The organism is Psychrobacter sp. P11F6, assembly GCF_001435295.1.
Classification (GTDB): Bacteria; Pseudomonadota; Gammaproteobacteria; order Pseudomonadales; family Moraxellaceae; genus Psychrobacter.
The window spans coordinates 1,787,817-1,903,159 of the sequence record NZ_CM003594.1 but is presented as its reverse complement, the minus strand read 5'-3'; the positions used below and the strand labels follow the sequence as shown (position 1 = coordinate 1,903,159).

98 protein-coding genes, 1 tRNA gene and 3 pseudogenes (2 of these 102 cut by a window edge) are annotated in these 115,343 nt (G+C 42.5%); 54 read left to right on the top strand and 48 right to left on the bottom strand.

Features of this window, described 5'->3' with window-relative positions; genetic code table 11:
* The 3 genes from lpxB to AK822_RS07790 all read left to right on the top strand — a co-directional run.
* On the top strand, positions 1-463 hold the 3' end of the coding sequence (lpxB, locus tag AK822_RS07800) for a lipid-A-disaccharide synthase (RefSeq protein ID WP_060491197.1). 845 nt of this gene lie to the left of the window's left edge; 463 of the gene's 1,308 nt are visible here — the last part of the coding sequence; its start codon lies beyond the left edge, outside the window; its stop codon occupies positions 461-463.
* A 57-nt stretch (positions 464-520) separates the two neighbouring features.
* Complete coding sequence (locus tag AK822_RS07795; RefSeq protein ID WP_060491196.1) at positions 521-1,375, top strand: ribonuclease HII; 855 nt, start codon at positions 521-523, stop codon at positions 1,373-1,375.
* Positions 1,376-1,954: 579 nt separating this feature from the next.
* On the top strand, positions 1,955-3,184 hold the full coding sequence (locus AK822_RS07790; RefSeq protein WP_060491195.1) for a CAP domain-containing protein: 1,230 nt from the start codon (positions 1,955-1,957) through the stop codon (positions 3,182-3,184).
* A gap of 287 nt (positions 3,185-3,471) precedes the next feature.
* Here AK822_RS07790 and AK822_RS07785 read toward each other — a convergent pair whose 3' ends face one another.
* A complete protein-coding gene (locus tag AK822_RS07785; protein WP_087945597.1) occupies positions 3,472-4,137 on the bottom strand; it encodes a DUF924 family protein in 666 nt (221 codons plus the stop codon).
* A 90-nt stretch (positions 4,138-4,227) separates the two neighbouring features.
* Here AK822_RS07785 and AK822_RS07780 point away from each other — a divergent pair, with 90 nt between their 5' ends.
* From AK822_RS07780 to AK822_RS07770, 3 genes are all read left to right on the top strand, one after another.
* Positions 4,228-5,466, top strand: coding sequence for a carboxynorspermidine decarboxylase (locus AK822_RS07780; protein WP_060491194.1), 1,239 nt, complete (start codon positions 4,228-4,230; stop codon positions 5,464-5,466).
* A gap of 285 nt (positions 5,467-5,751) precedes the next feature.
* On the top strand, positions 5,752-7,026 hold the full coding sequence (locus AK822_RS07775; protein WP_055124939.1) for a saccharopine dehydrogenase family protein: 1,275 nt from the start codon (positions 5,752-5,754) through the stop codon (positions 7,024-7,026).
* Positions 7,027-7,366: 340 nt separating this feature from the next.
* Positions 7,367-7,915, top strand: a complete 549-nt coding sequence (locus AK822_RS07770) for a hypothetical protein (RefSeq protein WP_060491193.1) — start codon at positions 7,367-7,369, stop codon at positions 7,913-7,915.
* 198 nt (positions 7,916-8,113) lie between these two features.
* Here AK822_RS07770 and htpX read toward each other — a convergent pair whose 3' ends face one another.
* Positions 8,114-9,028: a protease HtpX gene (gene htpX, locus AK822_RS07765; protein WP_060491192.1), complete on the bottom strand. Its 915-nt coding sequence runs from the start codon at positions 9,026-9,028 to the stop codon at positions 8,114-8,116.
* Between the two features lie 326 nt (positions 9,029-9,354).
* Between htpX and AK822_RS07760 the strand changes: the two genes are divergently transcribed.
* The 4 genes from AK822_RS07760 (at position 9,355) to AK822_RS15050 (ending at position 11,432) form a co-directional block, all read left to right on the top strand.
* Entirely contained in the window at positions 9,355-9,816 is a 462-nt protein-coding gene (locus AK822_RS07760; protein ID WP_060491191.1) for a methyltransferase family protein, read from the top strand.
* A 61-nt stretch (positions 9,817-9,877) separates the two neighbouring features.
* Complete coding sequence (locus tag AK822_RS07755; RefSeq protein WP_060491190.1) at positions 9,878-10,207, top strand: DHCW motif cupin fold protein; 330 nt, start codon at positions 9,878-9,880, stop codon at positions 10,205-10,207.
* A 73-nt stretch (positions 10,208-10,280) separates the two neighbouring features.
* Positions 10,281-11,087, top strand: coding sequence for a PhzF family phenazine biosynthesis protein (locus AK822_RS07750; RefSeq protein WP_060491189.1), 807 nt, complete (start codon positions 10,281-10,283; stop codon positions 11,085-11,087).
* Positions 11,088-11,099: 12 nt separating this feature from the next.
* Positions 11,100-11,432, top strand: coding sequence for a YnfA family protein (locus AK822_RS15050; protein WP_055125033.1), 333 nt, complete (start codon positions 11,100-11,102; stop codon positions 11,430-11,432).
* Positions 11,433-11,521: 89 nt separating this feature from the next.
* Here AK822_RS15050 and AK822_RS15180 read toward each other — a convergent pair whose 3' ends face one another.
* Positions 11,522-11,644, bottom strand: a complete 123-nt coding sequence (locus AK822_RS15180; RefSeq protein WP_020443648.1) for a hypothetical protein — start codon at positions 11,642-11,644, stop codon at positions 11,522-11,524.
* A gap of 396 nt (positions 11,645-12,040) precedes the next feature.
* On the opposite strand from AK822_RS15180, the gene AK822_RS07740 reads away from it, so the two are divergent.
* From AK822_RS07740 to radA, 11 genes are all read left to right on the top strand, one after another.
* The gene (locus AK822_RS07740; RefSeq protein WP_060491188.1) at positions 12,041-12,664 is read left to right on the top strand and encodes a 6-pyruvoyl trahydropterin synthase family protein; all 624 of its coding nucleotides are present in this window, start codon (positions 12,041-12,043) and stop codon (positions 12,662-12,664) included.
* Positions 12,657-13,181 carry a tRNA (adenosine(37)-N6)-threonylcarbamoyltransferase complex ATPase subunit type 1 TsaE gene (gene tsaE / locus AK822_RS07735; RefSeq protein WP_060491187.1) on the top strand — a complete coding sequence of 175 codons (525 nt, stop codon included), beginning with the start codon at positions 12,657-12,659 and terminating at the stop codon, positions 13,179-13,181. The genes AK822_RS07740 and tsaE overlap by 8 nt, the downstream gene beginning before the upstream one ends.
* A 99-nt stretch (positions 13,182-13,280) precedes the next feature.
* Positions 13,281-15,113, top strand: a complete 1,833-nt coding sequence (gene mutL / locus AK822_RS07730; RefSeq protein WP_060492224.1) for a DNA mismatch repair endonuclease MutL — start codon at positions 13,281-13,283, stop codon at positions 15,111-15,113.
* Positions 15,114-15,205: 92 nt separating this feature from the next.
* Complete coding sequence (gene miaA / locus AK822_RS07725) at positions 15,206-16,354, top strand: tRNA (adenosine(37)-N6)-dimethylallyltransferase MiaA (protein ID WP_060491186.1); 1,149 nt, start codon at positions 15,206-15,208, stop codon at positions 16,352-16,354.
* Positions 16,355-16,913: 559 nt separating this feature from the next.
* Complete coding sequence (hfq, locus tag AK822_RS07720; protein ID WP_060491185.1) at positions 16,914-17,441, top strand: RNA chaperone Hfq; 528 nt, start codon at positions 16,914-16,916, stop codon at positions 17,439-17,441.
* A 229-nt stretch (positions 17,442-17,670) separates the two neighbouring features.
* Positions 17,671-18,663 (top strand): KpsF/GutQ family sugar-phosphate isomerase, encoded by a 993-nt coding sequence (locus tag AK822_RS07715; RefSeq protein ID WP_055124929.1) that lies wholly within the window; start codon positions 17,671-17,673, stop codon positions 18,661-18,663.
* Between the two features lie 99 nt (positions 18,664-18,762).
* On the top strand, positions 18,763-19,329 hold the full coding sequence (locus AK822_RS07710) for a KdsC family phosphatase (RefSeq protein ID WP_060491184.1): 567 nt from the start codon (positions 18,763-18,765) through the stop codon (positions 19,327-19,329).
* Positions 19,326-19,910 (top strand): LPS export ABC transporter periplasmic protein LptC, encoded by a 585-nt coding sequence (lptC, locus tag AK822_RS07705; RefSeq protein WP_045446404.1) that lies wholly within the window; start codon positions 19,326-19,328, stop codon positions 19,908-19,910. The genes AK822_RS07710 and lptC overlap by 4 nt, the downstream gene beginning before the upstream one ends.
* Positions 19,911-20,000: 90 nt before the next feature.
* The gene (lptA, locus tag AK822_RS07700; RefSeq protein ID WP_045452840.1) at positions 20,001-20,579 is read left to right on the top strand and encodes a lipopolysaccharide transport periplasmic protein LptA; all 579 of its coding nucleotides are present in this window, start codon (positions 20,001-20,003) and stop codon (positions 20,577-20,579) included.
* Positions 20,580-20,658: 79 nt separating this feature from the next.
* The gene (gene lptB / locus AK822_RS07695) at positions 20,659-21,438 is read left to right on the top strand and encodes an LPS export ABC transporter ATP-binding protein (protein WP_045452843.1); all 780 of its coding nucleotides are present in this window, start codon (positions 20,659-20,661) and stop codon (positions 21,436-21,438) included.
* 356 nt (positions 21,439-21,794) lie between these two features.
* Entirely contained in the window at positions 21,795-23,234 is a 1,440-nt protein-coding gene (radA, locus tag AK822_RS07690; protein WP_060491183.1) for a DNA repair protein RadA, read from the top strand.
* Between the two features lie 170 nt (positions 23,235-23,404).
* Here the strand turns inward: radA and AK822_RS15275 are convergent.
* The 3 genes and pseudogenes from AK822_RS15275 to rodA form a co-directional block, all read right to left on the bottom strand.
* Positions 23,405-23,746: pseudogene (locus AK822_RS15275) on the bottom strand (septal ring lytic transglycosylase RlpA family protein); the annotation flags it as partial.
* A 288-nt stretch (positions 23,747-24,034) separates the two neighbouring features.
* Positions 24,035-24,199: a hypothetical protein gene (locus AK822_RS14870; protein WP_157292382.1), complete on the bottom strand. Its 165-nt coding sequence runs from the start codon at positions 24,197-24,199 to the stop codon at positions 24,035-24,037.
* 741 nt (positions 24,200-24,940) lie between these two features.
* Positions 24,941-26,083: a rod shape-determining protein RodA gene (gene rodA / locus AK822_RS07680; RefSeq protein WP_060491182.1), complete on the bottom strand. Its 1,143-nt coding sequence runs from the start codon at positions 26,081-26,083 to the stop codon at positions 24,941-24,943.
* Positions 26,084-26,346: 263 nt separating this feature from the next.
* Between rodA and AK822_RS07675 the strand changes: the two genes are divergently transcribed.
* Entirely contained in the window at positions 26,347-27,291 is a 945-nt protein-coding gene (locus AK822_RS07675; RefSeq protein ID WP_060491181.1) for a D-Ala-D-Ala carboxypeptidase family metallohydrolase, read from the top strand.
* Positions 27,292-27,474: 183 nt separating this feature from the next.
* Entirely contained in the window at positions 27,475-28,050 is a 576-nt protein-coding gene (locus AK822_RS07670) for a hypothetical protein (RefSeq protein WP_167541671.1), read from the top strand.
* A 156-nt stretch (positions 28,051-28,206) separates the two neighbouring features.
* Here the strand turns inward: AK822_RS07670 and AK822_RS07665 are convergent, their stop codons facing one another.
* The 3 genes from AK822_RS07665 to AK822_RS14865 all read right to left on the bottom strand — a co-directional run bounded on the left by AK822_RS07665 (position 28,207) and on the right by AK822_RS14865 (position 31,584).
* A complete protein-coding gene (locus tag AK822_RS07665; RefSeq protein WP_060491179.1) occupies positions 28,207-29,754 on the bottom strand; it encodes a M16 family metallopeptidase in 1,548 nt (515 codons plus the stop codon).
* Positions 29,755-29,823: 69 nt separating this feature from the next.
* The gene (locus AK822_RS07660; RefSeq protein WP_060491178.1) at positions 29,824-31,335 is read right to left on the bottom strand and encodes a M16 family metallopeptidase; all 1,512 of its coding nucleotides are present in this window, start codon (positions 31,333-31,335) and stop codon (positions 29,824-29,826) included.
* 84 nt (positions 31,336-31,419) lie between these two features.
* Positions 31,420-31,584, bottom strand: coding sequence for a hypothetical protein (locus tag AK822_RS14865; protein ID WP_157292380.1), 165 nt, complete (start codon positions 31,582-31,584; stop codon positions 31,420-31,422).
* 866 nt (positions 31,585-32,450) lie between these two features.
* Between AK822_RS14865 and ftsY the strand changes: the two genes are divergently transcribed.
* The 3 genes from ftsY (at position 32,451) to bilR (ending at position 36,053) form a co-directional block, all read left to right on the top strand.
* Positions 32,451-33,362, top strand: a complete 912-nt coding sequence (ftsY, locus tag AK822_RS07655; RefSeq protein ID WP_226914676.1) for a signal recognition particle-docking protein FtsY — start codon at positions 32,451-32,453, stop codon at positions 33,360-33,362.
* Between the two features lie 65 nt (positions 33,363-33,427).
* Positions 33,428-34,000, top strand: coding sequence for a methylated-DNA--[protein]-cysteine S-methyltransferase (locus AK822_RS07650; RefSeq protein ID WP_060491176.1), 573 nt, complete (start codon positions 33,428-33,430; stop codon positions 33,998-34,000).
* A 103-nt stretch (positions 34,001-34,103) separates the two neighbouring features.
* Positions 34,104-36,053: a bilirubin reductase, long form gene (gene bilR, locus AK822_RS07645; RefSeq protein ID WP_228138983.1), complete on the top strand. Its 1,950-nt coding sequence runs from the start codon at positions 34,104-34,106 to the stop codon at positions 36,051-36,053.
* A gap of 133 nt (positions 36,054-36,186) precedes the next feature.
* Here bilR and AK822_RS07640 read toward each other — a convergent pair whose 3' ends face one another.
* Positions 36,187-36,936, bottom strand: coding sequence for a YebC/PmpR family DNA-binding transcriptional regulator (locus tag AK822_RS07640; protein WP_060491175.1), 750 nt, complete (start codon positions 36,934-36,936; stop codon positions 36,187-36,189).
* Positions 36,937-37,336: 400 nt separating this feature from the next.
* On the opposite strand from AK822_RS07640, the gene AK822_RS07635 reads away from it, so the two are divergent.
* Entirely contained in the window at positions 37,337-38,167 is an 831-nt protein-coding gene (locus AK822_RS07635; RefSeq protein WP_045446426.1) for an ion transporter, read from the top strand.
* 48 nt (positions 38,168-38,215) lie between these two features.
* Here AK822_RS07635 and AK822_RS07630 read toward each other — a convergent pair whose 3' ends face one another.
* Together AK822_RS07630 and aroQ are read right to left on the bottom strand one after the other, a co-directional pair.
* The gene (locus AK822_RS07630) at positions 38,216-39,517 is read right to left on the bottom strand and encodes an ABC1 kinase family protein (protein WP_060491174.1); all 1,302 of its coding nucleotides are present in this window, start codon (positions 39,515-39,517) and stop codon (positions 38,216-38,218) included.
* Positions 39,518-39,651: 134 nt separating this feature from the next.
* Complete coding sequence (gene aroQ / locus AK822_RS07625) at positions 39,652-40,188, bottom strand: type II 3-dehydroquinate dehydratase (protein ID WP_055124917.1); 537 nt, start codon at positions 40,186-40,188, stop codon at positions 39,652-39,654.
* A gap of 477 nt (positions 40,189-40,665) precedes the next feature.
* On the opposite strand from aroQ, the gene AK822_RS07620 reads away from it, so the two are divergent.
* Entirely contained in the window at positions 40,666-40,881 is a 216-nt protein-coding gene (locus AK822_RS07620; RefSeq protein WP_011513806.1) for a cold-shock protein, read from the top strand.
* Positions 40,882-41,169: 288 nt separating this feature from the next.
* Positions 41,170-42,324 carry a DEAD/DEAH box helicase gene (locus AK822_RS07615; RefSeq protein WP_045446437.1) on the top strand — a complete coding sequence of 385 codons (1,155 nt, stop codon included), beginning with the start codon at positions 41,170-41,172 and terminating at the stop codon, positions 42,322-42,324.
* A 149-nt stretch (positions 42,325-42,473) separates the two neighbouring features.
* Here AK822_RS07615 and AK822_RS07610 read toward each other — a convergent pair whose 3' ends face one another.
* The 10 genes and pseudogenes from AK822_RS07610 to ilvA all read right to left on the bottom strand — a co-directional run bounded on the left by AK822_RS07610 (position 42,474) and on the right by ilvA (position 50,047).
* Positions 42,474-43,376, bottom strand: coding sequence for a sulfite exporter TauE/SafE family protein (locus tag AK822_RS07610; RefSeq protein WP_060491173.1), 903 nt, complete (start codon positions 43,374-43,376; stop codon positions 42,474-42,476).
* A gap of 208 nt (positions 43,377-43,584) precedes the next feature.
* Positions 43,585-43,881 carry a cbb3-type cytochrome oxidase assembly protein CcoS gene (gene ccoS / locus AK822_RS07605; protein ID WP_060491172.1) on the bottom strand — a complete coding sequence of 99 codons (297 nt, stop codon included), beginning with the start codon at positions 43,879-43,881 and terminating at the stop codon, positions 43,585-43,587.
* Between the two features lie 125 nt (positions 43,882-44,006).
* Complete coding sequence (locus AK822_RS07600; protein WP_060491171.1) at positions 44,007-44,780, bottom strand: YdcF family protein; 774 nt, start codon at positions 44,778-44,780, stop codon at positions 44,007-44,009.
* Entirely contained in the window at positions 44,770-45,876 is a 1,107-nt protein-coding gene (gene murB, locus AK822_RS07595; protein ID WP_060492222.1) for a UDP-N-acetylmuramate dehydrogenase, read from the bottom strand. Before murB ends, AK822_RS07600 begins: the two co-directional genes overlap by 11 nt.
* A 134-nt stretch (positions 45,877-46,010) precedes the next feature.
* Complete coding sequence (locus tag AK822_RS07590) at positions 46,011-46,508, bottom strand: low molecular weight protein-tyrosine-phosphatase (RefSeq protein ID WP_060491170.1); 498 nt, start codon at positions 46,506-46,508, stop codon at positions 46,011-46,013.
* Between the two features lie 206 nt (positions 46,509-46,714).
* Positions 46,715-47,155 (bottom strand): RNA-binding S4 domain-containing protein, encoded by a 441-nt coding sequence (locus tag AK822_RS07585; protein ID WP_060491169.1) that lies wholly within the window; start codon positions 47,153-47,155, stop codon positions 46,715-46,717.
* A 125-nt stretch (positions 47,156-47,280) separates the two neighbouring features.
* Positions 47,281-47,955: an FMN-binding negative transcriptional regulator gene (locus tag AK822_RS07580; RefSeq protein ID WP_060491168.1), complete on the bottom strand. Its 675-nt coding sequence runs from the start codon at positions 47,953-47,955 to the stop codon at positions 47,281-47,283.
* A 29-nt stretch (positions 47,956-47,984) separates the two neighbouring features.
* Positions 47,985-48,146, bottom strand: a pseudogene (locus AK822_RS15095) (excalibur calcium-binding domain-containing protein); the annotation flags it as partial.
* A 51-nt stretch (positions 48,147-48,197) separates the two neighbouring features.
* Complete coding sequence (locus tag AK822_RS14855) at positions 48,198-48,368, bottom strand: hypothetical protein (protein ID WP_157292379.1); 171 nt, start codon at positions 48,366-48,368, stop codon at positions 48,198-48,200.
* Positions 48,369-48,493: 125 nt separating this feature from the next.
* Entirely contained in the window at positions 48,494-50,047 is a 1,554-nt protein-coding gene (gene ilvA, locus AK822_RS07575) for a threonine ammonia-lyase, biosynthetic (RefSeq protein ID WP_060491167.1), read from the bottom strand.
* A 193-nt stretch (positions 50,048-50,240) separates the two neighbouring features.
* Between ilvA and AK822_RS07570 the strand changes: the two genes are divergently transcribed.
* The 5 genes from AK822_RS07570 (at position 50,241) to rpiA (ending at position 54,072) form a co-directional block, all read left to right on the top strand.
* Complete coding sequence (locus AK822_RS07570) at positions 50,241-50,612, top strand: ArsR/SmtB family transcription factor (RefSeq protein ID WP_060491166.1); 372 nt, start codon at positions 50,241-50,243, stop codon at positions 50,610-50,612.
* Positions 50,613-50,740: 128 nt separating this feature from the next.
* Complete coding sequence (gene arsC / locus AK822_RS07565; RefSeq protein ID WP_060491165.1) at positions 50,741-51,145, top strand: arsenate reductase (glutaredoxin); 405 nt, start codon at positions 50,741-50,743, stop codon at positions 51,143-51,145.
* Positions 51,135-51,881 (top strand): arsenical resistance protein ArsH, encoded by a 747-nt coding sequence (gene arsH, locus AK822_RS07560; RefSeq protein ID WP_060491164.1) that lies wholly within the window; start codon positions 51,135-51,137, stop codon positions 51,879-51,881. Before arsC ends, arsH begins: the two co-directional genes overlap by 11 nt.
* A gap of 81 nt (positions 51,882-51,962) precedes the next feature.
* Complete coding sequence (locus AK822_RS07555) at positions 51,963-53,273, top strand: arsenic transporter (RefSeq protein WP_060491163.1); 1,311 nt, start codon at positions 51,963-51,965, stop codon at positions 53,271-53,273.
* A 139-nt stretch (positions 53,274-53,412) separates the two neighbouring features.
* Positions 53,413-54,072 (top strand): ribose-5-phosphate isomerase RpiA, encoded by a 660-nt coding sequence (gene rpiA / locus AK822_RS07550; RefSeq protein WP_060491162.1) that lies wholly within the window; start codon positions 53,413-53,415, stop codon positions 54,070-54,072.
* 132 nt (positions 54,073-54,204) lie between these two features.
* Here rpiA and argF read toward each other — a convergent pair whose 3' ends face one another.
* From argF to dnaB, 3 genes are all read right to left on the bottom strand, one after another.
* Entirely contained in the window at positions 54,205-55,122 is a 918-nt protein-coding gene (gene argF, locus AK822_RS07545) for an ornithine carbamoyltransferase (protein ID WP_055124903.1), read from the bottom strand.
* Between the two features lie 189 nt (positions 55,123-55,311).
* A complete protein-coding gene (gene alr, locus AK822_RS07540; protein ID WP_060491161.1) occupies positions 55,312-56,418 on the bottom strand; it encodes an alanine racemase in 1,107 nt (368 codons plus the stop codon).
* Positions 56,419-56,582: 164 nt separating this feature from the next.
* On the bottom strand, positions 56,583-57,986 hold the full coding sequence (gene dnaB, locus AK822_RS07535; RefSeq protein ID WP_055124901.1) for a replicative DNA helicase: 1,404 nt from the start codon (positions 57,984-57,986) through the stop codon (positions 56,583-56,585).
* 347 nt (positions 57,987-58,333) lie between these two features.
* Here dnaB and pdxA point away from each other — a divergent pair, with 347 nt between their 5' ends.
* Positions 58,334-59,425 carry a 4-hydroxythreonine-4-phosphate dehydrogenase PdxA gene (pdxA, locus tag AK822_RS07530; RefSeq protein ID WP_087945702.1) on the top strand — a complete coding sequence of 364 codons (1,092 nt, stop codon included), beginning with the start codon at positions 58,334-58,336 and terminating at the stop codon, positions 59,423-59,425.
* A 476-nt stretch (positions 59,426-59,901) separates the two neighbouring features.
* Here the strand turns inward: pdxA and AK822_RS07525 are convergent, their stop codons facing one another.
* A complete protein-coding gene (locus tag AK822_RS07525) occupies positions 59,902-60,204 on the bottom strand; it encodes a hypothetical protein (protein WP_087945595.1) in 303 nt (100 codons plus the stop codon).
* Positions 60,205-61,187: 983 nt separating this feature from the next.
* On the opposite strand from AK822_RS07525, the gene AK822_RS07515 reads away from it, so the two are divergent.
* Together AK822_RS07515 and AK822_RS15270 are read left to right on the top strand one after the other, a co-directional pair.
* Positions 61,188-61,538: an IS630 transposase-related protein gene (locus AK822_RS07515; protein WP_060491158.1), complete on the top strand. Its 351-nt coding sequence runs from the start codon at positions 61,188-61,190 to the stop codon at positions 61,536-61,538.
* Positions 61,539-61,582: 44 nt separating this feature from the next.
* Positions 61,583-61,951 (top strand): transposase, encoded by a 369-nt coding sequence (locus tag AK822_RS15270; RefSeq protein WP_416202325.1) that lies wholly within the window; start codon positions 61,583-61,585, stop codon positions 61,949-61,951.
* 593 nt (positions 61,952-62,544) lie between these two features.
* On the opposite strand, the gene AK822_RS07500 is transcribed toward AK822_RS15270, so the two are convergent.
* The 3 genes from AK822_RS07500 to AK822_RS07490 form a co-directional block, all read right to left on the bottom strand.
* Positions 62,545-62,859, bottom strand: a complete 315-nt coding sequence (locus AK822_RS07500; protein WP_060491156.1) for a hypothetical protein — start codon at positions 62,857-62,859, stop codon at positions 62,545-62,547.
* Positions 62,860-62,984: 125 nt separating this feature from the next.
* Positions 62,985-63,488 (bottom strand): GNAT family N-acetyltransferase, encoded by a 504-nt coding sequence (locus AK822_RS07495; protein ID WP_205628040.1) that lies wholly within the window; start codon positions 63,486-63,488, stop codon positions 62,985-62,987.
* A 58-nt stretch (positions 63,489-63,546) separates the two neighbouring features.
* Positions 63,547-64,131 (bottom strand): O-methyltransferase, encoded by a 585-nt coding sequence (locus AK822_RS07490; protein WP_060491154.1) that lies wholly within the window; start codon positions 64,129-64,131, stop codon positions 63,547-63,549.
* Positions 64,132-64,236: 105 nt separating this feature from the next.
* Here AK822_RS07490 and AK822_RS15265 point away from each other — a divergent pair.
* Positions 64,237-64,512: pseudogene (locus tag AK822_RS15265) on the top strand (hypothetical protein); the annotation flags it as partial.
* An 868-nt stretch (positions 64,513-65,380) separates the two neighbouring features.
* On the opposite strand, the gene AK822_RS07485 reads toward AK822_RS15265, so the two are convergent.
* The 4 genes from AK822_RS07485 to AK822_RS07470 all read right to left on the bottom strand — a co-directional run bounded on the left by AK822_RS07485 (position 65,381) and on the right by AK822_RS07470 (position 68,706).
* Entirely contained in the window at positions 65,381-67,066 is a 1,686-nt protein-coding gene (locus AK822_RS07485; protein WP_228138982.1) for an integrase arm-type DNA-binding domain-containing protein, read from the bottom strand.
* A gap of 108 nt (positions 67,067-67,174) precedes the next feature.
* Positions 67,175-67,250, bottom strand: a tRNA-Arg gene (locus AK822_RS07480).
* A gap of 67 nt (positions 67,251-67,317) precedes the next feature.
* Positions 67,318-68,115: a hypothetical protein gene (locus AK822_RS07475; RefSeq protein WP_060491153.1), complete on the bottom strand. Its 798-nt coding sequence runs from the start codon at positions 68,113-68,115 to the stop codon at positions 67,318-67,320.
* 69 nt (positions 68,116-68,184) lie between these two features.
* A complete protein-coding gene (locus AK822_RS07470) occupies positions 68,185-68,706 on the bottom strand; it encodes a hypothetical protein (protein ID WP_060491152.1) in 522 nt (173 codons plus the stop codon).
* 457 nt (positions 68,707-69,163) lie between these two features.
* Between AK822_RS07470 and AK822_RS07465 the strand changes: the two genes are divergently transcribed.
* From AK822_RS07465 to AK822_RS07450, 4 genes are all read left to right on the top strand, one after another.
* Positions 69,164-73,657: an exodeoxyribonuclease V subunit gamma gene (locus AK822_RS07465; protein ID WP_060491151.1), complete on the top strand. Its 4,494-nt coding sequence runs from the start codon at positions 69,164-69,166 to the stop codon at positions 73,655-73,657.
* 241 nt (positions 73,658-73,898) lie between these two features.
* Positions 73,899-78,452 (top strand): UvrD-helicase domain-containing protein, encoded by a 4,554-nt coding sequence (locus AK822_RS07460; protein ID WP_060491150.1) that lies wholly within the window; start codon positions 73,899-73,901, stop codon positions 78,450-78,452.
* A 74-nt stretch (positions 78,453-78,526) separates the two neighbouring features.
* A complete protein-coding gene (gene recD / locus AK822_RS07455; protein WP_060491149.1) occupies positions 78,527-80,740 on the top strand; it encodes an exodeoxyribonuclease V subunit alpha in 2,214 nt (737 codons plus the stop codon).
* A gap of 37 nt (positions 80,741-80,777) precedes the next feature.
* Positions 80,778-81,296, top strand: a complete 519-nt coding sequence (locus AK822_RS07450; RefSeq protein WP_087945700.1) for a MepB family protein — start codon at positions 80,778-80,780, stop codon at positions 81,294-81,296.
* An 80-nt stretch (positions 81,297-81,376) separates the two neighbouring features.
* On the opposite strand, the gene AK822_RS07445 is transcribed toward AK822_RS07450, so the two are convergent.
* Positions 81,377-81,940: a hypoxanthine-guanine phosphoribosyltransferase gene (locus tag AK822_RS07445; protein ID WP_045447249.1), complete on the bottom strand. Its 564-nt coding sequence runs from the start codon at positions 81,938-81,940 to the stop codon at positions 81,377-81,379.
* Positions 81,941-82,042: 102 nt separating this feature from the next.
* Positions 82,043-82,711 (bottom strand): hypothetical protein, encoded by a 669-nt coding sequence (locus tag AK822_RS07440; RefSeq protein ID WP_060491147.1) that lies wholly within the window; start codon positions 82,709-82,711, stop codon positions 82,043-82,045.
* Between the two features lie 296 nt (positions 82,712-83,007).
* Between AK822_RS07440 and AK822_RS07435 the strand changes: the two genes are divergently transcribed.
* The 3 genes from AK822_RS07435 (at position 83,008) to AK822_RS07425 (ending at position 86,163) form a co-directional block, all read left to right on the top strand.
* Positions 83,008-84,687 (top strand): carbon starvation CstA family protein, encoded by a 1,680-nt coding sequence (locus AK822_RS07435; protein WP_055125815.1) that lies wholly within the window; start codon positions 83,008-83,010, stop codon positions 84,685-84,687.
* Between the two features lie 138 nt (positions 84,688-84,825).
* Complete coding sequence (locus AK822_RS07430; protein ID WP_372886017.1) at positions 84,826-85,104, top strand: cory-CC-star protein; 279 nt, start codon at positions 84,826-84,828, stop codon at positions 85,102-85,104.
* A gap of 33 nt (positions 85,105-85,137) precedes the next feature.
* Positions 85,138-86,163 carry an ArsA family ATPase gene (locus tag AK822_RS07425; protein ID WP_060491145.1) on the top strand — a complete coding sequence of 342 codons (1,026 nt, stop codon included), beginning with the start codon at positions 85,138-85,140 and terminating at the stop codon, positions 86,161-86,163.
* Between the two features lie 41 nt (positions 86,164-86,204).
* On the opposite strand, the gene AK822_RS07420 is transcribed toward AK822_RS07425, so the two are convergent.
* Both AK822_RS07420 and AK822_RS07415 read right to left on the bottom strand, forming a co-directional pair.
* Positions 86,205-87,842, bottom strand: coding sequence for a DUF3482 domain-containing protein (locus AK822_RS07420; protein WP_060491144.1), 1,638 nt, complete (start codon positions 87,840-87,842; stop codon positions 86,205-86,207).
* 130 nt (positions 87,843-87,972) lie between these two features.
* Positions 87,973-89,337, bottom strand: coding sequence for a DUF2868 domain-containing protein (locus AK822_RS07415; RefSeq protein ID WP_060491143.1), 1,365 nt, complete (start codon positions 89,335-89,337; stop codon positions 87,973-87,975).
* A 239-nt stretch (positions 89,338-89,576) separates the two neighbouring features.
* On the opposite strand from AK822_RS07415, the gene AK822_RS07410 reads away from it, so the two are divergent.
* Positions 89,577-90,386 (top strand): SDR family oxidoreductase, encoded by an 810-nt coding sequence (locus tag AK822_RS07410; protein WP_060491142.1) that lies wholly within the window; start codon positions 89,577-89,579, stop codon positions 90,384-90,386.
* Positions 90,387-90,519: 133 nt separating this feature from the next.
* Here AK822_RS07410 and AK822_RS07405 read toward each other — a convergent pair whose 3' ends face one another.
* The 10 genes from AK822_RS07405 to AK822_RS07360 all read right to left on the bottom strand — a co-directional run bounded on the left by AK822_RS07405 (position 90,520) and on the right by AK822_RS07360 (position 104,926).
* The gene (locus tag AK822_RS07405; RefSeq protein ID WP_060491141.1) at positions 90,520-92,064 is read right to left on the bottom strand and encodes a bifunctional 2-methylcitrate dehydratase/aconitate hydratase; all 1,545 of its coding nucleotides are present in this window, start codon (positions 92,062-92,064) and stop codon (positions 90,520-90,522) included.
* A 144-nt stretch (positions 92,065-92,208) separates the two neighbouring features.
* Entirely contained in the window at positions 92,209-92,835 is a 627-nt protein-coding gene (locus tag AK822_RS07400) for a GNAT family N-acetyltransferase (protein ID WP_060491140.1), read from the bottom strand.
* Positions 92,836-92,906: 71 nt separating this feature from the next.
* Complete coding sequence (locus AK822_RS07395; protein ID WP_060491139.1) at positions 92,907-94,760, bottom strand: ABC transporter ATP-binding protein; 1,854 nt, start codon at positions 94,758-94,760, stop codon at positions 92,907-92,909.
* Positions 94,761-94,838: 78 nt separating this feature from the next.
* Entirely contained in the window at positions 94,839-96,092 is a 1,254-nt protein-coding gene (prpF, locus tag AK822_RS07390; protein WP_060491138.1) for a 2-methylaconitate cis-trans isomerase PrpF, read from the bottom strand.
* Positions 96,093-96,217: 125 nt separating this feature from the next.
* Positions 96,218-98,851 (bottom strand): Fe/S-dependent 2-methylisocitrate dehydratase AcnD, encoded by a 2,634-nt coding sequence (gene acnD, locus AK822_RS07385; RefSeq protein WP_060492220.1) that lies wholly within the window; start codon positions 98,849-98,851, stop codon positions 96,218-96,220.
* Positions 98,852-99,099: 248 nt separating this feature from the next.
* Positions 99,100-100,239 (bottom strand): bifunctional 2-methylcitrate synthase/citrate synthase, encoded by a 1,140-nt coding sequence (gene prpC / locus AK822_RS07380; RefSeq protein WP_060491137.1) that lies wholly within the window; start codon positions 100,237-100,239, stop codon positions 99,100-99,102.
* 96 nt (positions 100,240-100,335) lie between these two features.
* Positions 100,336-100,989, bottom strand: coding sequence for a DUF2059 domain-containing protein (locus AK822_RS07375; protein WP_060491136.1), 654 nt, complete (start codon positions 100,987-100,989; stop codon positions 100,336-100,338).
* A 93-nt stretch (positions 100,990-101,082) separates the two neighbouring features.
* Positions 101,083-101,973 carry a methylisocitrate lyase gene (gene prpB / locus AK822_RS07370; RefSeq protein WP_060491135.1) on the bottom strand — a complete coding sequence of 297 codons (891 nt, stop codon included), beginning with the start codon at positions 101,971-101,973 and terminating at the stop codon, positions 101,083-101,085.
* A gap of 354 nt (positions 101,974-102,327) precedes the next feature.
* Positions 102,328-103,626 carry an NRAMP family divalent metal transporter gene (locus tag AK822_RS07365; RefSeq protein ID WP_060491134.1) on the bottom strand — a complete coding sequence of 433 codons (1,299 nt, stop codon included), beginning with the start codon at positions 103,624-103,626 and terminating at the stop codon, positions 102,328-102,330.
* Between the two features lie 286 nt (positions 103,627-103,912).
* Positions 103,913-104,926 (bottom strand): LysR family transcriptional regulator, encoded by a 1,014-nt coding sequence (locus AK822_RS07360; RefSeq protein ID WP_060491133.1) that lies wholly within the window; start codon positions 104,924-104,926, stop codon positions 103,913-103,915.
* A 239-nt stretch (positions 104,927-105,165) separates the two neighbouring features.
* On the opposite strand from AK822_RS07360, the gene AK822_RS07355 reads away from it, so the two are divergent.
* Together AK822_RS07355 and AK822_RS07350 are read left to right on the top strand one after the other, a co-directional pair.
* On the top strand, positions 105,166-106,122 hold the full coding sequence (locus tag AK822_RS07355) for a hypothetical protein (protein ID WP_060491132.1): 957 nt from the start codon (positions 105,166-105,168) through the stop codon (positions 106,120-106,122).
* A gap of 340 nt (positions 106,123-106,462) precedes the next feature.
* A complete protein-coding gene (locus AK822_RS07350) occupies positions 106,463-106,978 on the top strand; it encodes a hypothetical protein (protein ID WP_060491131.1) in 516 nt (171 codons plus the stop codon).
* A gap of 542 nt (positions 106,979-107,520) precedes the next feature.
* Here the strand turns inward: AK822_RS07350 and AK822_RS07345 are convergent.
* A complete protein-coding gene (locus AK822_RS07345) occupies positions 107,521-107,826 on the bottom strand; it encodes a cupin domain-containing protein (protein WP_060491130.1) in 306 nt (101 codons plus the stop codon).
* 193 nt (positions 107,827-108,019) lie between these two features.
* Here AK822_RS07345 and AK822_RS07340 point away from each other — a divergent pair, with 193 nt between their 5' ends.
* The 6 genes from AK822_RS07340 to AK822_RS07315 all read left to right on the top strand — a co-directional run.
* On the top strand, positions 108,020-108,976 hold the full coding sequence (locus tag AK822_RS07340; protein ID WP_060491129.1) for a helix-turn-helix domain-containing protein: 957 nt from the start codon (positions 108,020-108,022) through the stop codon (positions 108,974-108,976).
* 337 nt (positions 108,977-109,313) lie between these two features.
* A complete protein-coding gene (locus AK822_RS07335; RefSeq protein WP_060491128.1) occupies positions 109,314-110,252 on the top strand; it encodes an ABC transporter permease in 939 nt (312 codons plus the stop codon).
* On the top strand, positions 110,249-111,199 hold the full coding sequence (locus AK822_RS07330; protein ID WP_060491127.1) for an iron chelate uptake ABC transporter family permease subunit: 951 nt from the start codon (positions 110,249-110,251) through the stop codon (positions 111,197-111,199). The genes AK822_RS07335 and AK822_RS07330 overlap by 4 nt, the downstream gene beginning before the upstream one ends.
* Positions 111,196-111,972 carry an iron ABC transporter ATP-binding protein gene (locus tag AK822_RS07325; RefSeq protein ID WP_060491126.1) on the top strand — a complete coding sequence of 259 codons (777 nt, stop codon included), beginning with the start codon at positions 111,196-111,198 and terminating at the stop codon, positions 111,970-111,972. Before AK822_RS07330 ends, AK822_RS07325 begins: the two co-directional genes overlap by 4 nt.
* Positions 111,969-112,955 carry a siderophore ABC transporter substrate-binding protein gene (locus tag AK822_RS07320; RefSeq protein ID WP_060491125.1) on the top strand — a complete coding sequence of 329 codons (987 nt, stop codon included), beginning with the start codon at positions 111,969-111,971 and terminating at the stop codon, positions 112,953-112,955. The genes AK822_RS07325 and AK822_RS07320 overlap by 4 nt, the downstream gene beginning before the upstream one ends.
* A 174-nt stretch (positions 112,956-113,129) precedes the next feature.
* Positions 113,130-115,343 carry the 5' portion of a TonB-dependent receptor gene (locus AK822_RS07315; RefSeq protein ID WP_060491124.1) on the top strand. Its footprint extends 84 nt past the window's final position, so the window shows 2,214 of its 2,298 coding nt (coding positions 1-2,214); its start codon is at positions 113,130-113,132; its stop codon lies off the right edge, out of view.

Sequence of the window (115,343 nt, the reverse complement as noted above, 5' to 3'; positions counted from 1 at the left end):
AGATGTTATTGACCAGCGCTCAGAGCAACTACGTGCTGCCATCGTGGTGGTCTATGATGATAGCCAGCCAGCCTTTAGTCAACAAGCGATGGCAGCCTCAGATATTGTGATGCTGGCATCTGGCACTGCAACGCTAGAGGCGATGCTGTTAGAGCGACCGATGGTGGTGGTTTATCAATTAAATAAACTCACCTATCAGATTGCCAAACGCTTGGTCAAAGTGCCTTATGTGGCGCTGCCCAATATTTTGGCTGATACTGCAATCGTTCCTGAGTTGATTCAAGAGCAGGCGAGTGGTGACAATATCTGTCGTACGGTCATGCGGCTACTGCAACCGCGTGCCTACGCTGAGCAATTAAAAGACCTCATCGCCACCAAGCACTTATTACAACAGCAGAGTAATCATGATCCTGCTAATAGTGTGATTGAGCAATGGTTTATCCAAGCGAAACATCGGATTTAAGCCATTATTGATTGCGATCATTCCTTCTTCTATTAATTACAAAGATACCGCGCCCCTATGAGTAACCAGTACCAAACCCACAACTCTGTCACCCCGATCGAAGTAAGTATTGAGCAAATTGATATCAAAGGTCAATATCTACAGCTGGTTGAGCCTATTCGTTTATCGGGTGAGGTAGATATTGGTGAGCTACTTGCTCAGTATCCGATCAAGGTGGAGCAAGGCTTACAGCAGTCAATATTACAGATGGGCGTTGATGAGGCAGGACGTGGGCCGTTGCTCGGTAGCGTCAATGTGGCTGCTACGATATTGCCTAAAACTTGGTCAGGATTGATTGAGATGCAGCCATTAAAGGACACGCCATTATCTATCTTGACCGACTCCAAGCAGCTGAGTGAAAAGAAGCGTGACCGACTTTATCCATTGGTTCAGCAGCATGCTATTGGTTATGTTGTCGCCGAGATCCCAGCAGCGGTCATCGATCAAGTCAATATCTTGCAAGCGACGATGCTCGGTATGCGCTTATGTACCGAAGTGTTGTTAAAAGCCATTGCTCATCATCTTGTTAACTCTATGAGGCAGGTCGAAGTTTTGTTCGATGGTAATCGCTGCCCTGAATTAAATGAGGCAATGCTCGCTGAACTGGGTATAGAAAAATCGACTATCGCTTGCCAAGCATGGGTAAAGGGCGATGCGCGTCATACCAGCATTGCTGCCGCCAGTATATTGGCTAAAGTCAGCCGTGACAAAGCCATGTATGCGCTTGATGCCGAGCATCCAGAATATGGTATCGCCAAACATAAAGGCTATCCAACACGCGCGCACATGGAGGCAATCGAAAAATACGGCGTATTACCTGTGCATAGACGTAGTTTTGCACCAGTCAGAAAGTCATTAGAGAAAGCCACTTAAGAACAAATCACTTAAGAAAAAAGCACTTAAAAATAAACGTTAAGCTGAGCGTGCTTCTTTAAAATAGCCTAAGCAAAAATAGTCATGACTAAAAATAAGACAGTCTATAATGAACGTATCAGTCTTCAAGAAACACCAAGTAAAAATTTATGGACTGTATTACAATGCAATTACAAATAAATTCAATACTGTGATATTAGGGCGTGTTGAACATTCGACCATGGCACTGACAGGGGCTATTTTGCAGGCGATTCGACGTTAAAAATAGTAAGTTTAGTCATTCTAAGCGTATATTTTTAACAATGAAGCGGCAAAAAAGAGTTCTGTCCCCTTCTGTTAATATTGGAGCTGATACTAAAATTGCCCCCAGCTATTTACAAGCAGGGCGTTGCAATTCTAGCTAAGGTATTAACATTATCGTCGACTTGCGCCTTGTCTGGAACAATTTTAGCTATCAGCAGTGCCCATTTGTGAATGTTCAACACGCCCTAGCAGCTTAAGTCTACTTAGTTTATGTCCACATACTTAACGCTGGCATTTATTGACTTATATACGCGCTACTATTCTATAGGATAAAAAATGACATTCAGTACGCTATTAATCAGTACGCCACAAAAAAATCTTGCTGCAGTGCTTTTTTTGACAGTATTTATAACGGCTTGTGGTGGGGGCGGTGGTGGCTCTGATAGCAGCTCTAATACCAATGCGCCAAGCCCGAACCCACCTGCTATCGAGCCAAACGATCAGCCCAATGGTAATACAAGTGACAATTCAAGCGATAATGTTGGCGACCAACTTGATAGCACTACTGCTACTAATGAGGTAAAGGCTGCATTAATTGCCAACAATAATTTCAGTTTAGCACGTACCAGCTGTGGTCTGAGCGGCTTATCTGTTGATACCGCGCTTGATGATGTTGCCATTAAACATGCAAATTATATTAAATATGTCTTTGCCAATAGCTCACCGACCGCATTCAGTGCGCATTACGAAAATAAGATTGCAGATATTTCGGGCGTTACCAGTAGCAATAATCCATTTTTTGGTGGGTTAAGTTTTACCGATCGTTTATCAAACGCAGACTATCCAAATGTACGATATGGTGTGACTGAGAATATCGCCCAATCTAGCTACTATAGTTCAGCAGGCAATCTTATTCGCTCAGATGTTGTGGCAGGCTCGATGGCAAAGTCCTTGCTGGCAGCACCTTACCATTTGCGTTCATTAATGATGCCTAGTGCAAGCGTGACGGGTACTGGCGTGGTTATCTATAAGCCATACAATAAAGAGGCGGCGAATAACCAAGGTTATGTCTTGGTCAACCATGCAGCAGCGACCCAAGCGACTAAAGATAATACGGTTAAAGGCGTATTTACTTATCCATGTGAAGGCGTGACGGATACAGTAACCGCGCTATATAATGAGACGCCAGATCCTGTCAAGCATACAGGGCGTGACTTGCGAGTGGATCCTATCGGGCAACCCATTTATATCAATATGCCATCCGCTCAAACGATTGATATCAGCAATGTAACATTCCATGATATCCAGCGAAATATCAATGTACCGATTGAGCTGCTAGACTATCGCCAAGATCCCTATAAAAATACGGCAAATGCACTACCAGCAAACGAAGCTTTTATATTACCAATCACTGATAATTTAAAAAGCTGCCAGATTGCTAGTAAAAAAGGCAAAAACTGTGGTTTACATGGCAACAGTGACTACCGTGTCAGCTTTGATATTTTAGTGGATCATAAAACTATCGAGCGTGAGAGCTTTACCTTTACGACAGGGATAGTGAACTAATAATTAGGTGAACTAAGACGTGTTCTTAATCTGAATAAAAGCACCAATCTGAACGGAAGTACCTAAAGAGTAAGTAGAGTAAAGCAAGGGCTGAATCAGTTATCTGATTCAGCCCTTGCTTGATTATGATAGTCAAGCCATTGCACTATAAAGAAGTTCGGCGTTCACCTCGCTTGAAATAGTGTATATGCCTATACTTGGTTGCCTTGTACTTCACACTTCTTTTGAGTCAAAGTAACTATATTGGAATAAATCATATTGCAATCAATTATATAGATATATAAGTGCTAAAACGACGAGTTCGGTTGTTGCAAGAAGGCTTCTTCTTCATCCGTTGACTCGCGATCTAAAATGTCATTGCGATGCGGATAGCGACCGAATTGCTCAATGATATCTTTATGACGATTTTCGAAATCCAGCGTATTGTCATCATGTAATTTTTCAAACAATGGTAAGTAGCGCTTATGGATCACCAATGACTCTGAATGCATAAATGGCATGATGATAAACTTGCGCCATTCAGTCGGTAATGTATCAAAGTGTGGTTGTCCAATAGCCTCTTGTGCCAATGCGATAGCCATACTATCTTGTGCAAAAGCGTCTGCTTGCCCGCGACATAAATTACGCGAAAACTGATCTAAGACAATAATTTCTGCTAGTCTGCCTGCCAACGCCGTGATTGAGCTATTGCTATCCGTCGGTGCTTCTGCGATACGCCACGTCACGCATTCACCTTGCTTGGCAGCTTGCCAGATGCCACCGAATTTATCCTTTATCTGCGTATCAAAGTCATCATTTTGCGCAAACCAATATTGCTCATTGTCTTTGTCGAACCAAAACTCCAGTACTGCACGCGCATTAGCATCAAGATGTTCTAAATGAATGTTTTTTGGGTCGAGCTGCGATGAATAAGCTTGGCTAGTAGCAGTGGAATAATCGGTTGATAGTGACATAAGATATTCTAATTATGATGAATTTAGTCTACTATAGCGCAAATATTTATGTCTGTCATGATGCCAACAGCAGCTATTAGGTAACCTCTTATGAATGCAAAAACTTCGCTAAACACTATCCAATCATCTCTACCGCCCACGCCTTATTATTTGCTCGATGAAGCGGCAATCGTTGCCAATATGCAGATTATCTCGCGGCTGTGCGAGCTATCAGGCGCTAAAGCATTATTGGCACTCAAATGCTTTGCCACTTGGGGCGTGTTTGATGTGATGCAGCCTTATTTGCACGGCACAACGTCATCGTCACTTAATGAAGTTAGACTTGGCTACGAGACTTTTGGTAAAGGTAAAGACAGTGATAATAAAAAAGAAACTCATGCTTACAGCGTCGCCTATAGCGCTGATGAGATCGATGAAGTATTGAGCTATGCCGATAAGATTATCTTCAACTCAATCTCGCAACTCAATGCATTTAAAGACCAAGCTGCGGCAAAAAATATACCAGTGGGACTGCGCTTAAACCCAAAGACCAGTAATTCATCGTTTATCATCGCTGATCCTGCGCGTCCTTTTAGCCGTTTGGGCGAACATGATAAAAACAAGATTGCAGCGGTACTTGATGACATTACTGGGGTAATGATTCATAACAACTGCGAAAATGACAGCTTTGAAGCCTTTAGTGCCAGCTTGGCAGATATCGAAGACAGATTTGGTGATGTTTTAGCGCAGCTTGAGTGGGTGAGTTTGGGCGGTGGTATTCATTTTATCGCGCCTGATTATCCACTAGAAAAACTGGCAGACAGGTTAAAAGGCTTTAGTGAAAAATATGGGGTGCAAGTTTATCTTGAACCGGGTGAGGCAAGTATCCATGGTGCTGGGTCATTGGTCACGACCGTCTTAGATACTATGCACAATGAAAAAAATCTAGCTGTAGTAGATTCATCCATTGAAGCGCACATGCTTGATTTGTTAATTTACCGTGAGTCAGCGCCGATAGCGGCTGTGAATAGTGATTTAATGAATATTGCCTCTCTTGATATCGACCCTACCAATATTGCACCCATAAGCGAAAATACTGAATCAGCTGATAATACCATTATTTATGGTCGTTCTTGTTTGGCGGGCGATATCTTTGGTGAGTATGCCTTGCCAAATAACCTAAAAATAGGTGATACCGTAACCTTTGGTAATGCCGCAGGTTATACCATGGTGAAAAAGAACTGGTTCAATGGTGTTAATATGCCGGCGATTGTGATTCGTCGTCTAGATGGCAGTATAGATGTGCAGCGCGAATTTGATTATCAAGATTATAAAGCCAGCTTATCTTAATTTAGTTGTGTCGATAAATTGATTTAAATTTTATAAATCAAAGGCTTGAGTCTGTTTTTAGATGACTTTAACTCGTCTGTTTTTTATACATTATTTTTACCGATGTCTTCATAAAAATTGTTATAATCGCCACGGGCAAAAGCCAACAATCAAATGGTGCTTTGCCCGACGGGTGCGTGGGTTTTCCTCGGTCTTCCTTTTTAATTCACGCATATCATTCACTCGTTTCTGTTTTGACTCGCCACTATCGATGGTATCGACAGAGACACAAAGGAGGATTGTTCATTGAACACAAACCAACAAGCCAAATCTAGCAAAAAAGACGTACTCATCATCGGAGCCGGCGGTGTCGCTCAAGTGGTCGCGCATAAATGTGCGATGCATAACGATATCCTTGGCGAGATTCATATTGCCTCGCGCACGCAAGATAAATGTGATGCCATCGCCCAAAGCGTGAAAGATAAGAATAGCTTCAAGCAGCCTGCCGTATTGCATACGCACCAAGTGGATGCTATGGATACTCAAGCGCTGATACAGTTGATTCAAGAGTCGGGTATCCAAATCGTCATCAATGTCGGTTCGGCATTTATCAATATGACGGTATTGGAAGCTTGTATCGAGACAGGTGTTGCTTATATCGATACTGCCATTCACGAAGATCCACGCAAGATTTGCGAGACGCCGCCATGGTATGACAATTACGAATGGCAGCGCAAACAGCGCTGTGCGGACAATAATGTCACGGCGATTTTAGGGGCTGGATTTGACCCCGGTATGGTCAACGCCTATGCGCGTCTTGGCTATGACATGATGGATGCAGGTTCGGTGACGGATATCGATATCATTGATATCAATGCTGGCAGCCACGGTAAATACTTCGCTACTAACTTCGATCCTGAGATTAACTTCCGTGAATTTACCGGTACGGTCTACTCTTGGCAGGACAGCAAGTGGCAGTCTAATAAAATGTTCGAAGTGAAGCGTACTGACGATTTACCAGTGGTTGGCGTGCAAAACAGTTATTTAAGTGGTCATGATGAAGTGCATTCGTTATCCGCCAATTTAGACGTACCAAATATCCGTTTTTGGATGGGCTTTGGTGAGCATTATATTAATGTATTCACTGTGCTACAAAGTTTGGGTCTACTCTCTGAGCAGCCAGTGATGACTGCTGAAGGGCAAGAAGTAATTCCGTTAAAAGTGGTCAAAGCGGTACTGCCAGACCCAAGCTCTCTTGCACCGAACTATACGGGCAAGACCTGCATCGGTGACAAAGTCAAAGGCAAAATCAACGGCGTCGATAGCGAGGTATTTATTTACAATATCTCAGATCATAAAGACGCTTATAACGAAGTTGGTAGCCAAGGTATCTCTTATACCGCAGGCGTACCACCCGTCGCTGCTGCGATTCTGGTCGCAACTGGTGAGTGGGATGCTGGCAAGATGGTCAACGTCGAAGAGCTGGATGCCAAGCCATTTATCAATCTGCTAAATAAGATTGGTTTGCCAACGCGTATCAAAGATAGCGAAGGCGACAGAGCGTTAGCGTTTGATATTTAAATAACGAGTTTGATTTAGAAAAGCCTATCTTTTATAGATAGGCTTTTTTTATGTCTGAGTTTTTACGTTAAATTTACGAGTAGGTAGGGGAGCCAATCCTGCCATCCGCTATTATCTGCCATTTCTGCTAAGGCAGCGGCTATTGGCAGGACAGGTTGCTGCTATCGCGACACCCTGACCCGCCAAGCCTTTTCAACCTAGCAGTTATGGCAGGATAGCCGCTACAGTCAGGGCTAGCGGTGACATTGCGTTCTTGCTACTATCTATCGTGGTTTGAGCAAGTTTTATCGGTGCGCTGGGCGCATCCTACGTCGCTAAGTTTGATAAGGAAAAAAATAGGATGGATATGGATGGGATTATGGATCAGATTCTTGCCGATAACTCAGGCGAAACTTTAGAAAGCTATCGTGCCAATAAAATACTACGTTTAAAATTATCAAGTCAGGCAAATCAGTATATCGATACAGATTCTTCACTTTGGCCGCCCATTACATTTAACTGGGATATATCAAAAGAGGGTCAGCGCTTTTCTTTAGATGGTGAAAATGAATTAAGTTTTAGAACTCATTATCCAAAAGGTTTTATATTAGGGAAAGTTAAGTTAGATGCCCTTGATAAAAAACTATGTCATTTTAGCCGTAGGGATGAAGGTGAGCTTTGGAAGGTAGGGTGTAAAAGTAGCTTGGCATATTTAATTGTCTATTTATCTGAACAAAGACCTATATCTCCACCTATATTAAAGCCTCATATTGAAAATGGAATCATATTACAAGGTGGACATCATAGATATGCTATCGCTAAAGAGATAGGAGAAGAGTATTTACCTATCTACATTGAGCCAAAATATAAAAATAAGATAGACAGTACAATTAGAGTTGATTGGAGTTAGCATGTATAATAAAGATTAGTTAGAACTAATTTAAGTATCTAAGAAATTGAATTCTACGCATTACTTAATTTTCTCAGCTAAATAATATCTATATTTTCTAAACGGTAATTTTTATTGTGTTGACCGATACTAAGGCATAATCCATAGACGGTCAATTCAATCTACAAATTATGCCCTTAGCATTTCCAGAGTTTTCTATCACCCCTCACTAGGGTTATAATTTCTCAAAGCCGCAATACGGTCATCAAGCGTCGGATGTGAGCGAAAGAGGTTCGCGATACTAAAGCCTGTAGATTGTCCTGATGAAATAGCAAACGCTTTCATGCTCTCAGGCATGTGATCTGGACGCTGCTCAGAAGGACGTAAAGCATCAAGCGCACTAATCATTTTTTCGCGGCTGGCGAGCTTTGCACCCATCTGATCCGCACGGAATTCGCGTAGACGCGAGAACCACATTACGATGGCAGACGCCAAAAATCCAAGTAAAATATCCATCACAATACTCGTGATAAAGTAACCAATACCTGGGCTATCACTGGTGTTTTTAAACACCGTCCGATCGACGAAGCTACCAATAATACGAGCAAAGAACATCACAAAGGCGTTTACCACCCCTTGGATGAGCGCCAGCGTGACCATATCACCGTTTGCCACGTGACCAATTTCATGCGCCAATACCGCTTCTACTTCATCGGGTGTCATGCTTTGCAGTAAGCCAGATGAAACAGCGACTAACGCTTTGTTTTTATTCCAGCCTGTGGCAAACGCGTTTGGCTGAGAATTATTAAAAATTCCTACTTCTGGCATGCCAATATTTACCGCTCGCGCTTGTCTAGCCACCGTATCTACCAGCCATTTTTCAGTGGCATTGCTTGGCGTTTCAATAACCACCGTCCCCGTTGATCTTTTGGCCATCCATTTCGAGATAAATAGTGATACCATCGAACCAACCATGCCGTATACGCCGCACATAATGGCAAGGCTAGTGTAATTTAGCCCGCCTGCACCATGTACGCCACCAATTCCAAAAAATCTGGATAAAATACCAAACACGATGCTAAATACCACAATCACCGCTAAGTTGGTTAATAAGAACAATCCGATACGCATCATGATGCCAGTTTCCTCATTTAAATTTAAATACAACTTTAAGACATAATACTATATGAGGTATTATATTTTTATATATGTTTTTACTTTACATAAATGGCGTTATTTTGATAAATAACAATCCCAGTTAACCGTATAAATACAGTGATATGGTTAGCGAGCAAAGAATAAAAATAAAGGATAGCGACATCTAAAAGGTGAAAACAATTGTTTTTTTTACGGTTTAAATAGTAAAGAGCCAAAAGTAAAAATTAAAACGAAAATAGTGAGCAGGTATAATGAGCACTCACTGTTGAGGTTTTTCATTTAACGCTCTATGAGGTCTAATCATGAACGCTCTAGCACTTAAAGTCCCTCCAGTCGCCCAAGTGATTGTTACCGCCGCTGCTATGTATGGTGTCTCTAAAATGGTTCCTGCTTTGACGTTCTCACTCAACGGCTCAACTGCACTGGCAGTGGGTTTGGGTGTGATGGGTCTGAGCTTAGGTATCATGGGTGTGACTCAATTTAGAATCGCTCAGACCACGCCCAATCCGCAAGCGTTAGAGCAGGTCTCTAGTTTAGTGACCAGTGGTATATATCAGTATAGCCGCAATCCGATGTATGTGGGTTTGGTGCTTATATTATTAGGCTGGGCGTTCTATCTTTCTCACTTTCTGGCGTTTGTACTATTGCCCATTTTTATACTTTATATAACGCGCTTTCAAATCCAGCCAGAAGAGCGGATGATGGCACAGAAATTTGGCAAAACTTATCAGGATTATCTAAATAAAGTGCGGCGCTGGATTTGAGGTATAGTAAGTAAAGATTTTATGATAGATGAATGAACAATAAAATCAGGGAGATGACGTTATGGAAATGAAAAATATACCTTTTGCTATTACCGATTGGACGACAGTGGAAGCGGTAGAAAACAAAGGTGAAACGGGCACGGGGTATTGGAAGACTTGCGAATTCAACAATATCAATGTACATATGGTTGAGTACTCCGCAGGCTACCTTGCCGATCACTGGTGCGATAAAGGACATATTTTATTCTGTGTTGAGGGCGAGCTGAACACCGAACTAAAAGATGGTCGTAATTTTACCTTAACAGCGGGTATGACTTATCAAGTGGCGGACAATACGATTGCACATCGTTCGTCAACGAAGATAGGCGCTAAGCTATTTATTGTTGATTGATATTGCCAGTAACACCATAAAATTCATAAAGCTATAAAACCATAGATCTATAAAAATAAAGCGAGAACATAAAATGCAACTAGAAATAAATGTCGTTGATGCTTTTACGGATACCGTTTTTAAAGGCAATTCAGCGGCAGTCGTTATCACTGATAACTGGCTCACTGATGATTTGATGCAGTCTATTGCTTTTGAAAACAACTTATCCGAGACAGCTTTTATGGTTCTTGATGATAAAGGCATTTATCATATCCGCTGGTTTTCTCCCTTTACTGAGATTGCATTTTGCGGACATGCAACGCTAGCGTCAGCCTTTGTGTTATTTAACAAAAACCCTCATTTAGACTGTATTAAATTTTCAGCCAAAGCGGTTGGTATATTGACCATTGTGCAAACAGACGATGGCAAGATACAAATGGATTTTCCTAATACTAAGCCTGAGAAAGTTGACAATATCCCTGATAGCTTGCTTGCAGGACTATCTATTGCACCCGTTGCAGTCTATAAAAATACTCAAGCCTATTTTGTGATTTGTAATGCTGAGTCCGAAGTATTAACAGTAGCGCGTGATAACGAGCAGCTAAAACAGCTTGCGCCTTTAGATGTGGTGGTGACTTGTCAGGCTATGTCTGCTGACTACAAAAACTATGATTTTATTTCACGTTATTTTTGGCCAGCCAATGGTGGCGATGAAGACCCAGTGACGGGTTCAGCTCATACAGGGCTTGCACCATTATGGGCTGAGTGTTTGGGTAAAAATCACTTGGTCGCTTATCAAGCATCACGTCGCGGCGGGGTTCTAGACTGTGTGGTCGCAGGTGACAGAGTAATGATTTCTGGTAATGCCGTACAGTATATGACAGGATTTATCACCGTTTAGGAGTAGATGGTTTTGACTGAATTAAAAACCGTTGGACTGTTTGCGCTGACCGCATTAGCAGAGATTGCGGGCTGCTATTTGCCTTATCTATGGTTGCGAGAAGGTAAGTCTATTTGGCTGCTTGTCCCTGGCGTACTAAGTTTGGTCGCTTTCGTTTGGCTGTTGTCTTTACATCCTGCCGCAGCTGGTAGAGTCTACGCGGCTTATGGCGGCGTGTATATTTCGATGGCTATTTTATGGTTGTGGACGGTGAATGGTATCAGGCCGACCACGTGGGATATAGTAGGTTCTGCGGTTGCGTTATTAGGCATGGCAATTATTATGTTTGCGCCGCGCGGTGCTTAGCATAAAGACCGCACCTAGCATAAAAAATGCCAATCAAACCGTGAGGTTCGATTGGCATAGATTTAAGTGACACAATGATGCACTAAATATTAATGTTTACCTAAGATACTGCCGTTGTCGTCTTTCTTAGATTGTTTGGCAGCTTTTTTCTCTTTTGCCGTTAATAGCGGTTTCTTTTTTACGTTCTTTTTACTGTCTTGACCTTTACTCATGGTTTTTTCCTCTTGAGATAAGCCGTAATACCTTTTAAGCCGGTGTAAATAGCTGAAAGGTTAGATTAATGCTGATGACGCAAATAGTGCGTACTGCAATGAGTATATGCTTAAGGTCTCGGAATAGATAGCGCTAGCACAATTCACCTACGATTTGAGTCAATCCTGTATCCATCCCTTGTATGATGCTCCTTCTAAAAATTTGTTTGATAAATGAATTTTATAAGTAGATTTTCGATGCCATGAATTTATTTAGTCAATACTGCTATTAATAAGTGCTTACTTACGGAGTCATCACGATTTGCTATAATAAGCCACAAGCCGATAAGTCGTAGCGGCAAACTTTTATAATATTCATATTTAGCATAAAAATGCTTACTGTTTTGGTTGATTGTTATGCGTATCCGTAAACTTTTTAAATTTGAAAATGCACATATTGTGCGTAATTGTAGCTCTGAGCGCTGCAAACACTCTATCCATGGTCATAGTTATCAGATTGAACTGATTCTTGAGGCTAAGCGCTTGGATCACGGACAAATGGTCTATGATTTTGGCTTATTAAAATCGTCTATCAAGGACATTATCGATAGCTTTGATCATGCGATTTGTTTTTGGAATAAAGACGACCCTGAGTATGTCGCTGCCTGTAAAAAATTCAGTGCGCGCTGGATAAGCTTGCCAGTATCGCCATCGGCAGAGCAGTTTTCACGCGTGATATTCTTTTGGGCGCAAGAAATTTTAAAACAAACCCAAATGCAAAACGGTGAATCTGATGTCAGCGTTTACTCGGTGATTGCACACGAAACCGCTACCGGTTACGCGCAGTGCTTTGCTGATGATGTGGCGAATGAGCAAATGGGTAAGCTTCATCTAGAAGCGTTTGAGTTTAGCGATCAAGTCAGTGCCGAGTGGCACGACCCTGAGCTATATGCCAAATTGATCCGCGCTGAAAGCTTTATCAACCCAACGGTGACGATGCAGGTACAGACGCAAGTGCAGGCAGGTAAGCCCGATGCCTAATAGTACAACAGAGGACAAAAACACTAAGACGCTGACACTGTATACAGAAGCTGATACTCAACGTTTGGCTGCGCAATTGGCAGCTTTACCCTTGACAGGTAGTGTCTGGTTGGCAGGTGATTTAGGGGCAGGTAAAACGACTCTGACTCGCTATTGGTTGCAGGCGCTCGGGCATGCAGGTGCCGTCAAAAGCCCGACTTATACCTTGGTTGAGCCTTATAGCATCGAGCAAAAAGATGGCTCAATCAAGCCAGTTTACCACGCGGATTTGTATCGTCTGCAAGACCCAGAAGAGCTGTCTTTTATCGGTTTTGATGAGTATTTGGATGAGCCAAATGCGTTGGTTGTCATCGAATGGGCAAGCCGTGCGGACAGCTATTTACCGCCGCCCACCTTGTTTATTGATATGACGCAAGCTACTAGCACTGATAAGGATAATGAGTCTCGTCAAGTTGAGCTGCGGCTATCGAAGGCTGGGCAAGCGCAAGGCTTGGATTTATCCTCTATTAAGATTTAATTATACATTTGAATATTTAACAGACCTTAATATAAGTCATCAATATCTAGCAGTACTACTTATCATCACGTAAAACAACGATACCTCTTAATGCCGCAAATGCCAGACAATCATTCTTATACTCGCATCAAAAAACTATCGCCGCTGCTCATCAATCAATTGGCAGCGGGTGAGGTAGTGACACGCCCAGCAGCTGTAGTAAAAGAGCTGCTAGAAAACGCCATTGATGCTGGTGCGACCAATATTGAGATACATATTACTCAAGGCGGCATGGGTATGATTGAAGTGGTCGACAATGGCGTGGGTATTCATCCCGATGATATGGTCATGGCAATTACCCGTCATGCGACTAGCAAAGTCGCGGATGTCGCTAACTTACACGGTATTACGACGTTGGGTTTTCGCGGGGAGGCGTTGGCGGCGACGGCGGCAGTATCTCGGCTGACTTTAACCAGTAGCTATGATGACAGTGGCATCGGTCGCCAGTTGCAAGTCGCGGGTGTGTTAGATGATGCGCCAAAGCTCATGCCAGTTGTGCATCATCGTGGTACCACCATTACGGTTAAAGATTTATATTTTAACGTACCAGCACGCCGTGGCAATTTGAAATCTATTGCGACGGAGTTCGGTCATACCGAAACGATTGTGCGCGAAGTGGCTTTGGCGCGAGCAGATGTGGCACTGACGCTCTTTCATGATAATAAAAAACGCTTGTCACTTTCTTCAAGTGTGATGTCTTTAAGTACAATGTCTTCAACTACAAGGCTTTCAAATTCAAAGTCTTTAAGTGCTGTTTCTACAAATGCTAATGGCAATAATAATGTCAATCCTTTGCCATTGGCACGTCTTGAGCAAGCGACTGGGTTGTCGTTAACCAAAAAGGCGTTAGAAATAGCGATAGACCTCACCAGTTTAATGCAACCATCCAGAGAATATGTTAATAATGGCTTTAGCGATCAAGCAAGCGTTAATGGTTGGTTATGGCCTATCACTGATTCGCAGGATACCTTACCAAAGTTAATCTATGTGAATGGCAGACTGGTAAAAGAAGCATTGATAAGCAATCAGCTACGCCAACTTGCCCAAACTGCTCAGTTGGTGGGTATTGGCTATGCGCTTTATTTTGACTTGCCCACTCAGTGGCTCAATATCAATGTGCATCCATCTAAACAGCGTATTAAAATAAGTCCGCTTAATAATATTATGGCGCATGTAAGCCATGCGATTCGGGCAAAACTTAAGACGGTAGTGACTTCAGAGACGATCAGTTCTGCTAATACTAATGCTATTCAAATACTAGGTAATAGTCAGATAGTAGATAGCAATCTGTCTATCGATAATGCATTCGCTACTGTAATGCCAAACACATCAACGACTATTCATTCAAGCAAAAGCCATCAGGTAAAAGCGCCCAAACAACCCTATCAGCTGTCAGAAAATAGGTATTCGCCTCAAACCTTAAACATACCAAGTATTTCTGAGAAAATAAGTCAAAACACCACAGATATCGCTAACGATGTCGCAACACATTCGACATCTTTGCCTTATTGCCTAGATGTTGTTACTCATTTAAATGAGGCATTAACCGAATCTGTTGGCACGACATATATTGAGAATAAAGCACTGCCTTGGTTATTGTTTTATCATCAAAGCCAATGTGTATTGATCGGTGCAGAGAATTGGCAATCAAAGATGTGCTCGTTATTTGAGTCAAGTTTACTTAGCAATAGGGCAGGTAAAAAAGATCAATGGTTGCACAGTGCAAATGACATTAATCAGCAACTTGCCGCCGTGAGTATGCAAATGTCAAAGCAAGACTTGATGGTGTTCTTGGCGGATATCGACGCGTTACTGACTCAGCATGCGATTAAAGCGATAGATGGTAATCAATTAGCAAGATTGATGCTATTATCTGCGCCTGAGTCAAGATAGCTATAACGATAAAAAATATAATAAGCAAATTTTAGCAATGACATCGATCAAAGTTATTTATTGCTACTAATATCATTAATAAAGGCAAGCCTATGCAACTTTCATCTGACAGCTCATCTTATCGCCTAAACGCCAATTTAGCAGATAATAGCGTGGTGTGTTTGATGGCGCCGACAGCAAGTGGCAAGACTGCACTGGCTTATGAGTTATATGATACAGGGCGTTATGAGCTAATTTCAGTAGATTCAGCGCTGATTTATCGTGATATGAATATCGGTACGGCAAAACCAACCGCTATTGAGTTGGCGCGTTATCCACATCATTTGGTTGATATTATCGATCCTATGCAGAGCTATAGCGTCGCCGAATTTGTGAATGACGTTGCCGGTTTGATTGATAGCTGTCACGAGAATGGTAAAATACCGTTGCTGGTTGGCGGTACTATGATGTATTACATGGCACTGCTAGACGGGCTATCTCCAGTACCTGACAGTGATGATAGTGTTCGCGCACGTGTGGAGCAGTGGCGGCAAGATAAAGGCATTAGTGCGCTTTACGACTATTTGGGTGAGATAGATCCGATCAGCCATGAGCGCCTTAATGCGACTGATACTCAGCGCATCACCCGAGCAGTTGAAGTTTATCTGCAAACTGATATCCCTATAAGTGACTGGCAGCGAAAGCCCAAGCAGGCATTGGCAAATAATCCCAATCAGCAATGGCACGCATTGACAGTCATGCCTGATCGTCCATGGTTGCATACACGTATCGAGCAACGTTTAGATATCATGTGGAATGACGGGTTGGTGACTGAGGTCATTGGTCTGCTGGAGCGCTATCCTTTAACACCAAATCTACCATCTATGCGCTGCGTTGGTTATCGACAAGTACTAGAATACCTAGTACACATCGATCACCCAGTATCTGAACAGCCGCATCTAGATAAAGCGCAATTTTACAGTGCTTTTGAAGTACTCCAGTCTTCAGATCAATCAAGCTTATCTGATGGTGCGACCGAGGCACTTGCTTGTCAGCAAATGCAAAATAAGGCATTATATGCGACAAGACAATTGGCAAAACGTCAGTACACATGGTTACGTAAAGTCATGCAATTGCCTAGTACTTCCATGGATGGGGCGATAGCAGCCGATACCTCTAGCGAGCAAGGCTATTCTATAGACCGCGATATGGTGGTAAAAGCATTCACTACCATGGCGCAGGCAAGAGACTATTTATATTAAATCTCTCAATGATACTAGGGCGTGTCCTTATTTTAAAATGATGAAAAAATTTAGCCATTTTTAGCCCATTTAGAGGTTAATCGATGGAATTGAGGACACGCCTTAGAGCTATTAGTGATAGAAAAACCACTATCGCCTCAAAATATGGTATGAGTGAATACCTTATAAATACAATATGGTGTACTAAAAATATAGTATTGCAAAAAGCTCTATGCAACTATTAGAAAGTAATGACAATTAGTATCAAATTATATCGTAGATAGCTGTTATAATTTAAATTCATCAAAATAGTAGGTGTAATACTAGCCTGACTGTGTTTTTAATCAGTATTAATTGACGTTTGTTGATAAAAATAACTAATGAAACAACTAGTTACTTAATTATTTACAATAATAATGTATTCGCGATAAAGTGGAATCACTTAAGAACAAGTAGCGTTTATTTAGATACGTTTTATAAAGAAAATTTATTATTGTATCTGCCGTTAGCCATTATAATTAAATTAACACTTAAAATAATTGGCACTAAAACATAATTAATAATATTTAGGAGAGCTCTCATGTCAAAAGGACAAACTTTACAAGATCCGTTTTTGAACTCGCTGCGCAAAGATCGCATTCCTGTCTCTATTTTTTTGGTCAATGGTATCAAGCTGCAAGGTCAGATTGAATCATTTGATCAGTACGTGGTATTGCTCAAAAACACTGTCAGTCAAATGGTATACAAACACGCTATCTCAACCGTCGTGCCGGCACGTAATCCACGTAGTACGACGACAGGTACGAGCACCCAACCGCAAAGCGCTGCTCCAGCAGGTTATCAAGGCGGTGGCTTTGAACGCGGTAGTAATCCTGCTAGCACAGGTGGTTTTGAAGAACGCGGTTTTGCGTCTAATCGCAGTGGTTTTAATCGTGGCGGCTTTAGCCAAGGCCAAGATCGTGGTTTTGAGCGTGGTAGCTTTGGTCAGAGTCAGGAGCGTGGCTTTGAGCGTGGCGGTTTTGGTCAAGACCGTGGTTTTGAAAACCCAGCAGAAAATACGGGTTTTGAGGAAAAGCCAAATGATGGATCTAATGATAACAATGGTTAGAGACTAAGGGTTAGAGAGCAAGATTCATTATCGAAGGTGTATTACTAATACGTGATTTATCCGATCAAAACCTGCTTTTTATAGTGGGTTTTTTTTGTATAAATAAACGTATAATAATGGTCTAAAATGACGTGCCGAGTGGTTAGCGATTGGTTTCGTAGATTATTATTAATATTGGGCATAGTATAGTAAAATACAGTATTGATTCATTATAAAATAGAGCGAATCCATGAGTAATACCCAAATCAATCTAACCCATGAGCAGTTTATTAGTAAGGCTATCGAAGCGATTAACACTGAGATATCGGCATTGGCTTTACTAACAGAGCAGATAGACGATAGGTTTGCACAAGCATGCGATATTATTTTGGCTTGTAAGGGTCGCGTCGTGGTCACTGGTATGGGTAAGTCAGGATTGATTGGGCGTAAAATAGCGGCGACGTTTGCCTCTACTGGCACGCCAGCCTTTTTTATGCATCCTGGTGAAGCTGGGCATGGCGATTTAGGCATGTTGGTAAAAGGTGATGTACTGCTTGCTATCTCTAACTCTGGTGAGTCCGATGAGATTAAGATGCTGCTGCCAGTGGTCAAACACCTAAATATTCCACTGATTAGTATTAGCCGTGATAAGCGCGGTATGTTGCCTCGTGCCGCGAATATTGTATTGACGCTCGGTAAATCGCAAGAGGCTTGTCCACTTAATCTTGCTCCTACTTCCAGTACCACGGCGACCTTAGCGCTTGGCGATGCATTAGCCGTTGCCTTAGTCCATGCGCGCAACTTTACCTCAGAGGATTTCGCATTATCGCATCCAGCAGGCGCATTAGGTCGTCAGCTGCTAACGCGAGTTGAAGATTTAATGCATACTAAGTCGGAAGATTTGCCGCTCATTCATCAGCAAGCACCACTGCAAGAAGCGCTTTTTACTATGTCTGCTGGGCGCTTAGGAATGACGGTGGTGACCGATGATAATGATAAGGTGGTTGGGGTATTCACAGATGGTGACCTACGCCGTGGTCTAGAAAAAGGCATCGATTTGCAAACGCCGATGGGTGAAGTAATGGTTAGTAATCCACGGCGCATTAGCAAGACCATGCGCGCATCAGACGCGCTCAGTGTGATGAATGAAAATGGTATTAGCCAGTTGCTAATTATTGACGACCAAGATCGTTTAGAAGCAATTATTACGGTACATGATTTGCTACAAGCCGGTGTAAAATAAATAGAATTAATAAAGATATCGGTTTGTACAGTATAGATTCACACAGTATCTATTTATAACAATAAAATGTAAAAAATAGCCTTAAGAAAGAGGGACATGATGCAAGACTTAATCAAAAAAGCCGGACAAGTAAAGCTGTTGATAATGGATGTCGATGGTATTTTATCAAACGGTCAAATTATCTATGATGCCAATGGTATCGAGACCAAGGCCTTTTCTGTCCATGATGGCGTAGGCGTTAAGTCGTTAGCACGTTATGGCATTTTGACAGCTATTATTACAGGTCGTAGCAGTGCCATGGTAGATAAGCGCGCCGCGGAAATGGGCGTTAATTATGTGGTGCAAGGTCGTGATGATAAGCTGGTTGCTTTAAATGAGCTGCTAACCATACTTGATCCAGCGCTCAATATCACGGCTGCTGATTGCGCTTATATGGGCGATGATTTACCAGACATTAAAGCGATGCAGACCGTTGGATTTGCTGCAACAGTACCCAATGCGCATGCTGAAGTCATCAATCGCAGTGACATGGTCACCACCCGAGCAGGTGGCACTGGCGCTGTACGTGAAGTATGTGACCTCATTTTGAAAGGTCATGGACACTATCAAGACTTCATCGCGCACTATACGCTTGATGCAGCAAAAACTCAGGATAATTTGTCGTGAATACTCGTGTTTTAATAGTTCTTGCCTTGATTATTGCTGGTATTGCAGGTTGGTTTTTTCAACAGCAAGGAGAGATAGCGCCGCCAGTTAGCATGGAAGCGACCGATGTTGATTATGAAGCAACAGATATCAAAGCGGTACAAACTAATGAGAAAGGCGAAACTGAGTATGAGCTGACTGCCAAAACATTGACGCACAATCCAGAGACCAATTTAGACGAGATGTCAGGCATCACTATGAATTGGGAGCCATCGGCAGAGCAGCGTTATCGTATTGAAGCGGGTAGTGCTGCTATCAGTCAGCAGACGGGTGAACTCAGCTTGTCAGGGGGCTTTTCACTGGTCAGTGAAGGCAATAAAGACGCGCCAGATATTGAACCGATAAAGGTGACAGGTAGTATCCTTAAAGGCAATACCAAATCAGGGCAAGTATATAGTGACGCGCCTGTTAAGATTGAACAAGGCATGAATCGGTTTGAAGCTTCTAGCATGACCGCCAACCTTGAGACCGGTGAATATGAGTTTGGTCAAGTGGCTGTCGCTTTTACTCCAGCTGAACGCCAAGATAAAGCACTGTTTTGATCGCAGTAACTTTTATTGACTATGTAATAAAAATAGCAGCTAGCATAAAGTTTGCAAATCCTACTACCCATTATAAAACGAGTGATTTTTATGACATCTAAATTTTTGCCTACTTTGCGCTCATCATTAGCACGCTTCAATCTAACATCGTGCCGCTTGCGTCAATTACATGTGCTGCCAACGGTTATGCTGCTGGCACTGCCACTTTACAGTCATGCGCTGCCATCAGATGCCAATCAAGAAATCAAACTATTGGCTGATAAAGCGACCTATAGTGAGCGTACAGGCGTTACCAGCTATTCGGGTAGTGTCATTATCACTCAAGGTACGTTTAAAATGACCGCTGATAACATTACGGTTAACCTATCACAGGGTCGCAGTATCAACTCGGCAGTAGCGACCGGACGCCCTGCAACCATGCAACAGGTAGTCACACAAGAAAAAGGGCTGGCAAAAGGTCAAGCCAATAAGATTGATTATAATGCGGTCACTGGTATTGTTACTTTGACGGGTAATGCTAAGTTGGTTCAAAATGGCGCAAGTTTTGCGGGTAATGTCATTCGTTATAGCCTAAAAGCTGGTGATGTTGAAGCAACTGCTGGCGGTAATCAGCGCGTAGAGTTGGTGTTTCCTCCCAGTAGTAATGGTAGCCAAAGTAGCATCCGCTAAAAAGCTGAATAGTTAATGTAACTGTATCAACATCCCTTAGTGTATTAGTGCTTGAATTCTGCAACCGTATGAGTAAGTTATGAGTGATAATAAAAATACAAACCCTTTAGCAACCAACAATAACGCAGCGCCTGCGACGCGACTATCAATGCAAAATCTAGGCAAACGCTATGGTAAGCGCTGGGTTGTGAAAGATGTCTCTTTCTCCGTAGAACAAGGGCAAGTCGTTGGTTTATTGGGTCCAAATGGTGCAGGGAAGACAACCAGCTTTTATATGGTAGTTGGGTTGGTCAATATGGATAAAGGCCGTGTCACTTTAGGAAAAATGGATCTGTCTAAATATGCCATGCATGAGCGTGCGCGTGCGGGTATTGGTTACTTACCACAAGAGGCGTCTATTTTTCGAAAATTGTCTATCGAAGACAACATCTTAGCTATTTTAGAAACTCGTAAAGAATTAAATAAAAGCGAGCAAAAGCAAGAGCTGGAAAAACTAATCGGTGAATTCCATCTAGAGCATGTACGAAAATCATTAGGCATGAGCGTATCAGGTGGTGAGCGTCGTCGCTGTGAAATTGCCCGTGCATTGGCGGCTGACCCAAAATTCATTTTATTAGATGAGCCATTTGCAGGCGTGGATCCTATCTCTGTTGGTGATATCAAAGACGTTATTTTGACCCTCAAAAATCGTGGTATTGGTGTTTTGATTACCGATCATAACGTTCGCGATACCTTGGCTATTTGTGAGAAAGCTTATATCGTCTCAGAAGGTGCTATTATTGCTGAGGGTACTTCTAGTGAAGTGTTAGAAAATGAATTGGTGAAAGCTGTTTATTTGGGTAAAGACTTTCACGTATAAATGAGGATGTGTTGAATATTCGGCTTGTCTCGAATACATTTTTGCTAAATGCGCATCGATTAGCTCTGCGTATTTTTAAATGTTCAATACACCCTTAATATCTTAACGTGTTTTTCGCGCTACTATTTACGCTGTCTGTTAAACTTATAATTTCCATTAAGTTCTCAAGACAGCGCTTGCTACTTTTCCTATATCTAGCTATTCATCACATTTAGCATCACCTCTTCTATAAGATCTAGTCCATCATACTGATGGCTAATTTATCTCAAAGATCATTCTCAAATTAATGCTTATCAGAGCGTCACGATATTTTATCAATTAATCTTGATTGGACACTTGAATAAGGTTCATACGTTATGGCAAAAAATAAGAGCAGTTATGTCTGTCAGCATTGCGGCGCGCATTTTGGCAAGTGGGCAGGGCAATGTACCGATTGCGGTGAATGGAATAGCTTGGTCGAAGCACCAAATGTGAGCATGCCGCATCATAATAAAAACGTTTCTAAACCAGCAGCAAATCGATCAGCCTTTCGTGAATCAGGTGGTGCACCATCAGGGAATTATTCAGGTACGCATAGTGCGGTTATGCCGCTCAATGCTGTGAGCGTAACGCTAGACACACGCTTACCAACTGGTATTAGTGAGTTTGATCGTGTACTTGGTGGTGGATTGGTTGCTGGTTCAGTCGTTTTAATCGGTGGTGATCCTGGTATCGGTAAATCGACGATTTTGCTGCAAACTGCGACTAATATGGCACGTGCCGACTCATTGGCAGGTAGCGCCTTGTATGTGACTGGTGAAGAATCATTGGCACAGGTTGCTATGCGCGCTAGGCGCTTAGATTTACCGGCTGATAGATTACGCGTACTGGCCGAAACCAATGTAGAAACTATTTGTGCCGCCTTGACTCAAGAGCAGCCTGCCATCGCTATTATTGACTCTATTCAAACCATTTATACGGATGCAATCAATTCTGCACCTGGCGGCGTCAGTCAAATTCGAGAGTCTGCGGCTATCTTGACTCGCTATGCCAAACAAACTGGCACCGCGCTATTTTTAGTGGGTCACGTCACCAAGGAAGGCACGCTCGCAGGGCCGCGCGTTCTTGAACACATGGTTGATACGGTCTTATATTTTGAAGGTCAATCAGACTCACGCTTTCGGATGATTCGTGCCGTCAAAAACCGCTTCGGTGCCGTCAACGAATTAGGTATTTTTGGTATGACAGATATGGGACTGAAAGAGGTCGCCAATCCATCAGCGATATTTTTGAGTCGCTATGACAAACCCGTTGCTGGATCTGTCGTCATGGTCAGCCGCGAAGGCACACGACCCTTGTTGGTGGAGGTGCAAGCTTTAGTGGATGATTCGCAAGGCTCACCTAGACGAATGGCATTAGGATTGGATTTTCAGCGTCTGTCCATGCTGCTGGCCGTCATGCATCGACACGGCGGTATTCATACTAGCGGACAAGATGTGTATGTCAACGTCGTCGGTGGTGTCAAGGTTATAGAGACTGGGTCTGACTTGGCAGTATTGTTGGCTTGTGCCTCAAGTATTAAAGAAAAAGCCTTGCCATCGTCATTGGCTGTATTTGGTGAAGTGGGATTGTCGGGTGAAATCCGTCCTGTACCAAACGGTCAAGAACGTTTAAAGGAAGCGATGAAACATGGATTTAAGCATGCCATTATCCCAAAAGCCAATGCGCCTGCTAAGGATGCTCCTCAATTTAAAGGCATCAATGTGATTGCCGTTGAGCGTCTTGATGATGCCATTGAGAGTGCATTTGAACTGTAAGGTGTAAGGGTTAATCATTTTGATTACACCTTGTTTTATAAGTTATTGCTAAGCGCTACAGCTTTATTTGTAGCCTAATGGATACAATAAACTGAAACTATAAAAAGCGCCTAACACTGATGTGTTAGGCGCTTTTTATGGTCTAATACAAATAGACTGTTTTTTTAGAATTATGGTCCTGAAACGCGCTCAATAGCAACATTACCAACACCTTTACCCGTAATACCGAGTTTTTTGGCAGCACCATAAGACAAATCTAGCACACGGTTACCATGGAATGGACCACGATCATTCACTTTTACCACGACGCTTTTACCATTGGTCTTATTCGTGACTTTAACATAGCAATTCAATGGCAGTGAACGATGCGCCGCTGTCAAACCATTCATATCGAATGTTTCACCACTGGCTGTTTTACGACCATGGAATTTACGACCATACCAAGAGGCTAGGCCTGTTTGCTTGAATTTACTGACCGAGTTAGAGGCTACGGCTGTCAGACGCTCTAATACATCTTCATCATTAGTCAGTTGAGAGGTGTCACTGGCTAACAGCGAGCTGCTAAGTGCCAACGAGGTTGGTTGGCGTGCTGACTTCACCAAACTTGATGCGCCATCATGTTGACGGCTAAGCTCACCAAGTACACGATCGATATGGGAGGCGTTATCTTGTGAAATCATCGCAAGAGAGGTTTTGGCTTCTACAGCATTTGCATTAGTAGCAACTGCGGAGCCAGCAAACAATACTGCTGACATGGTAAGTAAACCAGATAAACGCTTATTCATAGATACCTCTATAACTTATACTTTAAAATCTAACTCTAATAGTTCTAGACTGAGCGTGGCAATGTTAGACCAATCTAACAGCGTCACAAACTCTAAAGCCGCATCATCAATATTTTTTTTCATATAATTATTGATACTAAACGTGGCTTTTATAGATTTTAAGGTATGGTAATTTTTCATTTTATTATCATAAGCGGGTCGGGATAATACGACCAAAGATACTTATGAAACGCTCAAATGACAGCTAACGATATTAGTAGAACACCCAATCCGAATACAAAGGTTGAGTACCGAGTCCGCTATATGTGCTATTTACAAGCTTTCTAACATTGCTAAATTAGTAAAGGTTTTAGAAGGTATTGCGTGTGTCTTTGTTATTAAACCGTTAATTAAGTAGTGTATTTGAAAGCTTGGAATCTACAATTCGCTAACTATACGTACGAGCTACAACCAAAATATAATTAAATGCAAAGTTTATTAGTAGCTATGTACGGGTTATGTATCAAAGTACAGTTAAACGAGGTTAACGCAATTATTTGTAAAAAACAAGGATTAAAATCTATCAGTACCAATTGGCAACGAAGTATTTTGATGAGAGGAAATATAAGGGTATTTTTAATTATTTAAATTAAATCAATGGCTTGTATTTGTTATTGAAAGTAGATAGGAGGATTTTTATGGCAAGTTATAGGACTTGCCATAAAATGATGAAACAATAAAATTTGTTAGAAACCCTTAATTTGTTGTTGATTTACATTTATTTTCAACCATTTTGCATGTGACAATATTCTAAATAAAGGCTTTAATTGGCTGGTTCATCCGCCTTACAACTTTTATATAGCCTGTGTTCTTTGGTTTTTAACATGAATAGCATTAAGGTAAAGCTTGAGTGTTCATTAGAGAATCACTGGTAACTTTGCATCAATTGGGCTTGTGAGTGTGAATCGACATAAGTAGTCCAAATCCTGCCATCAAGGTAACGATCGCAGTACCGCCATAGCTAATGAAGGGCAGAGGAACGCCAACGACGGGTAAAATACCACCAACCATACCCACATTAACGAACACATAAACAAAGAAAGACATGGCAATTGCACCCGCTAGTAATCTACTATATACATCAGGATGGGTGAAAGCGATGTATAAGGCGCGCAGGAGCAAACAGGAATAAATGAACATTAATAAAATCACGCCCAACAAGCCAAACTCTTCTGAAAAAGCCGCGATAATAAAATCAGTATGACCTTCTGGTAAAAAATGTAAATGCGACTGCGTGCCTTCTAAATAGCCCTTACCAGTGAGCCCACCCGCACCGATGGCGGTTTTCGACTGAATGATATTCCACCCAGCCCCTTGTACATCGGCTTCAGGATTGAGCAGTGTTAAGACACGTGTACGCTGATAATCATGTAATAGAAAATTCCAAGCAATCGCAATAAGCGGTATCGCTAATATGGCGGCAGCTGAAATCAATCGCCAAGACAATCCTGCCAAAAAAAGCACAAAGATACCACTGGCTGCCACCAATAGTGACGTCCCAAGATCAGGTTCTTTTGCAATTAATAATACAGGGACGATGATTAAGGCTAAGGTAATGACGATGCTAGATAGAGAGGGCGGTAGATCACGCTTGGATAAAAACCAAGCACACATCATTGGCATCCCAAGTTTCATAAATTCTGAGGGTTGCACGCTGCCAAACCCTGGTAAATTAATCCAGCGCTGAGCACCCATACGTACTTCACCAATGATATCGACCAATACCAATAAAATTAATCCCATTACATAAAAGATGGGTGTAAAAGTGCGATAAAGGCTAGGCGGTATCTGTGCCATGATAAACATAACCGTAAAGGCCACACCATAGCTGACCATTTGACGTAATACCATACCGACATCTTGACCGGCCGCACTATATAAAATTGTCAAACCAATGCAGCAAACCGTCAATAAGAGGAGGGTCAACCATGGATCGATATGTATACGCTGCCATAACGATGGTGCATGACCTTGGCCTAAATGATGGCTCTGACGTGAAAAACGGTATTGCGGATTAGAAGACATAGGCAAAGTGTGTCTGGCAATTGAGGTAAGAGGGAATTTTCAAATCAGATCAACATTTAAAGGTAATCGCACCGTATCTATATCTATGCAAGTAAAATATCGTAGATAAAGTAACACATAAGAAATAAAGTCACATAATTATAAAAATTATAAGGATAAGTGTTAATTACCAATAACACGCCTCTGATTAGAGGCGATAGTTTAGCTTGCTTGCTGAAAATTTGATAGTATCGATAAAACGTTTTTAGCGGTAGCTTGTTGCAATGACCAATACAAAAAAATATCCTTATAGGCAGATTCACAAGCCTATGCTTGCGCTACTCATCTGTGCCAGTAGCATCTCTGTTCATGCCGCTATTATCAGCGACAATAGTGAGCGCCGTATCCAAGTACGTCAGGGTAGTAGCAGTAACGCTCACATCAGACCTTCGGCGAATACTACAAGCTATAATTCTGGCGTTACCATGCTGAGTGGCGATAGCATGCAAGGATTGATTGCTCAAAAGCAGCGTGATTTTGATTTCGATGACAGTCTGTCTATTGAAGAAAATAAACGCATGAATGTCAATCGGCGCGCGCCTGCTTATAATACAACTTACAGTAATAACAGCTACAGCACGGCGAACAATACTTACAATAGTACTTATACTGATTCTATTAGTATGGATTTTAACGCGTGGTTGAATAGCAATAGCTACCGTGCTAGGCAAGTAGCAGATTTTCAACGCTATCTAAATTCGCGGGTAGGGGTACACAATGTACCGCCTATGTCGCAGTTGCTCACAACAGCGCGAAGCTGGAGCAAATGTGGCTATGAGCCTTATCAGTTGCCACCGCAGGAGTTATGGGCAAATATCGTCCCGACATTACGTTTGTATGGCGAATTGAAGCATCAAGGAATTCTACCCATCAGTAGTGAAATACGCTCGGTATATCGCAGTCCTGGCCTTAATGGCTGTGCAGGTGGCGCCGATAGTAGCAAGCATATGAATGCCAGTGCTATCGACATCTGGGTACCAGAGTATGAAGATAACTTATGGCGGCTCAGTACGATGCAAGATGGCTTATGCCAGTTTTGGCAATATCAGGGGCAATCTCATAATTTCGGTTTAGGGCTATATGCTACGGGTGCGATACATCTAGACACGGATGGTTATCGTAAATGGGGCTTTAATCATGCCAGCAGCTCATCTTCGTGCCGCTATTAAGTCATCTATGATCTATCGAGGAATCAAATAAATATAAGCCAGAGCGAATTAAAATAGAGTAAAAGCGCTATAATAATACTGATGAAAGGCAGCGCTAAATGATGAATAGTTTAGCATTAAAAAACTATGGTTAATGATCATTTAGTTTATGAAATCACATAGCGTCTATTGTAAGTAGGATTTATGAAGAAGCGGTATTCAACCATGGTGAAAACACATAAGTCTGATAAGCCAAAAAAAGCGTTTTTGCAATCAAATAACACGTATATGGCTTTGTTTGGTTCGGTCTTGCTATCTCTTTTATTGATCAGTGCTTGTAGCCCAGAAACGTTTTCTGAACAAGGCTCTCTAACAGCCGAAGATTCTGTTACTGATCCTGATAGAAACTTACAGGACGTTGAAGATATTGAAGATAATATCAAGAACTCTTACGCTCGGCTGGCTTCAAAGCGCTCAGATATCTGTCCAAAACTCATACAAGAAGAAATAGGCAGTCAGGTCGTTGAGCGTACTGCAGAAGTGATGGTGAATAATCATTGTGATTATTTTTTATACCCACGCAGTGGTCAGCAGATCTCGGTTAGCATTAACGACAGTCAAATTGAAGCACTACTCATAGTGCCAGCGCTGCATGATTTTGCTAATGGTGACTATCAAGTAGACTCTTATGACAAGCACGTGATTCGATTGACCTATAATGGTGCAACTTATAAGCCTGAAAATTTCATGTATGACGTGGCAGTGACTATTTCTGGTTAAGAGCATTATTTTTTGTATGGACAACTTACTATCGACTTTTAGCACCAATCATAATTAGAGTGTTATTAATAATTTATTACCACTCATAAAGAGTGCCAATCTATAAAGAAATGCTGGGCAATACTAAATAGTGTTGCCCAGCATTTCTTTGTACGGCTATTTATTGGTCTTTTTATCTTTCCAAGGATCCTCTTGTCCAACGGTGACAATCAGGAAATCATCAGGCTTAAGGGTATCTTGCATGGTTTGATTGACTTCTGATAGCTTTACTTGATCAACACGTTTGACATAATCAGTCAGATAGCTGTTTGGTAGTTGATAAAAATTCATCATCCCAAGTAAGCCATTAATTCCCGCATTGCTCGCAAAACCCATCGGAAAGCTATTCTTAAGATTGTCCGTCGTTAAGCGCATCTCAGTGCTGTTAATACCTTTTTCTAAAGTATCATTGATGACGGCTAAGCTGGCATCAATGGCCGCGCGCGCCTTGTCATTACGCGTTGAAAAACCGATTTGGTACGGTCCTCGTGCCAGCATGGGATTCATAGAGCCTGATATGCCATAAGTGTAGCCCAAGTTTTGTCTAATCTCAGTCATGAGTCGCGCATTAAAATCACCGCCCGCAAGTACCTCATTACCAACCGCAAAGTTGGTTTGCTTCTGCTGAGACTGGGGATCGGTGGCGCGCTTATCTCCCAATTGTCCCATGAGTACGGTGGTTTGAGTACTTGGAAAGGGAATATGAATGTGCTTGGCTTGGCCCAGTGGTTTGGGTTCAGGCAGCTCGGTTGCGGGCTGACCTTTCGGTAATTTGCTAGTGATATCTTCCGCAAGTTTTTTTGCTTGCTCTAAGGTTAGGTTACCAGTGATGGCAACAGAGGCATTTGCTGCGACCAAGTAGCGGTTCTTGAAATCTATTAGCTGTTGCTTTTTGATAGTAGGAACGCTTTCAAGCGTACCCGCTGATGGATGGGCGTAAGGATGCTCGCCATACAATGCTTCGCTAAATGCGATGCTAGCAAGGCTGTTGGGATCTTGTTTTTGCTGCTGCAAGCCCACCAATAATCGTGCTTTATTACGTGCTAGGATGCTGTCGTCAAAAGCGGGTTCGCTGAGCATCTGAGTCATTAAATCAACGGCTGGAAGTAGATGCTTATCATCAGATAAGCTACGTAGCGACACAATAAACATGTCTTTATAAGCACTACTATTTAGATTGATGCCCAAGGTTTCGACAGCACGAGTAAATTCATTTTCGTCTAAGCGTTTAGAGCCTTGCGTCAACATAGTGGCAGTCATATTAGCAATACCAAAGCCTGTGCTACTAATACTGCCATCACGGGCGCTACCAGCGTTAAAACGCAAGTCGATATCGACAATCGGTAAGGCTGTTGTTTGTACAAAACGTACGGGAACGCCTGCCTTGGTTTTGAACTGCTGAATTGTTGGGATGGTAACGGTTAACGGTTTATCATCGTCAAGGCTGGTTAGCTTTGATAATGCGGCAATCGGTGCGCTGGTATCCACTGTCGCAGAGCCACGATATTCTTCAGCACCTGTTGTGTTTGCTTGTGCTGTCAACGTTGTTAGACCTAGCAAGATGCCAACACTAAGATGCGACAGTTTTTGCATGGTGGCGGTTGCTGATGGTATTGAGCTGCACGCTTTTTTTCTATTTTGCAACAAATCACTATTTTGAGTCATGGTTTTCTTCTTATAAATAAGGTCTTTATGATTGGCGCTTGTATCGAATAAAGAGCTAACACGACGCGATTATTTCTCTGTCGCTGCTTGGTCTTTAGGTGGGATGACATACATCACTGTTAAATTGTCCTTGACCAAATACTTTTTGCTAGCAGCTTGTATGTCAGCAATCGTCACGCTATCGAGTTTGGTGGGCAATTCAGCAAGCAGCGTATCGTCAAGACCGATAGACTGTAATGAGCCAATCATCTGCGCCTGACCTTCCATACTGTCTTGCGCATAGACGAGCCCTGTGACCGTATTGGTTTTGGCACGCTCGATTTCATCGGCGGCGATGGGATCGGTTTTGAGCTTTTCTATTTCAGCCATAATGGCTTGTTGTGCTTGCTCTAAGCTGACACCTTCACGTGGAGTCGCTTGTATCAAAAACAGTCCATCGCCACGATCTAGCAAGTCATATGAAGTGCCCACTGTGGTAAGCAGACCTTGCTCGCGTATCAATCGACTCTCAAGGCGGGCAGAGAGACCACCGTCTAATACATCTTGAGCCAGTGAGAGCGCATAAGCTTGTTTTTCATTAGCTGCACCAGCAGTGACGAGACTGGGTACGTTATAACCCATTAACAATACTGGTACTTGTACGGCTTGCTCGGAGTCGACTTTCTGATAGCCACGGAAGCCCTTTTGACTGACGGCAGGACGTTTAGGTAGATCGCTTGGTGTTAGCTCACCAAAGTAACGTTTGACTTGAGCCAATACTTCTTGCGGTTTAACGTCGCCAACGACGACTAACGTTGCATTGTTTGGTGCGTACCATGTTTTATACCAGTCTTTTAAATCTGTAAGGGTAATGGATTCAAGCTCATCCATCGGACCAATAACGGATTCGCCTTTTGGACTATTCGGGAGCGCCAATAAGCGAAATGACTCATAAGCCTTGGCAAGTGGATTATCATCAGTGCGTTGGCGGCGCTCTTCCATGACCACTTGGTGCTCTTTGGTAAATTCCTGCTCATTAAACAGTAGGTTTTTCATACGATCCGCTTCTAGCTCTAATGCCAAAGGAAAACGGTTGGCAGGGAATAGCTCGTAATAGCCCGTATAGTCGTAGCTGGTAAACGCATTATTGACGCCGCCAAATTTAGCAATCAAGCGCTCATAGTCGTCGCTCGAAACGTTAGTAGTGCCTTTAAACATCATATGCTCAAGCAAATGCGAGATGCCCCCTTTATCCAGTGGCTCATCTGCTGACCCAACTCGATACCAGATTTGAGTCATTACCACAGGTGCGCGATGGTCTTCTTTTACCACTACCTTTAGACCGTTTTCTAATTGATATTCGTGTCGACCTGACATATCCATGGTCAATGCTGATGAGGGCTGAATGTCTTGACCTGATTTAGCTGTGTTTAGCTCATCTTTACCCAAGGTATTTTGAATGACTGGCTTCTGAGCAGTCGACAATGTGTTGGCGCTGATAGTACTGGTTTGGCAAGCAGCAAGAGTCGTTGCTATTGCTAAGGCACAGGCAAGACGTAAAGAGGCGGTAGGTAAGGGCGACGGTGATAAAGGCAGTGGCATGGTATATTCTACTTATAGAAAATGGCAACTTGTAAATTGATCAGTGGTTAGATCACTCTAAATACTAGCGATAGATAGCAGGTTTTATAAAGATTTATGTGCCCCAACCATCACACTGGCTGTTGGCTTAAATTCTTGGGTGGTATTACAGCCTGTCGCGGATAGTACCAGTGTCGCTACTAATACAGCTGCGCTGATGCTGATTGCTTTTTTACTGTACGTTTTGTCAGTATTAGATAGTGATGGCATAGATAATTCCTAAAAATGAGGGTTGAGTGAGCAATAGTGAAGTAGTTGGTAAGCTTTGGAATAAGGCTTGTTCTACAATAAACTCTGGTAGAGTAAGCGAAGTTTAGCATGTGTAAGGTCAGATTTTTGTTGCCAAATCTTAAGCGAAACTTTCTAAAGGGATGGTGTGACTTGCCAGATTTGCAAAAATTGACGATAGGCTATGATGGTAAGGTCTGAGCACAACTCGAATTATGATAAACTAGGCTAAAAATTGACTGTCGTGGGTCATGACCCATGGCAAAAACATGACGACATACCAACCCATTTAAAATAATCAAATAACTGACCGTGATAACTTTTAGGGCAAGCTTATGAATAACTCCAATAATAGCAGTCGTGTAATCATTAATCTCGATGGCAATCTTGATGACCTAGATGACGATGATATTACCTTACCCAGTCTGCCTTCGCAATCTGTGCCCATTATCGATGAGAAAGAAGATGCAGGCTCTATCCAAGCGCCCAATGATCAAAGCATCGAAGATCAGCAAAAAGACAGCACGATAAACAAAGATGTCTCAAGTGCTGATGCGGCAAAAAATATTGCTTTGGGTGCGCCAATTGTGAGGACAGAAGAGCAAAGCACGTCTAAAAATGCCTCTGAGAGCTTTATAAGCGCTTCCTCAACTGATAACGATAATAATAAAAATATTGATACTAAGCTCAGCACTATTTCTACTGCCCCAACCATGCCATTACAAGAGCAACTTGGCGATAGCCCAAATGTCAGTCCTGCGAGTAGTGCGGTACAAGCGACCACTCAACCAGAAATCGAATCTACAGAGCTACAAGAAAACAAGAAAAAAGGCAGCTGGTTTAACCGCATGAAAACGGGGCTAAGTAAGTCACGTAAAAATCTTGCCGAAGGTATGGTCAGTATTTTGATCGGTGGCAAAGAGATTGATGATGAGCTATTGGAAGAAGTTGAAGATCAACTGCTGGTCGCCGATATCGGTGTCAACGCGACCAATCGTATTATCAAAAGTCTGACCGAGCAGACAGACCGTGGTGATTTGATTTATGCGCATTCATTATATAAAGCGTTGCAAACTGAATTGGTTGATATTTTAACGCCAAAAGTCGCACCACTCATTATTGATACCAGCAAAAAACCTTTTGTGATTTTAGTTGTGGGTGTCAACGGTGTCGGTAAAACCACGACGATTGGTAAACTTGCCAAGCGCTTACAAGGCGAAGGTAAATCCGTTATGCTGGCTGCTGGCGATACCTTCCGTGCCGCTGCTACTGAACAGCTGCAAATTTGGGGTGAGCGTAATAACATTCCAGTCGTCGCTCAAGGTCACGGCTCTGATAGTGCCTCTGTTATCTTTGATGCCATGCAGTCTGCCAAAGCAAAAAATATCGATGTATTAATCGCTGATACTGCTGGACGCTTGCAGAATAAAACCCACCTGATGGCAGAGCTTGAAAAAGTGGTACGCGTCATGCGTAAAGCTGATCCAAGCGCACCGCACGAAGGTATGATTGTGCTTGATGCCGGCACCGGTCAAAATGCGATTAATCAAGTAGAACTCTTTAACAAAGTCGTACCATTAACGGGTATTACTATTACCAAATTAGACGGTACTGCGAAAGGCGGTGTGGTGTTCAATATTGCCGAAACGACAGATGTTCCTATTCGTTATATTGGTGTCGGTGAGTCGATTGATGATTTACGTGCCTTTAGTCCAAAACAATTTGTCGCCGCCTTATTTGAGACCGATGATAAAGAGTAGCGCTCGATAGGTTGTTTTAGTCGATGAACGATTTTTGAAAATATCATCATTTGAAAGGAAGCATCATGATAGTCACCACAGCCGCTTTTGGCGCACACCAGCTAACGTTAATTGCGAGTGTCAATGAGCATAGTCGTCCTAAGCTGGTTGAAGTCAACTGGCTGCAAGCAGGTGACTCTTGGCATAGCTCAAAATCTATTCCTAAACTTAAAAAGCATTATGGTATTGACGATCAGAGCTTTACGTTTATCAATGAGGACAGCCTAAGCGAAAATGAGCCTGCCCAAGCGCTACTCATAGAGACTATAGCGCAATTAAAATCGTATTTTAAAGGTGATCGTCAGGCATTCGATTTGCCATTAGATATCAGCTTAGGAACCAAGTTTCAGCAACGAGTTTGGCAAGCGTTACAAGATATTGGCTATGGCGAAACAATAAGCTACGCGACACTGGCACAAAATGTCGCTAGTCCCAAAGGGTTTCGCGCGGTTGCTAATGCTAATAGTAAAAACCCTTTTAGCATTATTGTTCCGTGTCATCGAGTCATTGCTAGCGATGGTAAGCTTGGTGGCTATACAGGTGGACTAGATAAGAAAACATACTTGCTAGCGCTTGAAGGTGTCGAGGTTAAGCGTTAGTTCTTTTGATTGTACAAGTCTGATATCGTTTTTCCGATATAAATTTCCGATGCAAATAGTATCAATAGCATGCGTGCAAAGGATAGGCTAAAAGTAGAATATTATGAATAATGCGACCACTAAAATATCGGCTATGAAAATATTACAACCTATCACCATTGGTGGTGTCATCTTTAAAAACCGTACGATGTTTCCACCATTGACGACTGGCTATGAAGACAAAGACGGCAATATCAGCTCACAGAGCCGTGCCTTTTATACTCGTCTTGCCAAGGGTGGCACAGGCTATATCGTGTTAGGTGACGTCGCACCTGTCCGTAGTTTTGCGCCGACGCCTAAATTATTTGATGATAGCCAAATAGACAGTTTCCGGCTACTTGCTGATAATGTGCATGCTTACGGTGCCAAGCTTGGCGTGCAGATTTTTTATCCTGAGTATGACGTTAATGTCCTTAACGCCTTGTTTGCTGCTGGCGAGATGCACAAGGTACGCACCCAGCTCAATCATGACATGCAACATTTCGTTAATGAGGTGTCAGAAGACGCTTTGATGGATATTATCGACAAGATGTGTGCCTGTGCAGTGCGTGCACAAAAAGCGGGGGTAGATGTCATTCAGGTACATGGCGACAGACTGGTCGGCGCGCTATGCAGCACACAAATGAACACGCGCACGGATAAGTTTGGCGGCTCTCTTGAGAATCGTACACGCTTTGCTTTGATGTTAGTAGAGGCACTAAAAAAAGTCGTACCAGATATGATTATCGATTATAAATTATCGGTTGTCACACCTGAACGCGGTAAAGGTGGTGTTGATGAAATCGACGCGCCAAAGTTTGCACAGTGGCTTGAAGCAGCTGGCGTGGATATGTTGCATGTTGGGCAAGCGAACCATACGGGCAATATGGCAGACACGATCCCGCCGATGGGCGTGCAGCCTTACTGCTTCTTTGCTGATATCACAGGTGCCGTTAAGCAAGCGGTTTCCATCCCGGTTAGCACCTCAGGGCGTATTATCGATCCTGACATGGGTGAGGGTATACTGCAAAATGGCAAGGCTGATATGATTGGGATTGGTCGTGCGCTCTTAGCGGATCCTGATTGGGCGAATAAGGTGGGCTCAGATAAAGCCACTGATATCGTTCGCTGTATATGCTGCAACGAAGGCTGCGTTGATAATGTCTTAAATCGCTCGTTTATTGCTTGTGTGGTCAATCCTGAAAATGGCTTCGAAGAAACGCGTTTTATTATGCCTGCTCAAATGAAGAAGAATGTTGTGGTCGTCGGTGGCGGTCCTGCAGGTATGGAAGCTACCCGTGTGGCTGCAAAGAAAGGTCATAGTGTAACCCTGTTTGAAAACGCTACTGAGCTGGGTGGGCAGTTGCACATTGCTGCTGTCCCGCCGCGTAAAAATGAAATACGCCGAGCCATAGAAGACTTGGTACATGCCGTACACACTCAGGGTGTAACGCTAAAATTGGGTCAAACAGCGAATATTCAAAGCATACTAGCGCTAGAGCCTGATGCTGTTATCGTCGCAGTCGGTGCGTCAAGTTTTATACCGCCAATTCCAGGTATAGATGGCAAAAACGTCTATGATGCGTGGCAGGTGCTGGCAGGTAAGTATAAAGTATCTGGGCGCGTGGCGGTAATCGGTGGTGGTGTGGTCGGCTGTGAGACCGCTGAATATCTTGCTACACAAGGCTGCAAGTTATCGATAATAGAGATGCGTGATCAGATTGGTAGTGATATCAGCGTGACTGTTTTACCTAGCATGCTCGAAAATTATAAGGCATACGGTGTAGAACAATATACTGGATATATGGTAACAAGCATTAACAGCGGTGAAGTAAGTTGCAAAGATAAAAATGGCAGTATTGCCCAAATTCCATACGACTATGTCGTTATCGCTAGTGGTGCGCGTCCCGTAGTCTTCGATACAGAGGCTTTGAGCGTTAAAGGTATTGAGGTCGTGCAGGTAGGTGATTGTTGTGAGGTTGCTGATATATCATATGCAACCAAGACAGCATACGATGCAGCGAATGCGCTTTAGTAAATCCGATTTTTCATTATTAAATGGTTGTTATTGCATCATAGAAAATATTGAGTCATAAAACATCAAAAAGCCAAACATTTAAAACGTTTGGCTTTTTGATGAGTGAGACATAAAGGGTTGCTGGATAAAACTATTGCTCAAGTTGGGTCATTACGTCAGCAGAAAAGTTCACGTTGCTATAAACCTCTTGTACATCATCGATATCTTCTAACATATCAATCATCTTCATGACTTTTAGCGCATCATCGACATTGTCTATTTCAGCACTGGTAGACGGTGCCATGGTCACTTCAGCATTGTCGGAGACCAAACCTGCAGCATTAAGCGCATCTTTAACATGACCGAAATTTTCCCATTCAGTGATGACGAGCAAGCTGTCACCATCATTCTCGATATCAAGCGCGCCTGCATCTAATGCCACTAGCATGACTTCATCTTCTAGGCTTGTATCATTAAAGATGATTTCACCGCGCTTATTAAATAGATAAGCGACCGAGCCAGTAGTACCTAGATTGCCTTCATTTTTGGTAAAGGCGTGGCGTACTTCACTGACTGTTCGGTTAAGATTGTCAGTCAAGGTTTCGACAAGTACTGCGACGCCGCCGATGCCATAGCCTTCATAGCTTACTTCGTCCATATTGTCATTGTCATCACCGCCTGTACCACGAGCTACTGCACGGTTGATGGTGTCTCGTGTCATATTGACAGACAGGGCTTTTTCAATGACAGCACGTAGGCGCGGATTCTTGTTAGGGTCAGGATCACCTTGCTTGGCAGCAGAGACAATTTCACGAATAATTTTAGTGAATACTTTACCTTTTACCGCATCCTGACGGGCTTTACGGTGTTTAATATTTGCCCATTTTGAATGGCCTGCCATATAACATCCTTAAGTTTTGCGTATTATTTATTGTGCTTAAAACAAGTTTTAATAACAATCTTTCACTATGAGTGTGTCATGAATGAGCGTATTTATACATTTTAAGATTTTTCAATCTGCATGATGACACACCTCAGATCACCTGTTTCTATGATATAGCTTGCGCTATCTCTTTGAAGTAACAGAGCTACCGACACGTTAACGATTTGTATTTTGTTGAGAGTGCTTTTTTGCTACACTGTGGCAACTTAGTGATTGTATTCACATGTGACCTGTGAGCAATATTATAAACCAATTTTATCTATTTTGACTAACTTGGCCTTATCCAGCGTATTTTAAATCATTGGTTGCCATCAAGCCATTAATTTTATATCGCTACTGACTCGATACTACTGACTATATGAAGCAACCGACGGCTGAAGCCATTACCCACCTGCGCAACCGCATTCATATTATTATTGAAGGCACAGATACCCGTTTGGGTAAACTTTTTGATATTGTATTATTGATTGCGATTTTGACCAGTGTGGCTGTGGTCATGCTTGACAGTGTGCTATACATGCGCCTGCAATATGGCACTATATTCTTCTATGCTGAATGGTTTTTTACCATTTTATTCACGATAGAGTATGCGCTCAGGTTGTTTTCAGCACCCAACCGCGTGCGTTACGTCTTTAGTTTTTTTGGGGTAGTCGATTTATTGTCTGTGCTACCAAGTTACCTAAGCCTCATGTTTGTGGGGGTACAGTATCTATTAGTGATACGGGTTTTGCGTATTTTACGTGTGTTTCGCGTACTCAAGCTCAAAGCCTATATGCAACAAGCGGGATTTTTGGCCTCGGCGCTTAAAACCAGTCAGCAAAAAATCACGGTATTCTTTTTGTCGCTGGTATTATTGGTCACGATTTTCGGCTCGATTATTTACGTGGTAGAAGGCCCTGAAAATGGCTTTACCAGTATTCCACTGTCTATCTACTGGGCAGTCGTCACCATGACCACGGTCGGTTACGGTGATATGTCACCCAAAACGCCGCTAGGTCAAGCGATTGCGAGCATGGTCATGATTACGGGTTATTCGATCATTGCAGTGCCAACGGGAATTTTTACTTCTGAGCTGGCACGTAATATGCGTCCGCAACTCAACCCCGTCACCTGTCCTAATTGTGGCAAGTTCGGTCATGCCATTGCAGCAGAATTCTGTGATCGTTGTGGACACGCTTTGCATATTTAGTAGTGTTTGTGCGTTGTCTGCTTTTTTAACACTTTATATTTTATATCGTTATACATCAATGTATTCACTAACGAGCGGTGATAAGTCAATCTCAACACCGAGGTTGACCAAGTTCCAGTATTGTCCTGACACAGTGCGATCTAGCATCATGGTGGTTGCAGAAGGTTGGAATTGACCAAAGTACTTCAACGACGTCCGCATTTGAGCAATGACTTCGTGATGAACCTGACTTTGAGCAAAATCAAAAGCGCCTTGTTGATAAGGTTGAATAGACAGAGGCTTTAGCCCAATGGATAGCCATTTCTCATAAAACTCTCCGGGGATATTTTTATCGTCATCACGGCGAATATCAAGAGCGATGAGGTCCTGCTCAAGGGCAGTCACATCTCCTTTAATGGCATGCTTGGCAAAACGGCGGAATAATTGAACTTCGCTGTCACTATAGCTACGAATGCCGCCAAAATCATAAGCCACCACACTGCCATCTTTGCGAAAGGCAAAGTTGCCGGGATGTGGATCACAGTGCATACGATATAAGCCAAATAGTTGTCCTGCGGTAAAGTGGAACAGGCGCTTGGCTATGTGTTGTTTGATGTCATTGTCCCAAGTCGCCGCGACGGTTAGGGTTTCTCCCATCTCTTCTGTTAAGGTTAAAATCCGTTTAGAAGAGTGGCTGCTAATGACTTTAGGAATAATAAGACCTTTGTCTTCTGCATGAAATGCGCCAAACACTCGTAAGTTATGCGCTTCTTTAATATAGTCCAATTCATCATGTAAGCTTTGGCGAATCTCGTTGAATAGTTGCTCTTGCAACTGTTTGCTCATATTGAGCACACCCGCAATTTTTAGTGCCATGCGTACTTGTTTGAGGTCACTATCACAGTTTTCATCGACATCAGGATATTGGACTTTAACCACCACTTTTTGACCAGATGGCAAAACGGCTTTATGCACTTGACCGATGGAAGCCGCCGCAAACGGTGTTTCTTCAAATTCGCTAAATAATTCTGCAACAGGCGCTTTAAGCTCGCGCTCAATTTGTGCGCGTATCTGTGCATAGGGCATGGGCGGCGCATCTTTTTGCAGCTTTTCTAACGCTGTCGCTACTTCTGGTGGGAACACGTCTTTATATTGCGAGGCAATTTGCCCTACCTTCATCACCGCACCTTTCATTTCACCCAACGTTTCGGCTATCTGAATGCCCACATCTTGCATCAGCTCTGAGCGTGCTTGCAAACGTTTTTCTTCGTCACTTGAGAGGTGCTTAAATGAGTTTTTAGCTGCTTTGCCGGCAATGCTTGCTGTCATGCCAGCCAATTTCATAAAGCGCTTTCCAGACGATTTTGCCATTCATATCACCATGTAGTGGGTTGTTTGCTCAGTCATAATTTTAGTATTTTAGTCAAACAATTGCTGTTTAACTCGTGTGCTATTGATAAAGCATAGTTATACAATTCATGATTTTCGGTAATCAGGATTGAGCATTAATCGCTGATTGTGACAGAGTAGAGGCTATCAAGCCAGTAGGACAATGCCATTTGATAACCCAGATGCCCCAAACCACAAATAACACCGACGGCGACATCGCTTAGATAAGAATGATGGCGAAAAGGCTCGCGCGCATGCACATTGGATAAGTGTACCTCGATAAACGGTTTTTGTGTGGCCAAGAGCGCATCACGTAACGCAACCGAGGTATGAGTAAAGGCGGCGGGGTTAATGATAATGGCATCTACTTGCAGCGCGGTATCCGCTAAAAGTCCATGATATTGGATGTCATCTATCAGTTTACCTTCATGATTGGATTGTATACATATCAATTCAATACCGTGCTGAGCTGCACGTGCGATCAGACGTTCCTCGATATCTGCCAGTGTCGTATGACCATAAATCTCAGGTTCGCGCTTACCCAATAAATTCAAATTGACCCCATTAACGAGCAATAACTTATGAGTGAGTGTTTTATCGGCATTTTTCTTTGAAGGCGTGACGGTTGGTATAGACTGAGAAGGAGAGGTCATAATGGTCTCTATAACGATGAAACGAGGTTGAGGATTTATTATTTGTTATAAGGTTTAGATACTATATAAGCATAAAATGGCATAAGCGTAAAATGGTACAGTTTAATCAAACCTTTCTCTTTATGATAACAGCTTGATGGCGAGGTTATAAAAAAATTACATGAAAAATAAAGCTAAAGCCAAAAAATCATGTTAAAAGTCTTTATGTTGCTAAAAACCCGTGCTATGATATTTTTTATGCAATAATTATTGCAAGTTTGTTGCTACTGTCGAAGTAGAGCAATCAGTAAGACGGTCGTTATGTTTGTAAATACTCACTGTGTTGGTACATACCGTTATTTGCTATAGGTGCGATATGTAGATAACAGTAGTGAGGATAGTACTCTTAAGTTTTTGATTTCATCATCTTAGATCCCGTTTATATGCAATGTTGCAAAGGAATTTGGGGCTAAGCGGACTTTTTTAGGAAGCAATATTATGTCAGCTCGTGAGCAAGGTATCGTTAAGTGGTTTAATGACTCAAAAGGCTTTGGCTTCATTCAACGTGACAGCGGAGAAGATATTTTTGTCCATTTCCGCGCGATTCAAGGTGATGGCTATCGTTCTCTAAAAGATGGCGAAAAGGTCGAATTCAGCGTGGTAGAAGGTGATAAAGGTCTTCAAGCTGAAGAAGTCAGAAAAGTAGAAGAGTAATCTATCCAGTCATTAGAGCGGTTTAGCTATAATGTCTGTAGACACTACTGATATACTACTGAGTCAAGCCCGTTTTATCTTACCCATGTTGAGTCAAAATTAGCATGTTTGGTGGGATTAGGCGTTAGGCTTGGCTTTTTTATGCCCGTATCTCAGTCAGCTATATATAGATTTCATATTGTTGCTGCTTAATTTAGATAGCAATATAACGGGTTATCATGAGCCTATTTATCATGAGTCTACTTATTACTAGTAATGAACAAGTGATTAATTTAAAAGGATATTTTTTTGAGTAATTTTACCACGTTTACTGATTTGCCACTTTCAGCACCGACCTTACGTGCCGTAAGCGATCTAGGTTTTACTGCATTAACGCCCATTCAAGCACAAATATTACCGCATACCTTGGCAAATCAAGATGCTATTGGACAGGCGCAGACGGGTACTGGCAAGACGGCAACCTTTCTATTGACTATTATGGAAGCCTTGCTTAAACGTCCTTTTACCAATGATGAAGAGCGTTATTTGGGTGAGCCGCGCGCAGTGGTCATGGCGCCCACTCGCGAGCTTGCTCAGCAGATATTTGATGATTGTATCGCTTTGACCAAATATACTTCGCTACACAGCGTTTGTATTATGGGTGGCACCAATTATGAGACTCAGCAGCATGAGCTTGAGCGTCAATATGTCGATATTTTGGTCGCGACACCTGGTCGTTTGATTGATCTTGCCAATAAAGGCATGGTTTATTTAGATCGAGTGGAAGTGCTGGTTTTAGATGAAGCAGATCGCATGCTAGATATGGGTTTTATCCCTGACATCAAGCGTTTGGTTGGTCGGATGCCAGCCAATACAGACCGTCAAAGCTTACTGTTTTCTGCCACCTTTAACCAAGATGTGATGAATTTAGCCTATCGCTGGTTGCATGAGCCGCAGTTTGTTGAAATCGAGCCAGAACATAAAACCAGTGAGTTAGTCGATCAGCACTTTTATTTACTGACAGAAGATCAAAAATTAGAAGCGTTGCAGCGTATTATCAGTGATACGGCAGTGGATAAAGTGATTGTCTTTGCCAATCGTAAAGACCAAGTCAAGCGTCTCTATCATAAGCTGCGTCAAGCGCATAAAATTGTGATGTTGTCAGGCGATGTCATTCAACAAAAACGCGAAAAGTATTTACAGCGTTTCAAAGATGGTCATGCTTCTGTCTTGGTGGCAACTGATGTCGCAGGACGCGGTATCCATGTCGATGATGTTAGCCACGTGGTTAATTATACCTTGCCTGATCAGCCAGATGATTACGTGCATCGTATTGGTCGTACGGGTCGTGCTGGACAAACAGGCATCAGCATTAGTTTTGTGAGTGAAGATGATGCTTTTAATATACCAGCGCTAGAGAAGCATTTAGATACTAAGTTTACCCTTGAGCAGTGGCAAGAATAGTGATTTATAAGCCGTCAGTTCTACTATAGTGTACAGCTGTCGGAATCATAAAAGCCCTCAACGTCATGATTGATGTTAAGGGCTTTTTTATATGGCAGATTTCGATGTTAAATGATTTTATATTTTAACAATATCTATTGTCGATGATTCTATTGAGCTTGTTCCATCATTTCAGAATGTTCATCGTGGTTCATGTTGATCGCGCCATCACTCATATCATGCATACTATGATCCATACCTTGGGGAGTTGTGCTGTTATCAGTTGGCATCATATTATGGCTGCTGTGATCCATATTTGTATCCACCGGCATATCCATCATTTCTGAATCGCTCATTTGCATATGATCGCCTTGCATATTGGACATATCATGCCCACCATGCATGCTAGACATTGCTATAGGGACAAACACAACGGCTAAGCCAGATAATACCATGACAGCGCCATTAAGCTGTCTCAAGCGAAAACGTCCAATCTTGTCACGTAACCAGCCAACGGTTTCGTGCGTGGCGACTAGCATCGGTACGGTTCCTAAGCCAAACACAAACATGAGTGCTGCACCGCTTAGTGGATTGTGAGCGACCACTGCAATCAATAATGCACCATAAACCAATCCGCAAGGCAAAAATCCCCAAAGCAGTCCAGCCGTTAATGCTCGCGGAAAGGTATTGAGTGGAAATACTTTTTGACGAAGTGGGCTGAGATATTGCCAAAATCGCATACCAAAATGCTCAAGATTTTTTAAAAATGGTGCGCCAAGCATGGTCACGCCGACGAATACTAACACCAAGCCTAGCAAGATACGTGGCGTACTGTTACCTTTCATTAAGGGTTCTAGCACAGTGGTGCCAATCAATCCTGCCATCAAACCCAAAAATGCGTAACTGGTCAAACGACCTAAATGGTAAGTTGCCACAAGAGCACGGCGTTTGGTAGGGCTGACGTCTTTCATCGATAGCCCAAATGCTGTCACCAGACCGCCACACATGCCTAAGCAATGCGGTGAACCAAAAAATCCCATCAGTAGTGCCGCAATAAGTAAAGCGGTGGTCATGGGGCGATTCTCCTAAAAAATGAAAAGCAAACCTACGCATACAATCGGCATTTAACCAACACTTAACAGTAGGTTGCACAGATAGTACAAGCCTTGATAAGTGGTTATGGCATCCACCTCGTTCAATGTACTAAGTCGTACTATTTGCGCTCGGTTGCCATATATTCACACTTTCAATAGCTTCTACTATAGATAAGGTGGCTCAATGCTAGATTTTTGGCTGTTTATCAAGGTCAGCATGATCAATTGACTCTATATCAGGATGGCTCAGCTTATCATCAGCGACTATATCAGTCGCTGTGGTATCGTCATTCTGTGAAATAGGCGCTGAGTAATCATGAGCCTGTATGGTTTGCCGTCGCTCTTGGCGATCATCCAATATGATGCGCTGTGATGCATTGTCCAAATCTTCAAACTGGTTTGATTTGACCGCATAGCGTACCGCCCAAATGGCAACCACAAATAGCATGAGACTTAATGGAATTAACAAAAATATACTGAGCATGGTAACTCTCTTAAATAGCATTTTCTTTTATTATTATACACTCATCACAAGTATAGTGGATGACCGGTAGTGATTAGGATGAGTTATCAAAAGATATTGAACTGGCTACCTGCTTGTATTGAAATCTATTCGTCAGGTTTTTTTGCTGCGTTCCCTCTAGGGGTTAACAGCTGCTGTGAGGTCACGTCGTTGGCATGACGACAATCCATTTGAGGACGTATCACATCGCGTAAATAAGCGGCAACTTCATAAACAGCGCGTCGAGAATGACTTAAGTTTTGCGCAGGTCTCATCCAGTCACGGCTCACTGGTAAAGGGGCGCTAAGTGGTGTGCTATTGATACCGTTTAAGGCAAACTGTCTACGAGCACGTGCCATATGGTAGCTGTCAGTAATGAGATACACATGACGCAGTGGAATACGTTTGGCGGTAAAACGCGCATTTTCGCAGGTATTCATACTGGCATTTTCACTTATCAGCCCATCAATACCATGCTCAATGAGCCATTGACCGAGCCACGGCGCTTCAGCACCGCTTAGTACAATAGGTAGGGGTAAGTCGTGATAAGCGCTGGCAGCGGTACGGGCACGGTTGAGGCTGTAGCTATTAAGAATAATTTGATTGTCATGATCATTGGTTAGTCCGCCGCCTAACACCACGTAAGCGGTAGGCGGTGAACTCAAGGCAGCAGAGGGTAGGCTGGGCAATGGCAAAAGCGTAAATAGATAAACAATCGCTTGGGAGAACAGCGGCGTGAATAGGCTGATGAGTACTAAAATAACAGTCGTTGAACCAAGTAAAAAGGTAATATTAATAATGCGAAATAGCTTTATCATACGCTCAGCTGAACGCAAGTAATAACGCCATAGTCGCTTAGATAATAGCCGCTTAGACCACATGCTCATCATACCCAATAGAGCCGTCAGTATTTACCCAAACTGGCTCACGCGCTAACTGAATCGCAAATTTTTCATAAACCGTATCGACGATATGTCGTTGGGCATCTGCTACATTGTCTTGAGTGGCGTGATAAGGGGCATGATTGGTCAGCACCAAGGCTTGCTGCTGATGGGTGACAATCGGTGCAATACCACCACCTTTTAAGCCTGTCTGTTCAATCAACCAGCCTGCCGCAACCTTTACCATGGCATCAGGCATAGCGTAGCCGACGATAGCAGGGTAGGTTGATTGTAAAGCAGTAAAGTGCGACTGATGAATAATGGGGTTTTGAAAAAAGCTACCACAATTTGGCAGTTGCTTGGGATTAGGGAGTTTTTGTTGACGAATATCGATAATCGCTTGCATGATATCCGCAGGCACTGGCTGCGTACGATCGTCTTGCTCGGCATATCGTTGCGCAACGGTTTGCACATCACCATAGCTGGCTAGGATTTTGGTTGCATCGGTATGTAATCTGAATCCAACACAGCTGATTAACCAAGTATTAGGCGCACGTTTAAAAATGCTGTCACGATAGCCAAACTCGCAGTCGGCGGCTGTGAGATGATGCCAAGTTTGAGTGGGTAAGTGATAGGCTCGTACATACTGTAAGCAGTCTTCTAGTTGGACACCATAAGCACCGATATTTTGTACGGGTGCCGCACCAGTTAGCCCTGGGATTAGTGCCAGATTTTCTAGCCCATACCAACCTTGACTGACCGTATATACCACCAAGTCATGCCAGTTTTCGCCTGCCATTACTGCGATATCGACGTGGCTATCTGTCTGAGCGGTGAGGCTGATACCGCGCATTTGGGGCTGCAATACGATAGCATTCAGATGCGCTGGTAATAACACATTACTACCGCCAGACAACACAAATAATGGCTTGTTTTGCGCTATGTCTTTTGTATAATTTGCCATAAAATCGTCAAGCTGTGCCTCAGCCGTCAGTGTCACGACAGTATCCGCGACACAGGCTAAGGCCATGGTATTACCATGTGACAAATCGACTAATTCACGGGTCAATAAGCCTGCTGGCAAATCAGTGGTCATGGCAAATTGAGTACTAGAATCCAAGCGTGAAACTGAGGTCATAACATAGCCCATGTGGCAGATAGATAATGGATTACACAGTGTTTATTATAAAGGATGAAAGACACAAAGGTGGCAGAAAGTTAGCTTTATCGTTAGCAAGCTTTCCAGCTTTCAATCCACGCTTGTGCGCTTGACTCAATACGCTCAATTACCTCTTCAAAGTCGTCACCATCGCCTTTATAAGGATCTGGCACATCGTCGCCGCCATAAGTAGGATCTTCCTCACTAAATAAAGCCAACTTAGCCAAATTATCTTCTGTTTCTATTAAGCTGTCTTTGATGGCTTGTAAATCAGCTAAATTCTGTGTATCCATCGCTAGAATTAAATCAAAATTACGAAAGTCATCGGCACTGACTTGGCGGGCGATCAGTTTATTGATTTTATAACCATGCGCTTTTGCATGGCGTTGCGAGCGAGTGTCGGGCGCATGACCGATATGTGAGTCACTCGTGCCTGCTGAATCTACTTTGATTGACAATCCAGCAATCGCTGCTTGCTGACGAAAGACTTCTTCAGCCGTTGGCGATCGGCAAATATTTCCCAAACAAACCAATAATACAGAAGACGGAGTACAGGTTTTCATCAGCATAATATGACCTTGTATAACAAAAAAACATGCTATAAGAGACCGGCATGTTAGTGCGGCTTTTATTAGCATGCAATTAATTAAGTAAATCGGCTGTCAGCGTAACGGTTAATGCCTTGAATGGCAAGAGTAGAAGCTAAACAATACGGTCATCTGTTCACGAATTTTCGACGATATTATTTATAATGTAAGGTCGTACTTTGACCAGCTTACTCTTGTTTGTGCTTAAAGCGTTGAAGGTCACGGCGCTCTTTTTTGTTGGGTTTATTATCGGGCCGTGCAAGATTGGCAAGTTTGCGCTGCTCAGCATGATAAGCGCGGCGCTCTTCGCTTTCTTTAGTCTCTGAATACAAGACTTCAGCAGCGAGCGCATTACCACGTTGCGCCGTTAGTGCTTCAACGACGACGGTCTTTTCAGTCATGGCAGTGGCTGAGCCTTGACGAATCTGTAGTTCATCGCCAACCATAATCTCTTTACTGGTCTTTACGCGACTACCCGCATAATGTACCCGTCCGCTTTCGATGGCTTCTTTGGCGAGATTACGTGTCCGATAAAATCGTGCTGCCCACAACCACTTATCGAGACGCATACGCACGACATCAGGTTGGCTATGGCTAGGCTGATTGTGGTTTTTGTTGTGTTTACTCATCAAAACCTCATAGATATCCATAAAGTAAGATAATAATAATGGTGCTTTTTTTGCAAATTGAAAGAGCCTTGCGCTATCAAAATGTTTAAAAATAGATTCTTATGGTAAAGAGAGAAAGTCTCGTCTTAGCCATTATTCTGATTGGCAACTTTCATCGCCATTTCTGCCGCATCATTTGTCTTTAATTGCGCTAAACCATTAATCACACCTGTGGTATTTTCTACGGTTTTATTTTGGCTTAATTTAAATTGGGCTTGTATAGAATCGATGGGCAGCTTAAAGCCAATAATCCCTCGGCACATAGCATCGATATAAGTAGCAGGTGCCTCATCTAATGACCAAGGATGGTCGGATAGCACCTCTTGCTGCGCAGTCATGGTTGCTAATATCCATTTCAGTGTATCGGCGTCTTCAAGCAGTTCAATTTTGGATTGAATATGGACGCTTTGATAGTTCCAAGTGGGCACTTCTTTATGGGTTTTCACTTTGCTAGGATACCAGTTGGGGCTGATATAATGTCCAGAATCTTGAAAAATAATTAACCACGCAGTATCTGGTAAGGTGTTCTGATAAATAGGGTTTTTACGACCAAAATGACCGTAAAGATAGCCGTGCTGAGCATTAGAGTTAACACCAACACTAGCATCAGGCATAAAGTTATCGTTATGCCAGAAGAGTGGTATATGGCAGGCTTCGATGCCATCTTTGGTTTGAGCAACCAAGGTCGCTAAGGGATTGGCTGCGATAAATCCAATGATGTTTTCTAGGTTTTCTTCGGAAAAAATAGCAGGAGTATGCATGCTGTTCTCAGTTTATATTTGATATAAAATCAGCGACACCACTGCTGCTCACATGGGATACCGTCATTATTACCATCCATTTTGGTATTCGGGCAGTGTTGTATAAAGTAAGTGGCTTCTGCGCATGACGTCATCTGAGAGCAATGCTCTCTGCCATCACAGGTAAAGCTTGATGCTGATGCTGACGACGTGAGTACTGGTTTTACTGCCGAGACTGATGTTGACGTTGCATCTGAGTCGACTTACGTTGGCGGTATATCATCCAGATCAGTTGAGGTAAAAGCAGCGTCAACTGGAGTATCAGTCGCAACTTTAGCAATAGGGTTACTGGTCGTGTTGTTAGGTTGCAGCATCTTATAACCCAAAAGTGCTAAAACCAGTAATAATACAAAGATCAATATCTTTTGAGTCACGGTTTACCACCTAATCATGGTCGCTATGAATTAATGAAAGCTACCAATGCATAATCACTGTTCATTCATCAATGGCGGCTTTTTGGTGATTAACAAACAGCCATTGATGGATTGATAGTCTATTTTTATTTCAAAAATAATTGATAACCAATATTGTCATTGAGCATGGTGCAGTCATAGCCGATATCGAGTAACGCGTCTTGTAATTGACGAGAGTTACCTTCAGACGCTTGCAAACCGACCAATACGCGACCTTCGGCGGCACCATGATTGCGATAATGAAACAAAGTGATATTAAAGTCATCACCCAGTTTTTCTAAAAACTTCAGCAATGCCCCTGGACGTTCAGGGAAAACCACACTCAATAATTGCTCGTTTGCGACATGCGCATGACCACCAATCAAATGGCGGATATGTGATTTGGCAATATCATCATCGGTCAGATCATGAGCTGTATAGCCATCAGCTGCCAATTGGGTACGAATCGTTTTACGCTCTTTGTCGCCTTCTTTTAGCGCTATACCGACAAATATTGATGCAGGTTCCATAGAGTCAGGTGATTTTTTGCTATCGGCGCGATAATTAAACTCAGTAATATTGCGTCCATGTAAGCTACGGCAGAAGTTTAAGAAAGCGCCTGTCTGCTCAGGAATCGTCACACCAAAGATGGCTTCTTTTTTCTCACCAATCTCAGTACGCTCAGCGATATAGCGTAAGCGGTCAAAGTTCATATTGGCACCGCAAATAATACCGACGCAGTTTTTACCTTGCAGATTATGGGCTTCGATATATTTTTTCATACCAGCAACGGGTAACGCGCCCGCAGGCTCAACGATACTGCGATTTTCTTCAAAGATATCTTTAACCGCCGCACATACTTCGTCATTGGTACAAGTCACGACTTCAGGCTCGACTAAAGGGCCTGATTTATCACTCTTTTGCATACGGACAATTTCAAATGGCAATTCGCCGATTTGAGCAACTGCCACGCCGTCGACGAACAGTCCAACTTGCTCAAGCTTAACGCGCTCATTGGCTTCAAGCGCCGCTTTAAGAGAAGCTGATTGCTCTGCTTCCACCGCAATCACTTTGACATGCGGCGCAACTTCACCTAAGAATGCCGCGACACCTGAGATGAGACCACCACCGCCAACCGCGACGAACACATAATCCATATTGCGCCATTGCTGAGTTAGCTCAAGACCAATGGTACCTTGTCCGGCAATCACCAATTCATCATCGTAAGGTGGAATAAAGGTCAGACCTTCTGTTTCAGCGCGATTGATTGCATAACGGTTGGCTTCATCGAAGCTATCACCATACAAATCGACATTGCCGCCCAGTGCTTTAACGGCATCTACTTTGATGTCAGGGGTGGTGGTCGGCATCACAATGATATTGTTTAGGGCAAGTTTACGGGCGGAGTAAGCAACCCCTTGTGCGTGATTACCTGCTGATGCACAAATGACGCCGCGGGCTTTTTGCTCATCACTTAATTGACTAATTCGATTATAGGCACCACGCAATTTAAAGGATTTGACCGGTTGCAAGTCTTCGCGTTTAAAACGAATGTCATTAGCAAAACGTTGGGTCAGCTTGGGCGCCGCTTCAAGTGGTGTTTGAATTGCCACGTCATAGACGGTGGCTTGCAAGATGGCTCGTACCCAATGTGACAGCATAATGTTCCCTAATAAAAAGTGTGGATGAATAGAAAATTAAATAGATTAGCCTATGCTGATTTTAACGGTCTTGCAAGACCCTATTGCAGTTTTTGCAGTGATTTCAATTTTTGATGAAAGATAGGGTGATTTTATCTCAATATTTTTTAAATAAAATATTGAATTATTTCCATATGTCTGTATTATTGGACATATGGAAATAATAAATGCTATCGCAAGCTTTGCTGCGCTCTCTCAAGATACTCGTCTAAAAGCTTTTAGGTTGCTTGTCAGCCAAGAGCCCGTTGGTCTGCCAGCGGGCGAAATAGCTCGTCAACTGTCTGTGCCGCACAATACGATGTCAGCACATTTATCGGTGCTGGCTCGTGCAGGGTGGGTGGTGTCTCAACGTCAAAGCCGGCAGATAATTTATCGCGCCTCACTGTCACATATGGAGGAGGTTATTCAGTTTCTATTGCAAGATTGTTGTGCGGGACATCCAGAATTGTGTGCGTCTCTTATGGATAGTTTGAGCGGATGTGAGCGTGCTAAACCTGCTGATGCAGACAGTCTTTCAAATAATTAGTAAGCCCATAACTGATTTAACAAACCTCTTTATTACTAGGGCGTGTCCTCATCTTTAGCTCATTTAGTCAATTTCGTTAAGATTGAGGACATACCCTAAGAATCTTCATAAATATAGGTAAAATTACTATGACATCACTAATTTTTCACAATCCAAAATGCGGTACGTCTCGCAATACATTGGCCATCATGAAAGCATCAGGCGAAAATCCAGAAGTAATTGAATATCTTAAAACCCCACCAAGCCGTGATCATTTAGTTGAGCTGCTGGCAAAGATAAACCTTTCACCAAGAGAGCTGTTACGAAGCAAAGAGCCTGTCAATGATGAGCTAGGATTAGACAATTCTGAACTGTCTGACGATCAAATCATTGATGCAATGATTGCCCATCCCATTTTAATCAATCGCCCTATCGTGGTCACCAATAAAGGCGCAGCATTATGCCGCCCATCAGAATGCATATTTGAGTTGTTAGAGAATCCCGTGAGCAGCTTTACTAAAGAAGATGGGGAAGTGATTTATCATGGCAAATAAAACAGCAGATTTAGATGTGATCGATTTGTGTGATTTGCCCAATATTGATGCAGACAGTATACAGCCTATCGATATTGAGTCTTTAATTGGTACACATGACCCGCGCCATGCGCCTAAAATATTGGTGCTATATGGCTCTCTACGCCAGCGCTCATTCTCTAAACTGGCCAGTGAAGAAGCGAGCCGTCTATTGCGTTGGTATGGTTGTGAGGTTCGAACCTTTGATCCGACGGGTTTACCATTGCCTGATGCTGTTGATGCAGATCATCCAAAAGTACAAGAGCTGCGAGAGTTGGCGCAGTGGTCAGAAGGTATGCTGTGGGTGAGCCCAGAGCGTCATGGCAGTATGACCAGTATTATGAAAGCACAAATTGACTGGATTCCATTGTCATTAGGTGGTGTACGTCCAACCCAAGGCAAAACTTTGGCAGTGATGCAAGTCAGCGGTGGCAGTCAAAGCTTCAATACGGTCAACCAATTGCGCATTCTTGGGCGTTGGATGCGGATGATTACCATACCCAATCAGTCCTCTATTCCTAAAGCTTTTTTGGCATTTAACGACGATGATCGTATGGATAAGTCTCCTTTATATTTGCGTCTCGTGGATGTTTGTGAGGAGTTGGTGAAATTTACTTGGCTGACCCGTGGACGCTCAGCCTATCTGACTGATCGTTACTCTGAACGAGTAGAAAGCGCAGAGGAGCTGTCGCAGCGCGTCAACCAAAAATCACTCTAATGTATCCTCTCATCATTCATTTTCTAATACTTGCTCTTACATAATTGTTCTTATAATGATTAAGCCTAAAAAGGTTACTCAATGATCGCATTGATTATATTTATCGTGACTTTGGTTTTAGTGATATGGCAGCCCAAAGGACTGGGTATTGGCTGGAGTGCAATGGGCGGTGCGTTGATTGCCTTGGCTTTTGGCGTGGTAAAGCTCTCCGATATTGGCATTGTGTGGGACATCGTTTGGGATGCGACTTTTACCTTTGTAGCGCTTATCATTATCTCGCTTATCTTAGATAAAGCAGGATTTTTTGGCTGGGCAGCATTGCATGTGGCTAGGCTAGGCAATGGGCAAGGACGTTTGCTGTTTCCTATGATTGTGATTTTAGGCGCGTTTATCTCGGCATTGTTTGCCAATGATGGGGCAGCATTGCTATTGATCCCAATTGTTATCGCTATCTTACTACGTCTTAAATTCTCACCACCATCTGCTTTGGCTTTCATTATCGCAACAGGTTTCATTACTGATACCGCAAGTCTACCGTTAGTCACTTCTAATCTGGTCAATATTGTTAGTGCCAATTATTTTGACATTGGGTTTGGTCGTTATGCAGCAGTGATGATACCGGTCAATATTGTCTCTGTATTGGCGACGCTGGCCGTATTATGGGTGGTCTATGCGCGGCATATTCCAAAACACTACTCCATTGCTGATTTGAGTGCACCAGAGTCTGCGATTGAAGATCCGCTGGTCTTTAAGGCGGCCTTTCCACTGCTCGCGTTGCTACTTATTGCCTACTTTACGACTGAGTCATTGGGCATTGACATCTCCTTGGTGACAGGAGTGGCGGCGTTAATATTAATGGCAATTGCAGGTCGCTGGTGGCAAGGAGGGCGTGATGCTGTTGTTTCTGTATCTGATATTCTGCGTCAAGCGCCTTGGCAAATAGTATTATTTTCCATCGGTATGTACTTGGTTGTTTATGGCTTGGGCAATGCAGGATTGACTGCCTATGGTGCTCAAGTATTGAATTGGTTGGGGCAGCAGGGTACGGTCATCGCAACAGTAGGAACTGGATTCCTCTCTGCTATTGTAGCCTCTGTCATGAATAATATGCCGTCTACTTTAGTAGGTGCACTGGCTATCGATAGTGCGCAAGTACCTGCTGCTACTCGTGAGCTTATGATTTATGCCAACGTGATTGGTAATGACTTGGGGCCGAAATTCACACCTATAGGTAGCCTTGCGACTTTATTGTGGCTCCATGTATTGGCAGAAAAAGACTATAAAATCAGTTGGGGGCAATATATGAAAATTGGACTGCTTATTACCCCGCCCGTACTATTGGTCACGCTACTGGCTTTGGTTGTTTGGTTGCCTTATCTGTCTTCATTTTAAAATTTGAGTGAATGTCTTGCGATTAGCGTGGCTATTACGCTGACATCCATTAAGCTCATCGGGTATAATGGCGGCGCATTTTACCTTTTTACCCTTTACTTTTTTTAAAGCGATACGTTTATTTTGCCAAGGATTTATGATGAGTGATCAGCAAGCACAAAAGCAAGCCGCCGCCAAAGCGGCTCTAAGTTATATCGAAGATGACATGATACTTGGAGTAGGCACAGGCAGTACGGTCAACTGTTTGATTGAATTATTACCGACAGTAAAGCTTGCTGGCGCAGTTGCCAGCTCACAGGTCACTGAAGACAAACTTCGTGCCCTTGGTATTGAAATCGTTGATTTGAACTTTGCTGGTACGCTTGATATTTATATCGATGGGGCAGATGAGGTCAATGAGCATTTGCAATTGATAAAAGGCGGTGGCGGCGCGCTCACTCGTGAGAAAATCGTGGCAGCGGCTTCTAACAAATTTATATGTATGGTTGATGAGAGCAAAAGCGTTGAGGTGCTAGGTCGCGAGTTTCCTGTTCCGATTGAGGTACTGCCGCAAGCACGTTCTTATGTCGCACGGCAATTAGCCCGTATGGGCGGTGAGCCAGTTTACCGCGAAGATTTTGTGACTGATTATGGTAATGTTATCTTAGATACTTATGATTTGGATGTGAGTAATCCGATAGCGCTTGAGAAAGAGCTGAATAATATTGTGGGTGTGGTGTGTAATGGTATTTTTGCGGCCAATCAAGCTGATGTATTGCTGAAAGCAGGTAGTAATGGTGTGACGACACTTATTCGTTAAAAAATGCTTACTCGTTAAGAATCAGTTAAGCAGTGGCTTATCGTTCATCATAAAATAAAAAGGCAGATCACACTAAATGTGGTCTGCCTTTTTCGTACTTATTCTTCCATAAATAGATTATGGCTACATTGTTTAAAGTTTTATTTTGTCTTTTAACAAAAATTCCATCAAGGCTTTTTGCGCATGTAAGCGATTTTCGGCTTCATCCCATACCACTGAGCGTGGATCGTCAAGCATATCATGAGAGATCTCCTCACCACGATGCGCGGGTAGACAATGCATAAATACCACTTCAGGATCGGCTTTGTCCAATAGCGATGGCGTTACTTGATAAGCGGCAAAACGGCGCGCACGAGTGTTTTGTTCAGACTCTTGTCCCATGCTTGCCCATACATCGGTGACAATTAAATTTGAATCTTTCGCGGCTTCTTGTACGTTTTCGACAATACTGACGCAATGCGAGAAGCGTTTCATCAGCTCAGGGTCAGGCTCAAACCCATAAGGCGCAGCGACGCGTAGCTCAAAACCAAATTGATGAGCCGCTTGCATATAGGATGCACACATATTATTGCCATCACCAACCCAAGTGACAATTTTATTTTCGATACTACCGCGATGCTCATAATAGGTTTGCATATCAGCCAATAGCTGGCAAGGATGAAATTCGTCAGTTAAAGCATTGATGATAGGCACACTTGAGTATTCAGCAAAGGTCTCAACTTTTTCGTGACCAAAGGTACGAATCATGATGATATCGACCATGCTCGATATGACACGAGCAGAGTCTTCTAGCGGCTCACCACGCCCAAGCTGGGTATCATTTGGCGACAAAAAGATAGCACTACCACCAAACTGACCCATACCTGTCTCAAATGAGATGCGCGTACGGGTTGAGGATTTTTCAAATATCATACCAAGCGTACGACCAACAAACGGCTGATATATCTCGCCTGCGTGTTGCATCTTGCGCAATTCGCTGGCACGCTTTATAAGGTTTTCTAGTTCTTGTTTGGTTAAATCAGATAAGGTCAAAAAATGGCGCAAACTCATAGTAATCCTAGCAGTCGATCGCAGTCAGTGAAACGTCATCAGTCTTTAATAGCATCGCGTCAGTGCGTATACTGGGGTGACAACAAACTTTTAGTATAGCGCAATTAGGTTTAATGTAAATGTCCAATTTGCCGTGATTTATAAGTCTGGTAAACAGACATCACATGAATAGTGATAAGGTCAGCATAATTATACTTGTATGCGATTTGGGCGAATGCTTAGGCGGCATAATAGCTCATAGCTAATCGTACCAGCATGTGCGGCGACTTCATCGACGTGCGGGGCATCACCCCACAGAATTACTTTACTGTCTAACGCAATGTCTTCTGGTGCGGTACTGACATCAATGACAATCATATCCATTGCCACGCGTCCAATGACTGCGCATCGGTAGCTTTGATCGTTGGTAGTATCTATAACAGTGACATAGGCTTCATCGCTGATGACACGAGGGTAACCATCACCGTAGCCGACACTTACCAGCGCTGTTCTAGTGTCTTTCTGCGCTGTCCAACGACTGCCATAGCCAATAGCATTGTCTGCCTGAACTGTTTGCAGGGCGATAATTTGTGCGCTGAAATCCATCGCTGGCTGTAAGTCTAACTCATGCGCGCTTTTATCAATGACAGGGGCGCTACCATATAAAATAATGCCGGGACGTACCCAATCATAATGATGCTCTGGAAAATTAACGATACCGGCTGAATTGCATAATGAGCCTTTGATATCGTTGCTAATAGTCTCTTGCAAAGTGCTTAATACATCTGAAAAACGCTGAATTTGCATTGAATTTAATGGATGAGTGCTGTCATCGGCATTAGCAAAATGCGTGGCTAGTATCAGCTGGTATCCCGCTTCATGCAGGCGCTTAGCCGCTGCCATAATACCTTCAGCGTTGAAGCCTAGACGGTTCATACCAGTATTATATTTAAGCCAAACCACTCTGGTCGCACTATTGGCTGGTGGGATATTGTCGAGTGCCCACTGCAATTGCGGCGCATGATGAATCACGCAGCTAATATCACTATTAATGGCCTGCTGCCACTCATCAGCGGTAAATGCGCCTTCAATCAAACCAATCGTTTTGTCCCAGCCTAACTGCCGAGCTTCTAGCGCCTCAGTCAAGGTTGCAACACCAATACCATCTGCTTGTTGTAATGCAGGCAATACCGCTGCCACGCCATGTCCGTAAGCGTTGGACTTGACCATGGCTAGGACTTTAGAGTTTGGTGCCATTTTTTTAACTTGGTTTAAGTTGTGAGTAATGGCTTGTGGTTTGATTGTGATAGTACGCATAATTGGCTTCTTTATAAGTAGAATTATGAAGTTATAAAGCCAGTACTGCATCAATTAGGCTAATGCAGCACTGGCTATTTTATTAAAAACTATTTATTCGCTTACGATTAAGCTTTAGTCTTTATCGGGCTGATTTTTATTAGGCTTAAGTTTTATAAGATTGATCATTCGTCGTTCTCGAAACTGACATTTTGATAGTATTCTGGTGTTAGGTTAATAAAGCGGGTAAATTGCCCTTCAAAACCCAAACGTATGGTGCCGATAGGGCCGTTACGCTGCTTACCAATAATGATTTCAGCCACGCCTTTGTGGTCTGTATTCTCATTATAAACCTCATCACGATAGATGAACATAATCAAATCGGCATCCTGCTCAATCGCACCCGATTCCCGCAAATCCGACATGATAGGGCGCTTGTTAGGGCGGTTTTCTAGACTACGGTTAAGCTGCGACAAAGCGATAACAGGGCATTCAAGCTCACGTGCTAAGGCTTTTAAACTACGAGAAATCTCAGAGATTTCCCCAACACGGTTGCCATCTAGGTTTGGCACTTTCATCAACTGCAGATAATCGACAACGATGGCGCCAAGCTTGCCATCATGGTTTTTGGCGATACGGCGGCAGCGTGAACGCATCTCAGAGGGTGGCAAAGCAGTACTATCATCAATATAGAGATGCTTGGATTGCAAGTGCTGAATGGCGTTCATCATTTTTGCCCATTCATCTTCATTCATTTGCCCAGAACGCAGATGCGTCTGATTAATCGCGCCCCATGAGGACAGCAAACGCATGACGATAGACTCAGCAGGCATCTCCATCGAAAACACCACAACAGGCAGATCTTCGTTAAATAAAATACCTTCTGCCAAGTTCATGGCAAAGGTGGTTTTACCCATAGAAGGGCGCGCAGCCACGATGATTAAGTCACCTGCCTGCAAGCCTTGGGTTTTATTATTCAACTCAGCAAACGGCGTCTGCAAACCAATCATGCCATCGGGGTTGGATTTTAGCTCTTGAATCTTATCAATAACGTTGGTCAAAACAGCCGTAATGCCTACAGGTCCACGCTGTTCAGCGCGTTTATTGTGCTGCTCATTGATGCTAAATATCTTACCCTCAACACTGTCTAAAATATCACTGACGGTCTGGTCTTTAGGATTATAGGCGAGTGTGAGCATCTCATTGCCAGTCGTAATCAGTTGGCGTAGAGTAGATAGTTCACGGACGCGCTGAGCATAGGCGGTCAGGTTAAACAAGGTCGCAGGGCTTTGGCTCAAAATATCTGCCAAGTAGCTATCGCCGCCTGCACTTTTAAGGAGTTTTTGTGCTTCTAGCCAGTCGTGTACCATGACCGTATCATAGGGTTCGTTGACTGCCGCTAAATGAGCAATAGCATCAAAAATATACTGATGTCGCCCTGCATAAAAATCATCTTTGGTAACGATATCAGCAATCTTGTCGTACGCCTCTTCGATACTCATTAAGGACGCGAGCAATGCCTTTTCAATGTCGATATTGTGCGGCGGTGTCTGATTGAGTAAGTCGTCGGTTTTTTCGTTGTCTGCCATGATTGCCTAATGTGTCAAAAGTCGATATAAAAGAGGGTATAAATGGGTATGTGATATCAGGGTTTCATTGGGTGCTGATACAGCAAATAAAACGCCACATGTCACTATAATTGAAGTACCAAAACCTGATCTCGGTGTTGACTGGTAAATGCTATAATCAAAAGCGAAAGTTTAACACATAATAGGCTTTTTTCGGCACCGATAGACAACTATCTATTCTAGATGACGGTTGTAATAAGTAAAAAATCATCTATACAATATAAGTGTCAGTACTTATTTTTCCCATAAAAAATACAATAAAATTCACGACTCAATATAAATATAAAGGCGTAGTTACGATGCAAGATATACAAAAAAAATTGCCATTATTAATCACAACTGGTGAGCCTGCTGGTATTGGGATGGATATCGTGCTGCTATTAGCGGCTGAGGGTAAATTGCAAGATTTTGAACGCCCAATTTGGGTCACCGCTGATAGCACCGCTATGACAAAGCGCGCAGATGAGTTGGTTGCAGCTGATGTATTGAAAAACCTTCCCATCTGGCAAACTATTGATATCGATGCCGATGACTTTAATCTTAACGTTGTAGAGCAGATGTCGCAGCCAGATACTGACGTGGATAGTTCTTTTATTCTGCTTAATATATCTTGTGCTGCGCCAGTCGTTTGCGGACAAATTAACACGCACAATTCAGCAATGGTTGCTAAGCAGTTAGACGTTGCCCATCAGTTGGCAACCAACAAAATAGTGGCGGCTATCGTCACTGGACCATTGCAAAAGTCTGCATTGATAGAAGCTGGTATTAAGCTATTAGATGGCACGATGTTTAGTGGTCATACAGAGTTTTTTATGCAGCAAAGTGGCTGTGATAAAGTGGTTATGATGCTCGCCAATCAAGCCATGAAAGTCGCGCTTGTTACCACTCATTTACCGCTAAAAGATATCCCTGCTGCAATCACGTCTGACAATGTACGCCAGACCGTACAAATTGTCGTTGATGAGATGAAAGCAAAATTTGGCTTAACGCAGCCACGTATTTTAGTCTGTGGTCTCAATCCACATGCAGGCGAGGGTGGGTATTTAGGCGTCGAGGAAATTGAGATTATCAATCCCGTCTTGCAAGAATTTATCAAAGCAGGCGTAGACATATCAGAGGCGATGCCAGCGGATACCTTATTTACACCCAGACATCTAGCCAACTGTGATGCGGTGATTGCGATGTATCATGACCAAGGGTTGCCGGTGCTGAAGTCACATGGTTTTGGTGATACGGTCAATCTTACCTTAGGACTGCCGTATATCCGTACCTCGGTTGATCATGGGACTGCGCTTGATTTAGCGGGACGCGGCGGCGCAAGTGCGACTAGCTTATACCAAGCACTACTGATGGCTAATGAGATGGCGGATAAATCGCTTATTAATAGACCGCTTGCATAAGTCGGTGTCTTAGCGACATTTAGCACGCAGTATTGGCTAACTTTGGTGTGAATGATGGCTATTTATGAGTTATCAAACAGGGTCTAATATAAGTGGTCTATTAATAGGTTTGAAGGGTGAAATAGCTGGTTCCGCTGGGGTATGCTTTTCCATGTCATTACAAAAGTAAGTGTGCCACCAATAATGATTACTATACTGAGAATGATACCTATTTTTTAAGAAGCTTAGGCATTGAACTATCCGTACTAGATGCAAAGCAGGTATTCTGAGCTTATTTTTTCGATAATAGCAGTCTTGTTCTTCAAGGTTTTTTCTGTACAAATAACACAAACGAGTAGATCAGGACATAAGACAAACACAAGCACCGAACCTAGAGATTTAATGATAACTTTCCTATTAGCATAACCTGCGATACAAAAAACAGCTCCTAATTAGGAGCTGTTTTTTATCAGATAACACGATTAAAATTACGTCAACTAACGGCGGTTTTGAACATACACCACTTTCTGAGGAGCTTTCTTAACGACCACTTTCTGAGGAGCTTTCTTAACGACCACTTTCTGAGGAGCTTTCTTAACGACCACTTTCTGAGGAGCTTTCTTAACGACCACTTTCTGAGGAGCTTTCTTAACGACCACTTTCTGAGGGGCTTTCTTAACGACCACTTTCTGAGGGGCTTTCTGTTTTACAAAATGCGGTGCAGGTGCGGCACTTGCTTGACCAATCATCGCAAAACAAGCAGTAGCAGCTAGAATAGAACTCATCATTATTTTTTTCATTATCATTTCCTTCCAAATGCTTATCAAGCATCAATTATTAATTAAGATGTATCGCTTACCATCAGACAAAATGTCTTGATGTAGCCTTACTCTGTCGATAAAGGAAATGATAAAGGATTATGGCTTTGCGAAGCTTTATGAAACTTGACGAAAGGTTACAACTGTTACTAACTGCTCTAATCTTCTTTAGAAGTATGATGTTCTTGTATTCTGGCTAGTACTGGTAACGCTCACTAAGGGGTATAAAACTCTATCAATACCAACTTTTTTGGAAAAGCATAGCCTTGAGCCATGCTGTCGATTTTATAGTTATTAAATTCATATCTAAAACAAGTAGTGCGATGCCTGTATAGCGCACCGATCACGAATAGAATATGTATGGTAAGTACACTATGACTATTTCAGCGAGTTAAAACGTTGATGCCATTAGCCCACAGCCGAAGATTCAAGTCCTCACTAGGGTACCGTATCTCCAGTATGCTATGAATATCTTTGTTGACAATGGTTATCACTCACATTACTATTCAACTTTTTAGATAAACATACGTTCATTTATTAGGATTTTTGATGCGGAAATTTGTCCTAGATCACCCAAAAGGAAGTTACCGCAAGCTTTTTATTGTGGCTTTAATCCTAAGTTTTGGTTTTTTCATACACTCTTTGATAGATAGAGATATACAGAACATCTTAATATGGCTAGGAATATTTTTAGCAGCGTTGAAGCAAGTTGTCATACCTACAGATCTAGATCAAAAAATACCCTTATCGAAAAAAAGATACTCTATAAGTGACGATGACTTTATAAGTCATTACAACAGTAGCTCTATTATGCATAATAACAACAAGGGTAAAACCTGGCATAAATGGATAATACTGGGTGATGATATATCGTCCCTTTTACTTATTGCTGTCATACTCTATATAGTCTAATCCAAATAAAACCGATACAATCCTATTAACAATCGCATTTAATGAAATAAACGATGACTTATTCAATCGACTATCGCAAGCAGGTGCTTTCTAGCATCGCTGATGGCATGACCATCCGAGAAGCTGCCCTATTTTATGGACTTAGTACCAGCACCATTCACAGCTGGCAGCAGAATTTAGTCCCTAAAATAACTAGAAATAAAGCACCAACTAAAATACCTGATGACGCCTTGATTGAAGACGTAAAAAGATATCCCGATGATTATAACTATGAAAGAGCCCGCCGCTTGAGCTGTAGCAAGACAGGAATTTTTAATGCTCTAAAGCGCCTTGGCATCAGTCAAAAAAAAGACCTTGGAACACCCAAAAGCCTGTCCGATAAAGAAAGTAGCTTACCAGAGTAAGTTCAATAGCTTTACGCAGCAAGGCTATCCCATTGTCTATATGGATGAAAGCGGCTTTGAGGCTGGAACTATTCGTTCTCATGGTACCCTGTACCGATAGCTATAACTGGCAAGCAAAAAAGCATACTAATGTTATCGGTGCTCTGTATAAAAGGATGCTGTTTACGCTTGATTGCTTTGAGCAGAACATAAACAGCACCATATTCTACTACTGGTGCAAACACACCTTAATTCCCAGTCTCAAAAATAAATGCATGATTGTCATGGATAATGCTCGGTTTCATAAAAGCAGGGGTATCCAAAAACTCCTTAACAGGCATGGTCATTGTATTCTTTGGCTGCTGCCGTACAGCCCTGATCTGAACCCTATCGAGAAAAAATGGGCACAAGCTAAGTCTCTACGCCAAGAGTAGATGGAGAATAATCTACATAAAATCTTTTATGATATGGGCTGTATCGATTTTATAAAGACTTAACTATAGCATATTTGGTTAATTGAATTATAATTAGTAAGCCATAAAAAACTGTTGGATACCCTTGATATTATGGAAGAACTAATACCTACCGCTTATTTTTTTAGGTATATTACTTATTTTGAATATTTTCAGTTTTTTATTTTATAAATATACTGACTCAGTCAAACCCAAATATCTGTATTGGTATTTTTTTGTATTCTCTATGCTCATTTATCAGTCATTATTGGTGACTGGACAACTCACTACTTAAAAATGAACGCTCTAAGTATTAATTTAAACACGCTCGGCTTCTAACTTACTTACTATGTCCTTAAAAACCGCTTCAAAATGTTGGCTGTCAGTACATCGTTTGAATGCGTTACCATTCCAAAATCCTAAATGAAATGTGATTGTAAGTCGCTTTTTATCCGCAGTTATCCGTCTAACTTCCGATAGATTAACAATTTCATTGTCTAAAACTATAAAACTTGGCATCTAAATCTCTTTCTGTGGTGTTTATTAGTAACAGGTAGCTATAAACCTTACTTGCTCTATTTAGTTTCAGTATCAGAGTCGGGCAGGGATGTACGAATAATAAAGCGATAAATATCACAACATATTGTCCAAAAGAACCAAAGCAATATAGCAGCACATGAGCCTAAACCGATAACAATAGTGCTTATTCTAATACCGCCATCCAGACCCCCATTCCAAATATGAGGTGCAATAGGTGGACCCATCGTTGCAACAAATGCCAAGAAAAACCCTAACATTACTATAAATCCTGTAATTGTAAGGCGTATCACTATTACTAATATGTTATCAACCCATGTATCATTCTTCTTATGCTCTAGAAACTTAAACATGACCATCCTTTTTTTTGGCTACTTAACTCTCAATTGCTTTAAGTCCCTTTACCAAACCTGCCATTAAATCCTTATCCGTCTGTCTGGTCAGGAAATTCAATAGATTATCAGCGGTATACACAGCATCATCCATTTTTAGCTTTTCGAATTCTTGCCATCTGATAGGCATTGACATACTCGCCGTTGCGATAAGCATAATCCACCATTTCACCTTCTATCACAAAGCCCAAGCTTTTATATAAACCAATGCCTCCGATATTATCAGTGTAAGTAGTAATCTCAATACGCCTTATATCCAGCCAATTATCGGCTAAATCCAGCGCAGCGGTTATAAGCGCTCGCCCCACACCCTTACCTTGTGACGCAGATTTTACGCTGACTCCAAAGCTTGCTACATGACGCCGACGTTTTGATATCATGATCTCAAGCCCCAGATTCCCCACCACATCGCCCTCAATTTCAGCCACTAATACATACATACTGTCAGGTATGTCCGCTAGTCGCGTGCGCCATAGGGTCTTTGACGGCATAGGCAATTGCAAAGTATTAGCATATAAGGCCTCATCGGTATAAATGGCTTGCAATGCCTCTGCATCTTCTGGCTCAGCATGACGTATTTCGATTTTCATTATCCTTATCCTTAAATACGAATCATTGTTTGATGTACATGTCGACTTTGGCAGCGACCTACCATTTTTTTAGCACCACGAACTCACCCTTACCAATGGGAGCTAAGTAGGTGTAAAATTGTGAATTACCATTGAAATAATTAAAAACGTCTGTCATTTCCTCCTTATGAGAGACTGCATTATCAAACACAATGACGCCTTTTGTACTAGTTAACCGTATTACATCCTCCAAGATGTCTAAATACAATTTTCGATCCATGTCAACAAAAACCAAGTCAAAGCTTTCAGTCATTTCTGATAAAATCATAGGAGCGTCACCCTCAATAATTCTAATCTTATCCACTAGACCTGTGCTTAAGAAATTCTCTCTTGCAGCGCTAATCTTCTTAGAATCGTTTTCTATTGTGGTGATTTGAACGGCTTCGTCAGTACATAATGCTAACCAAGCAGCAGAATACCCATTTGAAGTACCTACTTCTAATATTCTTTCTGCTGACGTGATTTGAGCTAGCAGACCTAGGAACTTACCTGTATCTGGCGTTATATTGAGGTACTTATCAATTTTGTTGATAGATTTTGAGTCGTTAATCTGACCTTTCATATACAGTTCATTTAAAAAACTTTCAATATCTATGTCCTTCATTTAAGTAAAACTCCTTAATTATTAAAACAGTTCAGAATCCGTTTTAGTCTCAACCTTACCACCAAGTCCTTTTACTAAGTCTGCCATTAGATCTTTATCATCGTCTCAGAGGCTGTCAGAGCTAAAGCTCCAAGCCACGATATGATCTCTGTCGTTCCTAAAAGAAAGAATAACAAACAGCCTAATCCAGAGCTTGCTAGCTATTTGTAAAAGCTGCATCATCTTGTTGAGAATATGTTTTCGAGACTCAAGCATTTTCGTAGCATCGCTACTCGCTACGAGAAGTTGGCGCGTAATTTTAAGTCAATGCTCTATCTAGCGTGTACTGTCATTCATTGTAAGATGAATGATAGTATATGCCCTAATAAACCCTTACTTTAGCGTTTTGCTAATATGATTAGCCGTTAATTAAAATAAGGGTGGTGTATCAAAAAGTATGCTGATTAAAATTTTAACAATTTTTGAAGCTTTGAAAACCCTGTAGAATCAGAGAATTTAGTATAGATTTCTTATTGACTTTTATCGCCAGCATACTTTTTAGAATACCACCCAATTAATATGTTGGTTTCAGATAGCTACCTATATATCAATTCTTGATGATTACAGGAATTATCTTAAAGCTTAATACCAATCGAATCTCCCACAAAAATGCGAGTTTTTTAAAATATGTGCATTTAAGTTATAACTGACCCTGAAGTTATATCTGTACAACTAATTTTGAGTGGTTCTAATTACGCAACGTGATGATGAATGTTAGATTGCATTTATCTTTACAGTCTATAGTCCCAGCCCGTTTGAGTAATAGCCTGATTATAGTACAACTCAATACATTTGATAATATCGATTGCGGTTAGAAACTTCTTTTAATATATTCTAGAAACTCTCTATGGATCCAATGTCAAAGCAGTTATCATGTCGTGCCCTTGTTTCTTTAAACTTATACTGTCTATTTGTTTTATGATATTCTGATCATATCTATCGAAATATACCATTAGCCCTAAGTTTTGTCGGTAATCATCCCAAACCTGAGACACAATCAAATAGAAAAAAACGGACTTATCTAGCTATAATAGCTTTATGATTTAATATCTAAAATTTTACACATACGTGTGATGCTAATGTCTTTATAATTATTTTCATAAAGTTAGTAGCTCATGAACATGATTGTAGAAGCTTGCATTATCCATGATTATAACGGACCTTCAATTAATTCAGTAACATTAAAAAACTCATGTTTTAATTGAATATTTTAATTGAAAATGGAATCTAGCTGTCTCCAAATACGACGTTTAATACGCTCTAAAATCTCTTTCTCTACAGAATTGAAGGCATTATGTTTATGTATCTCATTAAATGTCATATACTTTTTTAGCATCTTGGAAAAAGCCTGTTTTTCTATATTATCGTATAAACCTTCCAGTTTAATGGCGCCAATAATATGATTTGGGTTGTTAAATATTGATGCATTAATGAAGCTGTTTTGATTTTTACCAAAAAATTCATTTTCCCAAATTATGATAGGTGTGTTCGGATAATCTTCAATAATTCTAAGTAAGCAAGAAATAGTTTCGTCTCTGTTCTGCCCATAAGTTATAGGGCAGTGGATTATATACTGTTTGTTATACTCTAAAATAAGACTAGAAACTACATCATTGATCATGTAGTGATTAAAACTTAAAAAATCACTACTGCTTGTGTCAACAATCATAGAAAAGTTACCTTTAATAAACTCCTCGAATTCTTGCATCATCTTTTTACGCTCATCTAAAAATTGAGCGCGGTTATATGCGCGGCCATGCATATCAGGTACACGATGACCAAGCTGTAATTCGATGAACTTATCATCATATTTCAATTGTTCGGAAATCATAGTTCGAGCAGATGCGCGGAACCCATGAATAGTCTGGGTGTCACCAGTAATACCAAGGCGCTTCAGCGCTTGGTTCATTGTGTTTTCAGACATTGGTTGGACGGTGGTGTGAATGGCTGGGAATACGAACTCACTTCTCTTATGGTCAGCAAGCTCATTTAGGATATTTATTGCCTGCTCTGGCAAGGGTACAATAAGTGACACGCCTGTCTTGCGTTTTGTCTTGCGGGGCGTGAAAGTCCAAGTCTTTTTTTCTAGGTCAAACTCGGACCATTTAGCATACCTCATCTCGCCAGCTCTAACAAACAACATTGGCATTAATCTTAGAGCGCATTTAACTTCAAAAGAGCCTTGGTAATCATCAATAGAGCGTAGCATGTGACCAAATTCAACCGGATCAATAATAGCGGAGTAGAGCTTAGTTGGCGGTTCCTTTAAAGCGCCTTTTAAATCCTGAGTAACATCACGATCGCACACTGCCGTCTGTACGCCATACCTAAAAACTTGGCTTGCAATGGTTCGCATCTTAATCGCTGTCTCATAGTAACCTTGTGCTTCAGCCGTCCTACAGGCATTTAGCACATCGATTGGCTTAATGTCAGTGATTGGCATATCACCAATGTACTTATTCAGTCGTTTAAGCTGTCTATTGTTATTTATGATAGTAGCAGGGCTTACGTTACGCTTACGACTCATGTAGTCATCTGCTATCGCTGCAAATGTATTATTGGATAGCAGCTCTTGCTCGCGTTCATCATCAATTTTCTGCTGCTGTGGATCAACGTCTTCAGCTAACATGATCCGTATATGTTTGCGCTGCTCACGGGCTTGGGCTAGTGAAACGTCAGGATAAAGGCCCAATGTGATAGTGGCTCTTTTTTTACCTATGGGCCGGACATAATCCATACGCCATGACTTGGTGCCCAACTTACTGACATACAAATAAAGGCGACCACCGTCAGCTAGCTTATAAGGCTTGTCTTGTGGTTTAGCTTGTTTTACCTGCGAATCTGTTAGCGGCTTGATGATTTTAGCTATTTTGACGGTATCGGCGAATACCGTCATTTAACGTAGAGATAAAGACAACTAAAGACAGCTAAAAACGTCTAAGCAAGAAAAAACCCCATAACCAAAGGGCTAAGGGGCTTTAAAGTAAACTAAAAACATATTTGTTGGTGCGCCTACAGGGACTCGAACCCCGATCGATCGCTTAGGAGGCAACTGCTCTATCCTGTTGAGCTATAGGCGCATTTTGGAATAACATTGTAGGAAAAATCGCTCATAAAAGCAATCAACAAAATATAAAGATTTTATCATTACTTACCATTACTCAAGGCGTCAGCGACATTCACAGTGTTGGCATTTGCTGCTTTTTGTGCACGTGATGTTGGATTAAACAAGTCATTTACACTATTTTTATAACCTTCGATATTATAATAATCGTACTTTTCTAATATATCTTGTCCCGTACTCGAAAGTAAAAAATTACGGAAGTTAGTAGCAGCAGTATTCTCTGTCAAGATAACCCCTTCAAGCGCTTGCTTGTCTCTCAATGCATAGCTGAAAGAATTTAGGGTACGTGCCTCTGCATTGTCAGTCTCAATGGCAACAGTCTCAGCAGTATTTACTTTTTTATCATCAGTATTGCTGATATTTTCTTTGTCTTGGTTTATTTTATCTTGAGCCGTTTTTAGCTCTGCTTGTAACGGTGTGAGACGGTCTGCAGATAGACTGTCGTTAGCGATGATCATGTCTATATCAGCGCCTAATTCTGAGCGTTTATCATGGCTAGGATTGGCGTTTGATAATGTTAAGAGGTCGCTGGCAGGTACATAACTTGGCACAACCTGCACATGAGGATAACGAGATTCGAAATTAACGATGATATCGTCCAAGGGTGCTTGTAAATCCTCTTCAGCCTTTATATATAGCGTACTGTCGGTGAGGGTATTTACCTCGTCTTGAGTGGTGGCTGACGGCTCATTTGCATTTGCCATGATCGGTAGGGGGTCTATATTTTTACGGTTACTGCTCCATAACCACGTAAAGATTGCAATAAAGATTATCAGCAGCAGTAAAATTAGCCCAGCCAGTAGCAGCTTGTAGTCTCTCATATGTTACTGCTCTTCTCTTAATGGGTTTGTGTCAAGTTTACGTAAAATGCGGTGTGTGACGTATTATTTTTAAAGCTGTTGGTGTAACACTTCATCTGCTAAGTCCGCAAGCATATCTGCAAAAACATCGGTTTCTGAATCAGATAAAAGTTTTTTCTCGCTATTATTCTTATGACCAATTGTACTATTTTGATTGGATAGCACAGGTTGATCGTTTGAGGGGGAAGCAATATCATTGTCAATGGCTTTTATTTGGTGTGCAGCCAATGGCGATTCGCCCATCGTAAGCTTGTCTTTAAGCCATTCAAAACCATGGGCTTCCCACCATGCTTCAAAGCGTGGCAACGTGCTCCCACGCACCGCGACAGGCAGATTCAATGTTCGCAGTTTTTGTGCAAGTATAGGGTCGTTAATGGCTTGATGGATGCTCAAATAAAGCGAGCGACTATCATCAGTATAGGGCTGTCTGTTTTGCCACGATCTGTCGTCAATTTTCATACGTGGCAATTGCCACAATTCACCGCGATAGTATACAACATATAAACGTCGTTTAGGATGAACGAAAATGGCATCAATGGGACGCAAGGGCATAGTATTAAATTATTCCGTTAAAAAAGGGTTATGGATATAAAAATTACAGCAATTGATCTGACAGCAGCATTGACTTCTCTATTCATAAATATGAGACTTATCAATGCGACACTATCTGTCGTAAGATATTATAATAGTGGTACATATACTAGTAAACGATAGCTATCGATGGCACACTAATCAGCAGCCTATTTTATGATTGTTATAAATAATCACTGATGATGCAATGATAGTTAATCGTTGTTGTCATTTGCATCGTGTTTATGACAGCCATGCTAGCAGAAATACATTGTAGTAACGACCGCGAAACATAGATTGGTGAGTATCCTTCGTGGTATTCCTTAGCAGCCATCAATATGCATTAGAAAGTTAACGCAAATGCTATTCCATTTCAGGCATTCACGACCGTCTACATCACACTATCACTCATATTATAACTTCAATCAGACTATCCTCTATGTTTACCATTATTCAATCGCACCGCACCGAAAACCTTGTTGATCAACTGCTTGTGCAATATCAGTCTAAGGATCAGCCTGTTTTTGAGCCTTTTATTGTTATTGTGCCCTCAATGGTATTGGGCGATTGGTTGGACAAAACCATTGCCAGTCGTGCTGGTATTAGTACTTTGGTGCGTACTAAGTTTTGGGGTCAGTATCAGTGGACGCTCATGCAGGATGTGTTAACCCGCCATAACGCGTATTTGTTAGAGAATGACTCCGAAGCGGCAACCCTAAATGTGCCAGAAGTGGCGGTGTTATCGCCCACAGTGATGCAATGGCGCTTGTTTGGGTATTTGACCTACTATCAAGAGGCGATTGTTGCAGATGAAAAACATCCGGTTAATCCATTACTAGCATCTTTGATTGATGAGCCGCAGGCAGATACTCATCAAGACAATGTGCGACAGGACATTATAAAGGACAAGTCACAACAAGACGCCCGTATTTGGCAATTAGCAAGCGATTTGGCAAGAGTGTTTAACCGCTATTTGACTCACCGTGAGGATTGGTTGGCATTATGGTCGCAAAATAAGCCGTTGAACGTAAGTGAGTTGATAGAAGATAAAGACGCCTTATCCCTGCGCTTTGATAAATATGCGCGCGGCACGCCTGAGTGGTTGGTCGAGCATTATATTGAGTTAGAAATCGCCCAAAGATTCTTGTGGTCGCATTTGTTTGCTGATGTTCATCTACACCGTGTGGCACTGGAGCGTGCGTTCTGGTCGGCTTTAAAAGGTAACAAGGCGAATGAGCGCGATCAGTTGCCCAAAGTACTGCGTATATTTACCATCCAGCAACTGCCACAGACCGAGCTGGACTTTCTACAGCGCTTGTCGCAATACATGAATATCACGCTATTGCATTACAATCCATCAAAGCTGTTTTGGGCGGATATCGTCGATAAATCGTGGTTACAACGTCAGCAGATTATTAACCCTGAAAGTGTCTTTTTACGTGATTATGGTCACAGTTTACTGTCGCGTTTGGGTAAGCAATCGCGTGATGCGTTTGCCATGCTAGCTAATTTATCGGGTAATGAGCAATACGACGATGCACTGGTTGAATGGCAAGATAATTTTGATAGTGGTGCAGATGAGAGTATTTATGATGATTTCAGTGCTCAAGATGCACAACATAGCCCAAGTTTATTACGACGTTTGCAGAACGATGTGTTGATGCTTGATGAGCAATCGACCCAGCAAGCAACAGCTGCTACAGTCTCGCAAGCAGTGAGTCAGCAGATAGCGCCAAGCCTTGATGAGGATAAGCAAGCAACGGCTTGGTATGACGATGAGGCGTTGGAGAAGAAGCGCTTTGAGAAAGACCGTTTTTGGGCAATCTCTTCTCAAGATAATAGCCTAAGCATTCATTCGTGTCATAGTTTGCAGCGTCAACTTGAAGTGCTGCGTATCATGATTGGTCGTTGGCTGAATGAACCTATCAAGCCTGGTGAGAAGAAGCGCCATATCTCTGACATTGTTGTGCTGCTACCTGATGTTGAGCGTCATCATGCACTGATTAGCTCTATTTTCGTCAATGGTAAAGGTCAAGACGGTTTGACCTTGCCTGCTAAAGTCACTGGTGTTGTCGATGCCGATATTCGGCAATTATGGGAAGCGATTATTGGTTTTTACAAATTATTAGGCAGCCATAGCGCCCGTTTTGAGGCGGCTGAAGTCTTAGACTGGCTAATGTTGCCACCTTTGTTTGAAAGTTTTGGACTGACTCATGAGCAGATGAGCCGTGGCTGTGACTTGTTGGTAGAGGCAGGATTTATTCGTGGTTTTGATGAGCTGCACCTTAAGCAAACTTTGGATAGCAATGACTATGACTACCGCTTTAGCTTTGCGCAAGCGTTAGATAGATTGACCCTAGGTCTGGTCATGCCAGAGGCTGAGTTGAGCAACTGCTTGTATCCTTTAGATAAGGATGAATGGCCAAGCACTGCCTTACCAGAAATGACCTTGCCACTACCACAAGTCAGCCTAAATGATGCGTTGATTGTTGAAGCGCTTTGCCGCATTTATACCGGTTTGGTCGCACGACGCGATGACCATACACAAAAAATGAAAGCGGAAAATTGGCTCGATCAGATTGAGAGGCAAGTGATTCATCGTTACTTTGGTGATGTAGATCAAACGCGTACCATGCGTGCCATTTACAATGCGATGAATGGCTTTAAATCAAGTCTGCGAGCTAATCGTCACTATAGACAGTACTCTAATGGTGATAGCGACAACAGAGAAGTAGAGCAAAAGCTGGCAGGTGTGGAGCAGTTGCCACTAAAGTTGAGCTTTATGTTAGACAGTATCGAAAACGAGCTTGAAAGTCAGCAAGTCAGTGCTGAGCCGACTGGGGTGATTACCTTTGGTAAGTTTGGCGCCTTAAGAAACGTGCCTTTTGAGTTGGTGGTCATGCTCAACATGGATCTCTCAGAGTTCCCTGGGCGTGACCGTGATAACCGCTATGATTTGATGAAAGCGACTAATTCACGTCGCGGCGACAGAGTCAGTGAAGATGATGATAATGGCGCATTTTTAGATGCCCTGCTGTGCGCACGTAGTGCTTGTTGGATGTTCTACAACGGTCAAAGCCTGACGGACACTCATGAGCACCTGCCAGCCAACCCAGTGAGCGAGCTATTACAGTTCTTACAAGGCGAGGTGCAATGGCAGGTGAACTCGCTTGAGACATTACCTAAGGATATTGATCCAACTACCGAGAGTCTCAAGCGCTATTTGCCTAAATTGATTAAGCAGTGGTTAGTGACTGAGCATCCTGCGTTGCCTTTCCATGAGAGTCTGTTTGAGACCGAAATTGAAGGCGCTGATATTTTTGAGCAAGCGTCTTCTGATATTGATGACAGTGCTAATGCCAACGTTAATATCAATGCTCAGGATGCAAGCCCTGTTGATATGATTGATGAACTGGATGCTTTATTAAATACAGCTATGCGTAAAACCAAACTGGCTCAGAAAAAACAGTTTCCACCTGCGCCGCTTTGGCAAGCTGTGTTTGATACATTGAAAGGGCGAGTGGCTAGCGAGCAGGTGCAACTGGTTGGCTTGCCCACAAAGACACAGTACGAAGCAATGGCTAAAATACTTGGTCAAGGCTTGGGTCAGCTCGGTCAAGTAAACACTCAAACCTTGTCTGCATTGGTTGAACTATTGGCATTAGAGGCTGTTGTTGATACTAGCAATATCAGTGATATGACTCAGGTGCTCTCCCAAGCTGTATCTGATAGCGTATTTAATATTGGGGAGATAGATGTTGAAGGGGCATTGGCTTACCAAGTGCGCCATCCTGCCAAAGCGTTCTTACGGTCTCAAAAGGTACATGTGGTGCAAGGTGAAGAAACACTATCGCAGCAAGAGCCGCTGTTTTTAGACAGTTTGACTACCTATCAAATTAAAGAGCATTTGATTAAACAGTTGGTCACTGATGAGACTAAGGCGAATGGCATTAATACAGCGACCCAAAGCACTACTCCGATTCTGATGTATCAAAAAATTATGCCAGCTGGTGTCGCTCGCCAAACCACGCTACCCAATCAACAACAAAAACTGCAACAGCAATGTTTGGAATTTAAAGAGCAGTTAATAGCTAATGATTTTGGCGAAAATATTGTACCCCATGAAGATGGGATAGAGGGTACGACAGGGGCTGATTTGCAGCTACTAACGCCAACCGCCGAGTACCCTGTTCAGATAGAGCTAAAAAATATACTGAATAACACTGATAACGGGTCAAACAGCCAGACAGATATTAAAGAGATAGAAGCACTGCTTAAGCTGTTGCCGAAAATCATTAAGATCAAAGGCTCAGTACCTATATTAGCACCCATATCAATTATTCAGGCGGGCATGCCTTATGCTCAGCAATCACCCAAGCAGTGGTTAAATATATTGCCCAATTCTGCCAGTCCTAGGCATTTACTCAAGTTTTGGTTATCACATTTGTATTGGCAAGTGGCCAGACGTACCACTGCCGAGCAAGCGGCATTAAATGATGGCGTGAGTATTTGGCGCTTTAATAAGCCTAGCTCGCAAGTCAAAAAATATGACAAAGTAATCGCATTTAAACTAAGCCCTATTGTCTATGAAGACGCTGTGATTGAGCTGATAAAATGGGCGATTTTTTCCAAGCTATCTGGGCAAGTGCCTATTACTTTATTGCCTGAATATGCACTCAATTATCTTGATAAGTACCTAAAAGCTGAAGAAAGTGAAGGCAGTAGTTATTGGCCAAAACGAGCAGACTTTTCAGATTGGTTACGGTCTGGCTATCATACAGACACAGTATATGATACTTGCTCGCAGCACGCCATTTGGCAGTACGTATTACGTGATCAAGATGCATTTAAAGCTTTGTTAGGGGCGTTGACCACCTTGGCGCGACCATTGTACGAGCCGATGTTTACTGCGTTAATTGACTTAGATGGCTAATTAGGGCGTGTCTTCAATTCACTCAATAGTCATCTAAATGGGCTAAAAATGGATAAATATTGCCAAACATCGTCAAATAGCTGGTTAATATCCCGATATTATCTACGCTATTTTTCTTATTTGACGGCAATTTATCTCATTTTTATCGCCATTTTTGAAATGAAGACACGCCCTAGTCATTTAGAATAATCGATTTCTGCTCTCTTGATTTAATAAATAATAATTAAAAGTATGCGCCCATATGACAGACTTGACTGATCTAACCAATATCATTGAACTTTCTACACAGCCACATTTATTCGATGAGCACTCAGATGCGCCTCACTCAGATCCTATGAGTGAGCGTAAGGCTGATGTGATACCAGCAGTTGATGTTGACCTAACGGGCAAGCACCTGATTGAAGCGTCTGCTGGTACTGGTAAAACTTGGACGCTGACAGGCATTGTATTGCGCCTGCTAATTGAAGCACGACGTGCGCCAGAGCAAATTATTGCCACGACCTTTACGCGAGCCGCTGCCGCTGAGATGCGTCAGCGTATTCATGATCGTTTGGTGGATTTTTATCAATTATTGCAGTGGGTCAACAGTTTAAGTGCTGATACCAGTAATAAGGAGGCTTTGTATCCTAATGTATTGCAGGTGATGCCTGAAAGCGATAAGGATAAACAAGAGGGCAAAAAACCAAGTACGGATTTAAATACTGAGATAGGCGCTGATGAGTTAAACCAAGACCTTGCTACTGATAAGCAAGCTGATGCCACAAAGCGTGCGCAAGCAAAAAAAGACCGTGAAGACTGGCTGGTAGCACAGGCAAAATATGTGCGTTTAGATGGCATCATGCAAGATCCCATTAACCTGCATCTCGTCGGTTATTTGCTAGATCATGTGTACAGCTATCCAATGACGGAAGCTATCAGGCGTACCGCACTGGTTTTAACGACGTTGGATAAACTGTTTGTGGGTACGCTCGATAGCTTGGCGCAAAAATGGCTGAAGGAGTACAGTAGCGAGACAGGTCATCAGCAAGGTATGGCTATTATCGAAGAGAGCAGTATCGAGCAGGTGACCGATAGTATTATTCATGATGAGCTGCGTCAGTTTCAAAGTCGCTTGTATCATGAGCAGCCTAAACTGTATGCGCTTATGGATCAGCAAGGTAAGCTGACTGCCGTGAGTGATCATAAAAAATATGTGACTCGCTCGCTTAATTTTATTTCAGCACCGATTGATGAGATTGTAGTAAATGACTTTTCGTTTGAGGGCTATGAGCGGCTTATAAATACTATCATTGGGCGCAGCGATGAGCTTGATATCTTTTTTAAACCTGACGGCGAGTACTATGACGTTCCAAAAGGACAGCTACAAAATAATAGAGACTCTTGGCCGAAAATCATTCAAGCATTAAAAGATTTTGGTCCAGCCGCTTACAAATTTATATCAGACGAAAAAATTTATACAGGAAAGTTAATACAAGCTTTTCAGAAAACTGATGACGTAGGTAAGCAATTCTATAAACCAAAAGATGGTGAAAGAGTTAATCTGATATTTAATGAGTTGCAGGTCGTTCGTGACTTTAAACGCTATATTGAAGAAAGCAAAAAGCTAGACGAATACATAGTGACTGTTTTAGCCAATCTTAATCGTCATATCGTGCTTGCGGTACGTGACAGGCTACCAATTATTTTGGAAGAGCGAGGTGAGACGTCCTTTAGCCTGCAAATGGTACGTTTAAACCAAGCATTAACGGGTCGTCAAGGAGAGAAGCTGGCACGTTATATCCGTCACCACTATCCTGTGGCGTTGATTGATGAATCACAAGATATCAATGGCGCGCAAGCCATCATGATTGAAAGCATTTATTTGCCAAAGAAAAAGGGCAAGGTTGCTGATAATGATAAACAGTCAGCTACTAAAAAAGCCAGCCATGAATTTTTATTATTGGTTGGTGACCCCAAGCAGGCTATTTATGGGTTTCGTGGTGGCGATGTGGCCAACTATAACTACATGAAAGCTCAATTTGATAAAAGCACGCTTTGGACGCTCGATATTAACCGACGTTCAAATGCTGGTGTGATTAATGCATTGAATTGCTGGTTCGGCATGGCTGATGTAACCACTGGTGAGAATAAATTAGCTCAATTAGGCGCAGGTATTTATTACCAGCATATCAAAGCGGCAAAACCAGAAAATCAGCTGTCTTGGTTTAATGAACCAGACGCTCACAGCACTACTTTAACTTTAGTGAATGAGGTGCTCTCTGCCCAGCCAGTGAGCGTATTACACTTACCTTATGATAAAGACAAAGAGCTTGAGTACGATGAGCATGAAATCACGGCGCGTCATATTGCGACTTTGCTTAGTAGTGGTCAGACGCTGAAAGGTAAACCGATCCAGCCTAGTGATATCGGCGTGCTGGCACGTACTAAAAAAGATCTAAAGCGGGTTGAGGATGAGTTGGTTAAGCTTAATGTACCGACCTTGACCACCAGTGATGTCAGTATCTTTGAAACCATCATGGCAGAAGATGTGGCGGCGCTGCTGAGTGCCATGCTATATCCGTATCGTCATGACATGATTAATCGGGTGTTGACCAGTCATTTATATGGCTTAAGTATTAAAAACATCAAAGCCATGATGACGGATCATGAGTCAGGAGTTACTGATAGCAGCAGTACCACAAGCGCCCATTCACACAACTCTAATTCGAAGGATACCTCAGTTAATGAGGCTACTGATAATAAAAAAAGTTATCAAGATTTTATTACTTATTTAAAAGAAGGCGCACAACGATGGCAGCATTTTGGTATTTTGTCAGCATTGCATTACTTGTTAGATAAAAATCCCATACAGCCGCAAGGCGTTTGGCAAGCGCTAGCGGCTCATCCAGAAGGCGATCGTCATATCATGGATTTGCGTCATGTAATGGATGTTTTGGCGCAATATGGCTTAGGTATGGGCGAGCATGAGCTACTGGCTTGGTTCAGGCAGCATATAGATGCAGCGCCCAACAGTGATTGGGCTAAGCAATATCCGCTCCCGACAGAGTCTGGCGTACAGCTGATGACCATTCATAAGTCAAAAGGGCTTGAGTTCCCTATTGTCTATGTATTGGGAATGGGTGATGCCAGTAGGAAGTCTGGCAATAAGGAAGACTATGGGCTGTATCTATATAACGCGCAACAAGCGCCTTCAGCGCTAGTGCGAAAGTCAACAGAAGTTCATCATTCGATAGATAGTGAATCAACGGGAAACCAGCGCCGCTTCTCATCCTTAAAAGGCTCAGCGACTACAGAGGACTATTACACCAATATCGAAACTCAAGAAGACTTTGATGAGCTGCGACGGCTTGGTTATGTGGCATTTACTCGTGCCAGTGAGCAGCTTTATGTCGTGCTGCGAGATCCTAACAATAAAACAGGATTTGAGTTAAAGCCGGTGTTTTATTGGTTTGAATCACCAGAAGCGAAATTTGAGTTGCCTGATAGACTCAAAGGTACCATAGGCATGCTCAGAGGGCATAAGGTCAATGAGTTCTACGACAAGAATTACGCAAGCAACGATACTAAATCAGCAGGCGTAAATGACAATGTTCAGCTCGCTCTTACCAAGTCAAGTGCTCATAAGCCTGCCACAGAGACTATTGAGTATGCGCCTTTTGCAGAGGTTATGAAAACCAATTATTTTTATGGTTGGGCTAAGACCAGCTTTACCGCTTTGGCACGTCAGCTCGATGAATCTACACAAACAATGGCGATAATGGATGAGCGTATTGATGATGCGATAGACATCGATATGACAGAGTCTTCAGTTTCAGATCTCCATTCACTTAATAGCAAAGAGTCTCTCGAACAAGACAGTGAACTAAGCCTCAAATCAGAGGATGATGTCCGCTTTACCTTTGTGAAAGGTGCTAATGCGGGTACGTTCTTGCATGAGATATTTGAAAAAATTGATTTCAACAATAAAGCGCAGTGGTCTCAGGTTATTGATAGAGCGATCAGCAGCTATCAACTGCCTCTAGTTTATAGTAGCGCTGAGCAGCAAGGCCGTCGATCACAAGCGAAGAAGCAAGAGCAAGGCGATGACGATTCATTTAATACTAGTTCACTTGATCTTGCTTCAATAGATGCTACCAAGCATGAGGCATTAATCAATTGGATTGAAGAGGTACTACATGCGCCGCTATTGGCCTCCAATCAATCTTTATTTTCCCTTAATGCAGGTCAGCGATTTTCTGAGTTAGAGTTCAATATGGGGTTGTCAGAGAACTTTAAAGCACAGGATATCAGTAAACTCTTCCAACAGTATCTTCCTAATGAGATGGACAAACACGTCACTCTTATTCCGCAAAATAAAGCACATTTGTATCGTTATTTGCGTGGCGAAATTGACTTAGTGTACGAACATGCAGGCAAGTATTACGTTGTCGATTATAAAAGCAACTTTCTAGGAAATAGCCTAAGCGATTATAATGAAGATACACTTAAGCAAGCAATGTCCAAGGCAGGATACTGGTTACAAGCAGCGATTTATCAAGTAGCGTTACATCGATTCCTTTCAATGAGAATACATGATTATGCAGGCAATGAAGATAAGTATTTAGGCGCTGTGGAGTATGTTTTTTTACGAGGTGTGTATGATCCCAATTCTCAAATAGCTGATGATCTATCACAAGATGTTAAAGAGGCTGATAATAGCCACTCAATGCACAACGACCGCTATGGATTAGTGACGTGGGATATTCCAATTGAGTTCATTAAGGCTCTAGATGCGTTGTTTGGCATGCCCAACTAGTAGGCTATAAGTAATGATTAAATGCTAAAAAACATGATATCGATTAACTATTTCAACATAGAGACAAGCATACGATGAGTAATAATAAAAAAGAGAGCAAGGCAGTAATTGGGCTACAACAAAGCTGGGCTAGTAACATCAGTGATTATATATTGCTACGCCGCGAGCAAACGTATTTAGCGTATAAGGCAACGGATGCAAAAGCTAATACTGATAGCAAGCAAGTCGATAAAACAGAAGAAAGTAATTTATTCACCGCTCTATTCGTTATGTTAGCGACTCATTTGGAAGAGGGGCATACCGTATTAACCATTGAGTCCTCTGAGCATGAAGAAGCATTGCAAGGTCAAATCAATGATGAGGCAGTTACGCTATATGCTTGGCAGCAACAGTTATTAGAGATGCTAGCAATGCCAATCTTTGCGCTGATAGATAGCAAACTAAATACGCAATCAGAAGATGACTCTATAACTGAAAGGTCGCTATTCGTATTGTTAGAAACTCTGTTTAGCAAACAATCTCAGTTATGGGCGCAGCTGGTACTTAGTAATCCTGAAAAAGAGGTATTAGATAAACGCTTTGATATGGTGACTACACTATATCAGTTGTTGAAAAATAGCGAGTTCGAATCTTTCGTTCAGTCACTTAATGAACATACTTTATTCGCTGATGTTAATAATAATATTAGTAATAACACTAATAAAAATAGCCTAAGCAAAAATAATCAACCTATTATTTACAAACAAGTTAACAGTCAAAACACAAAAGATTCAGCAGTATCACTAACTTTTTGGCTACATCGTGCATGGCAAGCCGAGTTTAATTTAGCAAAAAATATCAACAATATTTTAAATCAGCAAGTAAGTCCTTTACAGATAGCAATGCCTGAAAATCTTCATGAGCACCAGGTAAAGGCGATTAATGTTGCTAATAACAACGCGTTTAGTATTATTACTGGTGGTCCAGGTACAGGTAAAACCTATACCGTGGCTCAGTTAGTCATTGCGCTGCAACAAGCGACAGAGAGTGGGGGGTACGGGGCTGAAAATATTAGATTCAGTACGGATAGTGCCAGTCTGGCATTGGCAGCACCGACTGGTAAGGCTGCCCAGCGCATGCAAGAATCTTTACAAGCTGCTCTCGATGCAGCAGATATTGATCTACAGTTACAAGAAGCTAAAACCATCCATCGCTTGTTAGGTATTGGTCGGACGGGCAGACCGCGCTACGATACTAACAATCCACTCGGTGAAGATATTATCATCGTTGATGAGGCGTCGATGCTCGGGGTCGAGTTGGCTAATTATCTCGTAAGTGCGGTAAAACCAGGTGCAAGGCTCATAATGCTAGGAGATGCGAACCAATTGGCAGCAGTCGATGCAGGAGCGGTATTGGCTGACTTGTGCCATATCCCACTGTTACAACCCATTCATGCAGAGTTAACCGAAAGCCGCAGATTTAGCGTAGAATCAGGTATTGGCAAACTTGCCTACCAAATTAATCAGGCAGAGGTAGATACTCAAGCCATCTGGCAGCTGTTAAGGCAGGATGAAGCCTTGATTTTTCAATATGTAAATACGCTGCAAACAAATGAGTTTAAAGATAATAAGACAATAAATAGCCTAAGTAATAAAAAAATTATTTCAAAAATATCATTAAAATATATCAATTATATAAATAAAGTAAGAAAACTCCTAAAAGATCCGATAGAAAAATCCATGCCAGAATCAGTAAAGAATACGATTACATCATTAATGGAGACATTTAATGAGTTTAGAATCCTCAGTGCTGGTCATAATGGTGAATGGGGCGATCACTACATTAATAACTATCTCACTCAATGGCACCTAACTGAACTAAAGCTACCACTGGGCCAAAACACATGGTTTCATGGTCGTCCTGTGATGGTTTTACAAAATAACTATGAACTAGGATTATTTAATGGTGACATTGGTTTTTGCTTACAAACATCGGATGAAAGAAGTCGATTAGAAGTTTTTTTCGAGAATAAAACTCAGGGGATTCCCGTCAATCTGCTAAACGAAGAGGTAATTGCCACCGCATATGCGATGACCATTCATAAATCGCAAGGATCTGAGTTTGAGCACGTTGCCATTACTTTTGATAATAGTCATGCTAGATTGCTAAGCAAAGAGCTTATTTATACGGCTGTGACCCGTGCTAAGAAACAGGTAACCATATATAGTACAAAATCTGCTTTTGAAAAGGCTGTTCAAACACCTACTGAGCGCCATACAGGTTTGGCATTACAGTTTTCTCAGCGTTAATAGAAAAATGCTCAGAAATATAAAAAGAGGACTAGAGTTGTATACCTTTGATACGGTGCTAGAGCATATTAATGAAATTATTTATAAACCCAACCAATTGATTGTTGCTTCAACTCAAGAAGAACAACAAAATCTAGAATATGCTGCTGGTACATTTGAATTAATGAACAGACTGACTGTCAAAACAGTCAGATTCAGAGTAGCTAAACAAACACCTACTAAAGTAGGGCAGTTCGTTACCTTTTGGGAAAAGGATTCCAAAGGTATTAATCAACCTTTTCAATATGATTCGTCACTAGACTTGTTAGTAATCACCGCATTTAAAGACAACCATACATTTGGGCAGTTTGTTTTTCCAAAAGATGTCTTGCTTAGACATAATATTCTTCAGTCTCATTTTACAAAAGGTAAGATGGGTATCAGGGTGTATCCTAGCTGGGATAAGCCAAGCAGTAATACTGCTAAGAAGACACAGGATTGGCAACTCGATTATTTCTTCGTGGTGACTGGTACAAACATACTGCCTACAGAAAAAATACGGGCATTGTATGAGTAGCAAAATTAACAGTAAGTGCAAAATCCAAGCAATAAAAAAGCATCCAATTTGGATGCTTTTTTTGAACTCAAATGTAGAACTTAAACTTTGTCTTCTTTGATGGCATAGATGCCAGGCAGATGACGCAAGTAACCGTGGAAATCCATACCACAGCCATAGACATAACGATCTGCAACATTGATACCGACAAAATCAACATCAAAATCTTCAACTTTACGATCATGCTCTTTATTAAGCAACACACAACATTCAAGTGATAAAGGTTTTTCTTTGCTTAATTCTTCGACAACTGTTTTTAGCGTGATACCTTCATCAAAAATATCGTCAATCAGCAATACATGCTCACCTTCAATACTAACATCAGGTTTGAATTTCCAATCTAGCTCATTGGTGCCTGCATTATCACGATAGCGTGATGCATGAATATAATGCATGCGATGGTAGAACGTCAAATGAGTCAATAGTTGACCAGCTGGAATAAGTCCACCATTCATAACAACCATAACGATTGGATTTAAACCAGCATAATGTAGGTTGAGCTGGGCGGCAAGGCGCTCATAAGCAGCGGCTACTTCGATGCTACTGATAAGGCACTCTGAGTTGCGTAATGTTTTTTCAATTTCTTGGTTGCTGATTTGGGTCATCGGGTGCGCCTTCGGTAAAAAGTGCCGCTTATTTTAGCAAATTTTAGTGAATTTGCCCAATACCATCTGTCTTTTGAGACAAAATTAATCAAATACTGGTATTTATTCCGGCTTTTCTACGATGAAAGGGCGGTAATAGTTTGCTAAACGATTTAAAGAGCGATCCGGTAGGTCGGGTAGCAACTTATTTAAGGCCATACTCATGCCTTTATCAATGGCGGCTTTGGCAACTGGGACAGCTTTGCGTTTAATCATGCCAAGTTTCAGGGTTTCAGCATAGCGGCTGATAAAGTGAGTCAATGTCTCTTCATTCATAGTTTCAAGCGCTGTTTTAAATGCTTTCATATCTACTTGATCAGGTGTGATAGCAGCAAAGCCTTTTTCGATGGTTTGCGCATCTGCATCAGATAATTTGAAACCCACTCGTTTTACACCTTCATTATCAATAAACGTCGCCCGATCTCTCAAGAAGTGAAAGCTTGGCATCACTTCTTCGTTATTCTCTTTACCGAGTAAGATGTTAAGCAGCGTATCTGTTGCTTTTTCAACTGTGCCAACAATTTTGCGCATCGAAGCTTGACGTTCAGGGTTTGGAATAATATCTACCAATCCAATCAACAAATTGTCGATTAGATCACGTGCTGTTTGATGCGTCAGGGCATCACGATATGGGTAGTATTCCACCTCCTCATTTGAGGCAATCACTTGCTCAGCGTCAATGATTAATGCTTTCAATTTATCTGAAGGTACAAACCCAAAATAATGCGCCATGGTGCTTCCTTTATTTGTTGTTTTTCATGTTTAACCAGCGTTACATTTGTCGTTAAATCAGTTAGTATCTAAATGGGTTGCAGTCAAAGACTCACCATATGCTGACTAGTGACATGTGCTAACGATAGAATGCAAAGCCTTATTAATGGATGATGATACCACAGTACTTCTATAAACAGCCTTTGGACAGGTGCGCTAAGTCACTAGTCGCCGACTAATTTAACATATTTTTTATATTCTAAATTAAAAAGCTTGAACTTATAAGGCTACCTATTACTTGTCTAAGGAGAGATAAGATGAATAGTGCAATCGTGCTAGTGTTTGCTGTTGCCGCGATGCTTTGCGGTTATCTGTTTTACTCAAAATTTATCGCTACTAAAATCTTGGCATTGGATAACAGTATCCCCACGCCAGCGCACACTATGAAAGATGGGGTAGATTATATCCCCACCAATAAATACGTGCTATGGGGACATCATTTTACTTCAGTCGCAGGAGCGGCTCCGATTATTGGTCCTGCCATTGCCGTTATTTGGGGCTGGGTACCTGCTATCATTTGGGTAGTATTGGGCACGATTTTTATGGCAGGTGTCCACGATATGTCAGCCATTTGGGCTAGTATGCGCAATCGAGGTCAGTCGATTGGCTCGATTGCCGGTACCGTCATGGGTACACGTGTACGTAGCTTGATGATGATCGTTATCTTCTTATTATTACTCATGGTGAATGCGGTATTTGGTGTCGCTATTGCTAATATGATGATAAAAACCCCATCCGCTGTGCTGCCAGTTTGGGGTGCTTTGATAGTCGCCTTTATCATCGGTCAGTGTATTTATCGCTACAAGATGAATCTGGTTTGGGTATCAATCATTGGGGTCACGGCTTTATATGGGCTTATCTATCTTGGTCCTATGTTCCCTGTCGTATTACCTGAGACATTCTTAGGCTTACCTGACAATGCTGTTTGGATTATTATCTTGTTTGCTTATGCGGCAATCGCTTCTTTATTACCGGTTTGGATGCTCTTGCAGCCGCGTGATTACATCAATGGCTTACAGTTATTTGTCGGTCTGATTTTACTATATGCCGCCATCTTTATTGCGACGCCGAATATTGTCGCGCCAGCGATAAACACAGCATTGCCAATCGGTACACCATCTATGGTGCCTTTATTGTTTGTGACCATTGCTTGTGGTGCAATTTCAGGCTTTCATGGTTTGGTGGCAACGGGTACGACATCTAAGCAGATTGATAAAGAAGAGGATGTGCGATTCGTTGGTTACTTCGGTGCCATGGGTGAGGGCATGCTAGCACTTGGTGCAATACTTGCGGCAACAGCAGGCTTTGCAACCCTTGGCGACTGGCAAGCCGTTTATCAAAAATTTGGCGACGGCTCTATTGGTGCCTTTATTGATGGCGGTGCAACCATACTGAATGCAGGCGTCGGTATTGATATGGTTTTATCACAGACGATGCTGACGGTAATGGCAGCATTGTTCGCGGGTACTACAATGGATACTGGGGTACGTTTGCAACGCTATATTTTCCAAGAGTTTGGTGAGATTTATAAACTGCCTGTTCTAAATAAAAGTGTGGTGGCAACATTGCTTGCCGTTGGTAGCTGTTTGTTATTAGCCTTTGGTGCTGGTGGCATCGATGGTGCTGGCGGTATGATTATTTGGCCATTATTTGGCACGACGAATCAGCTCATGGCAGCCTTAACCTTGATGATTGTCACCGTTATCTTGTTACGTAAAGGCAGACCTGTGTGGTATACCTTGGGGCCATTGTCATTCTTACTGGTCATGACGGTTTTTGCGTTATTGATTCAGCTAAAAACCTTTTTCAATGATGGTAATTGGCTGCTTATTATTATGGATATTATTATCTTGATAGCTACGATTTTAGTGACGTTTGAGAGTCTATCGGTACTCCGAAAAGAGTGGTCGATACACAGAGGCAAAAGTAACCTCTAAGCCATGTTAAATGCCTAGTTAAATATTTACTAAAATGTATAAAAAACGCTAGCAGCAATTGCTGGCGTTTTTTGTCTCATATAGGCATGATAGATAATAAATATACGCAAAATAAAAGTCTTCATGGAAACAACAAATATGACAAATCCTATAAAAAACATTGAGCCATGGTGGCAACGGTTTGCGGCTGGGTTAAATGAGTTTTATCATGCGCCTTATCGTCAGACAATGGCACGCGCCGCGCGTGATGAAGAAGATTTTTTCATGCTACTCATGTTTTCGGAAAGCTTGGGTATCGACAATCCGGCAAGCTTTTATACATTAGAGTTGCAGCCTTTGTTTTTAGAAAACTTCCATGAATGGCATACCAGAATGGGTATGGATAGATGCCCTTTTGACCACGTTGGTTGCTGCTAGTTTCCTTTGAATTCATTAAAATGAGATACAAGTATGGCATTACACCCTTTACCCGCATTGGTAGAGCAACTGGCAACACAATCGATTATATTTATCGGCGGCAAGGGCGGTGTCGGTAAAACCACCACTGCCGCCGCACTTGCCAGCTATTATGCCAATCAAGGCAAAAAGACACTGATTGTCTCGACCGATCCAGCACACAGCTTGGGAGATGTGTTAAACGTCCCGCTCAAAAACCAAAAAACAGCAGTAACTTCTTATCTAGATGCTATTGAACTAAACCCTGATATCATCGTTGATGAACATTTTGCCCAAGTTGAACGCACCATTACTTCCTATGCTAATCCAGACATGATGCCAAAAATTCGCGAACATCTACGGCTATCAAAATCAGCACCTGGCGCACAAGAAGCCGCGATGCTCGAATCTATGTGCCAGCACTTGGTTGAAGCAGCAGATGCCGGCTATGAGCACGTCATTTTTGATACTGCACCGACGGGACATACACTGCGTTTATTAGTGCTGCCTGAAATGATGGGGGCGTGGACGGATGGATTGCTAGCTCAGCAACGGCGGCAGGCAAAACTGCGCTCGGTGGCAAACCATTTGGGCAGTCATGAACAAAAAATCCAGCAAAAAAATGACAATGATTTAGCCAATCCGTTTGCTGAAAAGAGGAATGATCGCTGGGAGCAAGCAGTATCCGTACTAGAGAAACGCAAACAGCTGTTTCGTCAGGCAGGGTTGCTACTGCATGACCGTACACAAACCGCCATTGTATTGGTTATGACAGCTGATGTACTGCCACTGGCTGAAACAAAGCGAGCGATAGAGCAGTTAGAAGACAGTAAGCTCATGCCAGCCGCCATCGTTATCAATCAGTTGATAGCACCAACTCAGTCTGATGATTTTTGGCAGCGTCGTGCTGAGCGCCAACAACAATTAATGCAAGATATTGAGCAAAGCTTTCCCAAGTATCCGCTATACCCAATATATCTGCAACAAACGGACGTACGCGGTACCTTTGCCTTAAGTGCATTAGTAAGCCCAGCATCATAAAGCCCGTCAGTAAGAAATTTTATCTCAAACATGTTTATGCACTATGGCTGACCCTGATACGACGACAGCTTACTTGCCAGCGACCATGCCATATCTGCTCGTAATAGCTGCGCTTGTTCAGACTTACCACTACTGAGTGATGACCATTGCGGTTTACCACGAGCTTTCTTGAGCTCACTGGGTAATTTATGTGTCGGCCATGGTGTGACAGTGGCGCTTTCGTCATCTAACGACTGTTCGATACTGGATTTCTCACCTTTATACAGCAATTGCGTGGCATCAGTTGCTGCATGACCACGATGACGTAGGGCGGTGAGTAAATCTATGGCTCGGGTTGCCAGCAAGGTTAGGGTAGCAGGGTCGATATACAAACGTTTTACCCCAGTGATTCTATCGGCAATACTACTGGTATTAGATAACAGCCCACCTGCGATACCGCCAATGGCAGCACCTAATCCTAAAGTAGTGCCAAGTGCTGCAGCATCGATGCCAAGACCTAATAACGCGCCAGCTGCCGCGCCAGAAGTGGTGCGAATACCGTAACTTTTTAGCAGCTCAGGGTTGAACGGATCTTGTTGATAGGCTTTTAGCTCAAGTGGCGTTGCCGCTACGTCATTGTCATAAAATTTATATAAATTGAGCAAGTTGTTCTGCATCGCCCGTTCGCTCTGTCTCACCGCCTCTTGCATTTGCTGTAATACTGGCATTGGGTCGTCATCTTCACTAATCTCACGAACAAAAGCAGCAACATTGATTAAAAAATCAGCAATGATAATATTGGCTTCATCATAAAGCTGTGCCCAGTCTTCAGTGCGGCGCGCCATCAACTGCTCAAGCATCTCAGAGTGGGTAAGCATGGTGGCTAAATTCTGCCATAAGCGCATTTCATCTTCAAATTCAAAAGCCACGGAGTCAAAACGCGTCGAAATATGCAAATTGCGACGCGCTAGCATGGTCTGCCACTCGTCGATGTTGGTATCCTGACTGTCAGTAAAATTAAATACCGGCATAACAGGAATCGCTGCCCAAGATAAAATAGCCAGCTCGTCTTTATATTTACCGAGTACCGGCTCACGTGCATCGACGACATAAATAGCCATATCATTTGCCAGCAGCTGACGGATAACTTTAGCTTCTTGGCTATAGTCCTCATTGCTATTTAGCTCATCACCACCTTGGGCAATGTCTGCTGCCAAAAACTGTTGCAAACGCTCAATGCCATCACGCCGACTGGCGGTATTGTCCTCTAACCAATCCATTAATCCTGACGCATCTTCTAAACCCGGTGTGTCATACAATACCACCAACACTTCGCCCGTTTGGCTGTCTGTTAATTTGGCTTGCTCTACATGACGGGTAGTTGCGGCTTCATTTTTTACTTCACCAAAATAGACGTCACGCAATAGGGTACGCAGTATGGATGTCTTGCCCGTATTGGTATGACCAACGACGGCCAATTTTAGCGGTTCACCACTGGCGATGGTTTTCCTTGTCATACTTGTCGTCGTTGTTAATGGTTCAGTTGATAAAGGTTGATTGTCTTGAGTTTCCACTGACTGAGTTACAGCTGATTTTAAAGTGCTGTTTGCGGTATTAGGGGTTGCCTCATAAGCCTTATCTGCAAAGAGACCAGCAGGCTTATTGTGTTCATAGTTCTCTTTTTTATTATCATTATTCATAATATCGTCTTATATTTATTAATGATCAAAACATACAGTGGCTTTTATTGTAGAACAAATTGTGTGCTATTTCGGTATTAATACTAACCATTTGTCTTAAGTAACTGATAATCCCAGTTTGGCTAGTCAATCAAGCATTCACTAGACCAATGTTGCGGGCAGAGAGTGCGGTTTGCCACTGCTTATAACGAACATCTTGATCGTCTGCAACCTGCTTGGTTAAGTCTAAAGCGCTTGAATCACTCAGCAACTGCACAATGAGCCCATCTTTGGCGTGAGCAGCGATTTGATCAAGTTTGCGCAATGTGCCACGGTCAGGTAAGGCTTTATGATGAATACCAAGTAAGACCTGCACTGGGTGACTGTCTAAATACGTCTTCAAACGTGCCATATCGTCACGATCATCAACGATACCGAAATTCTCTATCTCACTATTATTGATATTAGCATCCAGACCTGCAAGCCACCAGTTATCCTGCTCTGCTGGATACTCAAGCAAAGCAACCAGCTTCTTGCCAGCGCTAACAGCTGCTTTTGGCGCAATAGGAACGGGCACTTCATTAAAGTCATCAGCATCTACCACCTGACGTTGCCAAAAGTTTAAAATCTTTTGATAATAGGGCTGCTTAATGTCCAACCGCATTTTTTTACGACGGAACATCAATGCGCAAAACGCCCAAGCAATCGCTCTTGGTACAATACCGTACATCAGCAAGATACCAACCAATAAGCCTGCCCATTGCCGCGCAACAGTCAATGGCATCGCATCAGTCACCAAGCGACTCTGTACGATAGCGGTGCTGTCTGGCACATCGAATCCCACCATACTTGGTAACCAGCCAAGTACCTGTGTCAAAGTAATTAGCGCTTGATCGGATAGTAAAGTCGACTCCCAGCTAAAGCTATACTGACGCACAATCAACAGGAAAATAATCGCCAGCAGCATGCCCGTCAACGTTGCCAGCCATAACTGATGACTAAATCGCCCCAAATACCAGCGCATCCCGCTATGCTGTAATTGGCGCTCGTACAAGTGGACTGCTGCCTTGGTAACATCATCCTTGCCACGTATCAGATAACTGGGACTGACAAAATTAGCAAACCAATTTGACGACTGCTTACCTTGATTAATCAAAGTCATGACTAGCCAGCCTAACAGCATAATGGTATGAAAACCCAGCAAACAAACCAATACATAAAAGAAATTCACCACATTGGTCTGTAGTAAGGTGAATAATCCCAAAAATCCCGAGAGACACCACACCACGCTCATGACCACCATGATGCCTTTAATACGCCCGTCAATTTTGCCCAATACTCGTGCCAGCGCACCGTTACTATCGATACGTGAGGCTCGGCGGTGCAATTTTTGAATGGGTTTGCCATCCTCACCTTGTAGCTTTTCCGTGATAAGTAGCGGGTCAGTGGCAAACACATGTTGCTGCGTCTCAAGCGTGCGTACCAACTCAGTTAATTGATCTTGGGGTGATAGCATAATGCGATAACATCCATATAAAGGTGTTTATGTAGGAGATAATTCTTGATTATTGTAGCGTATATATGAAGACACGCCTTCGCCAAATGTTAAAAAATGAACATTTATTAAGCATTTTTATCATGGTAAAGATAATAAAAATCAGCCAAAATGAATAATAAACAAAATGATAATGACAATAGTGTAAAAAAACAGAGGGTAAAGAACGCTGTTAAAGAGAATCTAAAAAAGGAATCATCATGAATAACAGAACGTATCTAATCGTTGGTGGTACAGGCGGCATTGGTAGAGCGATGATTGAACACTTATTAAATGGTACTGCCAGTGGCAATACGGATGAAAATGCGAATACCGATGAAAATGCGAATACCGATAATGGTGGAAAACAAGATATCCATATATTTGCCACTTATCATCGAAACATACCTGATTTTGAGGCTGACAATCTGCATTGGATATCCATGAACCTCTGCGACGAACAGAGTATCCAACAAGCAGCCGAGGTTATTCAGCAGCAAACCACTCATATTGATTGGATTATCAATTGTGCAGGGTTATTACATACGGCGACGCAGCAGCCAGAAAAAGCGCTGCGTCAGGTTGAGACTGATTTCTTTTTACAAAACATGCAAGTGAATGCCTTAGCCAGCTTACTCATTGCCAAGCATTTTAGACCACTATTAGCCAAATCTGCGCGTAGTAATGACAAGCCCGCAATCTTTGCAACGATATCCGCGCGCGTTGGCAGTATCAGTGACAACCAACTGGGCGGATGGTATAGCTATCGTATGAGTAAAGCGGCACTCAATATGGGCATGAAAAACCTGAGTATTGAATGGAGTCGCTCGCTCAAAGACGTGTGCGTGGTTGTCCTGCAGCCAGGAACGGTAAATACGCAACTATCAGCCCCTTTTCAAGGTAATGTGGCCGAAGGTCAGTTGTTCTCGCCAGCCTACAGTGCGGAATGCTTATTAGAAGTACTTAACCGTATGACAGCTGCGCAATCAGGAAGCTTTGTTGACTGGGCAGGGGAATCCATACCTTGGTAGCTCTAAACGATTAAAAGATTCATAAAGCCAATTCAATAGATAAAAACAGGGCGTGTCGTTGTCGTTAATATGATGACAATGACACGTCCTGTTTTATTGATAATATAAGGGTGATTCTTAGATAGGAAAATGCTTAGTTCGCCATAAGTAAGTCCATAAACTCATGTACTGCGGTGTGTTCTAAGCGCTTTTGATCGCTACAAAGGGCAAAAATATCCTGACAGCGACTGTCGATAAATCGCGTCGCCAAACTGGCACGAAACTTGGCTTCTAATATCGGCAAGCCCTCAGTACGGCGACGTTTATGTCCGATTGGGTATTCGACGGCAACCTTGTCGGTACTGCTACCATCTTTAAAGAATATCTGAATGGCATTGGCAATCGAGCGCTTACTTGGGTCATGATAATCTTTTGAATAACCCGCATCTTCTTCTACAATCATCTTGCGGCGTAGACCATCAATTAAAAGATGGTGCTGTGCATGATAATCGTCTTCATAATTTTCTGCCATTAAATCGCCAGTTAGTAGAGGCACCGCGACCATATATTGCAAACAATGATCGCGATCCGCAGGGTTGGCCAATGTGCCTTCTTTAGAGATAATTCTAATCGCGGATTCATGAGTGGTCAGGACAATTTTTTCAATATCGTCGATTCTGTCATCAATACGTGGATGTAAAATCACAGCCGCCTCACAAGCAGTCTGCGCATGAAACTCGGCAGGAAAGCTTAACTTAAATAAGATATTTTCCATTACGTAACTGCCAAACTCACGCTGGAAAGTAAAACGGCGCTCGTTTGCAGGTTTAAGGGCTAAGTCTTTATTGGTATGGCTAAACAATACATCATAAAACCCCCACTGCGATGCAGAGAGTGCCCCAGGAATACCCATTTCACCGCGACGGGTAATATCAACCAAGCGTACCGCGCGACTGGTAGCGTCGCCTGCCGCCCAAGATTTACGGCTACCGGCATTGGGTGCATGACGATAGGTACGCAACGCCTGACCATCAACGATCGCCTGCGAGATGGCAGCCATGATACGCTCACGTGGCAATTTATAGAGCTTGGCGACCACAGCAGTAGAGGCTAATTTAACTAAAAACACATGATCAAGACCCACACGGTTGAATGAGTTTTCCAGTGCAATTACACCCTGAATCTCATGTGCCATAATCATAGCCTCGAGTATCTCACGCATGGTTAATGGCTGATGATTGCGACTGACACTTTGTTGGCTGATATAATCGGCGACTGCTAGGATACCGCCTAAATTGTCCGAAGGGTGCCCCCATTCAGCAGCCAGCCACGTGTCATTATAATCGAGCCAGCGCACCATACAGCCGATATCAAAGGCGGCTTTGATAGGATCTAGTCTGTGGGCTGTACCCGGAACGCGCGCACCATTAGGTGTGAGCTGATCGGCACAATCAGGACCCAGATGCTTAGTACATTCAGGGAAACGTAGCGCAAGCAAACCGCAGCCGAGGGTATCCATCAGACAGTGACGGGCAGTATTCCAAGCATCTGCGCTATTGAGGGAGTCGTTATCTATCGAATAATTAAGCACATAATCAGCAATCTTTTGAATCTCAATGTCATATTCTGGACGGACATTGCTTTCTACCGTTGCATCATTTTTATTTGAATGTGTTGTATCTGAATTATCATTTGACATGGTTGTTTCCTCTTCCTTGAGTGTGCTACTTTCTTGACCCATTATCTCGGTCATCTTTTTAAATTAGCCATCATTTAAAAGTAGCATACTCAATATCAAACAACCAAACTGAATTATGTTAAAAATTAAAACCTTGCGGCGCGCTTAAATCATCAAATATAGCAGACCTAACACAAATAAAGCCGCCATGATAAACAGCAGAAAACTTAATACTTTGTTCGTTGTGGAGGCAGACTCAGTACGCTCTTTTTGTACTTTGTTTTTCTTGGCAACGTATAGAACCATTTTTACATGCTCTATGTTATCTTCGAGATAATGATCGCCTTCAGGTACAAACCCCAAGGACTCATAAAAGCTGAGTAAGTAGGCTTGTGCAGAGAGTATAATCGGGCGCTTCTTGCCATATTTTTTACGGCAGTGCGCTATGGCATGAATCATCATCTGCCGTGCGATACCTTCACCTCTGTGCTCTGATAATACCAGCACTCTACCGATGGCAGGCATAGCAGTATGATTGGTCTTAATCGTAGGGTCGGCGACCGATAGATTGGATTTTAATTTATTAAATTCAGGCGGAATAATACGGCAGTAGCCTACCAACGCCTCGTTTTGATGCGCGATAAGATGTAGGCAGTCAAAGTCCACCTCATCCATATCTTGATAAGCGCAGTTTTGCTCAACCACAAACACTTGTGATCGGGCTTTTAAAATATGATAGAGATCAACTGAGGTCAGCTCATCAAAGGTTTTGATAGAAAATTCACAAGTCATAGTGGGCTAGCTTCTGGAAATAGGCGGTAAAAGATTGGCATTATAACGATTTAGGCACACATTAACCATTCCTAACCCTTTAGAGTCTGGCTGATTTTATCCAAATTTAAGCTATCCGACATGGCATTGAATATCTCAAAATATTTGCCGTGTTTCTCATATAGCGCTTCATGCGTACCGGTTTCAACCACGCGACCATCTTCTATCACGACCAAGTCAACCGCATCGATAATTTGGGCAATATTATGCGAAACCATAATCACGGTACGATCTTTTTTGATGAGATCTAAGCTCTTCTTCACTTGTTGGCTGGCGATGGCATCGAGGCTAGCGGTTGGCTCATCCAAAAACACAATAGGCGGATCTTTTAAAAACATTCGTGCCAGCGCGATACGTTGCTGTTGACCACCAGACAATGACTTTGCTGTACTCTCATAGCCTTCTGCTAAATTAATAATTTGCTCATGAATGGAGGCTTTTTTTGCTGCAATGATAATATCTTCATCAGTCGCATTCATATCGCCATAGCGGATATTTTCGCTAATCGTACCGGAAAATATATGATTACTTTGTAGTACCAAACCGATATTTTGCCTCAGCTCATGGGTATCGTAGTCGGCTAGATTCTGACCATCTAAGCATATCGTGCCGGCGTCAGGCTCATAAAACCTTACCAACAGATTGATAATCGTACTCTTGCCAGCACCACTTAAGCCCACCAGCGCCGTAATGCGATTGGGCTTGATGGTAAAACTGACATCCTTTAGCGCTTGGGTGCCATTAGGATAGGTAAAGTTGACATGTTTAAGCTCAATATGACCTTTTAAGTTTTTGCTACTCAAACCAGAGACTTTTTCAACTTGATCATCGTCCTCTAAAATCTCAAAAAAGCCTTCAGCATAGGTAAGCGCATTGTTAATTTGATCATATATGCGATGTAATTGACGGATAGGGGCCGCGACGTTTTGAAATAGCATGACATGGAATAAAATCATACCGATGGTCATCTGGCCTTTTAATACAAAGTAGGATGTCAGCAGAATGATTACCACCACGCCAATCTGCTCAATAAAGGTCTTTATCGCATCATAAATAAAACCAATACTGCGAATGCGCAGCTGATTGTCAGTCATGTCTTTTTGAATGGTTAAGTGCTTTTCTGCTTCTATCGACTCACGAACAAAGGATTTCACCACGCTGATGGAGTTGATCAAGGAGATAACCAAGCCACTTTTGGCTTCTCTATAGCCACGCATCTGCCGACGAAAACCTTGTAGACGCCGTGCTTGTTTTTGACTGATGAAGAAATATATCGGGATGATAATAAGACCAACCAAGCCGATCCAAAAGTTGGTCGAAAACATAATGATTAGCGATACAATGGCACTTGCAAACAGCGGTAGCATATCGATAAAGAAGTTCTGTACTAGGCTTGTAAGACTGCTAACGCCATAATCGATACGGGTTTGCAGCTTGCCACTGTCGTTTTCACTACTGGTATAAAACGCCATACGGTAAGTTAAGATACGCTCAATGATTTTTTGCGATAAATCACGCGAGAGATTGATACGAATCTTTTCACCATAAAAGCGCTGTCCAAACGAGATGAATATCGACAATATCTCTTTAGTCAGCAATACCACACTGATAATAGTGAGCATGCGCACGCCAGCTTCCCAAGGCTCGGTAAGGGTGGCGATTTCGGTCAAGGTATCAACAGCATAGCGCAGCACAAAGGCATTAACCTGAGCCGTAAAGGAGCCTAGCACCGTCAATATCAAGGTAGCAATGATTATTAAGCGATAAGGCTGAGCAAAGACGGCAAGCTTTTTTAGGATATCCCACAGCAAAGCCCGTCGCTCCGTTTTTTTGAGCGGCGGCTTTTTGTCTAGTGGTGATTTATTAAGAGTAGGAGAAGTTGGCATTTTATTAGAGTAAAACAAACGCAAGCAAAAAGCTATTCAGAGTATAAGTATTAAAGAAATCGAACAAATAATAAACGTTTAAAACGCATCTGCTGGTACAAACACTTCTCCAACCATGATACGACGAGCAGAGCGGCTCATCGACACCTTTTTGGCTTGCCAGCGACCATCGACTTGCTCGGTTTTTCCGCCTACTAATAACGTGCCAGAGGGATGACCAAAACGTACTTCACTAAGTTGCTTTTTCGATTGACCGCCACCTGCCGCTTCATTGACCAATGTACCTTGTGTAGTTGCCGCTGCGGCAATCGCAACCGCTGCCGTGCCCATCATGGCATGATGTAGTTGCCCCATGCTCATCGCCCGTACGACAAGATCAATCTCATTCGCCTCAACGGCTTTGCCACTTGATGCGCTGTAACTTTGTGCAGCGCCAACCCATGCAATCTTGGGTATATGCTGACTGCTTTGCGCTTCACTGACGTCTTTAAACAGCCCCATCGCAACACCGCCTTTGGCACGGATTTTTTCAAGCTTAGCCAAGGTTTCGCTATCGCTGTTGATATCACCTTGCAGCTCAGTACCGGTAAAGCCCAAATCTTCTGCTTTCATAAAGATGGTTGGGATACCCGCACTGATAAAGGTCGCCTTTACGTTATCAGTATTTAGGCCACAACCCGACACATCAAAATCATCGACTAGATTGTTTGTCGGGAACATATCACTAGATGAATCTACTGGATCAATAAATTCAATCTTTACTTCGGCAGCAGGAAAGGTCACACCATCTAGCTCAAAATCGCCCGTTTCTTGGACTTGTACCTTGCCTTGTTCATCTAAGTAAACAGGCACATGGGCAATAATGGTTTTACCGATATTCTGTTGCCAAATGCGTACTTCGCAAATGCCAGTATTCGCACTATTTGCGATCTTATCAGTATCGACTAAGCTCATATTAATGGCACAGGCACCAACCGCCGCAGTTAAGTTGCCACAGTTACCCGCCCAATCAATCATCGGCTTGGCAATATTTACCTGTCCAAACAGATAGTTGACATCATGGTTTTCTTTTTCAGACTTGGATAAGATTACTGTCTTTGAGGTGCTAGAGCTACCATTTCCTAAGCCGTCAATTTGCTTACCATAAGGGTCAGGGCTACCGATGACACGTAATAGGAAATTATCGCGCGACTCGCCAGCAACTTGGCAACGTTCTGGTAGGTCGGAGAGTTTAAAGAACGTGCCTTTTGAGGTGCCGCCACGCATATAGGTGGCAGGGACGGATATTTGTGGGGCGAATTTTGGTTTATTTTCTGAAGTTGATTGGGTCATTTTTTATTCCTTTTTATAATTTTTTAAGTTCGCGTCTTGGATAAGGGGTGGTAGCAGATATAAAAAAACCGATGCCGTATAATTTATACAACATCGGCTCTTTGATTATTCAAAACTCATGATGATTACGCGATATCTAACGTGCCATCGATAAACTCTTTGGCAAAGCGCTGGAGCATACCGCCCGCATTATACATTTTAACTTCATCAGCGGTATCTAAACGGCAGATAACGGGCGCTTTATCGACAGTACCATCTGTGCGGTTAATGACCAATGTCATCTCACCACCAGCAGACACTTCGCCTTCGATATCGAATATTTCAGTACCATCGATATTTAGGGTATTACGATTGACACCTTCTTTAAACTGCAAAGGTAGTGCGCCCATACCGACCAAGTTTTGACGATGGATACGCTCAAAATCTTCAGCGACAACCACTTCTACGCCAGCTAAACGCACACCTTTGGCAGCCCAGTCACGGCTTGAGCCTTGACCATAGCCATCACCTGCGATGATGATCAGCGGCTGTTCACGGTTCATATAGGTTTCAATGGCTTCCCACATACGCATGACTTGACCTTCAGGCTCTACTCTAGCAAGTGAACCTTGGATAACCTCACCTTTCTCGTCACGTACCATCTCATTCAATAGCTTAGGATTGGCAAAGGTCGCACGCTGCGCCGTTAAGTGGTCACCGCGATGGGTCGCATAAGAGTTATAGTCTTCCGCCGGTAAACCCATAGTATCAAGATACTCGCCAGCCGCCGAATCGCCCAAAATCGCATTAGATGGTGATAAATGGTCAGTGGTGATGTTATCACCGAGTACCGCTAACGGACGCATACCTTTTAGCTTATTCATCGCCGCCATTTTGCCTTCCCAATACGGCGGACGGCGGATATAAGTCGTCTGTTCACGCCAGTTATAGAGCGGACTTAATGCTTTACCCGTGTCTTTTTTGGCTTCGTCAAACATCGGAATATAAACAGCGTTAAATTGCTCAGGTTTTACCGCTTTAGCCACGATAGCATCAACTTCATCATCATCGAACCAAATGTCTTTTAGATAAACGTCATTGCCGTCTTGGTCTTTACCTAACGAGTCTTTTTCGATATCAAAACGGATATTACCGGCAATAGCATAGGCAATCACCAATGGTGGTGACGCTAAAAATGCTTGCTTGGCATACGGATGGATACGACCATCAAAGTTACGGTTACCTGATAACACTGCGGTAGTGAATAAGTCATTATCAATGATTTCTTTCTCGATGTCAGGATCAAGCGCGCCACTCATGCCGTTACAGGTGGTACAAGCAAAACCAACCACGTCAAAGCCGATTTCTTGGAGCTCAGGCATCAAGCCGGCTTCTTCTAGGTACATTTTTACCGTTTTTGAGCCTGGTGCTAATGATGACTTCACCCAAGGCTTGCGTAACAAACCTTTCTTATTAGCATTACGCGCAACCAAGCCCGCTGCAACCATGTTGCGAGGGTTAGAGGTGTTGGTACAGCTGGTAATTGCGGCAATAATCACCGCGCCATCTGGCATCAGACCATCTTTTGGTTCTGGTAATTTATCTTCAGGAGCGTGAGCAATACCTTTGGCAACCAAATCCGTGGTGGATACGCGAGCATGCGGACGTGAAGGACCTGCCATATTACGGACAACAGCGGACAAATCAAACTCAAGCACACGCGCGTATTCCGCATTTTCCATGCCATCAGCCCATAGACCGGTTTGCTTGGCATACTGCTCAACCAATTTGATTTGAGCCTCAGAACGACCGGTTAGACGTAGATAGTCGATGGTTTGCTCATCGATATAGAACATCGCCGCCGTCGCGCCATATTCAGGCGTCATATTGGAGATAGACGCACGGTCACCGACGCTCAGTTGGCGCGCACCTTCACCGAAGAATTCAATATAGGTAGAGACTACGCCAGCATCACGTAAGAACTCGGTCATCGCGAGTACCAAATCGGTACCAGTAATGCCTCTTTGCAATTTGCCCGTTAGCTTAACACCAACGTAATCCGGTAGGCGCATGTATGATGGGTTGCCTAACATCACGCTTTCAGCTTCTAAGCCCCCAACACCGATTGAGATAACACCTAAAGCATCAACCATAGGCGTATGGCTGTCTGTACCGACGAGCGTATCAGCAAAGGCAACTTCTTCACCAGCTTTGTTTTTGACCACTTGTACAATCGGTGACATTTTCTCTAAGTTGATTTGGTGCATGATGCCGTTACCAGGCGGTACGACGTTGACGTTATCAAAGGCATACTGACACCAGTTGATAAAGTGAAAGCGATCATCGTTACGACGCTCTTCAATGGCGCGGTTTTTCTCAAATGCGTTTTCTTCAAAGCCTGCATGTTCAACGGCCAATGAATGGTCAACAATTAATTGCGTTGGCACGATTGGATTGACTTTTGATGGGTCACCGCCTTGCTCAGCGATGGCATCACGTAAGCCCGCCAAATCAACAAACGCCGTCTGACCTAAAATATCATGACAAACGACACGGGCAGGGTACCAAGGAAAATCTAAATCTTGTTTGCCTTCTATATGCTGTTTAAGCGCCGCGGTTAGCTCTTCTGGTGGGCAACGGCGCACCAAGTTTTCACATAGTACTTTTGAGCAAAACGGTAGCTTGTCATACGCGCCAGCTTCAATATTTTCGACAGCCTCACGGGTATCAAAGTAATAGAGGTCGGTATCTGGCAGGGGCTTTTTGAATTGATCATTCATTGGTTGTACTAGAGCGTTGTCCATGAGTCACCTTTGGCAGTTGGCTGGTTTAAATTTAAAAAATAGTCATTCTTTTAGCAAAGTCATTAGTGGAATTAGAAGTTAGAAGAAGGCTTTGCTAAAAAAACATGGCTAAAAAGAAAGTGAGGTTATTAAGAAAAAGTTTAACTGCTAAATTGTGAATATATCTAGCAGTTAAACTGGTTATCTCGCATAAGCACTTATACGAGATAGTAAATATATATAGATTAACGCGCACTCATATCTGGTACTGGACGTAATTCTTCGCCAGTGTACTCTGCGCTTGGGCGAATGATACGGTTGTTAGCGCGTTGCTCAAACACATGTGCTGCCCAACCAGTTAGACGCGAGCAAACAAAGATTGGCGTGAACAGTTTGGTTGGGATACCCATAAAGTGATAGGCTGAAGCATGGAAAAAATCAGCATTACAGAACAGTTTTTTCTCGCGCCACATCACTTCTTCACAGCGTACTGATACTGGGTATAACACCTCATCACCAACGTCAGCAGCGAGCTTTTCAGCCCAGCCTTTAATGACGACGTTGCGTGGGTCTGATTCACTATAGATAGCATGACCAAAGCCCATGATTTTGTCTTTACGCGCCAGCATCGCCATCATCTCTTTTTCGGCTTCGTCAGGTGAGCTAAAGCCTTCAATCATATCCATCGCCGCTTCATTCGCGCCGCCATGCAAGTGACCGCGCAATGAGCCAATCGCACCTGTTATACAAGAATGGATATCAGATAGCGTAGAGGCACAAACGCGCGCGGTAAAGGTTGAGGCATTAAACTCATGCTCAGCGTAGAGGATAAGAGAAACGTTCATGACCTTGGTATGGAGCTCGTTTGGCTTTTCACCTTTAAGCAGATGCAAGAAGTGACCACCAATCGTGTCGTCATCCGTTTCTGTTTCAATACGCACATTGTCGTGGCTAAAGCGATACCAATAGTTAATGATTGATGGGAATGCCGCCAGCATACGATCTGCTTGGTCGTTTTCCTCATCAAAGCTCATTTCAGTTTCTAAGTTACCGAGCATTGAGCAACCGGTACGTAACACGTCCATTGGGTGCGCTGCAGCAGGTATACGTTCAAGCACTTCTTTTAATGGCTGTGGCAAACCACGTAAGCTTTTTAATTTGGTCTGATAAGCATCAAGCTCGCTTTGGGTTGGCAAGTTGCCATATAACAATAAGTAAGCCACTTCTTCAAAAATACATTTGTCAGCAAGTTCTGATACGTCATAACCGCGATAAGTCAGACCAGAGCCTGATTTGCCAACGGTAGATAAAGCCGTCTTGCCTGCGACTTGACCGCGTAGACCTGCACCTGACAATACTTTTGTTGATGGGTTTTGTGCTGCCATGATGAAATTCCTTTTGTGGGTAGCTTTTTGGGTGAAAAACGGTGTTTCTAATAATAAATTTATCAGTTAATGACTGACTATAGCGCCAGTTGAGCGTTAGGCAGGCTGCTTAAGCTGTGGACCATCTAAATCGACATTACAACGCTCAAACTCCGCTTCGATAGGGCCATTCAAGACTTCCATTGCGCTGCCTTCGCCTTCAGCATTATTGATCTTCATATACTTGACACCCAGTGGTGATTCCATGAATGTCTGAATCTTAGTCATTTCTTCTGGAGTAGGGTCAGCCATTGGCTTTGCAATCTCTTCACCATTCATGACACGCAGTTGCTCATTACCAAACGTAATCAGCTTTTTCCCTACCTCTGACGTATAAAAGTCATCCAACTCTTGTAACTCTGCATCGGTAAACTGACTCTTATAGAAGCTATCGACTTCGGCTTTACCCAAGTCTTTGTCGCGTGATTCGAGGCAGCTGATTTGCTCTGCACTGAGTGCACCGCTATTGATAACCGGTGCAAAAAGTAGGCTGTTGACAGTATCTAGCGTAATTTTCGTCATGACCAAGTCGTTTTGAGTGACAGGTGCAGGAGTCTCTTTGGCAGCATCAACTTCAGCAGTGCTTGCACCACTGGTCGTATCGTCGGCGGTTTCTGGTGTTTTATCACAGCCCGTCATAAATAACAGCGCCGCAAGCGTGCTGCTCAGTAGTGACGTTTTAAGAGCAGTATTAGCAGTAAAAAATGGCATAAATAACCTAAAAGTAAATGAAGACGGATTTCGAAAAGATAACACACTCAAAGGTGAGCTATCTTTTCAGTGTTGCCAATAACTAATTCTTAACTACTTATTAGCAAATAGCTTGTCTAGCGTCTGCTCAAACTCATGATAATTTAAGAAATCATACAGCTCCATGCGGGTTTGCATGGTATCTACAACTTTTTCTTGTGTACCGTCAGTCAATAGATGCTGATAAACGTTTAATGCCGCTTTGTTCATCGCTCGGAAGGCAGATAATGGATAGAGCACCATCTCGACACCCACGCTATATAGTTGATCAGTGGTATATAGGTCGGTCTGACCAAACTCTGTCATGTTGGCAAGTACTGGAATATCTAGTACGTCAGTAAATTTACGATACATCTCGATATCGGTTAGCGCTTCCGCAAAAATCATGTCTGCGCCTGCTTCTTGGAAGGCAACAGCGCGCTCTACAGCAGCATCAAGCCCTTCGACCGATAGCGCATCCGTACGTGCCATGACCACAAAATCAGGGTCCGTTTTGGCATCCAATGCCGCTTTTAAGCGATCAACCATTTCTGAAATACTGACGATTTCTTTATTTGGGCGATGACCACAACGTTTTTGCGCCACTTGGTCTTCGATATGTACCGCTGCCACGCCCGCTTTTTCCATTTTTCTAATGGTTTGGGCAATGTTGAATGCACCGCCAAAACCAGTGTCGATATCTACTAATAACGGCGTATCAACTGCGTCAGTGATACGGCGTGCATCTTCTAGCACATTATCAAGGCTAGTCATACCCAAATCAGGAAGACCAAATGAGGCATTGGCCACACCAGCACCAGAGAGATATAACGCTTGGTGACCGACTTGGGTTGCCATCATTGCAGTATAGGCATTGATAGCACCTGCAATCTGTAGTGGCTGGTTATTATCATTTTTTTGAGTGAGGGCACTGCGAAAGCGTGCGCCTGCTGAAGATGAAGTCATGGGAGTGTCCTTGCATAGAGAGATAGTATTATCGTTATTGTGTTCGATTATACGCAATAATCAGTGAGTACAAAGCATTGTTTGAGCACAATAATTTAAATAATTTAAATAAATAGTTTATTAAAATTAATATTATTCACCATATGAATAGCATTATCTATAAAGTAATAGTTTGCTTAAGCTATTATTCATATTGCTGAATTTGCAAAGACACGTATAGCCCATGATTTACATTTATTTACAATAGCGGTTGCGCTTATTTTTATCGATTCATGATTTTAGCTTACCAAAAAGCCCTAATAGCTAAGCTAAAAGGGCTTTTATGATATAAATAGATATTTTTAAAACCGATACCTAGCCAAATAGTCCAGCAAGATTGGCTAAAAATAACAGCGCAAAACCCGTTAAGAAGATGAGTCCCGCGATAGAGAGTGCATTCATGCCAAAAGATAGTTTTTTATGGTTTTTAACCAGTGAGTAATTTAACCAGCCAAAGATAGGCGCTGAGACAAACGCCGATATCATGGCAAACTTAAGCATAGTACCTAGTTGTCCAGTAAAGAAAGTGATAATCATCAACCCACCACCGATAGCATAGGTCGTCCAAAAAGCGATTTGCTTTTTATTGATTTCGCTTTCACCTTTTATTAGACGCCAGCACTCAGCGTTGGCACGGCCATAACCGTCTGCACAGGTAATCGTCGTACCAAACATACACATAAAGGCGACGAAAGCGACCAATAGACGTGACCATTCACCGATGGTTGCGGTATACATGTTGATCAACTGATTGATATAAGCGCCACCGACCAGCTCAATTTCTTGTCCTGAGCCATACTGTACAAACACACCTAACGATAAGAAGAACAATGCCAAAATTGCTGAGACGGCATAACCGACGTTAAAATCTAACAAACCTTGGCGATGGGTGGTGTGATCGGCTTTGACTTTGGCAGATGTCCACATCGAGGTAATGGCGGCAAACTCAAGCGGTGCTGGCATCCAGCCCATGAGTGCCACGATGAAACCTAAAGTTGCTAAATTCCAAGGAGAGGCCGCGACAAAGTCAGCAGCCATGACTGTCGGCTTGCCAGCAGCAATGATGACAGCAGCGACCGTTGCTGTGGTCAGCGCAATCATAATCCATTTGGTCACACCATCAAGCAGCTTATAGTGACCTGCAATTAAAAAGAACCAAGAAACCGCCACGATAATCAATGACAGCGCCATCGTCGACAGACCAAGGGAGGCTGGTAGCATAAAACCTAAGATAACCGCTGCTATTAATGAGACCGCGCCCGTACTAATGACAGCCGATAGGATAGAGAGTATAAAATATACCCACAGATATACCTTTGAGCGTTTGGCATAGCCTGCAATCAAACTCTCGCCAGTGTCATAGACGTAGTCGGTTGCAAAGCGAAAAAATGGATACTTAAAAACGTTGGCTAAAATAATCATAATGGCCAGTTGCCAGCCATATATAGCGCCAGCCTGCGTCGATGAAATCAAATGTGAGCCACCGATAGCAGCGGTTGCCATCAAAATACCGGGACCAAAGATGCGCCAGCTAAAGCCTTCTTGCGGCGAGGTTGCGGTATCGTCAGTGGCATTTGGGTTGGTGCGTGGATTATCGAGTGGTTGTGTGGTCATGAATACCTCTAAATGGTTAAAACGGCAAATTATCACTTACCTGTGTCAGCTTGCCAATGATCATGAGAGAAGGGCTTTATAAACTGCTTAAATATAAAACGATTCATCTTGTATCGACTTTAGCACACCGAAGCCAGTCAGGAGAATGATTATTCTAGTTGTTATTACTATTTGTTTGCATTGCCATTCTTTTTAGTTAGCATAATCAGTTGCTAATATCAAGTATTAAGGCTGATTATTTTTTAGCGGTTCTTTATAACACAATATCCATTCAATATCTGATAATTTAAGGCTGTGACACAAATTTTTGCTGCCGATAAGTGATGCCGCGCTGCTCATATACCTGATAGGTGGCGCGCAGCAAATCAGAAATGCTGGGATGAACGAAATCTTTGAGTGTATGTAAATAAATAGGGGAGGTGACGTTTTCGTGTACTAAACGTTGATAACTGATTTGGTCGGTACGCACGGTCTTTAGGCTAGCAGGCACAAGGGTAATGCCTTCGCCAGCCGCCACCAAGCCTAGCGCTACTTGCAAGTCACTCACCGTCGTAGTCATAAAAGGCGAAATACCGTATTGTGCGAATAAGTGTAGCAACGGCTCCGTAATAGGCGCGCTAAGTGTGGATTGCTCAGCGCTTGTGCGTCTGGATTTTTTATTAATATCCAGCTTTGCACTGGTTGATCTTACGCTAGTCGCTATCGGTAAATGGGTTTGATGGTAGAGAATCAGTCGATTGTTCGCTAAGTCTATCAACCGTTGCTCCTTTACATGCGCCAGAGGATGGGCTTTTGGTAAGGCGACGACATAACGCTCATGACGCAGTAGTATTTGTTGAATCCATGGATCTTGATGCGGGAAACGCCCAAATCCGATGTCTATCTCACCAGATTTAAGCGCCTCTATTTGTTGATATGAGCTGATGTCTTTGAGATTGACGTCGATATCGGGGCTAGATTGCTTCAGCATGGCAATGATCTCAGGAAGCAATCCATAAAGCACAGATGGGACAAAGCCAATATTCAGCATGCTGCTGGGCGTAGATAGCCGCTGCGTCATGCTGGTGACGGTATCAATCTCTGTCAATATGGCGCTGATTTTGTCATAAAAGAATGTACCCGCTTCGGTCAGATGTAGCGGTCTATGGTAGCGATCGACCAATTCCACACCCATATCTGTTTCAAGCTGTTTAAGCAGACGACTCAAGCTTGGTTGTGACAATCCAGTTTTAGTCGCTGCGGCACTAAAGCTCCGTGAATCTGCGATAGCAATAAAAGCGTTGAGCTGTTTTAAATCCATATCTTTATGCTCACTTGTTTATGATGTCACCGTTGCTTGTGGCTTATTTTTTCTTGGCTATTTTGATTATTTTATCCGAATAAGAGCAATAAGCGACAAATTATGCTTGAAGCGAACGAGGCGAGCTACTATATTGTTTGTTAACGTTAGTGTTACACTTTAGCAAACAATAAAAACTTTATTCTTAATTCTAGCTGTTATCTACTTTTTCGCGGTAAAAACTGGTTTGGTATTACTTCATGAGCGACAAAAAAAATAGCCCTAATGCGCAGTTAGAGGCAAATTTAGCCAAAATTGCTAATACTAAGCCACGTAAGCGTATGCGTAAAGATAATATCTACGAGCGTTTCATCACGCGTGTCGAAAATGTCGATAGTAATGAGGATAACGCTACTTTCAAAGAAAATGCATTAAAACCACTAAAAAATACCAATCATCTTTCATCGTATGAGCCATTAAGCGCCACAGAGCTAGAATTATTTGCTAATTTAGAGCAAGAAAGCGTGAGCGCAGGTATTAATGTAGATTTTTCTGATGACGATAAAGACGAGGGTTTTTCGACAAATCATGCACCGACAGCTAATACTGACAACTCTTCAGATTCTGATGCAAGTAACGATAAATCTTCTTTATATATCACTGACAGCGCGAATGCTGATGATTTAAAACGTCAAGATTCAGAAAGATTAGCAGCGGAAAAAGTTAGAAACGAACAACTATCTAATAATAACGACGCTGTAAATGACAGTGCCATTGCTAAACAATTAGCAAAATCAAAGGAAAAGCAAGTAAGTAGCAAAAAACCGCTTATTATTGGCATGATATTTGGCTCATTATTGATTGCTATTATTGTAGCGACACTAATTTTCACCGGCGTTCTATCGACCTCAACGAAAACGATTGCACCTGATAGTGCAGAGACGAAAACAACAACGACAGATGCAGCACCAGCTGTTAGCACTGGCAAAGCAGTAGTAACCGATGACAACCAACCTTCTGCTGATACAGGCGCGATAGACAAATCGACAGTGATATCGCAACCAGATGAATCCCCCACTGAGAATCCAGACACCAATCCTAATGGGGTAGAGACTACTGAAGCCCCATCGACCATGCCAGCAGCTGAGGCAGCCATCACTTATGATGACTTTAGAGAAGAATCCCAAAGTACCTTGTATCGTGAGACCAATGATTAGGGTCTGTTGCACATTCATAATTTCAACTAGTCATTCAATCTAAGGCATATTCTCAATTCAAATGGACTGAATTTTGCCAAGCAGCGTTAAATATCTGCTTAATACCTCGAGATAACCTGTGCTATCTTTCTTATTAGACTGCAATTCATCTCATTTTTATCACCATTTTTCAAATTGCTCATCAGCAACTAGCCATACAATAATAGTGCTTTCAAGCCGCTTATCAGTCAATTCTATCGCTCATACCAAAAATCATTGCAACATACCCGAGAGCCCGTATCCTAAGATCAAGGATACGGTGATAGGCCGTTCATAACATGGATTGACTCGGTATTGAATTATGACTATCTCAGACAATAAAAGTGATATCAATAAAAGTGTTGGCTTATCCAGTAATTCTAATAACGAGCCACTATTAGCAACCGACACAGCAAAGCTAGCAAAAGGCAGTTTGCTGAGTCATGTAAAATGGTTTGCCATAGTGGGTGTCTTGTTATTAACGACTATATTTGTGTCTGCTCGTTTTTTTTCAACAATTCCTCAAACATCCATGGTAAGTGTTCATCTACCTGTTACGGTAGCTACTCATCAAATCAACGAGACGGTAGCAGATAGCTCACCGCTAGTAGAAGTTAAAAACAATCATATTAAGGCTAATGTTGAAGCTAAGTATGCTCAAGCCGAGACTGCTATTAGTTATGGTGATTTTAGACAGGAAGCACAGAATATCTTATATCGTGAGCCAGAAGCGTCTGTCTCACATATAAACCTAAGTACAGCTAGCATTGAGCCTGCCATTAGTCATGAAGATTTTAGAATAGAAGCAAAAAACATCTTATACCGTGAGGAAAAATAATCAAGTTTATATGCTAATACAATAGAATTGAAACGCAGATGACGACTTATTTAAAACCAGCTATTTGACATATGCATATCTCCAGATAGCTTTATAAGCAGGCAGAGAAGCTCCTACTCATTGGAGGGATTTGGTTAACTTAGCCTCGTTATATCCTGATACTGAAATAATATAAACGCGAGTAATGAGAATGCTAATATTCACACCTTCATTAGGAGAAAAATCTGCAAGAGTGATTGGCTAACCACTCTTTAAAAAGCAAAGTGCGTATTCAATAAATGGTTGATAAGTTTGTTATGCATGTTGCATTTTCGATATTTAATTTACAAAGGCGGCGGTATTTTTAACGGCTTTACAAATTATTAATACTGAGTGCTCAGATGCATTTCAATCAAATAGCTGTAATAGAAACATTGTTATAGATTTAATTCTATAGTCAATCCTATATAAATCAGATACTGTGTCAGGCTCGCTTAGTCTACTATTTGTAGTACTTTCGCTCGCCTTCCTTGTATCTGAATTATATTGTACCGGCTATATATTCATAAAGGTTCAAAAAACATTACACTCGTTTCAGTAGGCGCATAAGGTTTATGGTTACTGTTCTTAGGAATAACGACAACTTCACCAGCGTTCACCTCTACGGTTTTGTCTTCTAATATAATAAATAACTGTCCTGACAATACGTGAAATAACTTATCTTCATATTCGTGATTATGCCATTCATACTCACCTTTCAATTTAGCCAGTTTTACGGTTAATTGATTAAACTGAGCAATATCAGTAGGCTTCCAAAACTGTTCAATATCATCAAGCTCTTTTTTTATATTCGCTATAAGCAGACTCATGCTTACTCCTTTTTGGTATGTGAATACCATTGAATTATATTTAATTGATAATCATTAACATTAATATGATTGTTTATTACTAATAATGCTATTATTGCTTCAAGACTGGAGAACTGGCTATTTATACGAGTAAAGCTATTTTTAGCTGGATATAACATAAACACACATACCAAAACATCTTGATTGTATTTATATGGCAAACTTACATGCATTTTACGACCACTATCAGACCGAATACTGGTCTTTCGATCATCCTGATTCTGACTATTTGATTAAACGTCCAACTTATGATGGCAGCTCTGGTTATGGTGACTTACTGAGCTTGCATAATGGTATCGTGCTCGGTCGAAACAGCATTGCTAGCAGCCAATCTTTGGTGGAACCCGCCGCACCATTTTCTTGTGATGTAGGGATGCACTTAATTGTAGATGCGAACTATACCTTACATGCTAGTAATTTACGGACTGATACAAGTATTCATTCGCAGCAAATTTGGCGACGATCAGGAGATTTTGGTGATATCAACTCTATAGTTGATACTGAATATTTGCAGAATTCCCCTATAAATAGCCATATCGTAACAATCGATTTTAATCAAACATTGTTGTCGCGCTGGGCAGAAAGCTTCGCTGTTCCAACATGGCTATTACCTTCTAATAATCAAGATCCTGAAATGGTTCAAGTCAGCTTATCCAACCAGCCGCGTCTACTTGCTCGTGCAGCTTATATCCTCTCTTTACCTTGCTGTACTTTGAGTGATCGATTAGCTTTGGAGAGTCAAGCATTGCTGCTTTGCCAAGATATTTTAGGCATTCAAGATATATCAGGCCGATTAGCAAACCAAAAAAGCCAAATTGATCAGGCCGTTGATATTATTCGCCAAGAGTACAGTAATAAATTAACAATTTCCTTGTTGGCTCAACGAGTGGGTATAAACGAATGCTATCTCAAGCAAAAGTTCAAACAACAAACGGGTAAAACAATCGGCAGCTTTATCCGTGAACTGCGTATGCAGGAAGCAATGCGTTTGTTGCTAGATGAATATAAAAGCGTCCAAGAGACTGCATGGTATGTTGGCTATCGTGATCCTAGCAATTTCAGTAAAGCTTTTGCCAAATTTTATGGCGTTACACCCACACAACTTATCTAGCCAACTAATAGATGTCAAGCTGCCACAATCTTCTGAAATCAGCTAAATAAGCATTGCTGATATACGACTTATTTATGCCAAACCTATGTTGCGCCTGAGTTAATTCAATCTTTAAACCTTGGTAAATGCTGAGGTATCGTTCCGAATAAGTTCCCTTATTCACGGTATAACTTCCCAATTTCACCTTATATTCAACTTACCTATTCAAACAAGCATAGTATGATTGATTCTCATTTATGCTTTAATGAAAAATCCTAGCAATGAGTTTTATAGACTGTTGGTGGTATGTTTCAGCGTAGTAAAAAGTCATTCGTAATAAGTAAGAAGAACTTCAATAATGCGCTCACTATCTTTGTTACTCATTTTACTCTGTGCCGTTTCTCTTATGCTGGGCTCAAAACAGACCTCACTTATAGCTCTCTTTAATTTCTCCAACGATGCATGGTTGACCTTAACGGCGAGCCGTATACCACGGCTGATTGCGCTGGTACTGACAGGAGTGGGTTTGTCTGTTAGCGGCGTGATTTTACAGCACATCGTCCGTAACAAGTTTGTTGAGCCCGCAACTTCAGGGGGTTTGGATGCTGCCAAACTTGGCATTTTGGTCTCGCTCACCATGCTTCCTAATGCCAGTACGAGTAGTAAAATGATCTTTGCGCTGGTTTTTTGCTTTGCCGCAAGCTTACTTTTTATTCTCATTATCAGTCGTATTAAGTTTAAGAGCGCTGTGCTTATTCCTGTTCTTGGGTTGATGTATGGCAGTGTGCTGAGCTCAATTGCGGAGTTTTATGCGTATCGCCATAATATTTTACAAAGTATGCAAGGGTGGTTATTGGGAGATTTTTCAAGGGTTATACAAGGTCATTACGAGCTGATTTATATTATTTTGCCCATCATTGTATTAGCCTATATTTATGCCCATCGCTTTACGGTACTGGGTATGGGCGAGGACATGGCCGCCAGTCTAGGACTCGGCTATGCGGCGACAGCTGCCTTAGGGCTTATGCTAGTCTCAGTAACGGTGGCCGCTTCAGTCATCACCATCGGCGCCATACCTTTTGTGGGGCTGGTTATTCCAAATCTAGTCGCTCTAAAGTACGGGGAAAACCTGTCGCGGACACTGCCAGTAGTCGCCTTAGGCGGTGCTTGTTTACTGCTGATTTGTGATATTTTTGGGCGGCTCGTCATTTATCCTTTTGAGGTTCCCATTGGCCTTACCGCAGGCGGGGTAGGCGGTGTAATATTCCTTGTGTTAATCATGAAGGGGGTGAGATGAGTGCTACGGCAAAGGTTTGGGCGACCGTGATACTGATTATATTGCTGGCGCTTATCTTCTTATTGATAGACTCTGATTTAGATTTTGATTACTTAATTCCTAAGCGTTTGATGCGTCTAGCGACTATTGTTCTCGGTAGTATATGCTTAGCTTTTTCATCTATAATCTTTCAAACTATTGTTGGTAATCGTATTTTGGCGCCTTCTATAATGGGTTATGAGGCTGTTTATTTACTGTGGCAAGTACTGTTGCTCTTTGTGATGGGTACAAATGGACTGATGCTGCTAGGTGTCAGTGGTAATTTTATCGTATCAATCGTATTGATGCTGGCATATTCTTGGGCACTTCATCACTGGCTTTTCCCTCGATGTAAAAATGATGTCTATACCTTGTTGTTATTTGGCTTGGTGTTGACGATGGTCATCGGTACGGTTACGCAGTTTATTCAGCTGCGTATTAGCCCTGGCGAGTTTTCGGTTTTTCAGGGGGTAAGCTACACCTCGTTTAATCGATCTCAGCCAGAGACTCTGTTTTATGGAGCGCTTGCGGTAGCCACCGTACTATGGGTTAGTCGTAAAACATTGCCTGTTTTAGATGTGATGGCGCTTGGCCGTGAGCAGTCGCTGTCTCTTGGGGTAAACCATCCTAGATACGTTAAGTTATATCTGGCTTTAATTGCCATTTTGGTGGCTGTGTCAACGAGCTTGATCGGTCCTACGGTATTTATGGGTGTGTTCATTGCCAACATCGCTTATGCGCTTGCAGGGAGTAACCAACACAAAGTCACCTTACCCATCGCTTGTGCCATTACTATCGCCATATTTTTAGTCGCTCAAATCTTTGTTGAGCATGTCTTTAATTATAAAACCAGTGTCAGTATTCTCGTCAACCTTGTGGGTGGCATCTATTTTCTTGCGCTGACTGTCCGTACTAGAGGGTTCACATGATTACCATCAACCATGTCCATAAAAACTATGGCAAAAAATCTGTGCTATCAGATATCAGCCTAGAATTTCAGGCTGGCAGTGTTACCTCTTTAATTGGTCCTAATGGTGCTGGAAAATCCACCTTGTTGATGATGATGGCAAGGCTATTGGAGCCAAGTAGCGGTGAGATATCATTCAATGATCGCAACATCCGTGAGATTGGTACTTCTGAATACGCGCATCATGTTGCGACACTGCGGCAGTCTCCAGGGTTTAATCTACGATTAACCGTGGAGGAGCTGATCTCCTTTGGACGCTTTCCGTATAGCCGTGGTGCGCTAACCACAGAAGATCGACGCATCATTGATGAGGCCATTGATTTTTTGGCATTAGAGCCTCTACGTCATTCTTATCTGGATGAATTAAGTGGTGGACAGCGGCAAATGGCTTTTTTGGCGATGACCATCGCGCAACAGACAGATGTGTTGTTATTGGATGAGCCACTAAACAATCTTGACATGAAGCATGCAGTGCAAATCATGCAAGCCTTACGCCGTCTATGTGATGAGCGGGGGCGCACGGTGATTTTGGTGATTCATGATATCAATTTTGCAGCCAACTATTCTGACCATATTGTGGCGTTGAAGAATGGCACGCTTAGCTTTAGCGGACTGTCCGAGCAGGTCGTGACAGAAACCAATTTAAGTGAGTTATACGATCTTGATTTTGAGATCATTCGTAGTGAACGTGGTTGCCTGTGCAACTACTTCAATTTATCAGGGGATGCAGTATGAATTTGAGTAAGAGAGATTGGGTTTGGGTACTGGTCATGTCGGCCGCCGTATCATTACAAGGATGCGAAAAAACATCTACTGAGCTGACAAATGAGCCAGCACACGCGTCACAAAAACTTGAGACGCCCATCACGATCAAGCATGAGCTTGGTACTACTGTCATCAATACTCGACCGCAACGCGTCGCGGTACTGGATATGAATGAAGCTGATTTTTTGGATCAGCTCGATGTTCCGATTGCAGGAATGGTCAAAGACTATATTCCGCACTTTCTTTCGCAGTACAAAGCGGATGCCGCAGTAGAGGACTTGGGCGCTATTGTTCAGCCAAATATGGAACGTATCCATGCGCTACATCCTGATCTGATTTTAATGACCCCGCTTCACGCCGCTAACTATCAAGAGCTGTCAGGGATTGCACCGACTCTACATTTCGATGTGAATTTTAATAACAGTCAGCAGCATATAGCCAGTGTTAAAAGCCACTTATTAACTTTAGGTCGTATTTTTGATAAGGAGGCATTGGCAGAGCAAAAAGCCACGCAGTTAGATGCAAGAGTCAAAGAGGTTCAGGACTTCACAAAAAACCGCCCAGAGAAAGCACTGGTTGTCTTACATAATAATGGGGCTTTTAGCAATTTTGGGCTGCAATCACGCTATGGTTTTATCTTCAATGACTTGGGTGTCAAGCCTGCGAGTACGATTGTAGAGACCAGCCTACATGGACAGCCGATTTCTAGCGAGTTTATACAGCAGGCAGATCCAGATATTCTTTATATTGTAGACCGTACCGCTGTCATGGAGCATCGCGCTATTATCAATCCTGATGATGTGAGCAACCCTTTACTTCGTCAAACAACAGCATGGAAAAATGGTCGTGTTGTTTTTGTTGATGCAGATGCGTGGTATATAGCAGCCGCTAGCCCAACCTCATTAAACATCATAATGGACGATGTCCTCAAAGGCTATCAGCCAACGTCCTAGAGACACTCTAGGAACCTTCTAAGACGAACGATGTTTTTTAACGTAGGACTAGGACACGCCCTAGTGAATGATTAAGTGAGAAAGAGAGGGTTCTTCTTATCCTAAATTGTTAATGATTATCATTTGTATTTTTATTCGCATTATTATTTTCCATCAAAACAAGAGGACGTTTCCATGCACCAACTTCAACACCTAGATCATAAAAATAGGGTCAAACAGCGGGCGACACTGACCAAACCTTCTTTCGCGCTCAATCATATCGTATCAGCAAGACTTGCCATGTCTTTGAGCCTAGTCGCTGGGACGATATTCATCAGTATGCCATCAGCGTATGCACAGACAAATAGTAATGTGATACATAGTGAGCAAACCACTGAGTCTGGCAATGGAGCGCAAAACCCACCGTTAGAGGAGGATAACAACGTTCCTACAGTGACCTTGCCTGCGATAACAGTAGTGGCAGAACGCAATGACAATCCTATCTACTCAGGTGGGCAGGTGACCTATACCAATCACGCTGGATTCTTGGGAAATAAGGATTTTTTAGAGACGCCGTTTAGTGCCATCAGCTATACCGATAAATTTATTGAAGATCAGCAAGCCACCGATATTACGGCTGTCATCGCTGCTACTGATCCTGCCGTCTTTAGCAGTGGGGTTGGTGGCCAGAATCTTGAAAGTTATTCTATCCGTGGATTCTCTTCAGACATTGGTGATGTTACGGTAGACGGGCTATTCGGTATGGCACCTTATTATCGTAGCTCACCTGAGATGTTTGAGCGTATCGAAGTACTCAAAGGGCCCTCAGCTTTATTGAATGGTATGCCGCCCAAAGGCTCAGTAGGCGGTGCAGTCAACCTAGTGCCTAAACGAGCAGGCGATGAGCCGTTGACGCGAGTGACGGCAAGATATTTATCAGACTCACAACTTGGTGGGCATGTGGATGTAGGACGTCGTTTTGGTGAAGACAAGCAGTTTGGTGTTCGGATTAATGGTGCTTATAGAGAGGGTGATAGTGCAGTAAATGATCAAAAAAAACAAGCGCAACTGGCTTCTGTTGCACTGGACTGGAAAGGAGAGCGTGCTCGATTATCGACAGATCTTTATCATAGTAAAGATCGTGTCGATGGACCGACTCGCGGTCTCACCCTAGCACCAGGATTGTCGATTCCTAAGCCGCCCAAACCAGAGACGCTACTGAACCCAAGCTGGGCATTTAATGATAGTGAAGATAAGGGGCTAATGATACGTGGTGAATATGATGTGACTGACGATTTAATGATTTATGGTGCGGGCGGAAATAGTAAAACAAAATTTAAGTCGCAGAGTGCCTCTGTCGCGCAGATTATCAATGCCGCAGGAGATTATCGGACTAACCTTGGAGAAGTTGATGATGAAGTCGAAAGACAGTCTGCTGAGATAGGGTTAAAAAGTAAATTCCAAACAGGACGAGTTAATCATCAATTGGCATTTAACATCGTTGACTATCAGGAAGATTATGATTTAAGTGCTAGAAGGGGTTTATTAGCTGAAGACTGGGTCACGAACATATATAAACCAGTATGGGAGTCGCGTAATATTCCCTTCAATTCTCCTGCGCTACTGAACACAAAAACGAATTTGACCAGCTATGGTCTTGCAGACACACTGTCTTTTGCTGAGGATAAATATCAGCTGACTTTAGGACTGCGACATCAACAGGTAGAAAGTAAACAAGCAGGTATGCTGGCATCAGCAAAGGATTACAACGAAAGTGCGACTACGCCATCAATAGCGCTACTAAGTAAAGTAAACGATCAAGTTTCTTTGTATGCTAACTATATAGAAGGTTTGAGCCAAGGTTCTACTGCACCGATAGATGCAGAAAATGCTGGTGAAATGTTTGCCCCTTATAAGACGCAACAAAAAGAAGTTGGCGTAAAGCTTGATCTTGGTGAGTTCTCACATACCCTAAGTGTTTATGAAATAGAGAAACCTAATAGCTATTTAGACCCTGTTAGTAATATCTTTTCTTATGCTGGCGAACAGCGTAACCGAGGTGTTGAATGGGGGTTTTTTGGCTCACCCATTGAAGATATACGCCTAATGGGTGGGGTTTCATATATTGATGCGAAGCTAACCAAGACGCTTGGTGGCGTTAATGAGGGTAATAGAGCTACAGGTGTCCCACAATGGCAGTCTAAGCTTGGTGTTGAATGGGATCTACCTTTTATTCAAGACTTGACATTGACAGCTAATGCAAACTCGATATCTAAGCAATATCTTGACGCAGGCAACTCACTGTCATTACCAGGTCGCACTGTATATGATTTAGGTGCACGTTATGCCACCTCTATTGATAAAAAGCCGCTGACATTAAGAACGAGTGTTGCTAACGTAACTAATAAA

Bases quoted from the DNA above. Each gene is read 5' to 3' on its own strand.
- tsaE (WP_060491187.1), top strand. From the start codon at position 12,657: ATGCCTAATAGTACAACAGAGGACAAAAACACTAAGACGCTGACACTG.
- AK822_RS07600 (WP_060491171.1), bottom strand. From the start codon at position 44,780: ATGTGGTCTAAGCGGCTATTATCTAAGCGACTATGGCGTTATTACTTG.
- arsH (WP_060491164.1), top strand. From the start codon at position 51,135: ATGGCAAATAAAACAGCAGATTTAGATGTGATCGATTTGTGTGATTTG.
- prpB (WP_060491135.1), bottom strand. From the start codon at position 101,973: ATGACTTCATCTTCAGCAGGCGCACGCTTTCGCAGTGCCCTCACTCAA.
- ilvA (WP_060491167.1), bottom strand. From the start codon at position 50,047: ATGCTGTCACATTGGGTACGAGCCATCTTGCAAGCCACCGTCTATGAC.
- AK822_RS07670 (WP_167541671.1), top strand. From the start codon at position 27,475: ATGAAGAAGCGGTATTCAACCATGGTGAAAACACATAAGTCTGATAAG.
- prpF (WP_060491138.1), bottom strand. From the start codon at position 96,092: ATGACCCAATCAACTTCAGAAAATAAACCAAAATTCGCCCCACAAATA.
- radA (WP_060491183.1), top strand. From the start codon at position 21,795: ATGGCAAAAAATAAGAGCAGTTATGTCTGTCAGCATTGCGGCGCGCAT.
- aroQ (WP_055124917.1), bottom strand. From the start codon at position 40,188: ATGACCTCTCCTTCTCAGTCTATACCAACCGTCACGCCTTCAAAGAAA.
- bilR (WP_228138983.1), top strand. From the start codon at position 34,104: ATGAATAATGCGACCACTAAAATATCGGCTATGAAAATATTACAACCT.
- AK822_RS07465 (WP_060491151.1), top strand. From the start codon at position 69,164: ATGTTTACCATTATTCAATCGCACCGCACCGAAAACCTTGTTGATCAA.
- lptB (WP_045452843.1), top strand. From the start codon at position 20,659: ATGAGTGATAATAAAAATACAAACCCTTTAGCAACCAACAATAACGCA.
- AK822_RS07435 (WP_055125815.1), top strand. From the start codon at position 83,008: ATGAATAGTGCAATCGTGCTAGTGTTTGCTGTTGCCGCGATGCTTTGC.
- AK822_RS07425 (WP_060491145.1), top strand. From the start codon at position 85,138: ATGGCATTACACCCTTTACCCGCATTGGTAGAGCAACTGGCAACACAA.
- AK822_RS07555 (WP_060491163.1), top strand. From the start codon at position 51,963: ATGATCGCATTGATTATATTTATCGTGACTTTGGTTTTAGTGATATGG.
- AK822_RS07375 (WP_060491136.1), bottom strand. From the start codon at position 100,989: ATGCCATTTTTTACTGCTAATACTGCTCTTAAAACGTCACTACTGAGC.
- AK822_RS07760 (WP_060491191.1), top strand. From the start codon at position 9,355: ATGAACGCTCTAGCACTTAAAGTCCCTCCAGTCGCCCAAGTGATTGTT.
- AK822_RS07330 (WP_060491127.1), top strand. From the start codon at position 110,249: ATGAGTGCTACGGCAAAGGTTTGGGCGACCGTGATACTGATTATATTG.
- AK822_RS07325 (WP_060491126.1), top strand. From the start codon at position 111,196: ATGATTACCATCAACCATGTCCATAAAAACTATGGCAAAAAATCTGTG.
- AK822_RS07360 (WP_060491133.1), bottom strand. From the start codon at position 104,926: ATGGATTTAAAACAGCTCAACGCTTTTATTGCTATCGCAGATTCACGG.
- murB (WP_060492222.1), bottom strand. From the start codon at position 45,876: ATGACCACTGATTTGCCAGCAGGCTTATTGACCCGTGAATTAGTCGAT.
- prpC (WP_060491137.1), bottom strand. From the start codon at position 100,239: ATGGCAGCACAAAACCCATCAACAAAAGTATTGTCAGGTGCAGGTCTA.
- AK822_RS07640 (WP_060491175.1), bottom strand. From the start codon at position 36,936: ATGGCAGGCCATTCAAAATGGGCAAATATTAAACACCGTAAAGCCCGT.
- AK822_RS07340 (WP_060491129.1), top strand. From the start codon at position 108,020: ATGGCAAACTTACATGCATTTTACGACCACTATCAGACCGAATACTGG.
- mutL (WP_060492224.1), top strand. From the start codon at position 13,281: ATGCCAGACAATCATTCTTATACTCGCATCAAAAAACTATCGCCGCTG.
- AK822_RS07500 (WP_060491156.1), bottom strand. From the start codon at position 62,859: ATGTTTAAGTTTCTAGAGCATAAGAAGAATGATACATGGGTTGATAAC.
- AK822_RS07570 (WP_060491166.1), top strand. From the start codon at position 50,241: ATGGAAATAATAAATGCTATCGCAAGCTTTGCTGCGCTCTCTCAAGAT.
- alr (WP_060491161.1), bottom strand. From the start codon at position 56,418: ATGCGTACTATCACAATCAAACCACAAGCCATTACTCACAACTTAAAC.
- AK822_RS07740 (WP_060491188.1), top strand. From the start codon at position 12,041: ATGCGTATCCGTAAACTTTTTAAATTTGAAAATGCACATATTGTGCGT.
- AK822_RS07710 (WP_060491184.1), top strand. From the start codon at position 18,763: ATGCAAGACTTAATCAAAAAAGCCGGACAAGTAAAGCTGTTGATAATG.
- AK822_RS07630 (WP_060491174.1), bottom strand. From the start codon at position 39,517: ATGGCAAAATCGTCTGGAAAGCGCTTTATGAAATTGGCTGGCATGACA.
- AK822_RS07355 (WP_060491132.1), top strand. From the start codon at position 105,166: ATGAGCGACAAAAAAAATAGCCCTAATGCGCAGTTAGAGGCAAATTTA.
- rpiA (WP_060491162.1), top strand. From the start codon at position 53,413: ATGAGTGATCAGCAAGCACAAAAGCAAGCCGCCGCCAAAGCGGCTCTA.
- rodA (WP_060491182.1), bottom strand. From the start codon at position 26,083: ATGTCTTCTAATCCGCAATACCGTTTTTCACGTCAGAGCCATCATTTA.
- AK822_RS07660 (WP_060491178.1), bottom strand. From the start codon at position 31,335: ATGCCACTGCCTTTATCACCGTCGCCCTTACCTACCGCCTCTTTACGT.
- AK822_RS07440 (WP_060491147.1), bottom strand. From the start codon at position 82,711: ATGGCGCATTATTTTGGGTTTGTACCTTCAGATAAATTGAAAGCATTA.
- recD (WP_060491149.1), top strand. From the start codon at position 78,527: ATGAGTAATAATAAAAAAGAGAGCAAGGCAGTAATTGGGCTACAACAA.
- AK822_RS07770 (WP_060491193.1), top strand. From the start codon at position 7,367: ATGGATATGGATGGGATTATGGATCAGATTCTTGCCGATAACTCAGGC.
- AK822_RS15180 (WP_020443648.1), bottom strand. From the start codon at position 11,644: ATGAGTAAAGGTCAAGACAGTAAAAAGAACGTAAAAAAGAAACCGCTA.
- AK822_RS07610 (WP_060491173.1), bottom strand. From the start codon at position 43,376: ATGACCACCGCTTTACTTATTGCGGCACTACTGATGGGATTTTTTGGT.
- AK822_RS07515 (WP_060491158.1), top strand. From the start codon at position 61,188: ATGACTTATTCAATCGACTATCGCAAGCAGGTGCTTTCTAGCATCGCT.
- AK822_RS07675 (WP_060491181.1), top strand. From the start codon at position 26,347: ATGACCAATACAAAAAAATATCCTTATAGGCAGATTCACAAGCCTATG.
- htpX (WP_060491192.1), bottom strand. From the start codon at position 9,028: ATGATGCGTATCGGATTGTTCTTATTAACCAACTTAGCGGTGATTGTG.
- AK822_RS07495 (WP_205628040.1), bottom strand. From the start codon at position 63,488: ATGAAAATCGAAATACGTCATGCTGAGCCAGAAGATGCAGAGGCATTG.
- hfq (WP_060491185.1), top strand. From the start codon at position 16,914: ATGTCAAAAGGACAAACTTTACAAGATCCGTTTTTGAACTCGCTGCGC.
- AK822_RS07715 (WP_055124929.1), top strand. From the start codon at position 17,671: ATGAGTAATACCCAAATCAATCTAACCCATGAGCAGTTTATTAGTAAG.
- AK822_RS07405 (WP_060491141.1), bottom strand. From the start codon at position 92,064: ATGTCAAATGATAATTCAGATACAACACATTCAAATAAAAATGATGCA.
- AK822_RS07790 (WP_060491195.1), top strand. From the start codon at position 1,955: ATGACATTCAGTACGCTATTAATCAGTACGCCACAAAAAAATCTTGCT.
- AK822_RS07585 (WP_060491169.1), bottom strand. From the start codon at position 47,155: ATGAGTAAACACAACAAAAACCACAATCAGCCTAGCCATAGCCAACCT.
- argF (WP_055124903.1), bottom strand. From the start codon at position 55,122: ATGAGTTTGCGCCATTTTTTGACCTTATCTGATTTAACCAAACAAGAA.
- AK822_RS07580 (WP_060491168.1), bottom strand. From the start codon at position 47,955: ATGCATACTCCTGCTATTTTTTCCGAAGAAAACCTAGAAAACATCATT.
- AK822_RS07470 (WP_060491152.1), bottom strand. From the start codon at position 68,706: ATGCCCTTGCGTCCCATTGATGCCATTTTCGTTCATCCTAAACGACGT.
- AK822_RS07335 (WP_060491128.1), top strand. From the start codon at position 109,314: ATGCGCTCACTATCTTTGTTACTCATTTTACTCTGTGCCGTTTCTCTT.
- AK822_RS07415 (WP_060491143.1), bottom strand. From the start codon at position 89,337: ATGCTATCACCCCAAGATCAATTAACTGAGTTGGTACGCACGCTTGAG.
- AK822_RS14870 (WP_157292382.1), bottom strand. From the start codon at position 24,199: ATGAAAAATTACCATACCTTAAAATCTATAAAAGCCACGTTTAGTATC.
- dnaB (WP_055124901.1), bottom strand. From the start codon at position 57,986: ATGGCAGACAACGAAAAAACCGACGACTTACTCAATCAGACACCGCCG.
- ccoS (WP_060491172.1), bottom strand. From the start codon at position 43,881: ATGCTCAGTATATTTTTGTTAATTCCATTAAGTCTCATGCTATTTGTG.
- AK822_RS07395 (WP_060491139.1), bottom strand. From the start codon at position 94,760: ATGCCAACTTCTCCTACTCTTAATAAATCACCACTAGACAAAAAGCCG.
- AK822_RS07365 (WP_060491134.1), bottom strand. From the start codon at position 103,626: ATGACCACACAACCACTCGATAATCCACGCACCAACCCAAATGCCACT.
- AK822_RS07635 (WP_045446426.1), top strand. From the start codon at position 37,337: ATGAAGCAACCGACGGCTGAAGCCATTACCCACCTGCGCAACCGCATT.
- AK822_RS07485 (WP_228138982.1), bottom strand. From the start codon at position 67,066: ATGACGGTATTCGCCGATACCGTCAAAATAGCTAAAATCATCAAGCCG.
- AK822_RS07780 (WP_060491194.1), top strand. From the start codon at position 4,228: ATGAATGCAAAAACTTCGCTAAACACTATCCAATCATCTCTACCGCCC.
- AK822_RS07460 (WP_060491150.1), top strand. From the start codon at position 73,899: ATGACAGACTTGACTGATCTAACCAATATCATTGAACTTTCTACACAG.
- arsC (WP_060491165.1), top strand. From the start codon at position 50,741: ATGACATCACTAATTTTTCACAATCCAAAATGCGGTACGTCTCGCAAT.
- AK822_RS07430 (WP_372886017.1), top strand. From the start codon at position 84,826: ATGACAAATCCTATAAAAAACATTGAGCCATGGTGGCAACGGTTTGCG.
- AK822_RS07345 (WP_060491130.1), bottom strand. From the start codon at position 107,826: ATGAGTCTGCTTATAGCGAATATAAAAAAAGAGCTTGATGATATTGAA.
- AK822_RS07320 (WP_060491125.1), top strand. From the start codon at position 111,969: ATGAATTTGAGTAAGAGAGATTGGGTTTGGGTACTGGTCATGTCGGCC.
- AK822_RS07650 (WP_060491176.1), top strand. From the start codon at position 33,428: ATGATAGTCACCACAGCCGCTTTTGGCGCACACCAGCTAACGTTAATT.
- AK822_RS07750 (WP_060491189.1), top strand. From the start codon at position 10,281: ATGCAACTAGAAATAAATGTCGTTGATGCTTTTACGGATACCGTTTTT.
- acnD (WP_060492220.1), bottom strand. From the start codon at position 98,851: ATGAATGATCAATTCAAAAAGCCCCTGCCAGATACCGACCTCTATTAC.
- AK822_RS07410 (WP_060491142.1), top strand. From the start codon at position 89,577: ATGAATAACAGAACGTATCTAATCGTTGGTGGTACAGGCGGCATTGGT.
- ftsY (WP_226914676.1), top strand. From the start codon at position 32,451: ATGAAAACGGGGCTAAGTAAGTCACGTAAAAATCTTGCCGAAGGTATG.
- AK822_RS07755 (WP_060491190.1), top strand. From the start codon at position 9,878: ATGGAAATGAAAAATATACCTTTTGCTATTACCGATTGGACGACAGTG.
- AK822_RS07490 (WP_060491154.1), bottom strand. From the start codon at position 64,131: ATGAAGGACATAGATATTGAAAGTTTTTTAAATGAACTGTATATGAAA.
- miaA (WP_060491186.1), top strand. From the start codon at position 15,206: ATGCAACTTTCATCTGACAGCTCATCTTATCGCCTAAACGCCAATTTA.
- AK822_RS07420 (WP_060491144.1), bottom strand. From the start codon at position 87,842: ATGAATAATGATAATAAAAAAGAGAACTATGAACACAATAAGCCTGCT.
- AK822_RS15270 (WP_416202325.1), top strand. From the start codon at position 61,583: ATGAAAGCGGCTTTGAGGCTGGAACTATTCGTTCTCATGGTACCCTGT.
- AK822_RS07620 (WP_011513806.1), top strand. From the start codon at position 40,666: ATGTCAGCTCGTGAGCAAGGTATCGTTAAGTGGTTTAATGACTCAAAA.
- lptA (WP_045452840.1), top strand. From the start codon at position 20,001: ATGACATCTAAATTTTTGCCTACTTTGCGCTCATCATTAGCACGCTTC.
- AK822_RS14865 (WP_157292380.1), bottom strand. From the start codon at position 31,584: ATGCCATCACTATCTAATACTGACAAAACGTACAGTAAAAAAGCAATC.
- AK822_RS07475 (WP_060491153.1), bottom strand. From the start codon at position 68,115: ATGAGAGACTACAAGCTGCTACTGGCTGGGCTAATTTTACTGCTGCTG.
- AK822_RS07525 (WP_087945595.1), bottom strand. From the start codon at position 60,204: ATGAAAAAAATAATGATGAGTTCTATTCTAGCTGCTACTGCTTGTTTT.
- AK822_RS07350 (WP_060491131.1), top strand. From the start codon at position 106,463: ATGACTATCTCAGACAATAAAAGTGATATCAATAAAAGTGTTGGCTTA.
- AK822_RS07785 (WP_087945597.1), bottom strand. From the start codon at position 4,137: ATGTCACTATCAACCGATTATTCCACTGCTACTAGCCAAGCTTATTCA.
- AK822_RS07665 (WP_060491179.1), bottom strand. From the start codon at position 29,754: ATGACTCAAAATAGTGATTTGTTGCAAAATAGAAAAAAAGCGTGCAGC.
- AK822_RS07400 (WP_060491140.1), bottom strand. From the start codon at position 92,835: ATGACTTGTGAATTTTCTATCAAAACCTTTGATGAGCTGACCTCAGTT.
- AK822_RS07795 (WP_060491196.1), top strand. From the start codon at position 521: ATGAGTAACCAGTACCAAACCCACAACTCTGTCACCCCGATCGAAGTA.
- AK822_RS07445 (WP_045447249.1), bottom strand. From the start codon at position 81,940: ATGACCCAAATCAGCAACCAAGAAATTGAAAAAACATTACGCAACTCA.
- AK822_RS07590 (WP_060491170.1), bottom strand. From the start codon at position 46,508: ATGCTGATGAAAACCTGTACTCCGTCTTCTGTATTATTGGTTTGTTTG.